Genomic DNA, 109,912 nt, shown 5'->3' on the forward strand with positions numbered 1-109,912 from the left:
CAATCACGACGCTCAAGCGGCGCTTGGACATGACAACCTATATGGCCCCAACGGTCGGCAATTGCGACTTGGCCCTAGAGCACAGCTTCGCGATTGCCATCGCATTAAGGCGCGCGAAGTTTCCGGGTCAACGGGACTCGCCCTTCGCGTGCTCTCTTAAGCATAAGATGCTTCGATTGTGTGGCGGTATGGCCACGCGATTCCTGTTTGGCGACCTGCACGGCATTGTTATAGAGGCAGCCGGCGCGGGGCGGCGCCGTAGCGCTTGCGCTGCGGAAAACTATGGAGACGGATACATATGCCGTTTGTGCGCGGTAATCGGATGCGTGGCGTGATGATCGCGGCTGTGGCGCTCAGCGTCGTCGCCGTGGGAGCCTGCGGGAGCATCCCCAACCCGCTGGGCGGCGGAAAATCCTCCAAGGTCCGTTCCTCGGGCGACAACGCCGCGGCGATCGGCGTGAACGGCTACCTGTGGCGCGCGACGCTGGACACCCTGTCCTTCATGCCGCTGCAGTCCGCCGACCCGTACGGCGGCGTGATCGTCACCGACTGGTACACCAATCCGGAAAAGCCGGACGAGCGCTTCAAGTGCACCGTCTACATCCTGGATTCGCGCCTGCGCGCGGACGGCCTGAACGTGGCGGTCTTCAAGCAGAACCGCGACGGCACGGGCAATTGGGTGGACGCGCCGACGGCCGGGCAGACCGAGACGGACATCGAGAACTCGATCCTGACCCGGGCGCGCCAGCTTCGACTTTCGAACATCAAGGGCTGATCCAGCCCCGTTCGATTGTCGACGCGCCTGCCCTGAGCATCGCAACGCGATGCTCAGAATCCTCCAGAAGGCTGAGAGTTTCTCGGCCTTGGGGGGCCGGGAAACTCTCGGGGCCGTTGACCGGAAGTCTCACTCCAGTCCAAAGGCGCCGTCATGGCACGCTACAATCCCAAGGAAACCGAGCCCAAGTGGCGCCAGGCGTGGACCGACGCCGACGCCTTCCGCGCGGTCGCAGATCCGTCGAAGCCCAAGTACTACGTGCTGGAGATGTTCCCGTACCCGTCGGGACGCCTGCACATGGGCCACGTCCGCAACTATGCGATGGGCGACGTCATCGCCCGGTTCAAGCGGGCCCGGGGCTTCTCGGTGCTGCATCCCATGGGCTGGGACGCCTTCGGCCTGCCGGCCGAGAACGCCGCCATGGAGCGCGGCGTCGATCCCAAGGCCTGGACCTACGAGAACATCGCCCGGATGCGAGCGGAGCTGAAGGAGCTGGGCCTGTCCATCGACTGGTCCCGCGAATTCGCCACCTGCGACGTGGAATACTACGGCAAGCAGCAGGCCTGGTTTCTGGATCTGTTCGCCCGCGGCCTGGTCTATCGCAAGGAAAGCGTCGTCAACTGGGATCCCGTGGACCAGACCGTGCTGGCCAACGAGCAGGTGGTCGACGGCCGCGGCTGGCGCTCGGGCGCCGTGGTGGAAAAGCGCAAGCTGAACCAGTGGTCCATGCGGATCACCGACTACGCCAATCAGCTGACCGACGACCTGGAGACCCTGGACCGCTGGCCCGAGAAGGTCCGGGTCATGCAGGAGAACTGGATCGGCCGCTCCAAGGGCCTGAAGTTCAGGTTCCACTTCACCGGCGAAGACCGTCCCGAGGGTCTGGAAGTCTACACCACCCGCCCGGACACTCTGTTCGGCGCCAGCTTTGTCGGCATCGCCGCCGACCATCCGCTGGCGGCGGAGGTCGCGGCGCGCGACCCCAAGGCGGCCGCCTATATCGAGGAATGCCGTAAGGGCGCGGCCACCCAGGCCGAGATCGATACCGCCGAGAAGACCGGCTACGACACCGGCCTGCGCGTGAAGCACCCGTTCGATCCGAACTGGGAGCTGCCGGTCTGGATCGCGAACTTCATCCTGATGGACTACGGCACGGGCGCGATCTTCGCCTGCCCGGCCCATGACCAGCGCGACCTGGACTTCGCCCGCAAGTACGGCCAGCCCGTGACGCCGGTGGTCCTGCCGCCCGGCGAGAATCCCGCGACCTTCGCCATCGGGACCGAGGCCTATGTTGGCCCTGGGACGATTTACAATTCGGGCTTCCTGGACGGCCTGGACATCGAGGCCGCCAAGGCCGCCGCCATCGACCGCATCGAGGCGGCCGGCGACGGCGAGGGCGCCACCGTGTTCCGCCTGCGCGACTGGGGCGTTTCGCGCCAGCGCGCCTGGGGCTGCCCGATCCCGGTGGTCCACTGCCCCACCCACGGCGTCGTGCCGCTGCCGAAGTCCGCCCTGCCGGTCGCGCACCCGGCCGACATCGAATTCGGCAAGTCGGGCAACGCGCTGGAGCGGCATCCGACCTGGAAACATACGACCTGTCCGCAGTGCGGCGGCCCGGCGACGCGGGAGACGGACACGCTGGACACCTTCGTGGACAGCTCCTGGTACTTCGCCCGCTTCGCCAACCCGGACGCGGACGAACCGATCGACAAGGCGGCCGCCGACTACTGGCTGCCGGTCGACCAGTATATCGGCGGCATCGAGCATGCGGTGCTGCACCTGCTCTACGCCCGCTTCGTCACCAAGGCCCTGGCCGACGACGGCCAGCTTTCCGTACGCGAGCCGTTCGCCGGCCTGTTCACCCAGGGCATGGTCACCCACGAGACCTACCGCCGCCAGAACGGCGACTGGGTCGAGCCCGGCCAGGTCGAAGTGGTCGCGGAGGGCGCCACGCGTCGCGCCAAGCTGATCGAGACCGGCGAACCGCTGGCGATCGGCGACATCGAGAAGATGTCGAAGTCCAAGAAGAACACCGTGGCGCCCGAGGAGATATTCGACGTCTACGGCGTCGACGCCGCGCGCCTGTTCGTGCTGAGCGACAGCCCGGCCGAGCGCGACGTGCAGTGGACCTCCGGCGGGGTCCAGGGCTCCTGGCGCTTCGTGAACCGGGTCTGGGACGAGTTCGACAGCCAGCCGGCGGAGGCGACGGCCGGAGAACCGGACGCCGACCTGCGCCGCGCCACCCACAAGCTGGTGAAGCAGGTCACCGAGGCGATCGACACCTTCCGCTTCAACGCCGGCATCGCGCGCCTGTACGAGTTCCTGAACCTGCTGAAGGCCAACCCGGTCGCGGGCGCGACGCCCGCGGTGCTGGCGGCGCGTCAGGAGGCGCTCTCGGCCTTCGCCCGCCTGATCGCTCCCTTCACCCCCCACCTGGCCGAGGAATGCTGGGCCCGCATCGGCGGGACCGGCATGGTCGTGGAAGCCGAATGGCCCACCTTCGATCCCGCGCTCACCGAGGACGCGGTCAAAGTCCTGCCCGTGCAGGTGAACGGCAAGCGCCGCGGCGAGATCTCCGCGCCGGCCGGGGCGGAGCAGGCCGAGGTCGAGGCGATCCTGCGGGCCGACCCCGACATCGCCCAGCGCCTGGAGGGCCTGACGATCCGCAAGATCATTGTGGTCAAGGACCGGATCGTGAATATCGTGGCCGCATGAGCAGGTTCCTCGCCCTCGCCCTGGCCTCGACCGTCGCCCTTGGCGGCTGCGCGGGCTTCCAGCCGCTGTACGCCCAGCCCGAAGTCGTGCGGAACCTGGCCGCCATCCAGGTGACCGCCCCGTCCGGCCGCACCGGCTACCTGATCCGCCAGCACCTGGACGACGCCTTCGCCAAGGACCACTCCGTGGCGCCGACCTACACGATGGACCTCAGCCTGGGCGAGGCGCGCTATCCCCGCGGCGTGCGGATCGACAACGTGGCCACCCGCTACGAATACGTCCTGACGGCCAGCTACGCCCTGCGCGATGTGAAGTCGCACGCCCTGGCCAAGCAGGGCCAGGTGCGCGTCGAGCTCACCTACGACAGCGCCGACCAGCCCTACGCCTCGATCTCAGCCCAGCAGGACGCCCAGGACCGCGCCGCGGACGAGGCGGCGCGCCGCATCGAGCTGGAACTGGCGGTCTGGCTCGCCACCGGCGCGAAGGTGGCCGCGGCCAAGTGATCCTCGGCAAGCGTCCGGATATCGAGCGCTTCCTCGGCAAGCCCGATCCGGCCATCCGCGCGGCCCTGATCTACGGCCGCGACATCGGGGTGGTGCGCGACCGCGGCCACCAGCTGGCGGCCAGGCTGGTCCCCAATCCCGACGACCCTTTCGACGTCTCGCTGCTGACCGAGCAGGACCTTTCCGACGACGGCGGTCGGCTGGAGGGCGAGCTGGCGGCCCAGTCGCTGATGGGGGGGCGCCGTCTCGTGCGGTTGCGGCTCAGCAGCGAGAAGCCGGCGGTCGACAAGCTGGCCGCCGAGGCCCTGGAGCGCCACGCCAAGGGCGAGCTCAATCCCGACGCCTTCTTCCTGATCGAGGCGGGGAACCTCGGACGCGATTCCGCCCTGCGCAAGGCCTGCGAGAAGGCGAACGCCGCCGCCGCCATCCCCTGCTACGAGGACGAGCCCGGCGATGTCGCCCGCCTGATCCGCGAGCTGCTGGCCAAGGACGGTGTGTCGCTGAACGCCGACGCCCTGCAGCTGCTCGTCGCCCGCCTGCCCAAGGAGCGTGGCGTGGCGCGGCAGGAGATCGAGCGGCTGGCCCTCTACCTCGGCCCCGGCAGCGGCGCCAACGCCACCCCGGCCGACCTGGAGCCGTTCCTGGGCGTCGAGCCGGAGTCCTCGCTGTTCGACGCCGCCTCTGACGCCTTCGGCGGCCGCCTGGGCGAGGCGCAGGCCGGCCTGCGTCGCGCGGCCCAGGAGGGCGAGGCGGGCCCCGCCGCCGTCCGGGCCATCGGCATGCACCTCGGCAAGCTGCGCCGCACCCTCACCCTCGCCAAGAACGGCGCCGGCCTGCAGGAGGCCGCCAAGGCCTCCGGCGTGTTCTGGAAACAGGAGCGTGAGTTCCTGCGCCAGGCCCGCACCTGGACCCTCGAGGAACTGGACCGCATCCAGCCGGAAGTCCTCAACGCCGACCGCGCCTGCAAGACCGCGGGCTCCCCCGACCGCCTTATCGCCGAACGCCTGGCGCTGACGGTCGCGGGTCGTGCGCGGCGGCTGGGGTTGTAGGGGCGCAGGAGCGCAGTACGGTGCCGCCGGGAGGCGCCGAAGAATGCTCAAGGAAATGCTGGTCGCAGCCGCGACGCTGCTCGCCACCGCCGCGAACGCCGCCGGACCACTCCCACCGTCTACCTATGCCAAGCCCGCGCGGCTCGTGGCCCTGCCGGACGGGCGGAAGATCAACCTGTTCTGCCTCGGGTCCGGCGCGCCCACGGTGGTGCTCGACGCCGGCTGGGGCTCCGGCATGAGCGCCTGGGCCAAGGTGCAGCCGGCGATCGCCGAGACCACGAGGGTCTGCGCCTTCGACCGGCCCGGCATGGGCTTCAGCGACGAAGGCCCCCTGCCCCGCGACGCCCGCGCCGTCGTGGCCGACGAGCGGGCCGCGCTCAAGGCCGCGCGCGTGAAGGGCCCCTACGTCCTGGTCGGCCACTCTATGGCCGGCCTGCACGTCCGGCTCTACGCCTCGCTCTATCCGAAGGAGGTGGCCGGCGCCGTGCTGGTCGACCCCTCCAACCCGCACCAGGCGCGGCGGTTCGCCGAGGTCGCGCCCAAGGGTGCGGCGATGAACGACAAGATGATGGGGATGATGCGCGGCTGCGCCGACAAGGTGGTCGCCGGGACGCTGAAGCCCGGCGAACCCGGCTTCTCTCTCTGCTTCCCGCCGCCGCCGGCCACCCTGCCCGAGGACGTCCGCGCCGTGACGCTGCAGCGGCAGGGCGAAGGCTGGCGCTACCGGATGCAGGCCTCCGAGGTCGACAGCATGGCCGGCTCGTCCTCCGCCGACATCGACAGGACCCGGCGGCCGCTCGGCGACCTGCCGTGGATCGTGCTGACGGCCGAGGGTACGGGCAAGGGGCCACCCACGCCGGTCGAGGAGCAGGCGGCCATGGGCCAGGTCTGGAAGGCCATGCACGACGAGGCGGCCGGCCTGTCGACCCGCGGCGAGAACCGCATGGTCGCCTCCGGACACAACATCCAGACCGAGAAGCCCGAGGCGGTGATCGCCGCCGTGAACGAGGTGGTGGCCGCGGTCCGCGCGGAGCGGCGCTAGGCGTTCTCCGCCGGCGCGAAGATCGAGCGCAGCATCTCGCCGAATCCGGCCCAGCCGAACGGGTAGTCGCTGATGTCCACGGCGCGCACGAAGCCGTCATGCACCACCGTCACCCGCGTCCTGCCGCCCAGGTCCTCGAACAGCCAGGTGATCCTCTGCACTGGCACGGTCGGGTCGCCCCGCCAATCCGGCCAGTCGGTCACCAGCTTGCGGTTCGGCTCGTACTCCAGGATCCGCGTCGGCCCGCCCGCCACCTGCCGTCCATCGACCTCGTAGCTCCAGCCGTAGACATAGGCGCCGCCGACGCGCGGCTCGACCACCGGCGCCGGGGCGCCGCACCAGCGCTTCAGCAGCTCGGGGTCGATGAACGCCTCGAAGACCTTCTCCACCGGCGCGTCGATCACCGTCGACACCCGCACCTCGGGATGCGGACTGGCGAAGTCCGGCCGGCAGAGACCCTCGCCACCCTTCAGGTGGGCCGCCAGGTTGCCGTTCAGGATGCGCCACAGGTCATCCACCATCTCGGCGGCGCGGCCGATGGCGGGCGCCTGGGCGAAGGCATGGGTCCCCGTCAGCGTCGTGCCGCCGGCGTTCGTCTCGGCGTCGCCGGAGGTCAGCTCCAGCACGACCTCGCTGGGCTGGCCGTCCATCTCCCAGGTGAAGGCCAGGGCCTTGCCGGGCTCGAAGCGCGTCAGGCGCTGCGTCCCGGCCCGGGGCGCGCCGTACACGTGCGGGCCCCAGAAGCGGAACGCGCCGCCGCTCCGCGGCTCGACCTCGGCCTCATCGGCGAACCAGGCCTTCAGTTCCGCCGGTTCGGTCAGGGCCGCAAACACCCGCTCGGGCGGGGCTTTCAACTGCCAGGTGAAGGTATGGTTGAGCTCAGCCACGCTGGTCCTCCTCGACCGTCCGCTTCAGGTCCGAAAGCCGGGCCGCCCAGTAGAGGCGGTAGGGCGCCAGCCACCGGTCGACGCTCGCCAGCGCCGCCGGGTCCAGGCTGTAGAGCCGCGCCTGGGCGGCCCGCCGCTCACGCAGCAGCCCGGCGCGCTTCAGCACGCCCACATGCTTGGCGATCGCCGGGCGGCTGACCGGGAAGTGGGCCGCCAGCTCGCCCGCCCGCAGCTCCTGCCCACGCAGGAGGTCCAGGATCGCCCGCCGCGTAGGATCGGCGATGGCGCCGAACACGGCGTCTCCGGAATGCTGCGTAACCATTGGGTTACACAATCACGCGCACGGCGAGGATGCAAGCCCCCGACCGGCGCCATGCGGAGAAGGCTAGGTGTCGTGGTCGGGATGCTGGTGGGAGACCACCTGCGCCTGATAGGCGGCGGTCTTGGCCTGGCCCTCCGGCGATTGGGTCCGCAGCGACCCCAGTTCGTCCACCCAGGGCAACTTAGAATCCAGCCCGATCTGCACCGTGGGCCGGATGTCCGTCGGATCGTCGAACGCCCCGATGGCGATGTCGAAGAAGCCCGCGCCTTCGAAGGTGAGCTGGGTCCCGCAGTCGGCGCAGAAGCCGCGGTTCACCAGATTGGAGCTGGCGAACAGCTTTCGCTGACCCCTCGTCCAGGTCACCTGCTCCGCCGTCATCGAGACATAGGGACCATAGAACGCCCCGAACGCCTTCTGGCACATGCGGCAGTGGCAGATGCTGGCGCGGCCCAGTTCGCCCTCGACGCAGAAGCGCACCGCTCCGCACTGACATCCGCCGGATCGGCTCACGCGGCCTCCAGCACCATCGTTTCCGCCAGCAGGCGCCGGCCATCGTGGCCGACAACGCGCAGCGCCGCCACTTGGCCCACGGCCGCCTCACCGGTGAAGGCGATCTCGGTGAAGTCCTCGGCCCGCGCCACGCCCGGCCGCTCGACCAGGCCCGACAAAGTCCGGCCCGCCTGCCGCGCGAGGTGACGCGCGAGACCCGCCTCGCCCGCCGCCCGCAACCGCGCGGCGCGGGCCTTGACCACGTCGCGCTTCACTGCCGGCATCCGCGCCGCCGGGGTGCCGGGACGCGGGCTGAACGGGAAGACATGCAGGAACGCCAGTCCGGCCTCCTCGACCAGGCGGACCGAGTTCTCGAACATCTCGTCGGTCTCGGTGGGGAAGCCGGCGATCAGGTCGGCCCCGAACGCGGTGTCCGGCCGCACGGCGCGGACTTCGGCCACCAGCTTCAGCGCGTCGGCGCGGCTGTGGCGGCGCTTCATCCGCTTCAGGATCATGTCGTCGCCCGCCTGCAGCGAGAGGTGCAGGTAGGGCATCAGCCGCGGCTCGGTGGCGAGGCACCGCATCAGGTCCGGATCGATCTCGGCCGCGTCGATCGACGACAGCCGGAGCCTCGGCAGCTCGGGGACCAGCTTCAGGATCCGCGCCACCAGCTGGCCCAGGGTCGGCTGGCCCGGCAGGTCGGTTCCCCAGCTGGTCACGTCCACGCCGGTCAGCACCACCTCGCGGTAGCCCTCCGCCGCCAGGCGCCGCACCTGTTCCACCACCTCGCCCGCCGCCGCCGAGCGCGAGTTCCCGCGGCCGTAAGGGATGATGCAGAAGGTGCAGCGGTGGTCGCAGCCGTTCTGGACCTCGACATAGGCCCGCGCCCGGTCCTTCAGCCCGTCGATCAGGTGCCCGGCGGTCTCGCGGACGCTCATGATGTCGTTGACCCGGACCCGCATGGGCTCGGCCCCGTCTTCAACCGAAGGCTGGGCATAGGCGCCGGCCTGGCTCTTCTCCGCATTGCCCAGCACCAGATCGACTTCCGGCATGGCGGCGAAGGCCGCGGGGTCGATCTGGGCCGCGCAGCCGGTGACGATAAGCCTGGCGCCCGGCCGCTCGCGCCGCGCCTTGCGGATCGCCTGGCGGGCCTGGCGGACGGCCTCGTTGGTGACGGCGCAGGTATTGAAGACGATGGCGTCGGAGAGCCCGTCCTCCGCAGCACGCTTGCGGATGACCTCGCTCTCGTAGGCGTTCAGCCGGCAGCCGAACGTGACGATGTCGACGTCAGGGTTGTCGGCCGACACGGGTCCTGTCCTTCGCATAGACGATCTTCAGCGCCACCGCGCAGACGTCGCGGCCCGGCACGGGGCCGAAGGTGCGCGAGTCCGCGGCGTTGTCGCGGTTATCGCCCATCAGATACCACGAACCCGCTGGCGTCGTCTTCTCGGGCACATTGTCCAAGGGGCCCTCGGACCCGAGGTCGTAGGTGCGGTAGCGCCTTCCGTTCGGCAGGGTTTCCTCCACCTCGGTGGCCCGGACGGCCACGTCGGGCAGCGCGACCGAGCCCAGGGCGCGCCGCGGGACCGGCTGGCCGTCGATGATCAGCAGCCCCTCCTTCATCGCCACCGTCTGGCCCGGCCCGGCGATGATCCGGTGGACGTAGGGCGCGGCCGAGCCTGCCTTGCGGAACACCACGACATCGCCGGCCTTCAGGCCGGGATGGCCGCAGTCGGCGCGAGCGCCGTCGACCATGACGATGTCCTCCGCCCGCAGCGTCGGCGTCATCGAGGCCGAGGTGATGTTGTAGGTCGGGTGCGGGCCATAGGCGCTGTAGAGCGCATTGGCCCCGAACAGCAGCGCCCAAGGGGCGATGTAGAGCAGCGCCAGCTTGCTGGGCCGGCCGCCCCGCGCCGGCGCGCGCCACGCCAGCCACGCGGCGTGGAGGCCGAGCACGGCGGCCAGCACCGCGGCGCCGATCAACAGTCCGTTCAACCCGTAGGCGTAGACGCCGGGCGGCGAGGCCAGGGTCCATTCGTTGAGCGCCACGGCGCCGGCCATGACGCCGACGACCGTGATGCCCACCATCTTCCACGCGCCGGCGTAGGCGTAGCCCACGGGCGGGAACAGGGCGTTCAGGATCAGGGCGATCCACCAGCGGCGGGGCCGCGGGGCGTAGGTCTCGGTCAAGGCAGCTCGCCCATGAAGTCCACCGCGGCCGGCCCGGTCATGATCACGTGGCCGTCCTCGCGCCACTCGACGTGCAGCTCGCCGCCGTCCAGCTCCATCGTGGCGTGGCGGCCGACCAGGTCACGGCGCGCGGCCGCGACCAGGGCGGCGCAGGCTCCGGTGCCGCAGGCCTTGGTCAGGCCCGCGCCCCGCTCCCAGACCCGCAGGCGGATGTGTTGGCGGCCGACGATCTGGGCGAAGCCGACGTTCACGTGCTCGGGGAACAGCGGGTGTTTCTCGATCACCGGCCCGATCCGGGCGATCGGCACAGCCTCCACGTCGGGGACGAAGAACACCACATGCGGATTGCCCATGGAGACGCAACCCGGAGGCGCCATCAGGTCGGCGTGGTGATAGAGGACGACGTCCAGCGCCGCCGTGTCCCGGGCCTCGGCCAGCGGGATCTGAGTCCAGTCCAGGCCCGGTTCGCCCATGTCGACGCTGACCAGGCGGTCGCCCGCCCGCGTCGCCACCAGCCGGCCAGCCTTGGTCTCGATCACCGCCTCGTCCTTGCCGGAGGCCTGCATCAGGAGCCAGCCCACACAGCGCGTGCCGTTGCCGCAGGCCGACACCTCCTCGCCGTCGGCGTTCCAGAACCGCACCTTGGCGTCGGCCCCATCCGCCTTCTCCACGACGATGAGCTGGTCGCAGCCCACGCCGGTGGCCCGATCGGCGATCGCCCGCACCTCGTCGGCGGTGGGCGCGAACGGGGCGGTGCGGGTCTCGACCACGACGAAGTCGTTGCCGAGCCCGTTCATCTTGAGGAACGGACGGTTCATGGCGCCGCATATAGGCGAGAACCGCCGCGGAATCACGCTGCGGGGCGGTTGCGCCTGCCCAGGGGCTCGAAGGTCGTCTTCGCGGCGGCGAACCGCGCCTCCATGTCCTTGACCACGTCCGGGTGCAGGCTGGAGAGGTTGTACGCCTCCGACGGGTCGGCGCGCACGTCGAACAGGCCCGCCCCGCGCACGGCGGTCAGCGGATACTCCGCGCCTCGGTAGTAGCTGCGCCCGACGTACTTCCAGCGGTCGGTGCGGATGGCCGCGACCAGCTCGTTATTGAACAGCACCAGCTCCTCGTGCGGGCTCTTGGCGCCGCGCGTGAGCACGCCCGTGAGGTCCCGCCCGTCGATCTCGGTCTGCGGCAGGGGCCTGCCGGTCATGGCCAGGATGGTCGGCAGGATGTCGATATTCATGGCGATCTCGCGGCTCACCTTGCCGGCCGGAAGGCCTGGGCCCCGGGCGATGAACGGCACGCGATAGCCGCCGTCCCAGCCCGAGCCGCCCTTGCGGTCGCGCAAGGGTCCGCTGGATCCCTCGAACCAGGGACCGTTGTCCGAGGTGACGATGACCAGGGTGTCGCGGTCGAGGGACAGCGCCTTCAGGTGCTCCATCATCCGTCCGACCTGGATGTCGACCTCCTCCACCACGTCGCCATAGGCGGCGGCCTTGGAGTGGCCGGCGTGGTCGGGGTGCGGGAATAGCGCGAGATGCGGCGCGGTTAGCGCCATCAGCAGGAAGAAGGGCTTCTGCCGGTTGTCTTCGATGAACCTGCGGCCGCGGTCGAAGAACCGCTCGGTGAGCTTTGGGAAGTCCACGTCCTCCCGCGTCAGCTCCACGCCCGGACCGGCGGCATAGAGGCCGAGCGGCTTCATGTCGTGGCTGTAGGGCAGGCCGAAGAACAGATCGAAGCCCTGCACGGTCGGCGGCCAGAACGGGGCCACATGGCCCAGGTGCCACTTGCCGACCAAGGCGGTGGCGTAGTCGGGCTTGAGCGCCTCGGCGATGGTGATCTCCGAGAGCGGCAGGCCGTTGGTGTCGGGCGGCTGGATGACCTGATGCCCCAGCCCCGTGCGGATCGGATAGCGCCCGGTCAGCAGGCCGGCCCGCGAGGGGGTGCAGATGTTGGCCGAGGCGTAGAAGTCGGTCATCCGCACGCCCTGGCGGGCCAGGCGGTCCAGGTTCGGGGTGGCGATCAGGCGCGAGCCCTGGATGCCGAGGTCGCCGTAGCCGAGGTCGTCGGCCAGCACGACGATGATGTTGGGAGGCCGTCCCGCCGGCGCCGCCCGCGCCGCGCCGGCGGCGGCCAAGGCGCCCAGGCCCCCCAGCACATCCCGCCGTTGCGGCTCGAATCCGATACGCATCGCGTCCTCCCCCGCCTTTTCGATGGAGTTTGGCGGGGTCCGACGGGCCTGTCGAGGGCTCAGCTGCGCTCGATCGCGGCGGCGGTCTCGTCGATCATGTCGACGATACGGTCGAGGTCCTCCGGGCTGACCGGACGGCCCATCCGGTTCTTCAGCGCCATGCCGAGGTTCATCATCGCGCGACCGATGCGGGGACGGCCCGGGCCGGCGCTCTTGGAGGCGTCGTCCATCTTGGCGAAAACCGCGTCCACGCCGGGGCGGTTACGGTCCAGCTCGGCCTTGCCGTCGGGCGTGATCTCGAAGTGCTTGCGGCCCGCCTCGCCCTGCGCCTGGCGGATCATGCCCTCGTCTTCGAGCATGGCCAGGGTGGGATAGACCACGCCGGGCGAAGGCCGGTAGGCGCCGCCGGTGCGTTCCTCCAGCTCCTTGATCAGCTCATAGCCGTGGCGGGCCTGCTCCTCGAGCAGCGCCAGGATGACCATCCTCAGGTCGCCGTGACCGAAGAACCGCCCGAAGCGCCCACGGCCGCCTTCGCGGCCTTCGCCGTGATGGCCCATGCGCCCGCCCCAGCCGTGCCGGCTGCGATGGAATCCGCGTTCGCCGCGGTCGTGAAAGTGTCTGTGCATCTGGTTTAGATCCTATTTCGATATGTCTGATATTTAGATACATCGAAACCGCAGCAGGCCGCAAGCTATTTTCGATACAGTCGAAATGCGGTCTATTTTGCAGGGCCACGCGCTAGTCCGGCGTCGCCCCAAGGCAAGGATCCGGATGACGCCTTTGGAAGCCCGCTTCCTACCGCCGCATCAGCCGGCGGCAGATCTCGTCCAGTTGTTCCAGGCTGGCGTAGCGGATCTTCACCTCGCCCGCGCCGCCGCGGTCGGCGATGTCGACGGTCATGCCCAGAGCATCCTCCAGATCCACCTCGAGGGAGGCGGTGTCGGCGTCCTTGGCCTTGCGGGGACCGGAGGCCTTCTTCGGCGCATCCGGCCTGTCGCGGGTCAGGGCTTCGGTCTCGCGCACGGAGAGCCCCTGGGCCACGATACGGTCCGCCAGGGCCTCGGCGTTGTCGGCGGTGAGCAGCGCGCGGGCGTGACCGGCAGTCAGCCGCTTGGCCACGAGGTGGTCCTGCACGGCGGGCGGCAGCTGCATCAGGCGCAGGGTATTGGCCACGTGGCTGCGGGACTTGCCCAGCCGCTTGGCGGTTTCCTCCTGAGTGATCTGGAGGCGGCCCATCAAGGACGAATAGGCCCGCCCCTCTTCGATCGGGTTCAGGTCCGCGCGCTGGATGTTCTCGATGATCGCGATCTCGAACGCCTCGGTGTCGCCCAGCGTCCGGACCAGCGCCGGGATCGCCATCAGGCCGGCCCGCTGCGCGGCGCGCCAGCGGCGCTCGCCGGCGACGATCTCGTACTCGCCGTCGCGGCGCGATGGCCGCACCAGGATCGGCTGCAGCACGCCCTTGTCGCGGATCGACGTCTCGAGCTCGGCCAGCTCGCCTTCGTCGAAGGTCTGGCGCGGCTGCTCGGCGTTGCGATGGATCAGCTCGATCGGAATGTCGCGCACGCCGGACGCCGGATCCGACGCGTGGGCGATCTCCTCCGACTCGCCCAGCAGCGCGGACAGCCCGCGCCCCAATCCCCTGCGGTTTTCCGCCATCAGCTCAGTTCCAGTTGTTCCGTGCGCCGCTTGCGTTCGCGGAGCACCACCTCGCGGGCCAGCTTCAGATAGGCCTGGCTGCCCGTACACTTCAGATCGTAGACCAGAACCGGCTTGCCGAAGGACGGCGCCTCGGAGACCCGCACGTTCCGCGGAATCACCGTCTGGTAGACCGCCTCGCCGAAGTGGAGGCGTACGTCGGTGGCCACCTGTTCCGACAGCGAGTTGCGCCGGTCGTACATGGTCAGGACCACCCCCTGCAGCTCCAGAGACGGGTTCAGGCTGCCCCGCACCAGGTCGATGGTGCGCATGAGCTGGGTGAGGCCCTCAAGGGCGAAGAACTCGCACTGCAGCGGCACCAGCACCGCGTCGGCCGCGGCCATGGCGTTCACCGTCAACAGGTTCAGCGACGGCGGGCAATCGATGAGGACATAGGTATAGGCGCCGCCCTCGCGGGCAGGGATCAGGGCGTCGCGCAGCTTGAACGAGCGCCGCGCCTGCTGGCCCAGCTCCAGCTCCACCCCCGACAGATCCGGGTCGGAGGGGATGAGGTCGAGGCCCGGCACCGAGGTCCTCACCACGGCGTCCAGCAGCGGCTGTTCACCCATCAGCACGTCGTAGAGCGTCTTCTTGCGCAGCGCCCGGCCGACACCGAGCCCCGTGGAGGCGTTGCCCTGGGGATCGCTGTCCACCAGCAGCACCTTCTCGCCCACGGCGGCAAGCGCCGTGCCGAGGTTGATGGCGGTCGTGGTCTTGCCGACGCCGCCCTTCTGGTTGGCGACGACCAGTACGCGTAGTCTCCGGTCAGACCTTGCGGGCACGACCCAACCTCCTCACACGCACGATCCGGCCGCGCGTATCACTGAGCGACGGTACGACATCCGCCTCGTATTCCCAATATCTTGCGGCCTCGGACATGTCCGCCACCACATCTTGACCCTTGAGGAACAAACCCTGCGCCCCACTCAGCAAGTATGGCCGGGCATACCCCAACAGGCGGTGAAGAGGCGCGCAAGCGCGTGCGGTGACGATGTCCACAGCCAGCGAGAGGTTTTCCGCCCTTTCGTTATGCACCGTGGCAGGCAGGTCCAGCTCGGCGACCGCCTGGGAGAGGAAACGGCAGCGCTTGGCCATGCTCTCCACCAGATGCACGTGGAACCCCTCGCGCCCCTTTCCCAGGATCGCCAGGACCAGGCCCGGGAAACCCGCGCCGGCGCCCAGGTCGGCCCAGGTGAGCGCCTGCGGGGCCAGGCGGAAGAGCTGGGCGCTGTCCCACGCGTGGCGGTTCCAGAAATCGGGGATCGTCGCGGGACCGACCAGGTTCATCACCTCGTTGCCGGCGGTCAGCATATCGAGGAAGCGCGACAGTTCGGCCACCTGCTCGGGGGTCGCCTTGGCCGCCTTGGCAAAGCTCTGGACGTCGGTGACCGCCACGCTCAGGCCGCGCGGCGCCGGACGTGGGCCAGCAGGGCGGTAAGCGCGCCGGGGGTCACCCCCTCAATGCGGGCGGCCTGGCCGAGGGTCAGCGGGCGCACGGTGGCCAGCTTCTCGCGCACCTCGTTGGAGAGCCCGCCGATGGCGGCGTAGTCCAGCTCGGCCGGCAGGCGCAGGTCTTCGTCGCGCCGGAAGGCTTCGGCGTCGGCGGCCTGGCGATCCAGGTAGCCGGCGTAGGACGCGTCGATCTCGATCTGCTCGCGCACCGCCGGCCCCCAGGCGCCGATCTGCGGCCAGATCCGGGCCAAGTCCTCGAAGGTGATGGTCGGATAGGCCAGCAGCTCGACCACGTCGCGCCGTTGCCCATCGGCCTTCACCGGCAAGCCGGCCTTGGCGGCGGCGGCGGGCGTGAGGGTCAGGTCGTGGGCCATCGCCCGCGCTTCCGCCAGCTGCCGTTGTTTCACGTGGAATACCGCGGCGCGGGCTGAGCCGACAGCGCCAAGTTCTACGCCCTTGCCGGTGAGCCGCTGGTCGGCGTTGTCAGCTCGCAGCGTCAGGCGGAACTCGGCCCGACTGGTGAACATGCGATAGGGCTCGGTGACGCCGCGGGTCACCAGGTCGTCGATCAGGACGCCGATATAGGCCTCGTCCCGGGCGAACTGGGCGGCGTCTGCGCCGGAGGCTGCGCGGGCCGCGTTGAGGCCGGCGACCAGGCCCTGGGCTCCCGCCTCTTCATAACCCGTGGTGCCGTTGATCTGGCCGGCCAGGTAAAGGCCCGCCAGGCGCTTGACCTCCAGGGTGGGGTAGAGTTCGCGCGGGTCGACGTAGTCGTATTCGATGGCGTAGCCGTGCCGCTTCACCACCACCTGCTCCAGGCCGGGGATGGTGCGCAGGAACAGGTCCTGGGTCTCGGCGGAAACCGAGGTGGAGATACCGTTCGGATAGACCGTCGTGTCGTCCAGGCCCTCGGGCTCCAGGAAGATCTGGTGGCTGGTCCTGTCGCGGAAGCGGACCACCTTGTCCTCGATGGACGGGCAGTAGCGCGGGCCGCGCCCGGAGACCCGGCCGCCGTAGACCGCGCTCTCGCCCAGGCGCTCGGCGATGATCCGATGGGTCTCTTCCGTGGTGTAGGTGATGCCGCACTGGACCTGCGGGGTCGTGATGGAGCCCGTCAGGAAAGAAAAGGGAATAGGCTCGGCGTCTGCGTCCTGCATCTCCAGCCGGTCCCAGGCGATGGTGGCGCCGTCGAGGCGCGCGGGCGTGCCGGTCTTGAGGCGGCCCATCTGCAGGCCGGAGGCGTAGAGGCGGTCGGAGAGGCCAATGGCGGGTGCGTCGCCGACGCGGCCAGCGGGGATGCGCTGGTCTCCCTGGTGGATCATCCCCTTCAGGAAGGTGCCGGTGGTCAGCACGACGCGGCCGGCCCGGTATTCGGTCCCCGTGGCGCCCACGACGCCGCCGACCGTGCCGTCCTCGACGATCAGGTCCTCGACCGCCTCGGCGACGATGGCCAGGTTCGGCGTGGCGCACAGCTCGGCCTGCATGGCTTCGCGGTAGAGACGGCGGTCGATCTGGCTGCGAGGGCCGCGGACGGCGGCGCCCTTCGAGCGGTTGAGCATACGGAACTGGATGCCTGCGATATCGGCCAGGCGGCCCATGAGGCCGTCCAGGGCGTCGATCTCGCGGACCAGGTGGCCCTTGCCCAGGCCGCCGATGGCCGGGTTGCAGCTCATCTCGCCGATGGTCTCGAGCTTGTGGGTGAGCAGCAGGGTGCGCGCGCCGAACCGCGCCGCCGCCGCCGCCGCCTCGCAGCCGGCGTGCCCTCCCCCAATGACGATCACATCCCAGGTCATGAAGGGCTGCATATAGGGGAAAGGCGCCGACGTTTCACGTGAAACAACGCCACCGGTCCCTGTTCACTTCCCAATGCAGAAGGTCGAGAAGATCCGGCCCAGCACATCCTCCGGATCGATGCGGCCGGTGATACGGTCGAGCGCGCGGGCGGCCAGACGGACGTCCTCGGCGGCGAGTTCGAGATGCTCGTCCTGGTCCAGGGCGTGGCGAAGGCGATCGGCGGCCTCGCTCAGCAGTTCCTGGTGGCGCAGGCGGGTGGCGGCCGGGGGCTCCGCGCCGGCCAGGGCCTCGACGATGCGCTCGTCCAACGTGGCGCGCACCCAGGCCAGGTCGCCGGGGCCCTTGGCGGTGATCTCCGTGGCGGAGAGTCCGAGCCGCCTCGCCTGCCCCGCGGCCCAGGCGCCGGCCGGTCCACTGGGCAGGTCGCGCTTGGTGATCAGGCAGAGGTCGCCGGGCCGCAGCTCCATGGGGACCATGCCGGTCTCGGCGCTGGAACCGTCCACCAGCCAGAGCCGTAGATCCGCGGCCGCCGCCCAGGCCCGCGCACGCCGGACCCCTTCCGCCTCGATCTCGTCGCCGGTGTCTCGCAGCCCGGCGGTGTCGGCCATCAGCGCCTTGTAGCCGGCCAGCACCATCGGGACCTCGATGATGTCGCGCGTGGTGCCGGGGGTGGCGGTCACAATCGCGGCGTCGCGGCCGGCAAGCGCATTCAGCAAGGTGCTCTTCCCGGCGTTGGGCGCGCCGATCAGGGCGATGCGGTAGCCCTCCCGGATCCGCTCGCCGCGTTCGGCGTCGGTCGCTGCGGCCTCCAGCTCGGCCACCAGCCGTTCCAGCGCCGGTCGGGCGCGGGCGGCGACGTCCTGGGGCACTTCCTCATCGGGGAAATCGACCGCCGCCTCCAACATCGCCAGCGCCTCGATGAGCGCCTCGGTCCAGCGGGCCTGCACGTCCGAAAGCCGTCCGCCCAGCTGCTCCAGCGCCTGGCGGCGCTGGGCCTCGGTCTCGGCTTCGATCAGGTCGGCGACGCCCTCGGCCTGGGCGAGGTCAAGCTTGCCGTTTTCGAAGGCGCGACGGGTGAACTCGCCCGGCTCGGCCAGGCGCAGGCCCAGGGCGCTCAGCGCCTCGATCAAGGCCGCGACCACCGCCGCACCGCCATGCACGTGAAACTCGGCGGCGTCCTCGCCGGTATAGCTTTCGGGCCCATCGAACACGAGCACCAAGGCCCGATCGATCTCCTCCCCGCCGGCCTCGCGCAGGGTCCTGAGCGTCGCGCGTCGCGCCGCGGGCGCGCGGCCCGCCAGCGCCCTCACCGCATCCTTGGTCCTGGGCCCGGACAGCCTCACCACCGCGACGGCCGACCGGCCCGCGGCCGTCGCCGGCGCGTAGATGGTGTCGGTCATTTGCGGGTGGTGGCGACTTCCATGAACTTCCGGAACTGCTCCTGGGCCCCGGTTCCGAAGGTCATCCAGTTCTTCATGAACTCCTCCGGATTGAGCATGTTGATATTGGCGTCGATCCGCTTGGTCATCTCGCCGACCAGGTGGTCGTTCAATCCGCTGACGTCCGGCAGGCCCATGAACCGCCGGGCCTCCTCCGGGGTGCAATCCACCTCGATGGTCATCTTCATGACGTCTGGCCCTCTCTATCCTAGTCCACCATATGGCCGTGAGCCGGGCTTGTGCGCTAGTACCACCCGGCAGTCAGTAACGAACGAGGACGGGACATGGGCGAACGCATCAGCATTTCGACGCCGGCCGGCGAGTTTTCGGCCTATGTGGCCCGCCCGAAGGCCGAGAAGGCCCCGGCCGTGGTGGTGATCCAGGAGATCTTCGGCGTGAACGAGGTGATGCGCGACATCACCGACGGGCTGGCGAGCGAGGGCTATCTCGCGATCTGCCCCGACCTCTTCTGGCGGATCGAGCCAGGCATCGACATCACCGACAAGTCCGAAGCCGAATGGAAGAAGGCCTTCGAGCTGTTCAACGCCTTCGACGTCGACCAGGGGGTCAAGGACATCCAGGCGACGATCAAGGCCGCCCGCGCCGACGCGCAATGCAACGGCAAGATCGGCGCCGTGGGCTATTGCCTGGGCGGCAAGCTCGCCTTCCTTACGGCCACCCGCACCGACGTCGACGCCGCGGTCTCCTACTATGGTGTCGGGCTGGAGAGCTTGGTGGGCGAGGCCGAGAAGCTGACCCGGCCGCTGCTGATGCACATCGCAGAAGAGGACCAATTCGTGCCGAAGGAGGCGCAGGCCATCATCCTCCAGGCGCTGAAGGACCACCCCCAAATCGAGATCCACACCTACGCTGGCCGCGACCACGCCTTCGCTCGGGTGGGCGGCGAGCACTATCACGAGGCCGACGCCAAGCTCGCCAACGGCCGCACCCAGCAATTCTTCCAAAGGACACTCGGCTGATGCGCGCGGTTCAATTCGAAACCACCGGCGGTCCCGAAGTCCTAAGGGTCGTCGAGGTCGACACGCCCGAGCCCAAGCCCGGCCAGGTGCGGATCCGCCACGAGGCCATCGGGATCAACTTCATCGACACCTATCACCGGACCGGCCTCTATCCCGTGAAACTGCCCTGCACGCCGGGCGGTGAAGCCGCCGGCGTCGTGGAGGCGGTCGGCGAAGGGGTGACCCGCCACGAGGTGGGCGACCGCGTCGCCTACTCCGGGGGCTTCGGCGCCTATGCCGAGGCCAATGTCGTGGCGGCCGACCGGGTGGTGAAGATCCCCGACGGCATAGAGACCCGCGTGGCCGCGGCCGTATTGCTGAAGGGTATGACGACCGAGGCCTTCATCCGCCGCACCTATCCCGTAAAGGCGGGCGAGACGGTGCTGGTGCATGCGGCCGTCGGCGGGGTCGGCCAGATCATGACCCAGTGGCTCAAGGCGCTGGGCGCCGAGGTAATCGCCACGGTGGGCTCCGAGGCCAAGGCGGCCAAGGCGCGCGAGCTGGGAGCCGACCACGTGATCCTCTACCGCGATCAAGACGTAGCGGCCGAGGTGAGACGGATAACCGGGGGCAAGGGCGTGCCGGTGGCTTATGACTCGGTGGGCAAGGACACCTTCGAAGGCACCCTGGCCAGCCTGGCTCGGCGCGGCCTGTTCGTCAGCTTCGGCAATGCCTCGGGGCCGGCGGCTCCGTTCGCGCCGGGGCGATTGGCGCAGGCCGGCTCGCTCTACCTGACCCGCCCCACCCTGTTCGACTACATCGTCACGACCGAGGAACTGGACGCTTCGGCCGCCGCGGTGTTCGACGTGATCCGGTCGGGCAAGGTGAAGATCGAGATCGGCCAGACGTTCGCCTTGGCCGATGCCCGCAAGGCACACGAAGCCCTGGAGAGCCGCGCGACGGTCGGGGCGAGCCTACTGATTCCCTAGAAACTTGGCCGTTGCTCTCCTGTCGAGAGCAACGGCTTCGCCGCTGTTTCACGTGAAACAGTGACGCTCGTAATACCGGTATGGCCCCGGCTCTACCGAGGGTGGGGTCGGTGGTCACTGCAGCCACAAGATGGCGGCTCTCTCGCGCACGGGGACGCACTACCACACGGTCGACGCGGCCTAATTCGCCACACGGCCAATTCGGTTATCGGACTGTTGAAATCGTTAAGGTTTTCCGACGCCCAAAAAACCCCGTTCGTGAACGGGGGTCAGACGGCCTCGAGGTCGTCGACCGGAATCCGCGCCGCTGCGGTCCAAAGGTCCACGGTGGGATTTCCTTGCGCGCAAAGACCGGCGGCGCGGACCTGGGCGGTCGCCCGGTCGGACGCCTCGATCCACGCGGCCCAGATGATCGTCCCGGCCGGGCCGTTGAGGTAAGCTCTGAAGGTTTGCATGGCCTCATGTAGGGCGTGGGCGCCCTACTTGCCAGAAAAGACGCGCGAACCGCAAAGCGTTGGCGACGAAATGCCGCCGCCATGCGTTATAGGGGGCATGAGTTTTCAACCGACGTCCCTAGAACGTGCCTTCGAACTCGCTCGCTCCGGCGAGTGCGCCAGCATTTCCGATGTCAGGAAGCGCCTGAAGCAAGAGGGGCTGTCCGTGAGCCAGCTCGAAGGGCCGATGCTCACCCGCCAGCTCCGCGAGATCTGTACGGCGGCGACGTTGAGCTCCGCCGCGAACGCGGTCGATTAGGCCCAAGGCCCGATCGAGATTCGGCCGAGGCCCCGGCCCCCCGCCCTCCCCCGCAAGGAGAGGAGGGCGCTAGGTTCGGCGCTCGGCCCTAGGTGTTCATCGACTGGAAGAACTCGTCGTTGTTCTTCGAACTGCGTAGCTTGTCGAGCAGGAACTCGATGGCGTCCTGGGCGCCCATGGGCGCGAGGATCCGTCGCAGGATGTAGGTCTTCTGAAGCTGGTTCTTCTCGGTGATCAGCTCGTCCTTCCGCGTGCCGGACTTCAGCACGTCGATGGCCGGGTAGATCCGCTTGTCCGCAACTTTCCGGTCGAGCACGATCTCCGAGTTACCGGTGCCCTTGAACTCTTCGAAGATGACTTCGTCCATCCGGCTGCCGGTGTCGATCAGGGCCGTGGCGATGATGGTCAGCGAGCCGCCTTCCTCGATGTTCCGCGCCGCGCCGAAGAAGCGCTTGGGGCGCTGCAGGGCGTTGGCGTCGACACCGCCGGTCAGCACCTTGCCCGACGACGGGACCACGGTGTTGTAGGCGCGGCCGAGACGGGTGACCGAGTCCAGCAGGATGACCACGTCGCGCTTGTGCTCGACCAGGCGCTTGGCCTTTTCGATAACCATTTCCGCGACTTGCACGTGGCGCGTGGCCGGCTCGTCGAAGGTCGAGGAGATGACCTCGCCCTTCACGGTGCGCTGCATGTCGGTGACTTCTTCGGGCCGCTCGTCGATGAGCAGCACGATCAGGTAGCACTCGGGGTGGTTGGTCTCGATCGACTTGGCGATGTTCTGCAGCATCACCGTCTTGCCGACTCGCGGCGGGGCGGTGATCAGGCAGCGCTGGCCCTTGCCGAGCGGGGCGACGATATCGATGACCCGGCCGGAGCGGTCCTTCAGCGTCGGATCATCGATCTCCATCTTGAAGCGCTCGTCGGGATAGAGCGGCGTCAGGTTGTCGAACAGCACCTTGTGGCGGACTGCGTCGGGGCTCTCGAAATTGGTCAGGTCGACCTTCACCAGGGCGAAGTAGCGCTCGCCCTCGCGGGGGGCGCGCACCTCGCCGTCGACGGTGTCGCCGGTCCGCAGGCCGAACTTCCGGATCTGCGAGGGGCTGACGTAGATGTCGTCCGGACCGGGCAGGTAATTGGCTTCCGGCGAGCGCAGGAAGCCGAAGCCGTCCTGCACCACTTCCAGGGTGCCTGAGCCCGAGATCGCCACGCCCTCTTCGGCGAGGACCTTCAGGATCGCGAACATCATGTCCTGTTTGCGCATGGAGTTCGCGGATTCGATCTCCAGCTGCTCGGCGAAGGCCAGCAGGTCGGTTGGCGACTTGTCCTTCAGCTCCTGCAGGCTCATGCGGGTCAAACCCATGGAGGCGATGGCCTTGGAGGCCTCGCTGGGTTCGTCGTTCTCGGCTTCGGCGGCGGCCTCTTCGGCGTCGACCTCGGCGAGCTGCGGCTCGAGCGTGTCGGCCAGGGTGTCGGCCTCGGCCGCGCCGTTGGTTTCGGTCTCTTCCGCGGGGGCGTTGTCTTGAGTATCGTCTTGCATTGATTTCACTTTGGAATTCGCGCGCGACCGGACGGTGTCCGATTGCGGGCGGGTTAGTCTGAGGGCGCCGTCGGGCGCCGATTTGAACTTCGTCTGGGAGCCGGCTCAGGGCGCTGGCAGCGCGGAGCCGGAGATAAGGCGGGGCGCGCCGGAAGCCGACGCGTGGACGAAGGGGAACCACGTCCGGCGTTCGGGGTCAACTTTTTCCCGGCCGACCCCCATGCGCGGAGGATGACAGGGTTCAGATAGGATCAGCGGCTGAAGAACTGAAGCGTGACGGCCAGGACGGCGACGACGGCGGCCAGGAACGGGATCTCGTTGGTGGCGCGCCAGAACTTCCCGGTCTTGGGACGCTCGCCGGCCAGGAACTTCTTGTACGAGCCGGCCAGAAAGCCGTGCCAGCCGGAGAGGAAGATCACCGCCGCCAGCTTCACCATCATCCAGGGCTGGAGCAGGAAGGCCCATCCCTCCTTGGCCGCGTAGACGTGCCAGAGGATCAGGCTGACGCCGAGGACCCAGGTCAGGCTCATCGACGGATTGATGATGATCTTCAGCAGCTTGCCTTCCCACACCTTGAAGTGGGCGTCGAACTCGCTGCCCGGAGGCGCGGTCTCGGTGTGGTAGGCGTAGAGGCGCGGCAGGTACATCATCCCCGACATCCACGCGATCACCGCGATGATGTGCAGGCCCCGGAGCAGGTCGAACCAGTTCATGCGGCTTGCACCTCCCTGCACAAGCATTTGCCATGACCCGCCGGACACCGCCAAGGCCCGTACGGCGCGACACCCTCCCGCGGCAGGGCGTCGGTGACCGCGCGCGCCAGGTCGGCGATGAACGGCGCGCCGACGCCGGGGGTGCGCGCGCGGAGGTAGGGCGCCAGGCCCAGGCCAGCCGCCAGCTCGGCGTATTCATGATCCAGCTCGACCAGGGTCTCGACGTGTTCGGACACGAACGCGATGGGCGAGATCAGCACGCCCTTGCCGTCCGAGGCGGCCGCTCGGATGGCGTCCTCGGTGGAGGGCTTCAGCCACTGCAGCCGCCCGACCCGGCTCTGGAAGGAGACCCGCCAGTCGGCGAGTTCGGGCAAGCGCTGGGCCACGGCCGCCGCGGTGGCGTTGATCTGCGCCTCGTAGGGATCGCCGCCGTCGACGATCTGCTGCGGCAGGCCGTGGGCCGAGAACAGCAGGCGCACGTTCCCGGGCCTGCCGGCGGACTCCCAGACCTTGCGGATCTCCGCCGCGTGGGCGTCGGCCAGGCCGGGCGCGGTCGGGTAGCAGCAGACGGTTCGCGTACGGCCAGGCCCCTTGTAGGCCCGCGCCCAGTCCTTCACCGACGAGCCGGTCGTGGTGGTGGAGAACTGCGGATAAAGCGGCAGCAACACGATCTCGTCGGGAGCGAAGGCGGCGACCTGGCGGGCCGTCTCGTCGGCGAACGGCTTCCAGTAGCGCATGGCGACGAAGACCCGGGCCTCGTGACCCTCGGACTTCAGCTCGGCCTCCAGCATGGTGGCCTGGGCCTCGGTCTGGGGCAGGATCGGCGAACGTCCGCCCATGATCGCGTAGTTCGCCTGGGCGGACTTCTTGCGGGCGGTGGAGATCAGAGCCGCCAGGGCGTAGCGTGCCGGGGTCGGGAGCTGGATGATCGCCGGATCGCGGAACAGGTTGAACAGGAACGGGCGGACGGCCTTGAGGCTGTCCGGCCCACCCAGGTTGAAGAGTACGACGGCGAGTTTCATCTCGCTCCTCCCCTGAACCGAAGAGTTCGGGGGAGGGGGACCACGAAGTGGTGGAGGGGGCGTGACGGCTGCGTCGTGGAGCTTGAGGTCTTGCGCCCCCTCCGTCTCGTCGCGGCGCGCCGATCCACCTCCCCCGTCGTCTGTGCGACAGGTGAGGAGCGGAAACTGGTCATTCCGCCGCCATCGCCTTCACGGACTTGCCGGTGACACGCTCGACGACGCGGGCGATGTGCTCGATGGGGGTGTCGGGCATGACGCCGTGGCCGAGGTTGAAGATGTAGGGACCGGCGCTCCATTGCTGGAGCAGGGTGTCGACGCGGGCGTCCAGGGCCGGGCCGCCGGCGCGCAGCAGCAGGTTGTCGAGCGCGCCTTGGATCGCCTGGCCGCCGGCCTGGATCTTCCGGCCCAGGGCCGCGCTGGCCTGGGTGTCGAGTGCGACAGCCTGAACGGGAACCTCTGCGGCGTAGCGCTCGACCAGGGCGCCGGCGCTGCGCGGGAAACCGATGAACGGGGTGTTGACGCCAGCGGCGCGAACCTTCTCGACGATGCGGCGGTGCGGTCCGATCACGATGCGCTCGAAGACGTCCTCGGCCAGGTTGTCGGCCCAGCTCTCGAACAGCTTCAGCGCCTGGGCGCCCGCCTTCGCCTGCATGACCAGGTAGCGGGCGGTGGACTCCACCAGCACGTTCAGCAGGGCGTCGAGCTCTTCCGGGTGTTCGTAGGCGTAGGTGCGGGCGGCCTCGCGCTGGGATCCGCGGCCCTCAAGCATGTAGGTCGCCACAGTCCAGGGCGCGCCGGCGAAGCCGATCAGGGCCCGTTCTGGCTCCAGTTCGGCGCGGACGCGGACCAGGGTCTCGCCGATGCTGGCCAGCTTGGCGGTGGAGCCCTCGATGGCGTCCTGCAGCGCCCCGATCGGCGGCAGGGCGCCCAGCCTGGGCCCCTCACCCGCCTCGAACCAGACCTCCTGGCCCAGCGCCTGGGGGAGCAGCAGGATATCGGCGAAGACGATGGCCGCATCCATGGGGAAGCGGCGCATGGGCTGCATCGTGGCTTCGGCCGCCATCTCGGGATCGAAGCAGAAGGCGATGAAATCCTTCGCCCGGGCGCGCAGCTCGCGGTACTCCGGCAGGGACCGGCCGGCCTGGCGCATGAACCACACCGGCGGACGGTCCAGGGTTTCTCCGGCAAGCACGCGGAGCAGGCGGGGCGTCTCGGTCGTCATGAGGTCGACTTAAAGCCTGCCAGACCCCCAGGCTCAAGAGCGACCCTGTACGTCCCGCCCGGCCCTTCTTCCCTTCAATCTAGAAGAATCTTGAAATGGGTTGGAGCAGGAGAGGTAGAGGCTGTCGGCAGCGGGGAAAACCTTGACGATCCTTTGACAATCCGGCGGTTCTCCCCAGGTCGTCCCCAGACGGCGGCACAGGATGTGACAGCCTGTGAATTGCGGGGAGCGAGGCTAGAGGCGGCGGAAGGCCTTAAGGTTTCGGTAAGGACTTGGTTAAGAAGCCGGGGCGCCCTGTGGGATATCGAGTTGTTCGCATCGGCGCCCAGCCAACGGCGCCCCGGGGGCGGGCCCTGGGGGTTAATAGATGGTTAACGGGGTGATCCGTCCTCGTGATCATTGGGCGCCGGGCCTTGACGGCTTTCGGCGCCCATCTATCCCCAAGGCCGTCCAGCTTCGCTAAGAGTGAGTCCACAGGATCCATCCCCAGCAGAATTTTGGACCGCACCTGGACATGACCGCGCCGGCCCGCCTCGCCACCTATTTCCACGTCCACCTGGTGTCGGACTCCACCGGGGAGACCCTGAACGCCATGGCGCGCGCCGTCTGCGCCCGGTTCGAGAACGTCCTGCCCATCGAGCACATCTACGCCCTGGTGCGATCCCAGCGGCAGCTGGACCGGGCGCTGGCGGACATCGAGGAGGCGCCTGGCATCGTCCTGCACACCATCGTCGACGACAAGCTGCGCGAGGCGCTGGAGGAGGGCTGCCGGCGGATGGACATGCCGTGCCTGCCGGCCCTGGACCCGCTGGTCAGCGCCATGCAGCGCTACCTGGGCGCGGCGACCACCAGCCGGGTGGGCGCGCACCTGCGGCTGGACAACGACTACTTCAACCGGATGGACGCCCTGAACTACGCCATCGGCCATGACGACGGCCAGGGCGGCCAGGACCTGGACCAGGCCGACGTGGTGCTGCTGGGCGTGTCGCGGACGTCCAAGACGCCGACCTGCATCTATCTGGCGCACCGGGGCGTGCGGGCGGCCAACGTGCCGCTGGTGCCGGGCCGGCCGCTGCCGGAGAAGCTGTTCCAGCTGCAGAGCGCCCTGATCGTCGGCCTGGTGATCTCGCCCGACCGGCTGATCCAGATCAGGCGGAACCGCCTCCTCAGTCTGAACGAGAACCGGGAGTCGACCTACATCGACCAGGACGCGGTGCGCGACGAGATCATCGCGGCGCGGCGGCTGTACGAGCGGCACGGCTTCCCGACCATAGACGTCACCCGCCGCTCGGTGGAGGAGACCGCCGCGGCGGTGCTGAACCTGCTGCACAAGGGCCACGGCCAGGTCGAGGTGCTGGGGTGAGCATCATACTTGCGTCGAAGAGCGCCGCGCGGCGGGCCGTGCTGGACGGAGCGGGCGTGGCCTATGAGGCGACCGTCGCCGGGGTGGACGAGGAGTCGGTGAAGGCCTCGCTGCTGGCCGAGGGCCACGGGCCCCGCGATATCGCCGACGCGCTCGCCGAGCTCAAGGCGATCCGGGTGTCGCGGGCGAAGCCGGGCTTCGTGATCGGGGCCGACCAGACCCTGGACCTGGGCGGGACGCTCTATGACAAGGCCGATGACCTCGACGCGGCGCGGGCGCGGCTGAGGCTGCTGCGGGGCAAGACCCACAAGCTGCACTCGGCGGTGGTGGTGGCCAAGGAGGGCGCGCCGATCTGGCGCGAGCTGGTGAGCGCCAGCCTGACCATGCGCGACTTCTCCGACGCCTTCCTCGAGGACTACCTGAAGAGCGAGGGCCCGCACGCCCTGGGCTCGGTGGGCTGCTATCGGCTGGAGGGACCGGGCGCGCAGCTGTTCTCGAAGATCGAGGGCGACTATTTCGCCATCCTGGGACTGCCGCTGATGGGCCTGCTGGACCTGCTGCGGCGGCATGGGGAGCTGGCGGCATGATCACCGCGCGCACCGTCGTGGCCGGCGTCGTCGGCCAGCCGATCGGCCATTCGCTCTCGCCCGTACTGCACAACGCCTGGCTGGCGGCGGCGGGAATCGACGGAGTCTATGTCGCCTTCGCGCCGCGGGCGGAGGGGTTCGCGGCGTTCGTGGAAGGCCAGAGGGGGGGCGGCGCCATTCGAGGTGTGAATGTCACCGTACCCTTCAAGGAGGCGGCCCTGGCGGCGGCGGACGAGGCCAGCGCGCGGGCCCGGCTGGCCGGGGCGGCGAACCTGCTGGTGTTCGAGACCGATGGCCGGATCCGCGCGGACAATACCGACGGCGTGGGCCTGCTGGCGGCGTTCGACGAACAGGCGCCGGGCTTCGACCCGGCCGCGGGGCCGGTGGCGGTGCTGGGCGCGGGCGGCGCGGCGCGGGGCGCGGTGGCCGCCCTGCTGCTGGCCGGGACGCCGGAGGTGCGGGTGCTGAACCGCACGCTGTCGAAGGCGCAGGACCTGGCCATCGACCTGGGCCGCAAGGTCGCACCGTCATCCCTCGCCGGCGCGCGAGGCGCCTTCGCGGGCGTCACCGCGGTGATCAACGCCACGGCGGCCGGCATGGCGGGCGGACCGGGCCTTGACGTTCCGCTGGAGGCGACGCCTCGGGACGCGGTGGTGATGGACATGTTCTACAAGCCGCTGGAGACGCCGTTCCTGGCGCGGGCCAAGGCGCTGGGCCGGCGGACGGTGGATGGGCTGGAGATGCTGGTGCAGCAGGCCGCGCCGTCGTTCGAGGCGCTGTTCGGCGCCCAGCCGCCGGGGATCGACGTCCGCGCCCTGGCGCTGAAGGCGATGGGCCAATGAGGATCATCGGCCTCACCGGCTCCATCGGCATGGGCAAGTCGACGACCGCGGCCATGTTTCGCGAGGCCGGGATCCCGGTCTACGACGCCGACGCGGCTGTGCATGACCTCTACGACCAGGGCGGGGCGGCGGTGGGCCCGGTGGGAGACGCCTTCCCGGGCGTGGTGAAGGACGGACGTGTCGACCGGGAGGCGCTTCGCCAGCGGGTGCTGGGTCAGCCGGACGAACTGAAACGCCTGAACGCCATCGTCCATCCGCTGGTGGGCCTGGATCGCGTGGGCTTCCTGAAGCAGGCCGAGGCGGACGGCGCCGACTGGGTGGTGTTCGACGTGCCCCTGCTGTTCGAGACCGGCGGCCATGCGAACGTGGATGCGGTCGTGGTGGTCTCCGCGCCGCCCGAGATGCAGCGCGAGCGGGTGCTGGCCCGGCCGGGCATGACGCCGGAACGCCTGGACGCCATCCTGGCCCAGCAGATGGCCGACGCCGAGAAACGCGCGCGCGCCCACTACGTGGTCGACACCGGCAAAGGGCTGGAGCCCGCCCGTGCACAGGTTAAGGCGATCATCGCCAACCTGCGCGCTTCCGCCGGTTGAAGACCGGCCCCGGATCGGGGCATTAAAGCCCCATGGCCCGCGAGATCGTCCTCGACACCGAGACCACCGGATTCGACCCCAAGACCGGCGACCGGCTGGTGGAACTGGCGGCGCTGGAGATCGAGAGCTTCGTGCCGACCGGCCGCAGCTTCCACGTCTACATCGACCCCTGCCGCGATATGCCCGCAGAAGCCGAGAAGGTGCATGGCCTGTCGGCCTCATTCCTGCGCGGCAAGCCCCGGTTCGAGCATCCCGAGGTGGTCGAGGCCTTCCTGGAGTTCATCGGCGACGCGCCGCTGATCGCTCACAACGCCGGCTTCGACCGCGGCTTCATCAACTGGGAACTGGCGAATTGCCGGCGCGAGCACCTGCCGGAGCATCGCTGGATCGACACCCTGGCGCTGGCCAAGCAGCGGTTCCCGGGGATGCACAACTCGCTGGACGCGCTGTGCAAGCGCTTCAAGGTCTCGCTCAGCGAGCGCGAGAAGCACGGGGCGCTCATCGACGCCAAGCTGCTGGCCGCGGTCTACCTGGAGCTGAAGGGCGGCCGCGAGCGCCGGCTGGAACTGGCGACCACGACCATGATCAACGCGGTGTCTGTCGCCTCGAAGACCGAATACGGCGCCCGCCCTCGCCCGCTCGCGCCCCGCTCCACCGAAGAGGAACGCAGCGTCCACGCCGCCTTCATCCGCGGCGTGCTCAAGAGCGAAGACCTCTGGGGTAAGTTCGGGCTTTAGCCCCGATAGAACGCCCGCAGGTCGTCGGTGGCCCTGGGGCGCGACGCCAGGTCTTCGTAGACCCCGTGACCCGTCGGATAGATGTGCGCCTGGAACCGGCCCGGCGCGAACCCGGCGGCTGACAGCGCCTTGAGCGGCTGGCGATAGGGCACGATCAGGTCGTAGTAGCCGGCGACCAGGAACACCTTTGGCTTCGACGGCAGGGTGCGCAGGATTTCCGGCGTGTAGGCTGGGCCCGTGAGTTGCTGGTTCCATTTGCGGTTCGCCTCGACCGGATCGCGGGCATAGGGGCCGGCGGGCGTGTAGCCGAGCTCGTCGGTCAGCAGGCCGACGATGGAGGCGTGCAGGTCGTAGTCGTCGTTGGCGGTGACGACGGTGTCCTGCGCCGGCGGTGGCGGGACCTTGTGCTCCCGACCGTCGCCGCCTCCCAGTCGCTCGCCCTTGTCGGCCAGCAGTCCGGTGCGGAACTGCTGGAGCGAGGGGGCGAGCTTCGCGTCCACGATCGCCTGGCGCGGCAGGCCCGTGAAGCCGGCGACCTGATCGACCATGGCGTCGGTGACTTCGCCCTTGGCGATGGCGGCGGCATAGGGGCCATCGGCGAAGGCTTCAGCGGCGCGGACCACCGCCTGCAGCGGCTGGCGGGCGCGCAGGCCGCGGCCGTGGAAGTGCGCCGTCGCGGCCAGGCTGGGGAGCGCCAGCACCGGCTGCGGCGGGTTCGCGGGGCCGCCGCTGCCCAGGGTGGGCGAGATCAGGACGACCCCGGCGAGCCCGACAGGCTGGGGCCGGGCGGCCAGGAACTTGGCGATCTGGCCCACGCGCGTGCCGCCGTAGCTTTCGCCCACCAGGTAGACGGGCGAGGCCAGGCGGTCGTGGTCCTTCAGCCAACCGGCGATGAAGTCGGCGAAGGCCTGGCCATCCTGCTCGACGCCCCAGTACTCAGGCTTGGCCTCTTCGGAGAGGAAGCGGCTGTAGCCGGTGCCTGGCGCATCGATGAAGACCAGGTCGGTGACGTCGATGGGGCTGTCGGGGTTCGCCACAAAGGCATAGTGGCCCCGCATTGTGGCCGCGACCGTCATCTTGGGCGAGAGGTGTTCGCGCAGGTGCCAGCTGGCGCCGCCCGGCCCACCGTTCCACACGAAGCTGACCGGCCGGGCCTTCGGGTCGGCGCGCTCGGCGATGTAGGCGACCGAGAAGATCGTCGCGCGGCCCTGCCCCGCGCCGTTGCGCATCACCATCTCGCCGGTCTCGGCGCGATAGGCGATCTGGCGGCCCCGCACGGTGATCCGGCCCTGGCGCACCGCGGTGGGGATCGCCGTCTGCGCGTTCGCGGGAAAACCGGCCGCGGCCCACAGCGCCGCGGCTCCACCCAACATCATCCGCCGATCCACTGCCATGCCTCGCCTCCCTACTCGTAAGATGAACTATGCGCCTTCGAGTAATCGCGCGAATGGATGATGCCATGAGAGGAAGCAGAGAACATAGTTCGAATAAAAATTGCGCCGATGATGAATTACATTCACGGTTGGGAAGACGCGTCCTGGTGACGCTGCAGGGGTAGTCTGCATGACGACGTGGGTGAGACGCCGAACGGGTCTGGCGCTGCTGACGGGCGCTCTGGCGCTCGCCGCGTGTGCGACGCCGCCCAAGCCTGCCGCCAACGCCGCCGCCCCGCCAGCCGCCGCGCCGAAGCCGATCCGCGCCGGCCTGGACCCCGCGACCCGCCCCGATCCGTTCCCCTCCACCTATAAGCCTGCGCCGGCCGGACCCGTGCTGTTCGTCAACGCCACGATCCTCACGGCGGCCGGGCCACGGATCGACGGCGGGTCGCTGCTGATCCGCGACGGCAGGATCGCGGCAGTGGGCAAGGACATCGCCCACCCGGCCGACGCCAAGGTGATCGACGCCGGCGGCCGCTGGCTGACCCCGGGGATCGTCGACCCGCACGCCCACATCGGCGCGGGCTCGAGCCCGACCGCGGCGAACGGCGACGGCAGCAACGAGAGCGGCCCCAACCCCGGCGGTGTCTGGATCGAGCATTCGGTCTGGACCCAGGACCCGATGTTCGAACGCGCGCGGCAGGCGGGTGTCACCACGGTCCAGATCCTTCCGGGTTCGTCCAACCTGTTCAACGGCCGCACGGTCACGCTGAAGAACGTGCCGGCGACGGCGCCGCAGGGGATGAAGTTTCCCGGTGCGCCCTACGGCCTAAAGATGGCCTGCGGCGAGAATCCCACGGGCGGCGGCGCGGGGAAGCCCGGCACCCGGGCCGGCGGCATGATGGGCTATCGCAACACCTTCATCGCCGCCCAGGCCTACGCCCAGAGCTGGGCCGACTGGCGCAAGCGCGGGGCGGGGGATCCGCCGCGGCGCGACCTGATGCTGGAGACGGTGGCGGGCGCGCTGAACGGCGACATCAAGGTCCACATCCACTGCTACCGCGCAGACGAGATGGTGCAGATGATCGACCTCAGCCACGAGTTCGGGTTCAGGATCGCCGCGTTCCACCATGCGCTGGAGGCGTTCAAGATCGCGCCGCTGCTGGCGCGTGAGAAGATCGCCGTGGTCACCTGGGCCGGCGACTGGTCGGGCTACAAGATGGAAGCCTACGACTCGATCATGGAGAACGCCGCCTTCGTCGAGAAGGCGGGCGGTGTGGCCACCATGCACTCCGACAATGTGATGCTGATGCAGCACCTGAACCAGGAGGCGGCGCGGGCGATGACCGCCGGGCGCGAGGCCGGCCTGGGGACGACACCGGAACAGGCGATCGCCTGGGTCACCCTCAACCCCGCCAAGGTGATCGGCGTCGCCGACAGGGTGGGATCGCTTGAGGTCGGCAAGATGGCCGACGTGGTGCTCTGGGACGGCGATCCGTTCAGCGTCTACAGCCTGCCGGACCTGGTCTTCATCGACGGCGCGCTGATCTACGACCGCGCCGCTCCCGGCCGGGCGCCGCAGTCCGACTTCGAGCTGGGCAACGCGCGCCGGCCCGTATCTCCGGCGCGACCCGCGCCGCGTGGCCTGGGAGCGCCCCGATGATCCGTTGCCTGGTTCTCGCGGCCGCGCTGGCGACCGCCGCAACGTCCGCCGCCGCCGCCGAGACCGTGGCCATCGTCAATGCGCGGGTGCTCAGCATGGGCCCCGTCGGCGACCTGCCGTCCGGCGCCGTCCTGGTCCGCGACGGCAAGATCGTGGGGATCGGGGAGCGGCTCGCGATCCCCCGCGAAGCGCGGGTCATCGACGCCAAGGGCCAGATCCTCACTCCCGGCCTGACGGCTACAGTCTCCCCGATCGGCCTGAACGACACGATCGGCAGCGGCTACGGCGGCCGTGGATCGAACAACCCTCGCCTCAGCGCCGGGTTCGACGTGAGCTACGACGTCAATCCGACCTCGCCGCAGATCCCGGAGGCGCGGATCGAGGGCGTGACCCGGGCCATCATCACGCCCAATCCGCAATCGCGCGCGCCGAACACCCCGGCGCGCCTGTTCGGCGGCCAGGCGGCGGTCATCCAGCTGGGCGAGGGCGGGGACCTCACCGTCAAGCCGCGGGTGGCGGTCTACCTCGACGCCGGCGAACAGGGTGCGTCCGCGGCCGGCGGCTCCCGCGGCGCGCTGCTGACCCTGCTGAAGCAGGCGTTCGCGGATACCCGCGCCTATGCCCGCAATCCCGCCTCGCTGGACCCGGCGCGGCTGGACGAGATGTCCCTGTCCCGCGCCGACCTGGACGCCCTGGTTCCTGTCGTGCAGCGCCGCGAGCCGCTGCTGGTCGAGGTCAACCGCGCCTCCGACATCCGCAATGTCCTGGCGCTGGCGCGGGACGAGAAGGTGCGCGTGATCCTGTCCGGCGCCGCCGAGGCCTGGATGCTCGCGCCGGAGATCGCCGCGGCGAAGATCCCGGTGGTGATCGACGCGGAGGAGAACCAGGCGTTCCAGTTCGAGAGCCTCAACGCCACCTACGAGAACGCCGCGATCCTGCACGACGCCGGCGTGCTGGTCGCCTTCAAGCCCAGCGTGGCCCGGATCGTCTTCCTGATCCGCACGCCGCGGTTCATCGCTGGGCGGGCGGCGCGCTACGGCCTGTCGCCCTACGAAGCGCTGGCCGCGATCACCATCAATCCGGCGCGGATCTTCGGTCTCGCCGACACCTTCGGCTCGATCGAAGCCGGCAAGGACGCCGACCTCGTGCTGTGGAGCGGCGATCCGCTGGAGACCACGAGCGTGGCGCGCATGGTGATGATCCGCGGCGTCGAACAGCCCCTGACAGCCCGCAACCGGGCGCTCAGGGACCGCTACATCGGGACGGTGAAGTAATTTTCCCTCCCTTTCATGGAGAGGGAAAAATCAGGCGTGGCCGACCTGGGGTTCGCCCTGGGCCTTGCGGGCGGCGTAGACGCCGGCGAAGTCGATGGGGTCGAGCAGGAAGGGCGGGAAGCCGCCTTCCGAGGTCACTTCGGCGATGATCCGCCGGGCGAAGGGGAACAGGTAGCGCGGGCACTCGATGAGCAACACCGGCTCCATCTCCTCGGCCGGCACGCCGCCGATCTGGAAGACGCCGCCGTACAGCAGCTCGACGTGGAACAGCGGGCCGTCGGGACGAGCGGCGCGGGCCGAGAGCTTCAGGTCCACCTCGAACAGGCCGTCCTCGCGGCCCCGGGCGTTCATCTCGACGTTGAGGTCGATCTGCGGCTGGTCAGGGCTGGGACGCAGGGCGTCCGGCGCGCGCGGGTTCTCCATGGAGAGGTCGCGGATGAACTGGGCCAGGATGCGGATCCCGGGCTCGCCGCCCTGGGCCTGAGGCGCACCTGCGCCGAGGTCGATTTCGCTCATGATCTGACGGAATTCTCTATACGCGGAAACGCGAGGATCGCGCTTGTTCGGGCCCGAGCGGCTATCATGGCGCCCAGGGCGATGCAACGCCGCCCCTGACGCCAGCGTTCCTGCGGACTATATTGAGATATTCAGCGTATAAGGTCCCAGAAGCCTCCCCACTCCCGAAAGCGCCTCGTTGCAAGTCCTGGAACTCATCATCTTCGCCGGCCTCGCGGTCATCGTGCTGTACCAGCTCTATTCGGTGCTGGGCCGCCGCGTGGGCCGCCAGCCCGAGGATCGGCCGGCGGTGGAAGCCGCGGCCGCCTCCGTGCGCCCGCCGGAGCGCCCGGCCGACCTGATCGACGACGGCGTTGAGCTGACCGGCCTGGCGGCGATCAAGTCCAAGGACCCGTCCTTCGACATGAACCGCTTCCTGGCGGGGGCGAAGGGCGCCTACGAGATGATCGTGAAGGCGTTCGCCCAGGGCGACAAGGCGACCCTGGGCAACCTCCTGGCGCCCAGCGTGCTGGCCAGCTTCGAGGCCGCCATCGACCAGAAGGCGGCCGAGGGCCGGACCGAGACGGTGGAGTTCTTCCACGCGCCCCGCGCCGACCTGGAGAAGGCCGACGTCACCCAGGGCGACTTGGCGCACCTCACCGTGCGCTTCCTGGCCGAGTTCCGAAGCCGCACCAAGGGCCCGGAGGGCGAGGGCGTCGAGGATCGGCGCACCGCCGAGCTGTGGACCTTCGAGCGCCGGCTCAAGAGCCGCGATCCCAACTGGACCCTGGTCCACGTCGACGCCGCCGAGGCCTAGGTTCGGTGCGTTGGGGGTTCGTCGCGGCGGCCTTTGCCGCCCTGAGCGTCGCTGCCTGCGCCACGCCGTCCGAGCACGGCCCGCCGCCGCCCGGCTATCCGCGGCCGGTCCAGCCCGTTCCCCGGCCCCAGCCGCCCGAACCGCCGCGCCGGTTGGAGCTGTCGCAGCTTCCGGGCTGGGCGATGGAGGACCACGACGCCGCCTTCGCGGCCTGGCGCGAGACCTGCCACGCCGCGCGCGATCCGGCGGCGGCGGAACTTTGCCGCCGAGCGCGGGCGGTGCGCGAGGTCGGCCCCGGCGTCGGGCGCGCCTTCCTCGAAGCCTTCTTCGAGGCCGAACGGATCGGGGCCGAGGGCGTGCTCACCGCCTATTTTGCGCCGGTCTACGAGGCGCGGCGCCAACCCGACGCCGAGTTCAGCGCGCCGGTCCGGCCGAAGCCGGCCGATCTCTTCGTGACGACGACCGGCGAGGTGATGCAGGGGCCGGGCGCTGCAGACGGTCCTCGCCCATACCCCGACCGCGCGACCATCGAGACCTCACCCGTCGACAGGCCGCTGGCCTGGATGCGGCCGGAGGAGCTGTTCTTCCTGCAGGTGCAGGGCTCGGGCGTGCTGACCTTCGAGGACGGCCGGCGGATGAAGGCGATCTACGCCGCCCACAACGGCCGCCCCTTCGCCGGGATCGCCAATCCCATGCGAGACCGCGGAATGCTGGCCCGGGACAACACGGGGGGTGATGCCATCCGCGGCTGGCTTGCCACACATCGCGGGCCCGAGGCCGATGAGATCATGCGGCTGAACCCGCGCTACGCCTTCTTCCGCCTGGCCCCCGACGACGGCAAGCCGCCCGTGGGCGCGGCCAACGTCCCCCTGCCCGCCGGCCGCGCGGTGGCGATCGATCCGGCGTTCCATGCCTACGGCGAGCTGCTCTGGGTGGACGCCGAGGCGCCGCTGCTGGCGGGCGCCTTCCCAGCCTACCGGCGGCTGGCGACCGCACTGGACACCGGCGGGGCGATCAAGGGCGAGGTGCGGGCCGACCTCTACCTGGGCGAAGGCGCCGCCGCGGGCGCCGAAGCGGGCCGGGTGCGCCACACCCTGCGGCTCTACCGGCTGGTCCCGCGCCCATGAAACGGCCCCTGAAGCCGGAGGAGCAGCGGATCTGGTCGATGGTGGCGGCCACCGTCCATCCGCTGACCGGCCGAAGCGAGCCCCGGAAGGCCATGCCGCAGACCCTGGACGCCGCCGCGCGCGTCGAACCCAAGCGGCCCGCCGAGCGGGCCAAGACCCTGCGCTACGGTGTCGAGGGCATCGAACCGCGCCGCAAGCACCGCATCGCCAAGGAACGCGAGGAGATCGGCGCCCGCATCGACCTGCACGGCATGACCCAGGACCGCGCCCGCGCGGCGCTGGAGGCCTTCGTGGCCCGCGCCTGGGACGACGGCTGGCGCGCGGTCCTGGTGATTACCGGCAAGGGCGTGCAGGGCGACGGGGTGCTGCGCAAGGCCGTCCCCGGCTGGCTGGGCGCGCCGCACCTCTCCCACATCGTGGCGGGGATTTCGGAGGCGGCCCGCCACCACGGCGGCGAAGGCGCGCTCTATGTTGCGCTGAAGCGGAAGCCGCGTCCCTAATCGGGCAACGCGAAGGCCACGACCTGGTCGCCGCGCCTGGTGTCGGCCTTGGCGTGGCCGCCGGCGGCGATGACGACGTACTGGCGGCCCTTCCAGACGTAGGTCATGGGGGTGGCCTGGCCGCCGGCGGGCAGGCGTCCCTTCCAGAGCTCCTTGCCGCTCATGGCGTCGAAGGCCCGCAGGTAGTTGTCCATAGCCGCGCCGATGAACACCAGGCCGCCGCCGGTGACGATCGGGCCGCCGAAGTTCGGCGTGCCGACGCCCTTGGTGAAGAACTGGGAGCCGGGCGCGAGGTCGCGGGTGGTGCCGAGCGGCGTCCGCCACAGGATCTTGCCGGTCGTCATGTCCACTGCCGACAGCAGGCCCCACGGCGGCGGGTTGCACGGCAGGCCCAGCGGCGAGCGCAGGACCTCGCGGCGCATGCCGAAGGCCGCCCCGGCCTGGGGGCTGATTTCGGCGTGCGGGTGAGCCTTCTCTTCGGCCTCCACGCGGGCGGCGGGGATCAGGGTGACTTTGTGCAGGGCCGAGGAGGTGTTGACGAACGCGATCCCGCGGCGGGCGTCATAGGCGATGCCGCCCCAGTTCGAGCCGCCGCCGGTGAAGGGATAGAGGATGGTCCCCTTCGTCGAAGGGGGCGTGTAGATGCCCTCGTTGCGCGCGCCCGCGATCAGCTTGCGGCAGGCGTCGCGGTCCCAGGGCGTCAGGCCATAGGCCTCGTCGGGCCGGATGCGGTTCGGGGCCAGCGGCGCGGGCGCGATCGGGAAGGGCTGGGTCGGCGACAGGACCTCGCCCACCTCGCCGCCCTGGGGCACGGGGCGCTCCTCCACCGGGATGATCGGCCGGCCGCTCTCGCGATCCAGGGTGAAGACCAGGCCCTGCTTGGTGGTCTGGATCACCGCCGGTCGCGCCACGCCACCGTAGCCTACGACGCCCAGGGTCGGCTGGGCCGGGACGTCATAGTCCCAGACGTCGTGATGGGTGGTCTGGAACGCCCAGGCGAGCTGGCCGGTGGCGGCGTGCAGCGCCACCACGGAATTGGCATGGCCGGCGTCGCCCGGCCGCGCTGCGCCGTAGAAGTCCGGGCTGGGGCTGGAGGTGGGCAGGAAGACCAGGCCGCGCGCCTCGTCCACGGACATCGGCGCCCAGACGTTGGCGGCGCCGGCCTTGATTGTGGGATCGGCGCCGGACAGCGGATCGTAGCTCCAGCGCAGGGCGCCGGTGACCGCGTCGAAGGTATGCACCGCGCCGGAGGTTTCGTGGACGCGCTGGTTGTCGTCGATCGAGGAGCCCACGATCACGACGCCTGCGACCACGACCGGCGCCGAGGTGATCTGCGCCCCGGCGGGTCGGGCCAACCGGGCGCCCGGCATGGCGTCGACCACGCCTCCGTGGCCGAAGCCGGCGCAGGCCTTTCCGGTGGCCGCGTCCAGCGCGAAGAGGCGCCGGTCGTTGGTGGCCATGAACACCCGCTCGGCGCAGGGCGCGGCCGGCGGGGTGGCGGGATCGCGCCAGTAGGTCACGCCCCGGCAGTTGAAGCTGTTGGGATAGCGCCGCGTGGCGTCGATCTTGGGATCGAAGCGCCACAGCGCCCGGCCCGTCGCCGGGTCGTGCGCGCTGGCCACGTTGAAGGGGGTGCAGAGATAGAGCCGCCCGCCGGCCAGGATCGGCGTCGCCTCAAAGGCCGCGTGCTCGAGCGCCTCGGCGTGGGTGGAGAGGTCGCCGGTGACATAGCGCCAGGCGACCTTCAGCCCGCGGACGTTCTTGGGCGTGATCTGGGCCGCGGGGGAAAAGCGCTGGCCGCCGGCGTCGCCGCCGTAGTGGGCCCAATCCACGTCGGGGACCGGCGGCGGCGTGGGGGCGCGGCTGCAGGCGGCGAGCGAGACGAGGGCGGCGGAGAGGAGGAGCTGGGCGCGGGTCATGGCCCAGCCTGCCGCCCGAAAACGTCCCGCCGAAAGCCCGCTTGGGACGAGCGGCGGAGCCCGTGGGCCGACCGGTCAGGCCTTGCGCGAAGCCTTCTCGGCCAGGCCGGACGTTCCCTCGCGCGCCTCCAGCCGTTCCGCGACCTCTTCGAGGCTTACGCCGGCGGCGGCGATGACCACCAGCCAATGGTAGAGCAGGTCGGCGCTCTCGGCGGTGACGGCTTCGCGGTCGCCCTGGGCGGCGGCGATCACGACCTCGACGGCCTCCTCGCCCAGCTTCTTGGCGGCGCGGTCCAGGTCGCCCAGCAGCTGAGCGGTGTAGGACGTGCTGGTGTCCCCGCCCCTCCGGCTCTCGATGGTGGCGGCGAGGCGGTCGATCACCTTGGCGAAGCGGGTCATGCGGGTGCTAGCTCCGTAAGGCGGACGGGAATGCCCGCCGCGGCCATGGCGGCCTTGGCCTCGCCGATCGAGATCTCGCCGAAGTGGAAGATCGAGGCGGCGAGCACGGCGTCGGCGCCGGCCCCGACGGCCTCGACCAGATGGCGCGTATTGCCGGCCCCGCCCGAGGCGATCACCGGGACCGACACGGCCGAGCTGACCGCGCGGATCAGCTCCAGATCGTAGCCGATCTTGGCGCCGTCGCGGTCCATGGAGGTCAGGAGGATTTCGCCCGCGCCCTTGGCGACCACCTCGGCGGCGTAGGCCACCGCATCGAGGCCGGTGGGATTGCGGCCGCCGTGGGTGAAGACCTCCCAATGCTCGCCGACCTTCTTGGCGTCGACGGAGACGACCACGGCCTGGCTGCCGAAGGCGTCGGCGCAGCGGCTGACCACGTCGCGGTCGTTCACGGCGGCGGTCATGATCGAGATCTTGTCGGCCCCGGCCAGCAGCAGGCGACGGGCGTCCTCGACGGTGCGGATGCCGCCGCCCACGCTGAGCGGCATGAAGCAGACGTCGGCCGTGCGGGCCACCACGTCCAGGATCGTGCCGCGGTTCTCGTGGGAGGCGGTGATGTCCAGGAACATCAGCTCGTCGGCGCCGGCGGCGTCATAGGCCTGGGCCTGTTCGACGGGGTCGCCGGCGTCCACCAGGTTGACGAACTGCACGCCCTTCACGACGCGCCCGTCCTTCACGTCCAGGCAGGGGATCACCCGGACCTTGAGGCTCACGCGGCGATCTCCAGGGCCTGGGCCGGGTCGATGGCGCCGTTGTAGAGCGCCCGGCCCAGCACGGCGCCGGCCACCGGCACGCCCTTGCGGGCCTTGAGCTTGACGATGTCGTCCACCGTCGCCAGGCCGCCGGCGGCGATGACCGGAATCGAGACCGCGTCGGCCATGGCGCCGAACGCCTCGACGTTGAAACCCATGACGGTGCCGTCCCGGTCGATGTCGGTCACGATCAGGGCGGCGACCCCGGCGTCCTCGAACCGCTTGGCCACGGTGATGGCGTCCAATTCGCTGTCGGCGGTCCAGCCCTCGACGGCGACCTTGCCCTTGCGGACGTCGACGCTGACGGCGATCTGTTCGGGATAGAGCTTGGCCGCGGCCAGCACGATCTTGGGCTCTTTCACCGCCACGGTGCCCAGGATGACGCGGCTGACCCCCGCCTCGATCCAGCGTTCGATGTCGGCCAGGGTGCGGATGCCGCCGCCCAGCTGCACGGGCACGGAGACCGACGACAGGATGGCCTCGACGCCCGGCGCGTTCACGGCCTTGCCCTGCACGGCCCCGTTCAGGTCGACCACATGGATCCAGTGGAAGCCGGCGGCGACGAAGGTCTTCGCCTGGGCGGCGGGCTCGGTGTTGAACACGGTCGCCGTGGAGAGGTCGCCGTGCAGGACGCGCACGCACTGGCCGTCCTTCAGGTCGATGGCGGGATAGAGGATCAAGGGCGCCACTCCAGGAAGTCGGCCAGAAGCTTCAGGCCGGCGGCTTGCGATTTCTCGGGGTGGAACTGCACCCCAGCGAAGTTGTCATGCGCCACTGCCGCGGGGAACCGCCCGCCGTGGTCCACATAGGCCGCCACGTCCGCCGCGTCAGCCGGGAACATGGCGAAGGAATGGGTGAAATAGACCGGCTCGCCGGCCTTGGGTCCGGCCAGCATCGGCAGGTCGGAGACGTCTTCCAGGGTGTTCCAACCCATGTGCGGCACTTTCAGGGCCGGGTCGGCGGGCTCGATCCTGCGGACGTCGGCCTCGATCCAGCCCAGGCCGGGCGTCTCGCCGAACTCCAGGCCGCGCGAGGCCATGAGCTGCATGCCGACGCAGATCCCGAGGAACGGCGCGCCGCGCCGGATCACTGCGTTGGTCATGGCCTCGATCACGCCCGGCCGCTCGCTGAGCGCGGCCATGCAGGCGGCAAACGCTCCGACCCCCGGCAGGACGATGCGGTCGGCCCTGGCCACCGTCTCGGGGTCGTTGGTCACGACGATGTTCGCCGTCCCGGCCGCGGCGCGGACGAGGGCCTTTTCGGCCGAGCGAAGGTTGCCCGACCCGTAGTCGATCAGGGCGACGCTCTTCATCAGGATGGTTTCCTAGAGCACGCCCTTGGTGGAGGGGGCATGGCCGTGGGTCTTGGGGTCCAGCTCCACCGCCTGGCGCACGGCGCGGGCCAGGGCCTTGAAGCCGCTCTCGGCGATGTGGTGCGAATTGGCGCCGTAGAGGGTTTCCAGGTGCACGCAGGCGCCGCCGTTCATGGCGAAGGCGTGGTGGAATTCCTTGAACAGCTCGGTGTCCATGTCGCCGACCTTCGGCGTCTTGAAGTCGACCTTCCAGATCAGGTAGGGCCGGTTGGAGAAGTCGATGGCGCAGCGGCTCAGGGTCTCGTCCATCGGGATGTAGGCGTGGCCGAAGCGGCGGATGCCCTTGAACCCGTCCAGCGCCTCCTTGATCGCCTGGCCCAGCACGATGCCGGTGTCTTCCACCGTGTGGTGCATGTCGATGTGCAGGTCGCCCTTGGTCTCGACGTCGATGTCGATGCCGCCGTGACGGGCGAACGAGTCCAGCATGTGGTCGAAGAAGCCGATGCCGGTGGAGACCTTGGACACGCCGGTCCCGTCCAGGTCCACGGCCACGCGGATCTGGGTCTCCTTGGTGTTGCGGACGACCTCGGCCTTGCGGCTCATCGCTAGAGTCCCTTGGAGGCGGCGAGGTTCTTGAGGGAAACCTGCGGCCGCGGCCCGTAGTGCGAGATCACCTCGGCCGCCGCCACGGAGGCCAGCCGGCCGCAGTCGTGCAGCGACCGCCCCTGGGAGAGGCCGAAGAGGAACCCGGCCGCGTATTGGTCGCCCGCGCCGGTGGTGTCCACGACTTTTTCCACGGGCTCGGCGGCGATGTGCAGGGTCTCGCCCTTCGAAAGCACGACGGAGCCCTTCTCGCTGCGGGTGACCGCGGCGAGGTCGCAATGGCGCAGGAGCTGTTCGCAGGCCTCGTCGAAATCGGACGTCTCGTAGAGGGCCAGCAGCTCGGCCTCGTTGGCGAACAGCAGGTCCACCTGGGCCTCGATGAAACCCCTGAGGCCGCCCCGATGACGCTCGACCACGAAGCTGTCGGACAGGGTGAGCGCGATCTTGCGGCCCGAGCCGTGCGCCAGGCCCGCGGCCTTGGCGAAGGCGCGGCGCGCGGCCTCCGCGTCGAACAGGTAGCCCTCGAGGTAGACGATCTTGGCCGCCTCGACCGTCTCGACGTCCACGTCACTGTCGGTGAACTCCACCGAGGCGCCCAGGAAGGTGCACATGGTGCGTTGCGCGTCCGGGGTGACGTTGATCATCGAGACCGCCGTGGCCGGTCCGCCGACCAGCGGTTCGTTCTCGAACCGGGCCCCGATGGCGCGCATGTCGTGGGCGAAGACGCCGCCCAGCTGGTCGTCGGCGACCTTGCCCATGAAGGCGCCCTTGCCGCCGAAGCTGGCGAGGCCGGCGATGGTGTTGGCCGCCGAGCCGCCCGAGGCCTCCACCGCCTGGTTCATCCTGGAATAGAGCGCGGCCGACTGGACGGGATCGACCAGCATCATCGCGCCCTTGGTCAGGTTGTTCTCCGCCAGCCAGGCGTCGGTGCACGGCGCGATCACGTCGACGATGGCGTTGCCGATCGCGGCGACGTCGTAAAGGTCGGGCATTGCGAGTGGAGTTCCCTGAGCGCGTAGGGGCCGCGACTTACAGGGAAAGGGGGCCGGAGGCTAGGCGCCGTGCGCCGTGCCCGCGTGCCTACGCCGCCTTCAGCGGCGCCAGCCGGTCTTGGAGCGCCCCGAGCAATTCGCCGACCTGGATCGGCTTGCCGACCACGCCGTCCATGCCGGCGGCCAGGTAGGCTTCGGTCTCGTGGCTCATCATGCTGGCGGTGACCGCAATGATTGGGGTCCGGGCCCGGCCGCGCTGGCGTTCCAGCGCACGGATCTGGCGGGTCGCGTCCAGGCCGTCGGTCACCGGCATATGCACGTCCATGAGGATGGCGTCCCAAGGGTTATCGTTCCAGGCCATCACCGCCTCGGCGCCGTCCGCGGCGCAGCCGGAGGCGATGTCGAACTGTTGCAGGAGGGACTGCAGGACGAGGCGATTGTTGGCGTTGTCGTCCACCACCAGGATCCGTAGGTGTCCGCGGTCGGCCGCGGCGGCCTGCGGCTCTGCCGTTCGGGCGGCAGGCTCGGCGGCAGGCATCGGAAGGCGAAGGTCGAATCGGGATCCGGCCCCGACGGCCGAGGTCAGGGCGATCTCGCCTCCGAGCAGCTTGGACAGATCACGACAGATGGATAGCCCCAGGCCGGAGCCGCCGGCCAGGCGCGTCATGGAGCCGTCGACCTGCACGAAGGGTTCGAACACCGCGCCGCACATCTCCGCGGGAATGCCGGCGCCCGTGTCCCAGATGCTGCAGCGGACGTCGTCCCCGGCGAAGGAGATGTCCATGCCGACCTCGCCGTGCGCGGTGAACTTGATCGCGTTCGCGACCAGGTTCGAGACGATCTGCCGGAGCTTGAGCGCGTCGCCCATCCGAGTGGTGGGCGCCCCCGTCTCGAGCGTCATCCTGAAGCCCAGACCCTTCTCCCGGGCGAGGGGTGCGTAGATGCGCTCGATCCCGGATGAGAAGTCGCGCAGGTCGAACGGCTCGATGTGCGCTTCCATCCGGCCGGCTTCGATCTTCGAGATGTCGAGGACGTCGTTGATGATCGCCAGGAGCGATCCGGCCGACGACTGGATCATCCGCAGCCGCTCGTGTTGCGCCCGCGAGAGGGGATAGTGGTCCATCACCTGCGCCATCCCCACGACGCCGTTCAGCGGCGTTCGGATCTCATGGCTGATCGTCGCGAGGAACTCCGACTTGGCGCGGCTGGCGGCCTGCGCCCTGGTCGCCATTTCGCTGAGCTCTTGCGTTCTGATCTTGACGCGGGCTTCGAGCTCGCAATTTGCGGCCTCGACCTCTGCGGTGCGTGCCCGAAGGGCGTCCGCGAGCTCGGCGTTCTGGAGGCCAAGGGTGATCGTCTGGAGAAGCAACCGGTGGTTCGAGCTGTGCGCGACCAACATCACCACCCAGAACATGAGGCCGAGCAGGCCCAGGATGGAATCCGCGTCGCCGCCCAGCAGCAGGCTGATGCTCGCCGGGACCAGCACCAGCGAAATGTAGGCCCGCCCGGTCCACAGCAGCGGCGACAGCACGCCGACCGCACCGCCCGCGAGCGCCGAAAGCACCACGATAATCGTGAATCTCTGGTCGAGGCCTTCTACCGGCAGGCGGCTCCAGGCGAGGGCGGTCCACAGGCCGGCCGTCAGGATCAGGAAAAAGATCGGCGCGAACTGGCGCCGGCGCAGGTGTTCGAAGCCCAGGGCCGGATTCTGGACGCCTCTACGCAGCCGAAGGCCGACCACGATACGAATGGAAACGATCAGCAGGCCGAAGATGAACCACGCCGCATACCAGTCGGCGTCGTTGCGCCCGCCCGCGACCGCGACACCTGCCGCCGCCAAGACCTGAGTCGCCAGATTGGTCAGGCCGTGGCGTTCAGCCGCGTGGATGACCGCGGTGTGGATGGGTTCGGGATAGGCGGCGCCGATGCGCATCGGATGTTGACTCGTCCTTGAGGCGCCGACGGAGTTCTCCGCATACGCAAATCTCGCAGAACGAAGCTATCTGGACAGGGATAACCTTCTCTTAAATCTGGGAATTCCGGGCCGGCCGAGTCACTCAATATGGGGCGGCGGCCGTCAGCCACCCCAGCTCTTCCCGCCCGAGTAGCTCCGGCTGGCCATCCGGCCGCCGAAACCGCCGCGGCTGATGACCGAGGAGCGGGTGATGGCCTTCTCGGGGCCGCGGGCGATGTCCGGCGCGTCGAAACCGCGCTGGCCGATCTTGGTGCGGCCCGAGGAATAGTCGGTCCAGACCCGGCCGCCGTTCGGCGTGTAGAAACCGCCGTCGCGCCAGTCGCGGTAGAGGCCGCGTCCGCCCCAGCCGCCGTCCATCATCCGGCCGACCACGAAGCCCGCCACCAGGGGACCCCAGAACGAGCCCGTGCCGCCGACGCTGGAGCGCGGCACGCACTGGCCGGGGCCGTAGACGTCCTCGCAGGTCTTGGAGTCGGCGTAGCGGGCCTCGGCGTTCTCGTCGTCCTTGGCGTTCTTCTGGGCCGTGTCGCAGGCCTCGTCCGGCACCTCGTTCTTGTCCTTGCACTCCTGCAACGACTGGTAGGCGTAGGCGTCGGTGGTCTTGCCCTGGTCGGCGATGGTGGGGGTCGGTGTGTCGCCGCACGCGGTCAGCGAGACGCCGCCCGCCGCCATCAGGGTGGTGAGGACCAGTTTCCGGGAGCGCTTCATGGCGGTTACGCCGTCATGCAGGCGGCGTTCAGGATGCCGACCGCGATGGAGATCATCATCATATAGAGCGCCGGCGCCATCTCGCCCCGTTCGATCCGGGCCGAAAGGTCCTTCAGAGCAATGTGGCGCACGGCCCAGAAGGTGACGATCTGGATCACGCCGGCCAGAAGGGCCCAGGCCACGAACTCCGGCAGGGAATGCGTCTGCGTGAGCGCCGAGGCGAGCGGGATCACGTAGCCAAGCAGGGCGCCACCCAGGGTGACGGCCGCCGCCGAGTTGCCGGCGCGGATCAGGGCGCCCTCGTCGTGCGGCGTGATCCAGCGGTAGATCGCCTTGAAGATCAAGGTGAAGCCGCCGGCCGCGAGGAACGCGAGGGCGAAGTTCAGCGCGCCCTGGCTGAACGCGTAGGGGTCGAACCCGATCATGCTTCGAACTCTCCAATGTTCAGTGGAATGCCGACCATGACCTCGTGGGTCAGGTCGCCGCCCTCAGGCTCCATCTCGATGGCGAGTAGGAGTTCGCGCCCCTCGCCCGGCAGGTCGCGGGCGAACAGCATGCTGGTCTGGTAGATGCGCCGCACATGGCGGCCCTCGCGGTCGTCGAACACCTCTTCCCAGAAGCTGACCGGGTCCTGCCGCTCGTCGGCGTCGCCGAACCAGAAGCGGCGGTACTCGGGCAGGTCTTGGTCGCTGAAGGTGCGGGCGCGCAGGCGGTCGGCCCACTCTCGCTTGGCCCGCGCATCCGGCGGGTAGGCCGAAGACCAGGGTACAAAGATCGTGAAGTCGTCGGCCTCAAGCCCGCCAGCGTCGGGGCTGACCATCTGCAGCATCAGGTCGTCCTCGGTGTAGAACCGGTGGACGAAGCCGTCGGCGCCGAGGTCGATCAGGCCTTGGGCCACGATGTTCAGCACGTCGACCTTGAGCTTGACCCGCGTGTCGCCGCCGTAGCGGCGCCAGGCCAGCGGATCCAGCCGGACGCTGCGGCCGATGGTGACATTTCGCACCACCGGGACGGCCGGGGCCTTCGCCTCGTCCTTGCGTCCGCCGAACAGTCCGCGAAAGATCACGCCATCAGCCCTTGTCGAGGTTTAATCATAGTCCCATGTTGTGGCTTGTCAAACATACGCGTATACATACCTGGTATGCGGACTCCTAAAGACAGGACGACGGGCCTGAGCCCCGCGGAACGGACCCGGCTGTGGCGCGAGGAGCGCCAGCGGCTCGGGCTCGTGAAGCTGGAGCTGTGGGTTCCGCCGGGCGCCAAGTCCGATATCCAGGCCGCCGCAAGAGCCATTATCACAGCTTCGAGCCGCGGACCGGCGCTGTTGAGAAACCCAGACCCTCCGCAGGGATCATTCCAAATGGACCACGTCATCGACACCGACTGGTCGGTGAAGAGTCTTTCGCAGGCGCTCACCGAGACCCGCCTGCTGCGCGACGGCGAGCTGACCGCCCGCGTGCTGGAAGGCTCCGAGCCCGTACTGCAGATCACCATGCATGAGTTCGGCGACCTGCCGATCTTCCTGTCGGTCGGAGCCGAACAAATCGTCGTGTCCGCCCTGATGTGGCCGGTCGACGAACAGAAGGACCAGGCGGCGTTCAACGTCTTCCTGCTGAAGGCCCAGAAGCTGGTGCCACTGTCGAATTTCGGCATCACCACCGTGGGCGGCCGGGACTACTATGAGGTATTCGGCGAGCTGTCGTGCAAGACCACGCTGCAGACGGTCATCATCGAGTTGCGCATGCTGGCCGAGAACGCCATCCGCGCGGCGGACGAACTGCGCGAAAACTTCTCCGCCGCGGCTTGAGGATTGTTGAATGTCGATTTTCACGAAGCTCATCACCCTCTTCCGCGGCACGGCGCACGAGGCCGGCGCGGCGGTGGTCGACGCCAACGCGCTCAGGATCCTGGATCAGGAAATCCGCGACGCCGACAACGCGCTTGGCCGCGCCCGCGACGACCTGGCCACCCTGGTCGCCAAGCGCCGTATGCTCGAGAAGGAGCTGCAGGGCCTGCAGGACCAGTCCGGCCGCTATGAGAGTTCGGCCCGCGCCGCGCTTGCCAAGGGCGACGAGTCCCTGGCGCTGGAAGTGGCGACCCGGATCTCCGAACTGGAGAGCGAGGTCGGCCTGAAGACGCCGCAACTGGCCGATATGCGCGCCGCCGAGGAGCGCATGCACCAGACCATCGCCGCGACCCAGCAGCGGGTCGAGAACCTGCGCCGCGAGATCGACGTGGTGAAGGTCAACGACAGCGTCCAGCGCGCGCAGGCCGCCGTGGCCAGCCAGGGCGCCGGCGCCTCCGCCCGCCTAGGTTCCGCCGCCGACAGCCTCAAGCGCATCAAGGAGCGCCAGGCCATCGCCGACGAGAAGTTCAAGGCCGCCGGCGAGCTGGAAGACCGTCGCACCGGCGCCGACCTGGACGCGAAGCTGAAGGCGGCCGGCATCCTGCCGGGCCATTCGTCGGCCAACGACGTCCTGGCCCGCCTGAAGGCGCCCAAGGAAGAGCCGATGGTCCAGCTGGAGGCGCCGCGCCTGCAGATCGAGGCCCAGTCGGTCCCCGTGAAGCGCGGCGAGGAGAGCTGAGGCTCCCGTGAAACGCATCAGGACGACCGAACGCCCCGGCTGGGATGAGAAGGCCGAGGCGCTCGGCTTCACCTGGCGCCATCTCGACGGCGCCCGGTACTGGGACGAGCGGGCCTACTACGCCTTCAGCCTCGACGAGGTGGAGGAGGAGATCGAGGAGCCGGCGCGCGAGCTGCATGCCCTGTGCCTGGGCCTCGTCGACGAGGTGGTGAGGAGCGAGGAGCTGATGGCGAAACTCGCCATCCCCGAGGCCTCCCGCGACGACGTGGCCGAGAGCTGGGCCCGCAAGGATCCCTCGCTCTACGGCCGCTTCGACTTCGCCTACGACGGCGCCGGTCCGGCCAAGCTGTTCGAGTACAACGCCGACACGCCGACCAGCATCTATGAGACTGGCGTCTATCAGTGGATCTGGCTGGAGGACATGATCGAGGCCGGCGCCCTGCCCGCCTCGGCCGACCAGTTCAACAGCCTGCACGAGAAGCTGGAGCAGCGGTTCAGGGCGATCTTCCCGAATGGCGGCTTCGTCCACTTCGCCAGCGATCCCGACACCGTCGAGGACCGGCAGACGGTCAAGTACCTGGAGGACATCGCCGCCCAGGCCGGGATCGAGCCCAAGTTCGTGCCCATCGAGAAGATCGGCCTCGACGCGGACGGCCGGTTCGTCGACCAGGACAACTACCTGATCAACGCGCTCTTCAAGCTGTATCCCTGGGAGGAGATGTTCCGCGAGGACTACGCGCCCAAGATCAAGGGTTCGAAGACCCAGTTCCTGGAACCGGCCTGGAAGGCGATCCTGTCGAACAAGGGCATGCTGCCGCTGCTGTGGGCGCGCCACGCGGGCCACCCGAACCTGCTGCCGGCCTTCTTCGAGGACGATCCCCGATCAGCGGAGCTGGCCAAGTCGTATGTGCGGAAACCGCTGTTCAGCCGCGAGGGCGCCAACATCGAGCTGGTCGACGACGGCCGGCGCGCGAAGGTTCTGGACGAGGGCTATGGCGAAGAGGGCCATATTCGCCAGGCGCTGCATCCGCTCACGCCGTTCGATGGGAACTACCCGGTCGTGGGGGCCTGGATCGTGGGCGACGAACCCGCAGGCATCGGCATCCGCGAGGACCGCAGCCGTGTCACGAAGAACCTGAGCCGGTACGTGCCGCATGTGATCCTCTAGCGGGTCCGAAAAGGCAGAAGACACGGAGGCGCACGGGCTGCGCGGCCGTCCGTGTCTTCTGGAGTTCCAGGCCCTGCGCGTTGCGGAGCGCAGGCCTGGCGACGGGGTCGCGCTCTACAGGAACGTAAAGACGGCCAGGGTCGCGGGGATGACGAAGACCACCGCGACGACCAGTCCGATGACGGCGTCGTGCAGATAGCTCTGGCGGGCTTCGAAATGGTGCTGATCGATGCACTCGGTGGTCATGGGGAACTCCCGGGGAGAGGAGGTTTCGGACGGCCCCTTTAAACGCCGATCAAGGGTCTCTCACAAAGGAGAAGTCGGCTGTTCAGTTGATCTCAGATCACTCGAAGCGCTGCAGTCCGTCGACGTCCGCCTGGGCGAGCATCCAGTTGCGGAACTTGCGGATGTCGGGCCGGTCGGCCTTTTCCGGCAGGGTCAGGATCCACTGGCTGTAGGTGCTCTGAAGCTCGATGTCGAAGGGCTTCACCAGCCGGCCGGTGGCCAGTTCGTCCAGCACCAGGGCGCGCTCGCCCAGCGCCACGCCACGGCCGGCGATGGCGGCCTCGATGGCAAGGTAGACGTTCGAGAACTGTTGGCCCCGGCGCCAGTCCACCTCCGGCGCGCCGGCCAGCGCCAGCCAGTCGCCCCAGTGCGGCTCGCCCTGGGCCAGGTAGACGTCGGACAGCAGGTGGACGTGGGCCAGGTCGTGCGGGGTGTCGAGCCGGGCGTGCTCCAGCAGGCGGGGGCTGCAGACCGGGAACATGAACAGCGAGACCAGCTTGCGGGCGTGGAAGCCGGGGTAGGGGCCGCGCCCGAAGCGGATCGCCACGTCGTAGCGCTCCCGCACCAGGTCGACGCTGGTGTCGGAGGCCGCGACCAGCACCTGGATGTCCGGGTGGCGCTCGTTGAACAGATGGAGCCTGGGCACCAGCCAGCGGGCGGCGAACGAGTGCATCGCGGTGACCGCCAGCACCCCGGGGCGCTCGTCGCGGACTTCGGCGACGGCCTCCTCCATGAGGCTGAGACCCTGGCGCACCCCTGTAGCCAGGCGGCGGCCGGTCTCGGTGAGGCGTACCGCCCGGTTGAAGCGCTCGAACAGGCGCACGGCCAGTTCGGTCTCCAGCGCCTTGATCTGGCGGCTGACGGCGCCGGGGGTGATGGCCAGCTCCTCCGCCGCCTGCAGGAAGCTCTCGTGCCTCGCCGCCGCTTCGAAGACCCGGAGCGCGGTCAGCGGGAGGCGAGGGGCGCTCATGCGGCCAGGAACAGATGCCGCGACGGACAGAGGTCGGCGACCGGGCACTCCTCGCACTTGGGCCGCCGCGCGACGCAGATGTAGCGGCCGTGCAGGATGAGCCAGTGGTGGGCGCGGGTCAGGTAGGGCTCCGGCACGATCGCCATCAGGTCGGCCTCGACCTTGTCGGGCGTCTTGCCGGTGGAGAGGCCGAGGCGGTGCGAGACCCGGAACACGTGGGTGTCGACGGCGATGGCGGGTTCAATCCGCAGCTCGTTGAGCACCACCGAGGCGGTCTTGCGGCCGACGCCGGGCAGGGCCTGGAGCGCCTCGCGGTCGAGGGGCACCTCGCCGCCGTGCTGCTCGATCAGGATTTCCGCCATCCGAATCACGTTCTTGGCCTTCATGTTGTAGAGGCCGATGGACGAGATGAACGGCTTCAGGCCGGCCTCGCCGAGGGCCAGCATCTTCTGCGGCGTGTCGGCGACGGCGAACAGCCTGGTGGTGGCCTTGTTGACCGAGACGTCGGTGGCCTGGGCCGACAGCGCCACGGCGACCACCAGCTCATAGGGGCTCGCGTAGTTCAGCTCGGTCCGCGGGTCGCTCTCCTGGCTCTCGAACCGCTCGAACAATTCGGCGATCCGCGCCTGCTCGGCGGGTTTCAGCTTCTTCCGGGGCGGGGTTTTGGCCATGGGGGGAAGATGTCCTGACGCGACAGGTGATGTCATCCGCTCCTCTCCCCGGAGGCGCAGCCCGAGGGGAGAGGGTAGGGTGAGGGGCGACGCCGGCCTTTCGGCGGGCAGGATGGTTCAGCCATGATCCTCGCTGAACCGGGAGCGGCGGGCGCGATGCAGAGCCGCCCCTCACCCTACCCTCTCCCCCCTCACTTCGTGTGGGGGAGAGGAGGCGCTACCCCCGATCCACCGCGAACGGGCCCCAGGCCTGCTGCACCGGCATGAGCTCCAGGGTGTTGACGTTGATGTGGGCCGGGAGCTTCAGGACGCTCTCGCAGACCAGGGCCACGTCGTCGGCGCTCATGGCGTGGACGCCGGCGTAGACCTTGTCGGCGGCGGTCTGGTCGCCCTTGAAGCGGACCACGGAGAACTCGGTGTCGGCCATGCCGGGCTCGATGGAGGTGACCCGCACCTTCGTGCCGATCAGGTCGGCGCGAAGATTCAGCGAGAACTGGCGCACGAACGCCTTGGTGGCCCCGTACACGTTGCCGCCGGGGTACGGGTAGCTGGCCGCCACGGAGGAGAGGTTCATCACGTCCCCGCGGTTGCGCGCCACCATGCCGGGCAGGACCGCGCGGGTCATGCGGACCAGGCCGGTGACGTTGGTGGCGATCATGGTCTCCCAGTCGGCCAGCGAGGCCTCGTGGGCCTTGCCCAGGCCCAGGGCGAGGCCGGCGTTGTTGTAGAGGATATCGATGGCCTCGAACCCGGCGGGCAGGCTGGGCAGCAAGGCGGCGATGGACGTCTCGGAGGTCACGTCCAGCTCGCGGATGAGCAGGCGGTCGGTCTTGAGCTCACCGGCCATCGTCTCCAGCCGGTCGGTCCGGCGGCCGGTGGCGATCACCCTTGCGCCGGCGGCCAGCAGCCGCCTGGCCATCGCCTCGCCGAATCCGGATGTGGCGCCCGTCACCAGGGCGATGCGGCCTTGGGCCCAGGTCTCGCTCATCGTTCCACCTTCGTCACGGAGTTGCGTCCGGGATTAGGTCGTTGCGGCGGGGCCTTCAAGTCGGGCGTCGCAGCCAGTTCCGCGCGCGTGGACTTCCCGCTATCGTCGACGCCGATGACCTGGCCGCTCTACATGGACGCGGAGATCAAGCCGAACCGCTCGCTGTCCGAGCGGGGATTCGTGATCCTCATCTCCATCATCACCCTGGCCAACGTCGCCTCGGCCGCGGTCTTCGTGCGGATGGGCGCGCATTTCGTGCTGCCCTTCCTGGGCCTCGACCTGCTCGCGGTGGTGGTGGCCTTCATGGCTAGCTTCAAGGCCGGCCGGGTGATCGAACGCGTGCAGGTGAGCCCGGCCGAGGTGCGGATCACCTATGAGACGTCGAAGGCCACGCGGGTGGTCTGGGAGAGCCCCACGGCCTTCACCCGCGTCACCACCGAGCGAGACGACGAGGACCGGGTGATGGCGCTGCGCCTGGCGCTCTCGGGCCGCGAGACCGCCGTGGCGGCCGCGCTCAGCCCCGGCGAGCGCGGCGAGTTCGCCAAGGCGTTGGAAGAGGCCATCCGCCAGGCGCGGCGGCACAGAGCTTAGAGAATGAACTTGCTCAGGTCGGCATTCCCGGCCAGTTCGCCGATCCGGTCGGTGACGTAGGCGGCGTCGATCTCGATGGACTCGCCGCTGCGGTCGCCGGCGGTGAAGCTGATCTCCTCCATTACCTTCTCCAGCACGGTCTGCAGCCGTCGCGCGCCGATGTTCTCGACCGAGCCGTTCACCGCCACCGCCGCGTCGGCCAGGGCGTCATAGGCGCCCTCGGTGAAGGTGAGGGTCACGCCCTCGGTCGCCAGCAGGGCTTGGTGCTGGCGGACCAGGTTGGCCTCGGGCTCGACCAGGATGCGGCGCATGTCCTCGCGGCTCAGGGCCTTCAGCTCCACCCGGATCGGCAGGCGGCCCTGCAGCTCGGGCAGCAGGTCGGACGGCTTGGCCACATGGAAGGCGCCCGACGCGATGAACAGGATGTGGTCGGTCTTCACCGGGCCGTACTTGGTCGAGACCGTGGTGCCCTCGATCAGGGGCAGCAGGTCGCGCTGGACGCCCTCGCGGCTGACGTCGGCGCCGGAGCGCTCGCGGCTGGAGGCCACCTTGTCGATCTCGTCCAGGAAGACGATGCCCTGGTTCTCGGCCAGCTCCAGCGCCTCGGTCGTCAGGGCCTCCTGATCGACCAGCTTGTCGCTTTCCTCCGCGATCAGCGGGGCCCAGGCGCCGACCACGGTGGTCTTGTGGGTCTTCGTTCGGCCGCCGAACGCCTTGCCGAACATCTCGCCGATGTTGAGCATGCCCATATTGGGCTGGCCGGGGATCTCCATCATCGGCATGGACGGCCCGCTCTCGGCGAGCTGCAGCTCGACCTCCTTGTCGTCCAGCTCGCCGGCCCGCAGCTTCTTGCGGAAACTCTCGCGGGCGGCGGTGGAGCCGGGGCCGGTGAGGGCGTCCAGGATCCGCTCCTCGGCGGCGGCCTCGGCTCGGGCGCGCACGCCAGCCCGGCGCTTCTCGCGCACCATGGCGATGGCGCTCTCCACCAGGTCGCGGACGATCTGGTCCACGTCGCGGCCGACGTAGCCGACCTCGGTGAACTTGGTGGCCTCGACCTTGAGGAACGGGGCCTGGGCCAGCTTGGCGAGGCGGCGCGCGATCTCGGTCTTGCCCACGCCGGTGGGGCCGATCATCAGGATGTTCTTCGGCGTGACTTCGTCGCGCAGGTCGTCCGGTATGCGCCGGCGGCGCCAGCGGTTGCGCAGGGCGACGGCCACGGCCTTTTTCGCCTCGTGCTGGCCAACGATGTAGCGGTCGAGCTCGGAGACGATCTCGCGGGGGGAAAATTCTGTCATGTCGGCGCTTAGATAGTCACGAAGCGGGCGGCGTCACAGGCGGAGATTTGAGCGCCGGCGCCGGAAGCAGCTCGTCGAACAGCAGCCGCCAGCCCGGCTGGTCGTTCCGCCAGATGCGCACATAGTGGCCGCGCTGCTCGGCTCCGTCCGCCGTCCACTTGGCGACGCCGTAGGTCCAGGCCATGTCGCCGGCGCTGGACGCCTGGCCGCCGAGTGGGGTGAAGGCGACCGAGGCGGCCCGGGTGGCGAGCTCGGCCTCCAGCTCGGCGCGGCTGGCGGGCGGCCGGGCCCGCGAGCCCACGATGCGGCCATCCTCGGCGACGGCGGCCAGGAAGGCGGCCTTGACGTCGGTCTTCGCCGCGGCGTGAAGGGCGACCTCGGCCTTCATCACCTGATCCATGGCCTTGGCGGGCGAGCCGGCCTGTTTCGCCGAAAGCCTGGCGTAGGCGACGTCGGAGCCCTGCGGCGCGGCGCCGGTCTGGTCGCTGGGCGGACCGCCGTCGAACAGCCACTTCCAGGAACCGTCCGGCTGCCTGGCCCAGACGGTGAAGTAGTAGCCGCCGGGCTTGCCGTCGGCGGTGTAGGGGCCGGTGGTGAAGCCCAGGTCGCCCGAGCGGGCGATCCCCGCCCAGAGGGGCCACCAGATCAGCTCCACCCCCTTCGGCCGCGGCTGGCCGTAGACGGCCTTGGCCAGCAGGGGTTCGGGCGCGAACACGATGCCGTCGGGGGCCGAATGCTTCAGGAAGCTGGCCTGCACGCCCAGCGCCCTTCCGTCGGCCGCGAATGCCCGCTCGGCGGCGACGACCGCCGCGGGCGTCACCGGCGCGGCGAGGGCAGGGAAGGCGAGGAAGGCCGCGATCAGGGCGACGCTAGAGGACCTCAACCGTCAGTTCTCCATTGGTGTAGACGCAGATGTCTGCGGCGATGCCCATCGCCTTGCGCGCGACGGCCTCCGCATCCAACCCGTTTACGTCCAACAGCGCCCTGGCTGCTGCCAACGCGTAGTTTCCGCCGGAGCCGATGGCCGCCACCCCATACTCGGGCTCCAGCACATCGCCGACGCCGGTGACGGTGAAGATCTGGTCCTTGTCGGCCACGATCAGCATGGCCTCCAGCCGGCGCAGGTAGCGGTCGGTGCGCCAGTCCTTGGCGAGGTCGACGCAGGCGCGGGCCAGCTGCTCGGGATATTGCTCCAGCTTGGCCTCCAGGCGCTCGATCAGCGTGAAGGCGTCGGCGGTGGACCCGGCGAAGCCCGCGATGACGCGGCCCCCCGCCAGCTTGCGGACCTTCTTCGCGGTCCCCTTGACGATGGTCTGGCCCATGGACACTTGGCCGTCACCGGCCACGACGGTCTTGCCGCCCTTGCGCACCGCCAGGATCGTGGTCCCGTGCCAATCGGGAAAGGCTGAGTTATTCGACATCCGGGCGATGTGAGCAGCGCGCCCATCGAGGTCAAGGGAATGAGTTTCACCGACGACGAGATCGAGCGCTACGCCCGCCACCTGGTGCTGCGCGAAGTGGGCGGTCCGGGGCAGCAGAAGCTGAAGGCCTCCAGCGTGCTGATCGTGGGGGCGGGCGGCCTGGGCGCGCCGGCCGCGCTGTACCTGGCGGCGGCGGGCGTGGGCACGATCATCCTGGCCGATCCGGACGAGGTGGACGTCTCCAACCTGCAGCGGCAGGTGATCTACGCCGCCGACGACCTCGGGCGGCCCAAGGTGGATGCGGCGGCCGACCGCCTGCACGCGCTCAACCCGCACGTCTTCGTCGCCGGCTACAACGGCGCCTTCGACGCCGCGACGGCCGACCAGCTGGTCGAGGGGGTCGACCTGGTGCTGGACGGCACGGACGACTTCGCCACGCGGTTCTGCGTCAACGACGCCTGCGTGCGCCACGCCAAGCCGCTGGTCTCCGGCGCCATCGGTCGCTGGACGGGGCAGGTGGGGGTGTTCGGCCGCCAGCCCTGCTACCGCTGCCTGGTGCCCGAGATCCCGCCGGAGGCCGAGACCTGCGTGGCCGTGGGGGTGGTCGGCGCCCTGGCCGGGGTGATCGGCTCGATGATGGCGCTGGAGGCGGTGAAGCTGATCGCGGGCGCGGGCGAGGCGCTGACCGGCCGGCTGCTGATCTACGACGCCCTGGCGGCCGAGACGCGGACGGTGCGGGTCGCGGGGGACCCGGAGTGTCCGGTGTGTGGTTCCTCCTCTCTCACTGCCTAGCGAGAGGGAGAGGTGGTCAGACGTACTTCGCGATGAAGTCCGTCGTCGTCTGCAGCACGGTCCTCCAAGTCTCGTCGGACCAGTTGCGGTGGCCCTCGCCCTTCAGCTCCACCAGCTCGCAGGTCTTGCCGGCGGCCTGCAGGGCCTTGGCCATGAGCTTCGACTGCCTGGGGTCGACGATGGTGTCGGCCTGGCCGTGGATCAGCAGGACCGGCGCCTGGATCTCGGCGGCGCGGCGGGCGGGCGAGGCGCGGACCAGCAGGGCCTCGTCGGCCTTCGGGTCGCCCATCGAGGCGCGCCAGTAGGCGTAGGTCGGGGAATCGATCCCGTCCTCGCGGCGGGAGAAGGCCAGGCTCTCGATCAGGTCGGCGTCGCCGGCCACCGAGACCACCGCCTTGTAGAGGTCGGGCCGGCGCACCGCGCCCATCAGGGCCGAATAGCCGCCGTAGCTGGCGCCGAAGATGGCCAGGCGCCTCGGGTCGGCGCGGCCTGACGCCACGACCTGGGCGACGGCGTCCTCGACGTCCTCCTGCATCCGGTCGGCCCACTGGCGCTTGCCCAACTCCGCGAAGGCGCGGCCATAGCCGCCCGAGCCGCGGAAATTCGGCTGCAGCACCAGCCAGCCCCTGGCGGCCAGCGCCTGCACCGTGGTGTCGTAGTCCAGGTAGTTGCGGATCTCGGGCCCGCCGTGCGGCATGACCACCATGGGCAGGGCGCCCTTGCCGGCGTTGATCGGCGTGGTCAGGTAGGCGGTGATCTGGGCGCCGTCGCGGGTGCGGACCTGCAGCGCCTCGGTCTTCGCCAGGCGCTCGGGGGTCAGCCAGGGCTTGCAATGGCCGACGTACTCCAGGCTGCGCTTTTCGCGGTCGTAGAGCTGGAAGGCGCCCGGTTCCTGCGGACCGGTGGCGCGCAGCAGCATGCGCCGGTGCGCAAGATCGATGTCGTAGAGCTCGACGTTGCAGGTGTTCTTCAGCGCCGCGTTCACCGCCCGGAAGTGCGGGGCCAGCGCCGGATCGGCGAACTGGTAGTTCAGCCGGTCGTCCCAGTAGGCGCTGCCGACCAGCCGCAGGTTCTCATCGACGAAGGCGGTGTCGAAGTCGCGGTCGGGGCGCTCGGCGACGATGTCCCCGAACTTGAGGTTGGCGAGGTCGAAGGTGCGGATGACGCTGGTGTCCCTGCCCTCCATGCGCTGGCAGACGAGGAACACCCCGGCGTCCGGCGTCGGGCCCACCACGTCGAAGTCGGGCAGCTTCTTGACCTCGTTGAACCGCGACTTGCGGATCAGCTTCCAGTCCTTTTCGCCCGGCGCGCGGCCGTAGACCCAGCCGATCGTGCCGCGGGAGTTGCTGTCCATCCGCAGCATCGGCACGCCGCCCTGGGTGAGCCAGAAGTCGGTGGCCGCGACCCCCTGCTCCACCAGCTCGGCCGCGCCGGTGTAGACGTCCACCTGGAACAGGCCGTAGGCGCCGCGGCTGTCGTTCCAGGCCTGCATCAGCACCCGGCGCGGATCGTCCTTCAGGTAGTCGACCACTCGCGAGGCGTCGAAGCCGCGCCGCAGCACCGAGCGGGACCCGGTGAACATGACCACCGGGTCCTGGCCCTTCAGATCGACGGAGACCACCCGCTTCACCGGGATGGGCACGAAGGTGTCGTAGAACCACAGGCCATAGGGCTGGCCCTTGTCGTCCTTGTGGAAGGTGATCCAGATCAGCAGGCGCTCGTTGTTCGCCCATTCCACGTGGCTGACGGTCTGCTCGCCGATTACCGCGGCGGCGGGCTGGGCGGACAGGTCGGCCATCCGCGAGAGGGTGACGAAGGCGTTCTTCCGGCCGTCCTTCACCTGGGTGCGCAGGATCGCGAGCTGCTCGCCGTCCGGCGAGATGGCGGCGTCGTGGACGCTGGGTTCGCGCAGCAGCTCTTCCAGGGTCGGCGGGACCGGGGCCGCGCCGGACGCCTGCGCCGCAACGGGCGCCATCGCGGCGGCGGCGAGCATCGCGCGGCGCGTCAGCATGGTCCGGACGGAAATCCCAGGCTCATTGAACGCCGATGCTTGAGGCTCGCGCGAGCGCCCGTCAATGGCGACCAGGCGCACCGGGGCCGGCGTAGCGGTGGCAACAGTTTGTCACGATCGGTCACGCGCCGCTCACAGGCCAGCGCCGTCGCCGCAGGATGGTCCCGCTCCCACGAGTGAGGAGTACCCCTATGCCGCCCTTTCCCAACGCCCCGCGCCGCCGATTGACCTCGCGCCTGCTGGCGGCGGGCGCCACGCTGGCGCTCGCGGCGCCCGCCGCCGCCCAGGAGGCCTCGCCCTATGGCCGCATGGTGGTGTTCGGCGACAGCATCTCGGACGGGGGCGCCTATGGGACCAAGGCGCCCGCCGGAGCGGGCAGCTTCACCACCAACCCAGATCCGGTGTGGGTGGAGGTGATCGCCTCCGGCGTCGGCCTGCCGCTCACGACCCACGTGGCGGGGGGCGACAACTACGCCGAGGGCGGCGCGCGGGTGAAGGAGGCCCGTCCCGACGCGCCCGGCGACCTGCCGCGCACGCCGGTGGTCAACCAGATCGACGCCTTCCTGGCCAAGGGCGGAACCTTCGACCCCGGCATGCTCGTGGTCATCCAGGGCGGCGGCAACGACGTCTTCGCCACCCAGACGAACGGCCTCGGCTTCACGCCTGTCGACCTCGCGGTCCTGGACCAGGCCGCCCTGGACCTGGCGGCGCAGGTCAAGCGAATCGAGGACGCAGGCTCGGCGACCCTCGTCACCGTGAGCGTGCCCAAGTTCGAGGTTTTCAACAGCCGCTACCGGTCGGCCCTGGCCGCTACCGGCGCCAACGTCCTCTATTTCGACGTGGCGGCCCTGATCGCCGAGATCGAGACCAATCCGGGCGAGTTCGGTATCGTCAACACCACCGACCGAGCCTGTCGCGGCACGGCGCTCGACTCGTTCCGCTGCCTGCCCGCGACCTATGTGACGCCCGACGCCAACCGCACCTACCTCTACGCGGACAACGTCCACTTCACCGGCGTCGTGCATGAGATCGAAGGCGACGCTGTGCTGGCGGCCCTCCGCGCCCCGAACCAGGTGGGCCAGCTTCCGTTCGCGGCGCACGCCATCATGCGCTCCACCCAGGACGGCCTGGCCGAGTTCGGGCGGGCTGAGCCGGCGCGCGGGGGCGGATGGACGCTGTTCGGCTGGGCGGAGGGCGGCCAGCTCGACATCGACACACGCGCGCGCGCCAGCGGCCTGGAGGGCGACACCGCCGCGGCCACGGTCGGCGCCATGCGGACCGTACGGCCCGGGGTCACCGTGGGCGGCGCGTTCAGCTGGGGCCAGACGGATGGCGACTTCGGCGGCGACACCGGCGGGTTCGACCTGCGCACCGTGACCGTGACGGCCCTCGCCAGGGTCGAGCGGGGTCCGTTCGACGCCGCCTTGCACGCCGCCTATGGCGACCTGGCGTTCGACGACGTCGAGCGGCGGGTGGTGCTCGGCCCTGCCGAGCGGATCGAGGCCGGCGACACCAACGGGCGGATGTGGTCGGCCGGCGCGGAGGTCGGCCTTACCCGGCAGGCGGGCGCTTTCACGGTGCGGCCGCTGGCCGGGCTGCGCTACGAGCACGTCACCGTTGGCACCTATGCCGAATCCGGCGCGCGCTCCACCCAGATCACCTTCGGCAAGCAGACCGTGGAGAGCCTGACGGCCTCGCTCGGAGCCGAGGTGGGCTGGGCCGCGACGGAGAGGACCCGGCCGTTCGCGCGGCTGAGCTACGAGGCCGATCTCCTGGACGAGGCGCAGCGGCTGACGATCACGCCCAGCGGCGCGCCGGTCTCGTTCACCAGCGAGACGTTCCGGCCGGACGACAGCTACTTCGCCTATGCGGTCGGCGTGACGGCCGAGCTGCAGGCCGGGCTCTCGGGCAGCCTCCAGTTGGGCGGGACCTTCGGGCGGGGCGCGCTGGACACCACCGGACTGCGGGTCGGGTTTCGCGGGCGGTTCTGAACCCTCAGGCCGACTTCAGCCGGACAGTGGCGCGCAGCCCACCCTCGGGCCGGTTCTCGAGGGTGAGGCTGCCGCCCTGACTCTCGGCCAGCCCTTCCACGATGGCGAGCCCGAGGCCCGCGCCCCCAGTGCCCCGGCCACGCGACGGCTCCAGGCGCTCGAAAGGCCGCGTGAGGCGCGCCAGGGCGGCGGGCGGCGCGCCGGGCCCGTCGTCCTCCACCGCGAGGGCTACGATCTCGCCCTCCCGCCAGGCTCTAAGCCACGCACTCCCGCCATAGCGGACCGCGTTGTCGGTCAGATTGTCGAGGATCCGGTGCAGGGCGATCGGCGAGGCCCGGACGTGCAGCGGCCCGCCGGGAGCGGTGGCGTCGGACACCGGTTGACCCAGCTCGCTGCGCCGCTGGACCAGGGCGGCGAACTCGGCGCGTACGTCCAGGGTCTCCGGCTCGCCGCCAGGCGCACGCGTGGCGTCCCGGGCGAACAGCAGCGCATCGTCCACCAGTTGGCCCATCTCCTCCAGGTCGGCGATGGCGCGGGCTTGCTGGTCGGGATCGGCGATGAACTCGGCCCGCAGGCGCAGCCGGGTCAGGTAGGTGCGCAGGTCGTGCGCGATGGCCGCCAGCATCCGCGTGCGGTCGTCGAGCAGGCCGCGCACCCGATGTTTCAGGGCGTTCAGCGCCTCGGAGAGCGCCCGGACCTCCCGCACGCCCCGGACCGGCAGGTCGGGCGCATTGACGTCGTCGCCGAGACCGCGCGCGGCGCGGGCGAGGGCGCCGACCGGCCGGATGGTCCGCAGGCTGACGGCCAGCACCCCCAGCATGACCGCCAGGGCGGCCGCGGCCAGCAGGAATGCGCGTTCGCTGAAGCGTTGCACCAGCGTCTGGTCGCGCTGGACGATCATCACCTCGCCGGTCCGCAGCTGCACCAGCAGGCGCACCGGGCCGAGGCGGCCCTGGCCGTCGTCAGTGTCGCGCCGGACCTGCACGCGAAAGGGGCGTTCGGCGAGGGCGCGGGCGTAGCCGTCGAACAGCCGTCGCAGGCGCGGGGCGCGGTTCGCCATGGCGCCGGGGGGTTCGATGGGGAAGCCCGGCAAGAGCTGGACCGACATGGGTCCCTGGTTCAGGGCTTCGAGAACCAGCGGACGGACGTCGCCCGGCGAGGCTTCAAGGGCGCGGGCCATGGCCGCCGCGTCCCGGGGCGGGGGGAGCCGGAACACCATCGGCCGGCCGTCGGGCCAGATCACCACGGCGGCGACCGCCGCCTGCAACAGGACCAGCCCCGCGACCATCACCGCGGCGAGCCGCACCGTGAGGCTGTCGGTCAGCCGCGGCATCAGATGCGGACCACCGCCGGCGCGAAGAGGTAGCCGCCGCCGCGGACCGTCCGGACCATCACCGACTGGCGGGAGCTGTCGCCGAGCTTGCGGCGCAGGCGGCTGAGCTGGACGTCGATGGTGCGGTCGAATGGCGTCGCGTCGCGTCCGCGCGTCCAGTCGAGCAGCTGTTCGCGGCTGAGCACCCGCTGGGGATGGGTGAGGAACGCCATCAGCAGATCGAACTCGCCGCCGGTCAGGTCGACGTCGGTCCCCTCTGGATCGACGAGGCGTCGGCCCGCGGCCTCCAGGGTCCAGCCGGCGAAGCGGTACGTCTCGCGCGGCATGGGCCGGGCGACGCTGTGGGCCTCGCGGGTGCGCCGCAGGACCGCTCGGACGCGGGCCACCAGTTCGCGCGGATTGAAAGGCTTGGCCACATAGTCGTCGGCGCCCAGCTCCAATCCGAGGATGCGGTCGATATCGTCGCCCTTGGCCGTAACCATGATCACCGGCGTGGCCACCGGCGCGCCCAGCAGCCGGCGGCAGATCGACAGGCCATCCTCGCCCGGCAGCATGAGGTCGAGCAGCACGAGGTCGACGCGCCGCCTCTCCAGCACCCGGTCCAGCTCGGCCGCATGTGCGCAGGCGGCCACCTGGAACCCCTCGCGGGCGAGCAGGCCGCTGACCAGGGCCCGGATCTCGGGATCGTCCTCGACGACGGCGATGAGGGTGTTTTCGGACATCACAGGCGCTCGCCGACTAGTTCGCAGACCGATGGGCGCGGCGGAAGCCGCAAACCGGCGCGGATACACTTCGTCACAGACCGTATTCCGGGGTTCATGGGACGCCCAAGTGGGTGGCGGACATTCCAGGCCTCAACAACGGAGTTCCCCCCATGCGTTCCCAAGTCCTTCTTCTGGCCTGTGCGGCCCTGAGCTTCGCGGCCACTGCGGCCGAGGCCGGCAGCCGCAGCCAGTCGCGCTCGGTCCAGGGCCGGTTCGGCCACGGCTACACCGCCAGCCGCTCGGCCAGCTGGGGTGACGGCGCCGTCACCCGCCAGGGCCAGCGCACCTTCAACAACGGCATGAGCCAGTCGGGGTGGAGCACGCTCTATCGGACCGACGACGGTTATACGCGCACCCGGAGCGCGTCCGGCTCGGGCGGCCGTTCGGTCACGGGCACGAAGGATGTCTCGTTCGGCGAGGACGGTGTGACGGTGAACCGCTCGGGCGTCACCGGCTCGGGCGACAGCTGGTCGCGGTCGCGCACCTGGCCGCGGGCCGACTGAGATGCGCGCCATCCAGACGCTGGCGGCCGCCCTCCTCGCGGGGGCGGCGCTGGCCGCGCCAGCGGCGGCGCGCGACCGTCCCGATCCTATGGAGTTGCTCGCCCAATCCGACGCCAATCGGGACGGCGCGATCAGCCGCGCGGAGTTCATCGACGCCCGTCGGGCGCGGTTCGCCAAGATGGACCGCAACGACGACGGCTATTTCTCCGACGACGACCTGCCACGCATCGTCCGCAAGCGGGCGGGCGACAAGCTGGACCGGGCCATGCAGAGCCTCGACGAGAACCGCGACCGGCGCCTCAGCCGGGCCGAGTTCGTGAACGGTCCTGCGCGCCTGTTCGACTTCGGCGACAAGAACGGCGACGGAGTGATCGACCGGGGCGAAATGGACCGTCTGCGAACGGTGATCGCCGCCCGGCGGGGCTGATCAGAGCATCTGCGGCAGGACCCGGTCGGGCGGGCGGTGGCCGTCCATCCAGGTCTTGATGTTTATGATCACCTTCTCGCCCATATCGACCCGCGCCTCGACGGTGGCCGAGGCCATGTGCGGCAGCAGGACCGCATTGGGCATCTTGAGCAGCTTCGGATTGATCCGGGGCTCGTGCTCGAAGACGTCGAGGCCGGCCCCGGCGATCTTCCCCTCGGCGAGCAGCTCGGTGAGCGCATGCTCGTCGATGATGCTTCCGCGCGCCGTGTTGATCACGATGGCGTGCGGCTGCAGCAGCTTCAGGCGGCGCGCCGAGAGCAGGTGGAAGGTCGCCGGGGTGGCGGGCGCATGCACCGATACGATGTCCACCCGCGCCAGCATCTGGTCCAGGCTGTCCCAGTAGGTCGCGCCCAGCTCGTCGGCGACGACGTGACTGACCGGCTTGCGGTTGTGGTAGTGGATCTGCAGGCCGAAGGCCTTGGCCCGGCGGGCGACGGCCGCCCCGATCCGGCCCATGCCGAGGATACCCAGCCGCTTGCCGGTGATGCGCCGGCCCAGCATCCAGGTCGGCGCCCAGCCGGTGAACTCGCCCGCCTGCACGGCGGCCGCGCCCTCGATCATCCGGCGCAGGGTGGCCATCATCAGCGCCAGGGTCAGGTCGGCGGTGTCCTCGGTCAGCACGCCGGGCGTGTTGGTCACCATGATGCCGCGCGCGTTGGCGGCGGCCACGTCGATGTGGTCCACCCCGGCGCCGAAGTTGGCGATCAGCTTGAGCCGGTCGCCCGCCTTCTCGATCAGGCCGGCGTCGATCTTGTCGGTGATGGTGGAGGCCAGCACGTCGCAGCGGCCGACCGCCTCGATCAGCGCCTTGCGGCTCATGGGTTCGTCCGAAACGTTGAGTTCGGTGTCGAACAGCTCGCGCATCCGGGTCTCTACCGAGTCCGGCAGTTTGCGCGTGACGATGACTTTCGGCTTGCGGGCGGGCATGTGCCTACGGGAAAAAGGGTGCGTTTCCTGCGCCGCTTGGGGCGCGCGACTTGTCGAACCCTTAGCAAAGGGGCTCGGCACGGCCAAGGCGAGGCTGGTCGCATTCAGAGGTAAGGGCTCGGATTGAAGGCACGGCAGAGGCGGCCGCTGGCGTTTGCGGCGCTCGGATTGGCGGTTTCGATGGTCGCGGCGGGCGCCGCCCCGGCCGCCGACCGCCCGACGCCGTCGGGCTATCCGGTGCCGCGCTACGTCACGCTGAAGTTCGGCAAGGTGAACGCCCGCGCGGGGCCGGGCGACGACCATCGCCTGCTGTGGGTCTACAGCACGCGCGGCCTGCCGGTGCAGGTGGTGGCCGAGACAGCGGAATGGCGCCGGGTCTGCGATCCGGAAGGCGGCATGGCCTGGGTGCACAAGCGCGTCACCGACGGCCGCCGCGCGGTGATCAACAGCCGAAACCGGCCCGTGCCGCTGCTGCGCAGGCCGAAACCCGGGGCGGAACCGGCCGCTTTCCTCAACGTTCGCGCCATGGCCTCCCTCGTCCGCTGCGAGAAGGGCTGGTGCAAGGTGAAGGCCGACGGCGCGTCCGGTTGGGTGCGCGAAGGGACCCTGTGGGGCACGGCGGAAGCCCTGCAATGTCGTTGAGGCCGCCCGTGCGCCTGTGGTAGGCCCGGCCCCTCTTAAGAACTCAAGGCTTCCTCGAATGAACGACGCGGCGACACGGCCCTCAAGCTACACGCTCGACGAGCTCCTGGCATGCGGCCGTGGCGAGATGTTCGGGCCGGGCAACGCCCAGCTTCCGGCCCCGCCGATGCTGATGTTCGACCGGATCACCCAGATCACCGCGACGGGCGGCGCGCACGGCAAGGGCTACGTCGAGGCCGAGCTGGATATCCGCGACGACCTCTGGTTCTTCGGCTGCCACTTCATCGGCGACCCCGTCATGCCCGGCTGCCTGGGCCTGGACGCCATGTGGCAGCTGGTCGGGTTCTTCCTGGGCTGGTCCGGCGCGCCGGGCCGAGGCCGCGCGCTCGGCGTGGGCGAAGTGAAGTTCACGGGCCAGGTGACGCCAAAGGTCACAAAGGTCACGTACAAGATCGACCTGAAGCGCGTGATCATGCGCAAACTGGTGATGGGCGTGGGCGATGGGGTTCTGCTGGCCGACGGCAAGCCCATCTATGAAGCGAGCGATCTGCGGGTCGGCCTCTTCAAACCCGAAGACCTGGTCTGAGCCGGGCGGCAGTCGGAGGGAGTGCGTGTGATGCGGCGCGTGGTCGTGACCGGAATGGGCATCGTCTCATCCATCGGCAACAACACCAATGAGGTGCTGGCCTCCCTGCGCGAGGCAAAGTCCGGCGTCAGCGCCGCCCCGGAGTATGCCGAGCTCGGCTTCCGCTGCCAGGTGCATGCGGCTCCGTCGATCGACTGGGAGTCGATGGTCGATCGCCGGGCGGCGCGGTTCCTGGCCCAGGGCACGGCCTATGGCCACATCGCCATGGAGCAGGCGATCTCCGATTCGGGCCTCGAGGAGAACGAGGTCTCCCACGAACGCACCGGCCTGATCGTCGGCTCGGGCGGGCCCTCGACCCGCACGATCGTCGAGGCCGCGGCCACGGCGCGCGAGCGCGGCCCAAAGCGGGTCGGCCCCTTCGCCGTGCCCAAGGCCATGAGCTCGGGCGCCTCGGCGACCCTGTCCACCTGGTTCAAGATCCGCGGCCTGAACTTCTCGATCAGCTCGGCCTGCGCCACCTCGGCCCACTGCATCGGGGTCGGCTACGAACAGATCCTGATGGGCAAGCAGGACGTCGTCTTCGCGGGCGGCGTCGAGGAGCTGGACTGGACCTTGAGCGTCATGTTCGACGCCATGGGCGCCATGAGCTCGAACTTCAACGCGACTCCGGCCGTGGCCAGCCGCGCCTATGACCGCGACCGCGACGGCTTCGTGATCGCCGGCGGCGCGGGCGTGGTGGTGCTCGAGGAATACGAACGCGCCAAGGCGCGCGGGGCCAAGATCTACGGCGAGATCGTGGGCTACGCGGCCAATTCCGACGGCTACGACATGGTCGCCCCCTCGGGCGAGGGCGCGACGCGCTGCATGCGCCTAGCCAACCCGGACGGCCGGAGCATCGACTACCTGAACCCGCACGGCACCTCGACGCCGGTGGGCGACCTCAAGGAGATGGAGGCGGTCCGCGCCGTGTTCGGCGACAAGGCCCCGCTGATTTCCTCGACCAAGAGCCTGACCGGGCACAGCCTGGGCGCGGCGGGGGCGCAGGAGGCGATCTATTCGCTCCTGATGCTCAACAATGGCTTCGTGGCCGAAAGCGCCCACATCGAGAACCTGGACCCGGCCTTCGCCGACCTGCCGATCGTGCGAAAGCGCGAGGACCGGACGCTGAACACAGTGATGAGCAACTCGTTCGGCTTCGGCGGCACCAACGGCTGCCTGGTGATGTCGCGGGTCTGACGGCGGTGGCCGACCTGCCGCGCCCGCCGCAGGAGCCCGGCCCGCAGGAATGCTGCCAGCGCGGCTGCGACCCATGCATCCTCGACTACTACGACCGCGCCATGGAGCGCTGGGAGGCGCGCATTCGGGCCCTTGGGCATGACCCGGCAGAGGTGCTGGCGGCTCAGCGGGGGATGACACCCGGCGGCTGATCGGCCACAAACCGCCAACGACGGATGGGAGAGCACCACGTGGCCGACGAATACCAGATGCCGACCGGGACCCTGATGAAGGGCAAGCGGGGCGTCATCACCGGGGTCGCCAACCACCAGTCCATCGCGTGGGGCATCGCCAGCCAGCTGGCCGCCCAGGGCGCCGAGCTTGCCTTCATGCACTTGCCCGGCATGGAGCGGCGGGTGACGCCGCTGGCCGAGAGCGTGAACGCCAAGCTGATCGTCGCCGCCGACGTCACCGACGACGCCTCGATGGACGAGGCCTTCGGGGCGGTGAAGAGCGCGTTCGGACAAATCGACTTCTTCCTCCACGCCATCGCCTTCGCCAACAAGGACGAGCTGAAGGGCAGCTTCGTGGACAACACCACCCGCGAGGGCTTCCTGCGGGCCATGAATATCTCGGCGTTCAGCTTCGTGGACTGCGCCCGGCGCGCGGCCGAGCTGATGCCCGAGACCGGCGGCTCCATCGTGACGCTGACCTACATGGGCTCCGAGCGGGCGATCCCGAACTACAACACCATGGGCGTGGCCAAGGCGGCGCTGGAGGCGGCGACCCGCTACGCGGCGCGCGATCTCGGGCCCAAGGGGATCCGGGTGAACGCCCTGTCGCCCGGCGCCATGAAGACCCTGTCCCTGGCCGGCATATCCGGGGGCCGCGGCATGCTGGCCAAGGGCCGCTCGCTGTCGGCCATGAAGGAAGACACCTCGATGGAGGGCGTGGCCGGCGCGGCGCTCTGGCTGATGTCCGACATCGGGAGGTCGACAACCGGCGAAGTCATCCACGTGGACGCCGGCTTCCACATCATGGGCTTCTCGGACGACGAGGGCGTCGAGGGCTAGCTAGGGCGCATAGGCCCGCATGAACCGGGTCGTGGCCTCCCTGGCCACGCGCTCGATCTCCGCGTCGGTGAGGTCGACGCTCACGCCCAGCAGGGCGGGATTCTGGAAACGTCCCAGCACCATGCCGGCGAAGAACTCTGCCGCCTCCAGCGGGTCGGGGGCGTCGATCCGGCCGGCCGCGTTCTCCAGGCGCAGGAAGTCGGCCAGGTGCCGGCGGCTGGCCTTGGGGCCGGCCTCGTAGATCGCCCTGGCCACGTCGGGCATGGTCACGGCCGCCATCATCGCCATCCGGTAGATCGCCATGCTGCGGGCGTTCAGCACCGCCACCATCAGAAGCCGCGCATAGGCCGCCAGCGCCTCCTCCGGCCGGTCGATGGCGCCGGGGGCGCCCAGCACCTCGCTGACCTCGTGGGCGCGGCGTTCGGACATGGCCCGCGCCAATTCGGCCTTGGAGCCGTAGTGGTTGTAGATCGTCTGCTTCGAGACTCCGGCCCGGCGGGCGATCTCGCCCATGGAGGCGCCGAGGCCGCGCTCGGCCATCACCTCGATGGCGGCGTCGAGGATCGCCTCGTTCTTGGAAACGTCGATCTGGCCCGCAACCCGCGCCATCAGTGACCCCCGCCTTGCGGCGCGGGCATGGCCTTGCCGGGCTTGGCGAAGAGCGCCAGGGCGACCGCGGCCCAGCAGCCCAGGGCCAGGAAGGCGAACGCGTCGCCGAAGCTCAGGACCGAAGCCTGGCGGTGGATCATCCCGAAGAAGGCCTTCCGCGCGCCGGCCTCCGGATCGGCCATGCCGCCGGCGGACATCATCTGCGTCAGCCCCTCGAGCATCGCCTGGCTGGTGGGGTTGGCGGTGTTCACCGCCGCCGCCAGGTCGGCATAGTGGACCGCGGTCTGGTGCGTCAGGATGGTGGACAGCACGGCCAGTCCGATGGCGCCGCCCACGTTGCGGACCAGGTTTATCAGCCCCGAAGCATCCTTCATCATCGAGACCGGCAGCGTGGAGACGCTCATCTGCTGGGCGGCGATCATGGCGATCATGGTGCCCAGGCCCCGGGCGGCCTGCAGGACGAAGAACTCGGAGAACCCCCACTGGTCGGTGACCCGCGCGCCCAGCTGGATCGCCCAGGCGGCGAGGGCGAATCCCCCAACCATGGAGATTCGGGCATCCATCATGCGCACGATCCGCCCGGCGATCGGCGCGCTCATGAACATCGCCAGGCCGGACACCAGCATGGTGGTTCCGACCTCTGCCGAGGAGAAGTGCCGGACCTGGCCCAGGAAGATCGGCAGCAGGAAGGTGCCGCCGAACAGGCTGATCCCCGTCACGAAGGTCATGACGATGCCCAGGCTGAAGTTGCGGTCGCGGAAGGGCTTCAGCGAGACGATCGGCTGCCAGTAGGCAAGCTGCCGCCAGATGAACGCCACGCCGGTGAGGCCCGCGATCACCGTCAGCCAGAGGATGAGGTCATCCTGGAACCAGCTCTCGTCCGCCCCCTCCTCCAGCACGTACTGCATCGAGAGCAGGAAGACGGTCATGAGGCCCAGGCCCCACCAGTCGATGCCCTTCGAGAGGCTGGGGTCGCCCCTGTCGAAGTCGGCGTAGCGCCAGACCAGGAAAACGACCAGTGCGCCCACCGGCACGTTGATGAAGAACAGCCACCGCCAGTTCAGCGCATCGGTGAGATGCCCGCCGAGCGTGGGCCCGACCGTGGGCGCCAGGGTCACGATCAGGCCGACGATGACATTGGCGGTGATCCGGCGCTCGGGCGGGAAGAGGGTCATAGCGGTGGCGAAGATCGGCGGGATCATCGCGCCGGCGAAAACGCCCTGGAACGCCCGGAACACGATCATCATGCCGACGGACGAGGAAAGGCCCACCGCGACGGAGGTGAGGATGAACCCCAGCACCGCGAAGACATAGAAGGGGCGCGTGCCCCACATCTTGGTCAGGTAGGCCGTGAGCGGCATGATCACGACCTCGGCCAACAGGTAGATCGTCTGCACCCAGCTGATCTCGTCGGCCGTGGCGCCGATGCCCGACTGGATCTGCACCAGCGAACTGGCGACGATCTGGATGTCCAGCATGGCCATGAACTGGCCGATCACCATCCCGCCGAAGCCGAGGAAGACCTTGACCCAGTTCACGTGGGCGCCGTCCGAGCCCAGCATCACCGGGGCGCCGGGCGTCCTGGCCTGGGCGGAATCCGGATGGAGGACGGCGTCTGTCACAACGGCCGCCGGACTAGTTCTGCGCGCCCTGGCGGGCGAAACGGGCCGGCGTCTGGCCGGACTCGGCGAACGACGGGCCCGTGTCGCGGGTGACGTCCACCTTGACCTTCAGCGACAGGCCGGGGCGCAGACCCCCGGCCAGCTTCTGGTTACGGTCGATGGCGATGCGGACCGGCAGGCGCTGGGTGATCTTGGTGAAGTTGCCCACCGCATTCTCCACCGGGATCAAGGCGAACTCGGCGCCGGTGGCAGGAGCGAAGCTGGCGACCCTGCCTTTGATGACGTCCTTGCCGAAGGCGTCCGCATGGATCTCCACCGGCTGGCCCAGCCGCAGGCGGGACACCTGGGTCTCCTTGAAGTTGGCCACCACATAGGCGTCGGCCAGGGGCACGATGCTCATCAGGGCGCCGCCCGGGCGGACGTACTGGCCGATGCGGACGGCGCGGGCGCCGACGACGCCGGCCACCGGCGCGCGAATCTCGGTGCGCGAAAGGTCGATGCGGGTCTGTTCGGCGGCGGCGCGGGCCGCGGCGGCCTGGGCCAGGCTCTGGTCGCGGGCGGAGCCCAGCGACTGGGCGGCGCGGCGTTCCGCTTCAAGCGCGGCCTTGGCTTGGCCGACGCCGGCGGCAGCCTGCTGCTGGACGCTGCGGGCGGTCTGGGCGCGCTGCGGAGAGACCCAGCCCGACTGGGCCAGGGCGCCGTACCGCTTCATCTCGGCGTCCGCGAGGCTCGCCTCGGCGTGGGCGCTGTCCACCATGGCGGCCTTCTGGGCGATCATCGCCTGCTCCAGCCGGGCCTTGTCGTCCACGGCGGCGACGGCGGCCTCGAGGGCTTGGGCATTGGCCTCGGCCTGGGCCAGGCGAGCCTTGAGCGTGGCTGGATCGATCCGCACCAGCACCTGGCCCGGGCTCACAGGTTGATTGTCGTCCACCAGCACCTCGGCGACATAGCCGTCCACCAGCGGCGCGACGGTGACCTTGTCGGCGGCCACGAAGGCGTTGTCGGTGGTCTCGTACTTCTGCTTGTCGATCCACCAGAAGCCGCCGCCCACGGCGACCGCCAAGGCGGCCAGTCCGCCCGCGGCGATGGGGACGATGCGGCCCTTGAGTCTGCCGGCCATCACGCTGAGTCCTTCGCCCGAAAAATGGACCCAGCGGTCCACCCCACATGTCGGGAGATATGCCCGCCCCCGGTTAGCCGCAAGTGAAGATTGGACGGCAGGGTCCAACTTTAGTCGTGGCGTCTGGACGCAGGGCGGGGTTCGTGGCCTATCCGCGTCATGAGCCAGGATGCCGACGTCATCATCGCGGGCGCGGGGATCGCCGGGGCGACACTCGCCCTGTCGCTGGCGCGAGCCGGCCTGAAGCCGGTGCTGATCGACCCGGTGGCCTTCGACGCCCAGGTTGCGCCCACCTTCGACGGGCGCGCCTCGGCCATCGCCTACGCCGCCTACCGCCAGTGGCGCGCGCTGGGCCTGGCCGACGCTTTGGACCCGCACGCGCAGCGGATCGAGCAGATCCTGGTCACCGACGGCACGACCCCCGGGGCCGCGGCGGGCGGGCCGTCGCCGTTCTTCCTGCGCTTCGACTCAGCCGAGATCGCCGACCGGTCCGACGGCGAGCCGCTGGGTTATCTGCTGGAGAACCGCCACACCCGCGCCGTGCTCGCCGCCGCCGTCCAGGCTGCGGGGATCGAGGTGCTGGCGCCAGCCCGGGTGACGAAAGCCGTGTTCGGCGCCCGATCGGCCGAGGTGACCCTGGCGGACGGCCGGACCTTGAGCGCACCGCTGGCGGTTGGCGCCGAGGGCCGCGGCTCGGTGATCCGGGCGGAGGCGGGGATCGGCGCCATCGGCTGGAACTATTCGCAGACCGGCGTGGTGGCGACGGTGCGGATGGAACGGCCGCACGAGGGCGTGGCCCATGAGTATTTCCTGCCCGGCGGGCCGTTCGCCATCCTGCCCCTGACCGGCGATCGCGCCAGCCTGGTCTGGACGGAGAGCACCGCGCGTGGCGCGGCGCTGAAGACGGCGCGGCCGGAGATCTTCCAGGCGCACCTGGAGCGGCGGTTCGGCGACTTCCTGGGCGGGCTGACGGTGGAGGGGCCGGTGTTCACCTATCCCCTGAGCCTGCAGCTCGCGGAGCGGTTCACGGCCCCGCGCACCGCCCTGCTGGGCGACGCCGCGCACGGCGTCCATCCGATCGCGGGCCAGGGGCTGAACCTTGGGCTGAAGGGCGCCGCCGCCCTGGCCGAAGTGCTCGTGGATGCGTTGCGTGTCGGCGAGGACATCGGCTCGGAGGTGGTGTTGGAGCGCTACGCCGCCTGGCGCCGCTTCGACACCGTGACCCTGTCGGCCGGCATGGACGCCTTCGTCCGCCTGTTCTCGAACGACAATCCGCTGCTGCGCCTGGCCCGCGGCGCCGGCATGGCGGCGGTGAACCGCGTGGCGCCGGCCCGGCGCTTCTTCATGCACGAGGCCGGCGGCGCGGTGGGGGATCTGCCCCGGCTGCTGAAGGGCGAGGCGCTATAGAGTCCGTTCCCCTCGGGACGGTCACGGCGGGACTACTCCCCTTCGCCCAGCTCGCGGGCCTCTTCAGGCAGCATGATCGGCACGCCGTCGCGGATCGGGTAGGCCAGACGCGCGCGGCGGCTGACCAGCTCGCCCTTCTCGCGGTCGTAGTCCAGCGGGCCGCGGGTCACCGGGCAGACCAGGATCTCGAGCAGGCGCGGGTCGACGTCGAGGTTGGGAGTAGGGTCGCTCATGGCGTCCCTCTACTGCAGAGGATGCGGCTCGTCATCCGGATCGGAGGCGTCGATCTCGAGCAGGGTGGTCAGCACCTCGAAGCGGCCGGCCAGGTCCGGAGCCTCGAGGAACGCCTGCTTCTCCGCCGGCTCGAACGGCAGGCCCATGCAGAGGCTGTTGACCAGAGCCTCCAGCGGGGCCTCGTGGGCGGTCTCCCAGTCGATATCGAGCTCGCGCTGGTTGAGGTAGCGCTTCAGCGCCGTGGCGAACCGGGAGCGGGCGGCTTCGCTGGCCACGGCCTCGTCGTCGCCGAGGTCGTCGCCGAAGCGCTCGTAGTTGGCGCGCAGCTGGCGATAGGGCAGACGCAGGTCCAGCTCCTCGCCCGCCTGGAAACGGCAGACGCCGGTGAGGGTAATCAGGTAGCGGCCGTCGGAGGTCTCGGCGTAGCTGGTGATCCGGCCCACGCAGCCCACCTGGGCCAGCTTCGGCCGCGAACGGCTGCCGCCCCGCGTCTGGATCATGCCGATCACCCGGTCGCCGGCCATGGCGTCGTCCACCATGTTGAGATAGCGCGGCTCGAAGATCTGCAGGGGCAGCTCGCCGCCAGGCAGCAGCAGGGCGCCGTCCAGCGGGAACACGGGGATCAGCTGCGGCAGGTCGGAAAGCTGGCGGTAGGACGCCATCAGGCGGGTTCCCCTCAACTGAACAGGATCGACGACAGCTTGCGGCGGCCCTGCTTCGCGACGTCGGACATCTGCCCGGCCGCCTCGAAGATGGTCAGGAGCTGCCTGCGCGCCGCTTCGTCGTTCCAGGCCCGGTCGCGGCGGATGCTCTCGATGAGCTGGTCCACCGCCTCGTGCATCCGGCCGCCGGCGGCCAGCGCCTTGGCGTACTCCAGGCGCGCCTCGTGGTCGTCGCCGTCGGCCAGGATCCGGGCCTCGAACTCGGCGGTCTCGGACGGGGCCTCGGCGGCCAGCGCCAGGGCCGCGCGCACGGCGTCGATGCCGGGGTCCTTCGCCCCCTCGGGCGCCATCTCCAGCACCTCGGCGGCCCGCTCCAGGTCGCCGGATTGCTGATAGAGGCGCGCCATGCCGCCGATGGCCTTCACATTGCCGGGCTCCATCTGGAGCGCCTGGGCGTAGGCCTGGGCGGCGCCGCCCAGGTCGCCCAGGTCGAGCGACTCCTTGGCCATCTCCAGGAGTTCGTCGACGGGCGAGCCGCCGCCTTGCTTGGCCAGCCGGTCGACGAAGGCCTTCACCTGGCTGTCGGGCAGGGCGCCCATGAAGCCGTCCACCGGGCGGCCGTCGACGAACGCGAAGACCGCGGGGATCGACTGCACGCGCAGCTGGCCGGCGTACGCGGGGTTCTGGTCGATATCGACTTTCACCAGCTTCACCGCGCCCTTGGCGGCCAGGACGGCCTTCTCGATGGCCGGGCCCAGCTGGCGGCAAGGGCCGCACCAGGGCGCCCAGAAGTCGACGATCACCGGCGTGGTCTTCGAGGCCTCGACCACGTCGGCCACGAAGCTCGCGTCCGTGGTGTCCTTGATGAGGTCGGCGGCCGCCGGCGCGCCTTGGGTTTCCCCGATCAGGGTCATCGACTGAAAATCCCTTGTCTGATGTCGTGGAACGTCTTCACGCAAAGATGGTCGCAAGTCGGCGTCATCGCTAGTTGCCGATCGCGGCCATCGCGACGAAGTCGACCACGAGCGGCTGGATATCCAGAGCCTTCAGGAATTTCCGAAAGCCCGCCGCGCTGACCGTCGTGGTCGCGGTGTTGGTGAGCGGATGGAAGTTGACTAGGTCCGCTTCAGCCAGGGTGCGGTCCAGAACGAAGCGCACGCGACGGGCCTTGTCGTTGATCAAGGCGAAGGCCGTTACCGAGCCCGGCGTGACGCCCAGCGTCGCCTCCATCAGCGCCTCATTGCCGAACGACAGCCGACCCGATCCAATCACGTGATGCAGGCGCTTCAGGTCGATCTTGGCGTGGCATTCCGCTGAGATGAGCCAGAGCTCGTCCCTGGCGTCCTTCAGGAACAGGTTCTTGGTGTGCGCGCCGGGGATCCGCGCCTTGATGTCGGCGCCTTCGCCGACCGTAAAGACGGCCGGATGGTCGTGGGTGACGGCCTCGACGCCCGCTGCTGCAAGGAAGGTCAATAGTTCGTTGCGAGTCACCATCTATCCCGTCATAGTCAAGCTGACGCGCCGGCTTTGATCTACCCGTTACGGTCGTTGGATTGTGAAGCTTATCTGCTTGTTTTTGCAGAGCTTCCTAAAAACATACACCTATCAGGCGAATCGATTCGGCGTTCAATCGACCTTAATCTATTCTTAAGGCTGAAGGTCGCGTCCGGCATTTTCGGGGCGGACCAAGCGCTGGGGAAGACAACATGAAGATGCGTATGCTACTCGCGGCGTCTGCCGCTCTCGGTCTGACTATGGCAGCCTCGTCCGCCAACGCCCTCATCACGGTGGCGGGTACGGAACAGAACGACCTGTACGGCAACACGCTCGCCGCCCACGGTCAGACGATGCTCTACGATTTCGATGCGATCGCGGTCGCGAACGTCTCGTTCACGGGCGGCACCGAAATCACCACCACGCCCGATCCGATCAGCACCTCGGCTCCGCCGCCGCTCCCGCTGGCGGATGGCGGCGTGCCGGTGACGAGCAACGCCAACCCGGCGGGCACGGTTTACGTCGACCCGACCGACTACATGTCGGTTGGCGGCGGTGGCTCCGCCACGTTCGCCGGCGAGAACGGCAACTTCTTCCGTTCGTTCAGCTTCTACATGGGCTCGCCGGACACCTACAACAAGGTCACGTTCCACCTGCGTGACGGCACGACGAAAGTGCTGGAAGGCACCGCGATCTGGGGCGGCAATCCGGCCGGCGACGGCAACCGTGAAAACGGCTACCGCGTCTATTACGACTTCGGCGGCTCGGGCGTGGACGCGATCACCTTCGAATCGAGCCAGAACTCGTTCGAGTTCGACGGTCTCGCCGGCACCCTGGGCGTTCCGGAACCCGGCACCTGGGCCCTGATGATCATGGGCTTCGGCGGCGCCGGCGCGATGATCCGTCGTCGCAAGATGGCCGTGGCCTAGTACGACTTCGCCGCGAAGCCTTCTGGCTTCGCCGGCAACAAGGACAGCCCCGGTCGCGCAAGCGGCCGGGGCTTTTCTTTGTGCGCAGACTCAGTCCGCTGGACGTGAGCGCGGCGCGGCGCTTAAGGGTCATTGGCCGTCAGCCAATGCGTATGTGAGACCCATGGAACTGGAATGCTTCCCGACCACGGAGCGCCCGCCGGAGATCGTGCCGGGGCGGCCGCAACGGGCCTGGATGGACGCCTTCACCGCGCGCCACCCCTATCGCTGCCTACCGCTCAGCATGGCCAACTCCTCGGGTTGGGAGATCCTGTGCCCGGTGGCCTTCACCGCGGAGTGGAACGGCGGCCTGATGCAAGCCGACCTGACCCTGAAGCCGGACTATCCGAACCCCGACTTCCACCGCCTGGCCACCAGCCACTTCAGCCATGGGGTGCTGACCCTCCACCCCGGCTACCTGTTCCGCACGCCCCCGGGCTGGTCGATGATGGCCATGGGGCCGCCCAACCACGTGAAGGACGGCATTCAGGCGCTGGCGGGCGTGGTGGAGACCGACTGGCTGCCCTTCCCCTTCACGATGAACTGGATGTTCACCCGGCCCGGCCGCGTGCGCTTCGAGAAGGGCGAGCCCTTCTGCTTCATCACCCTGGTGCAGGACAAGACGCTGCACGAGATTCAGCCGGTGATCCGGCGAATGGATTCCGACCCCGAGCTGCGCCACCAGTACGACGTCTGGGAGAAGCACCGCTCAGAGTTCAACCAGAAGATCTTCCGCGGCGATCCCGAGGCCACCAAGGCGGCCTGGCAGCGCTACTATTTCAAGGGCGAGTTCCCCGAAGAGGTCAACGCGCCGAACCCCGAAGGCCATGTGAACAAGCGCCGATTGAAGGCCCCGAAATTCCGCTGACGCCCGAGGCGATCGGACCGCTTGCAAAGCCAAAGTCCGTCTGCCATAAGGCCGCCTCTCGCATTTGGGGCTTGTTCAGTCCCTACGGAGCGCGGGCGTAGCTCAGTGGTAGAGCACAACCTTGCCAAGGTTGGGGTCGAGAGTTCGAATCTCTTCGCCCGCTCCAAATTTTCCTAGACATCGGTTGGTTCGACGGTGTCGGTGCCGCCCCGTGGGACGGGCTGGCGTACGGGCGCCCATGCCGAGCCGGAGCCCCGGTAGGCGACCAGCGCAGCGGCCGCCCGCACATAGAGATATGCAGGAAGGTTGGGCCAGACGTCGACCCTCCGGACCACATGCGCGAGATTGCGCCAGGGACCCGCGCCAGGGTCGCGCCGCTCGCCCCCGCGGCCTGGCGGCAGTAACCGAAGCTGCCGATTGCCGGCATGCCACCGGCTTACGGTGCGGATCAGGCGCGCCCCGTCGGGGAAGGTGACTACGAACCCTCCGCTGTCGGTCAGCCGGCGCTCGGCCTTCAGAAAGCACGATCTGACGAACGCATCGTCGGCCACCAGGTCCGGGAAGTCGCGCCAGCGCTCGCGGCCGGCGGCGCTGACGCCATAGCAGCCGGCGCCGACGACATCGCCGGCCACCGCCGGGAGGGAAGACCAGACCCGGGCGAACGCGCGCGTGATCGGGCTGCGGGACGGCGCGAGGCGCAACGGTGGCGCGGCCAGCACCGCGGCGGAGCCTGACAGAGTCCCGGCCAGCGACGTCAGCGTGCCGGGCAGCAGCGTCACGTCGGCGTCTAGATAGACCGCCGCACAGCCTCGCCGCTCGGCGTCGCCTCGGTTCAGGGCCGACGCCTTGCCGGCGGACGATGCCTCGATGATCCGGACCGGGACGCCTGCCGAGTCCAGCCGGCGATGGCCCCGGGCGGCTGCCTCCAGGGTCGCGCCGCGATCCGGTCCGTTGACGATGACGACCACCAGGAGGTCCAGGCCGCCGGCGTCGTCGGCGATGCTGTCCAGGCAAGCCTCGAGGGTTGCGCCTTCCCCGCGGGCTGGGATGATGATGTCGAGCGCCGGCGGCCTCACCGCCGCCGCTCGCGGATCCACTTCCGCCACCGCCGCTGCAGGCGTCGCCAGCGGCCGAGCATGCGCCCCTCGACCTCGGTCGATCGCCTCACGGCGAGGTCCGCCCCGTCCGAGGCCCGCGATCGGTAGAAGTTCGGCACGTCGCTCAGGCCGTTCATGGGCAGATGGAACACAGGGCATGCCGCCGAGGCCTGGGGCGGCACGATCCAGGCCCAGTCGGCGGCGACCGCTCTGGCGGCCGCCTGCTCGGTTCGCACGAAGGTCAGGTGCCATTCGCTCGCGGCATGGTGGTCGCAGATCGAGACCCCGGCCTCGTCGAACGAGTACAGGATGGCCCTGTTCAACTCGGTCAGGACGTCGTCCTTCCAGAGCCGCTCGGAGCGATCAATGCCCATGGCGTCCGCCGCGGGCTCCAGCAGGTCGTAGCGAGCGCTGTCCACGAGGTTTCGGGAAGCGATCTCCGTGCCCTGGTAGAAGCCGTTGAAGGGAGCGCAGGGATAGTCGATCCCGCCGATCGAGAGGATCATGTCGCTGACAAACGGGACCGCGTACCAGCGCAGGCCGAGGTCGGCGAGCCCGGCGCGGGAGGGATGCCGGATCTGGACCTCGCGGACGAGATCCTTCGGCAGGGGATAGATCCGCCGGCCGCCGCCGGGCGTGCGGAGCATCAGAGGCAGGACGTCGAATGGACCCTGAGGTTCGGGCGGTCGCCAACCCAAGGATCGGGCGATGCGGGTGAATTCGAGGTTTTGGGGATCGCCGATCACGCCGCCGGATGGGTCGAGATAACCCGCATACTGGATGAGCTGGGCGTTCTCGGCATAGGGCGGGCTGGCCTCGCCCTTCACGGGCGGAAAGATGGAGATGATCGGCGCCACCCGATCTCCCGCGTGGGCCATCCGGATTTGCGCGAACAGGCGCGAGGCCATCTCGTCCGGCTCGGTCACAGATCGGCAGTCGATCACCTCCAACGATTTCCAGAAGAGCCGGCCGATGCACCGAGCGGAATTCCGCCAGGCGACCCGCGCGCCGAACGCCAGCTCGTCAGCGGTGTGTTCGTACCAGCCTTCCCGCCGCAGCGACCGCAGCACCTCGGCCCGCCGGGCTTTCATGGCGGCCATGGGCAGGCCGGTCTCCCGGTGAAAGAGCTCGACGAATGCGGCGGTCTCTTCGGCCCGCTCGCCCGGCGTGAGATGCCGCAGGCGTCGCCTGAGGGGGTCTGAGCGCGAGGCTGTGTCGACGAACAAGGCGCGCCCTACATCAGGCCGTCGAAGGCTCGCGCCGACGAGCGGATCGGACGCCGGTTGATCGCATAGACCGCCCTCAGGACCTTCAGCTTGGCCTTTCGATATGAGGCGCTGGAGCCGTCCCGGCTCACATACCGCGCCTGCGCCCGCCGGCCGTCCAGCCGTGTTAGCCGCAGGTTGGGATACGCTTCGGGGCTTTCCATCACCGCACGATGGATGGGTGTTCCGACCGGTATGGAAAATTCATTGTAGCGGATGCGGTCGATATAGTCCGAGTGCCGTTCCAGGAACTCGGCGGTCAGTTCCAGGTCCCGCACCGTCTCGCCGGGGAAACCCTTGAACATGGTGGCGCGCACGCTGAGCCCGGCTTCGTGAGCGTTGCGGATGAACTCTGCGTTCCCTTCGACGCTGCAACCCTTGTCCATCGCATCCAGCAGCGCCTGGCTGCCGCTCTCGAGGCCGAAGCTGACCCGGCGCATGCCGGCGGCGACGGCGGCGCGCAGGTCCTTCTTCGAGAGCCCGTTGTCGCGGCGCTGGTCGACGTGGACGGTGCCGATCCATTGCGCGCCCCGCACATTGCGCTGGGCGCCCTCCACGATGCCGCGCATCAGCTCCGGGTTGGAGTTCAGCTTGAGGTCGAGGAAGAGGAAGTTGCTTGTGCCGTGCCGCCGGGACTGTTCGCGCATCTCATGCAGCACATGATCGGCCGAACGATTTCGGAAGGTCCGACCGCTCACCGAGACCACGTCACTGCAGAACGTGCAGCGGCTCCACTGACATCCACGGCTGGCCATCAGGGGAATGATCCGAACCCTGTAACGGTCCCACGGGAAATCGGTGAAGTCGGCCACCGGCGTCGCATCCAGCGGCCTCAGGGGTGGCGCGGCGCCCGAGCGGCGCCCGTCGGGCAAGGTTATGCCGGGGAAGGAGAGCAGGTCGCCGCCCTCGCAGGCCGTGCGGACGATGTCGGGCGCCGAAACGTCCGTTTCCGCCCCGACCACAGCCGTCAATCCAGGTATCTTGGCCCAGACCGTCGCGGCGCTCTCCAGGTTGAACATCGGTCCGCCCAGCAGCATGGGCACGCCATGCCGCTGGGCGAGTTTCCCAAGCTCCACCACGGTGGGGTAGTGCTGCATGTAGGCCGACAACAGCAGCACGTCGGGCTTAGCGGCCAGGGCCCGCTCAGTTTCCGCGATGACCCGCGCATGCGGGCGATCCAGCCACCAGCGCCGCACGCCCCGCAGGCCGTCCCGGGCAGACCGGAACGCCGGGTGGGTCGACAGGTGGATCCGGCGCATCAGATGGTCATGGAGGGCCTCGGCCCGCTCCCGCTCGGCGGCGGGTACGTCATAGGCCAAGGGCGACAGCAGCTCGACGGCGAAGCCGGCGTTGCGCAGCGACGCCACCAGGATGCCGACAGCCAGGGTCGGGAAGGTCGAAAAGTTGTTCAGGTCGATCACCAGGGCCTTGTGCAGACCGCGATTCAGGGCCGTGATGCGCTCGGCGGCGCTGCCGCTACGAACCGGTTTCAACGCGACTTCCCCCGGATACAAACTCAGTCCCGTAGGGCGAGAGTAGCAAGAAGCGTGCCTCGTGGGGTTGCTGGATTGTCGCGCGCCCACCCAAGAATGTGAATGCGGCGTGACGGCAACTAACCTGCCGCCGCCATCCTCGGCGCGCGCCGCCGGCGGGGCGTTCCGGCCGCAAGCACCTCGTCCACCAGCCGGGCATAGGCATGGTTGGTCAGGCTGAGGTCGTAGGCGATGGCGCGGTCCTGCGGGCGCACGGGCGCCTCGGTCTGGGCCAGCAGGGCCTGGGCCAGGGCGTCGGGGTCCTGGCCATCGAACAGCAGGCCGTAGCGGCCCTCGTCCAGCACCTGGGCGGCGTCACCGGCGATCCGTGAGGCCACGACGGGCGCGCCCGCCGCCAGCGCCTCAAGCAGGGCCAGGGACGAGGTCTCCCAGCGGGACGGCAGGGCGAACACCGCGGCGCGGCTCAGCCAGGCGAAGACGTTGCCGGTTTCGCCCGCCAGCAGGAAGTCGTCGCCCAGGCCGGCGTCGCGCGCCAGGCCCTCCAGCCGCGCCCGCTCGGACGCTGCGCCGCCACCGATGATCGCCAGGCGCAGGCGGCGCGTTCCGCGCGCCCGGCCCACGGCCTCGATCAGCAGGTCGAAGTTCTTCTGCGGTCGCAGCCGGCCGATGCCGACCACCACCGGCGTCGGTTCCTCCAGCCATGGATGCGGCGCCGGGGCCCGGGCGAGCCGCCTGGCCAGGGCGTTGTCCACCCCGTTCGGCAGCTCGGCGGCCCGGCCCGAGGCGATCGCCTCGGCGAACAGCGGCAACCGCCGCAGCGCGCGGCCCACCACCACCACCCTGGCGGCGTCGAGGATCAGCAGCTTCATCCACGCCAGGCGCGTGCGGCTCTTCAGTCCGTCGTCGCGCGCCACCTCGTTGCTGATGCAGTAGATGCGCGCGATGTGGCGCAGCCCCTGGCAGGCCAGGAACGGCGTCCAGTGCCCCATGTTGCCGACCGACATCAGGGCGCCGGCCGGCTGGCCGGAGAGCCAGGCCCTGAGGCGCAGCGCGGCGGCCCCGCGGCCCAGGGCGCCCTCCTTCTCCGCGAGGACCTTCAGCGCGAACGGCCCACGCGCCGCCTCTTCCGCGAAGAAGCCATCGCCATAGCCCGCGACCAAGGTGGTCGGGTGGTCCTCCGCCAGCCGCCTGGCGAAGTCGATGGCGTTGCGCACCACGCCGCTGGAGCGAAGGTCGTGGACGTAGAGATAGACGTGGCGCATCGCAGGCTCCGGCGAAGATCGCCCGTGCTACCGCCGTACTGTAACAATCGGATGCTAGGCCGCCCCGATGGGGTACGATCGGCTCTATTTCCTCAAGAAGGCCTACGCGATCTATCCGGGCGTCACGGCGCCGGTGAGCGGTCGGTTCCTGGCCGAGCACTACCGCCGGCGGCGGGCCCTGCGCGGGCCCTTGCGGGCGGCCCTGGACGTCCTGGTGGGCCTGGGTTTCCGGGCCTGGATCCCGTGGCGCGCGCGCAAGGTGCAGAGGAAGTTCGGCCTGGACGGCGCCTGGCGCGCGCGGGCCATCCAGATCGCGCGGATGCGCTTCGCCGACCCGCAGGACGTGGCCCTGTTCCGCATCGACGAGGCCGCGGCCCTGGACGGATACATCCGGCGTTTCGAGGATGCGGCGCTGAACAAGCTGATCAACCCACTGGGCTGGACGCCCGCCTGCGCCCTGGCCGACAAGGCGCGGTTCTACGCCCGCTGCCGCGACGCCGGCCTGCCGCATCCCGAGACGGTGGCGGTGATCGAGGCCGGGCGGTTCACGCTCCACGCCGACCCAGCCGGCCGCGAGCTGGTGGCCAAGCCGGCGGACGGCGAGGGTGGCGACGGGTTGGTCCTGCTGGGCGCCTTCGCCGACGCGGCCGACTTCGAGGCGCGGCTGCCGGCGGCGCTGACGGCCTCGCGCGGGGCGACGGTGATCCAGCCCCGGATCGGGACCCATCCCGCGCTGCGCGACCTGGCCCTGGCCGCCCTGCCCACGGTGCGCGTGGTGACCATCCTGGACGAAGCGGGCGCGCCCGAGGTGGTCAGCGCGACCTTCCGCTTCGCGTCGGACCCCGCCGCGCGGGTCGACAACATGAAGGCCGGGGGCCTGATCGCCGCGGTGGACCTGGAGGCCGGGACCCTGGGCGTGGCCTGCCGCGGCTATGGCGGCGGGGACCATGAGGTCCACCCGGTGACGGGCGCGCGGATCACCGGCCGGGCGCTGCCGGACTGGGCGGCGGTCAAGGCCCTCTCGGTATGGGCCCATGCGCAGGCGTTCGCCGACTATGCCCTCGTCGGATGGGACGTGGCCATGACGCCGGGCGGCCCGCTGCTGGTCGAGGGCAACGGCAAGCCGGGGGTGCTGATGCCCCAGCGGGCGGCCCGGCGCGGCCTGGGCGAGGGCCGCTATGGCGCGCTGCTCGCTCATCATCTTGCCACCAAAGCGTAGCGTGGGCGTCACGCGCGGCGCGTACCTGAGCGGCGAAGGCCCGTCGTCCCTGAGTCGGCCGACCACTCGCCGGGCCGCGGATTGGGGAGAATCCGATGAGCCGTCACGCCATGCCGCGCGCCATTCCCGCGGCCCTGAAACGCACCCTGAGGGTCCTGTTCGTCGCCAAGCACGCCCGATGGGACGGCGGCCTGCACCCCGACGACGGCACCCACGCCGTCTATCACCGGGAAATGCGCCAGGTGCTGGAGGCCATCGGCCTGAACCTGGTGCTGGCCGACGACTACCGGGTGCTGTTCGACGAGCCGCTGGTGGACTTCGTCTTCCCGTTGCTGAATCGCGGCGGTTTTCTGAACTCCGAGATGCTGCTGCCGCTGCTGTGCGAGCGGCTGGACCTGCCGTACCTGGGCGCCACGCCCATCCTGCGCGGCCTGGCCGACGACAAGCACCTGGCCAAGCGGGCGGCGCTGGCCCGCGGCGTGCCGACCGCGCCCTGGGCCATCTTCCGCCGGGGCGCGCCGATCGAGGCCGCGGCCTGCCCGCCCGGCGAACGCTTCGTGATCAAGCCGAACGCCAGCTCGGCCAGTTGGGGGGTCTCGGACGCCCACGACTGGGCCGGCGCGCGCCAGGCTGTGATCCGGCTGCACGACGAGGGCCACGACGCCATCGTCGAGCCGTTCATCGCCGGCCACGACATCGAGGTCTCGGTGATCACCATCGACGACGCGCCGCTGGTCCTACCCACCCAGATCGTCGAACAGGCGGACCCGGGCCTCCTGCGCACCTACCAGGAGAAGCGCAACCTTTGCGCCGGCCAGGCCTACGAGATCCGGCCGCTGACCGACCCCCGCGTGCTGGACGTGGTCGAGGCGCGGGCCCGCGAGATGATGCGCGAGTTCATGCCCTTCGACTACGGGCGCTTCGAGTTCCGCGTCGATGTGGCGACGGGCGCGATCCAGTTCCTGGAGGTCAACCTCAACTGCAACCTCTGGTCCCGGAAGACCATCGCCATGGCCGCCGCCCAGATCGGCTGGAGCCATGGCGAACTGATCGAGACGATCCTGGCCGAGAGCCTGCGCCGCCAGGGGCTGATGGCCAGGCAAATCGATGTCGCCGCCTGACCCCACGCCGTTCACGGCGATCGTGCTGGCCGCCCAGCGCGCCGGCCGGGTCGATCTCCTGGCCGTCGAGGCGGGCGTCACCAACAAGAGCCTGGCGCCCATCCAGGGCGCACCGTTGATCCGCCACGTGGTCGAGGCGCTGTTCGCCACGCCCGGGCTCAGCCGCGTGCGGATCGTGGTGGAGCCGCAGACGGCCGCCGCCATCGCGGCCGCGCTCCCCCGCGGGCCGGCCCCTGTCGACTTCGTGACCGCGGCCGACAATCTCGCCGACAGCGTCTATGCGGCCGTGGCGGGCGTGGATCAGCCGATGCTGGTGACCACCTCCGACAATGTCCTGCTGACGCCCGAGGCGGTCCGCGCGACCCTCGCGCCGCTGGCGGCGGGCGCCGACGTGTCGCTGGCGCTGGCCACGGAGGCGGCGGTGCTGGCCGCCCATCCGCAGGGTCAGCGGCGGTTCTATCGATTCTCCGACGACGCCTATTCCAACTGCAACCTCTACGCCCTCGGCGGACCGGGGGCGATGCGGGTGGCCGAGAGCTTCCGGAGCGGCGGCCAGTTCGCCAAGAAGCCGTTGCGGATGATGGTCGCCCTGGGGCCGGTCAACCTGGCCCTGCTGCTGATGAAACGCCTGTCCCTGCGCGGCGCCCTCCGGCGGCTGTCACGGCGCTTCCGGTTGGCGGTGGAGCCGGTGATCCTTGCCGACGGCGCCCAGGCCATCGACGTGGACAACGCCCGCACCTATGCGTGCGCGGAGATCCTGCTGGCCAGGCGGCGGCAGGCGCAGGCCGCCTGACCGCCTTCCGGGCGCCTCAGCCCAGCCGCCAGTTTGAGATCATGGCGTAGAACACCGACTCCTTGCGCTGGGCGGCCTGGATGTCGGTCATCAGCGTCGAGAGCCGGCCCTTTCCGTTGTCGCGCGCGGCGATGACGGACTGGTTGTAGGCGCGGATGTTCGACGGGCCGACCGGGGCCGGAGGGGGTGGCGGAGCCGGCGCGCGCCGGGCGGCCGCGCCCTTCCCCCCGCCCTTGGCGGCGGTCTGGACTGGGGCCGGGGCGGAGCCGGGCGGACCCACCTCGGCGGCGCGGACGTAGCCGGTCTGGCCGCCCACCTCGACTTCCCACCAGCCGCCGTCGGCGGCGCCGGCCTTGGCCTGCAGCGCGCTGCCCACCGGCAGGCTCTTGACCGGGGCGGCCGAGGCCACCGGGGCCGAGCGGACCACCGCGGCCCTGATGGTCACCAGGGCGGGCGGCGCGGCGGCCGGAGGGGCCTGCTGGGCCTGGCCCTGGGCCGGCGCGGCGCCCGCCTTGGGCATGGAGAGCTTGGTCACCGAGGCCGCGGTGGCATAGGCCGGCGTCTGATTGCCGAGAACCTCGGCCTCCGAAGATCCGTCGGTCATGGCGCGGCCCTGGGTGAAGGTCTTCGCCATGCCCGCGTGCTGTTCGACCACGCCCCCGGTGAGGTCGATGTCCTTCTTGAGCGCGCTGGTCAGCTCGGTCCGCTCGCGCTTGATCGCCTTGCGGTCCTTGTCGTTGCTGGCGCCGGCCAGGCGGGTGTTGATGTCGTTGAGCTGGGCCGAGCGGCACTCCACCAGTGCGGCGCCGTTGTCGGCGATCGAGCGGCTGACCGCGAGCTGGCGTCCGGCGTCCTGGTCGATGTTGAACGAGGCCTTCTTCAGGTCGCCGCCGGCCTCCTGCTCCTTGAGCTTGGCGTAGGCGTCGGCCGTCGCGACGATGGCCACCAGCACGGCCAGCGCGGCATAGGCCTTCATGTTGTCGCCGCCGCTGCCGCCGAAGCCGCCGTAGCCGCTGACGCCCGGCACATTCAGGCCCATGGCGCCGCTCAGCATGTCCTGGCCGAACATCAGCGAGGCGGTCGGGGCCGCCGCCGGCGCGCCGCCGGCCTGGGCCTGCTGCTGGGCGGCGCTCTGCATCGCCATGCCACCGACCGCGCCCATCAGGCTGCTCATGCCGCCGAACCCACCGCCGCCGAACCCGCTGCCGCCCCGGCCCATCGGGATGCCGCCGCTCATGACGGCCTTGCCCAGCACCATCGCGCCCGACTTGAGCCCCTCGCCGATGGCGGCGCTCATCTTGGATTTCTTGAGGTCGGCGTATTCCTTGTCGAGCTTCTGCAAGGGCTCGCGCTGGGGCGCGCAGGCGTTGAGGATCGCGTCCTTGCCGCCCTTGCCCTGGGCCATCACCGGCTGGACCGTCAGGCTGAGCAGCGCGACCGCGCTGACCGCCATCCGCAGCCGTGAGTTGCGAAGCGTATTCATCTGTAGTCCCCCCGTAATCCCTAGCTCACGGCCCCCAGCCGCTCGAGTTCGCCGCGGGCCTCCTGATCGCCGGCCGCCAGCGCCTTGCGGTAGTAGTCGATCGCCTTCTTCCGGTCGGCGCGCACGCCCTGGCCGGTTTCGTACATGATGCCCAGGTTGCGCATGGCGAGCGCGCTGCCGCGGTCCGCCGCGGCCTGGAACAGCCGCACGGCCTCGGCCGGATTGGCCCGCACGCCCGCGCCACGCACGGTCATGCTGCCTAGGCCAAGATAGCCGCGGGCGTCACCGGCGTTTGCGGCCAAACGGTAGTATTCTGCGGCGCGCGCGTAGTCCTGCGGTAGGCCACTACCGTTTTCCAGCATGACGGCCAGGCTGGACATGCCCTCGCTGTTCCCGGCCTCGGCGGCGCGCTGGTACCAGGTTGCGGCCTGGACCTCGTCCTTGGCCACCGCCTCGCCGTCCTCGTAGGCGTAGCCCAGGCGGACCATGGCGTCGGTGTCGCCGGCCACTGCGGCGCGCTGGTAGAGGTTGAAGGCGCGGCGGCCGTCCCTGGCCACTCCCTGGCCGCGCTCGTACAGCTCGGCGAGCTGAGCGATCGACGGGCCGTCGCCGGCGTCCACGGCTTTCTGCAGCCAGCCGGCCGCCTGGCGGGGATCCTGGCCGACGCCGCGGCCGCGCAGATACGCCTCGGCCAGCATGCCCATGGCGTTGGCCGAGCCGCGGTCGGCGGCCTTCTGGATCCAGTCGAAGCCGGCCTTTTCGTCCTTGGCCGTGCCGAAGCCGTTCAGGCGGCAGAGTCCCCAGTTGACCATGCCGCCGGAGTGGCCGGCGTCGGCCGAGGCCTTGAACCACTTGGCCGCCGCCTCAGCGCTCTTGGGCGCGCCCTTACCGGTGAGCGACATGACGCCAAGGTTGTACATGGCCGCGCCGTTGCCCTGTTGGGCGGCGGTGGTCCAGTCGCGCGCGGCGGCGGCGAAATCGCCGCGGGCGAAGGCGTCGCGGGCGCTGATCACCAGGTCCTGGCCGGGCTGGGCGGAGCGTGAGGCCACCTGGAACGAGCCGGCCGGCAGCTTCTCCAGCGCCCGGATGCGGTTGGAGGCCAGCTTGCGGAACGAACCGGTGATCTCGCCGCGGTCCTGGGCCTCCATATAGGCCTTGAAGTCGGCCGGATCGTCGGAGTCCTTGACCGTGTTCCAGAAGACCTGGTCCTTCTCCCACTTGATCTTGGTGAGATCGGCGGTGGGGGCGGCGGACGCCTGCTTCACCGGGCCGTTGAGGTCGAAGCTCCAGTGGACGTTGGGCCAGATGCCCTGCAGGTCCGGAGTCTGCTCGCCCTCGGTCATCCGTTCGACCTCGGCCTGCACATAGCTGGGCAGTTCGCCGACGGTTATGCCGGGGCGGGTCATGCCCTGGGTGAGGGCGATGGCGAAGGGGCTGTTGGCCGCGCCCGCGGCGCCGTCCTGGGCCACCTGGCCGGGGCCGGCGGCCATCAGGGTCACCACCGCGACGCTGGTCGGGCCGGATTCCCGGGCGAGGCCGCGGGAATTGCCGCCGATGCTGCGGGTGGCGGTCGGGTTGTTGCGGCAGGCGTCCAGGATGATCAGGCGGACGGCCTTGGCGCCGACCATCGCCTGGCCCAGGCGAGCGGATTCCACGGCCGAGCCCGTGAGGGCGGACTTGTTGGTGCTGACGGCGTCCTTGGGCAGCAGGTAGTTCACGCCGTCGATCATCGCGCCGTGGCCGGCGTAGTAGATCACCGCGGCTTCGGAGCCCTTGGCCGCCTCTTCGAAGTCGCCCAGGCCCTCGATGAGCTGGGCGCGGTTGGGGTCGGTCAGCACCTTCACCTGGAAACCAAGTTTCTGCAGGGTCGCCTGCACCAGGCGGGCGTCTTTGGCCGGGTTCGCCAGGCTGGGAACCTTGTCGTATTTGGAGACGCCGACAATCAGGGCCACGCGCTGGGCGGCCCAGGCGCCATTGGCGACGGCGACGTTGATGACGACGGCCGCGAAGACCGCCTTCCAGCGCGTCTTCGGCCCACGGCCAGCCCCGGGCGGCGACCACGCCTTACCCATCACTTCGCCCCTCCAACCCAAGCTTCACCAGAATAACTCAAAAATCCCAAACAGCAGCGCTTTGCGAGACGCAACCCGCCGAATTTGCGACGTATTCCCTCTATTCGTTCGGCGGGACCGCTTGGAGGCGCCGCGGGAGCGCCGGCGGCCGGCTTTGCGGCTCCCCCCAGCGTGCTGCGAGAACCACGCGGCCCAAACCGGCTGTCGCGCGTCTCCGGCTTGAGCGATGCTTACGCATGATCGTTCGCGACCTCGACCAGCTGTGCTCCATCTACCAGGCGCCTCTCGCGCCGGCCTCGGTTGTGAAGGAAGTGGCCTGGATCACCCCTGCGTACCGGGCCCTGATCGAGGCTTCTCCATTCGTGGCCCTGGCGACGAGCGGGCCGGAAGGCCTCGACTGCAGCCCCCGGGGGGACGGCCCCGGCTTCGTCTGAGTGGCTGACCCCAAGACCCTCATCATGCCGGACCGTCGAGGGAACAATCGTATCGACAGCCTGCGCAACATCGTCCGCGACCCGCGCGTGGCGCTGCTGTTCCTCATCCCCGGCTCGGGGACGACATTTCGCGTGAACGGCCGGGCGGTGATCTCGGCCGACCCCGAGTTGCTGGATTCGTTCGCCGTCGAGGGGTCGGCCCCCAGGACCGCGATCATCGTCAGCGTCGAGGCCGCCTACTTCCAATGCGCCCGGGCGGTGGTGCGCTCCGCGCTTTGGAATCCTGCCAGGCACGTCAAGGCCGGCGATCTGCCTACGCCCGGCGAAATGCTCGCGGCCGTCAGCGGGGGCGAAGTCGGCGGCAAGGCTTACGACGACGACTGGCCGTCACGCGCGGCGAAATCGCTCTGGTAGGCGGCGCGAGGATGGGCGCCGGCGGTCTCCCTCCCCGCGGATGGGAGAGCGAGACCTGGTTCCGTTACCGCTTGGCCTCGGGGTACTGGACCCGGGGCTTCAGGTTCTCGATCACCGCCCGGGCGTCGAAGGCCTTCACATCGTCGGTGGGCTTGGCGCCCTTCTGCATGACGATCTCGGCCGAGGCTTCGAACCGCTCGACCGTGCGCACGTCCACACGGTCGGCCCAGAAGGGGTCGCCCCAGAAGGGATCCCAGCCGCGCCAGCCGAAGCCGCGGCCATAGTAACGCCACGACGGACGCCAGAAGCCGTATGACCCGTACCAGGGCCGATAGAACGGATCCGGCTCGACATAGGACTGGGTCTTCCTGTCGGTGTCGCGGTCGACCACGGCGAACCAGTCGTAGCCGCTCTCGACCGTCAGCTCGGCGGCCCGGAAGAGCAGGTAGCCCTCCACGGTCTCGCGGCTGGTGAGCGAATTGCCCATGAAGTTGACGCGATACCGGTTGGGCTCGAGGCGAACCTCGGAATAGCCGCCCGCCGTGGACTGCCCCTTTACGTTGGGCTGGTAGGGCGTAGGTGTCGCGCAGGCGGCGAGGCCGGCCGAGAGAACCAGTGCGACTGCGAAAGCGGCTGATTTCTTTGACATTTGCTTATCTCGAACTCGGACGTCCCCATCCGCAGGGATGTATGTTCCACAACACTTCGCCGCAATTGTGGTTGCGGCGTTTCGGTTCTCAGGCCTGGGTGACCGCCAGGACGTAAATCAACCGGCCGAGCGACCCGAACAGCAGGACCGCCACGGCCAGGGCCTGGATCAGGAAGCCGGCTTCGCGCTTCTTCGGGTCGGCCACGTAGCCCAACTGGTAGACGATCCGCCCCACGATCCAGACCAGTCCGATGGCCGCGGCCCAAAGGTCGCTCCAGTAGATCGCGAACAGCCACAATGGGACCAGGAACAGCGGCAGCCATTCCAGGGTGTTGTAGTGGGCGCGGATGGTGCGCTCCAGGACCGGGTCGCCGGTCATGGCGGGGGCGTCGATCCCGCACTTCCTGCGCGCCCGCGCCACCTGCAGGCTCATCCAGAAATAGGTCAGCAGGGCCAGGAGCGTGACGATGGCGACAAGGGCGTGGGACTGCATCCAGGGGGTTCCTCGACAGCGGCGAACAAGCGCCGCCGTTCCGAAGACCTTGGCGCCTTATGGCGGCCGGGGGAACCGATACGATCGGCCCGCGCGTTCTAGGGGGTGTCAGGCCCTCCGGGAGCACCGCCCATGGACGTCGACTCCACAGCCATCCAGGCGATCGACTACGATGCGGACCACGAGAAGCTGTTCGTCCGCTTCATGAGCGGCGAACGCTACCTCTACGTCGGCGTGCCCGGCGAGGTGTGCCGCTCGTTCCTGGACGCGGACTCCAAAGGTCGGTTCTTCCAGGCAGAGATCCGCGACCAGTACCCCTACAACCGCCTGGAGGGCTGAGCGCGAGAGTTGGCGGGCCGCCGCCGGGACGCCCCGGCCGACGGCTTTCCGAAGGCGCTATCCGCGCTTGTCCCGCTTCGCCGCCACGCGCAGGCGCAGCGCGTTGAGCTTGATGAAGCCCGCCGCGTCGCGGTGGTCGTAGGCGACCTTGCCTTCCTCGAAGGTGACCAGTTCCTGGTCGTACAGCGAGTAGGGACTGTTGCGGCCGATGATGGTGACATTGCCCTTGTAGAGCTTCACCCGGACTTGTCCGGTCACCTTCTCCTGGCTGAAATCGATCGCCGCCTGCAGCATCTCGCGCTCGGGGGCGAACCAGAAGCCGTTGTAGATGAGCGACGCGTACTTCGGCATCAGCTCGTCCTTCAGGTGCATGGCGCCCCGGTCCAGGGTGATGGACTCGATGCCGCGGTGGGCGGCCAGCAGGATCGTGCCGCCGGGGGTCTCGTAGACGCCGCGCGACTTCATCCCGACGTAGCGGTTCTCGACCAGGTCCAGGCGGCCGACGCCGTTGTCGTGGCCCAGCTGGTTCAGCTTGGTCAGCAGCGCAGCCGGGGACATGGCCACGCCGTCGATGGCGACGGGGTCGCCCCGCTCGAAGTCCATCGTGAAGACGGTGGGCTTGTCCGGCGCGGCCTCGGGCGAGAGCGTGCGCATGTGGACGAACTCGGGGGCCTCGACGTCCGGGTCCTCCAGGACCTTCCCCTCCGAGGAGGAATGCAGCAGGTTGGCGTCGACGCTGAAGGGCGCCTCGCCGCGCTTGTCCTTGGTGATCGGAATCTGGTGCTTCTCGGCGAAGTCCAGCAGGGCCTCGCGGCTCTTGAAATCCCACTCGCGCCAGGGCGCCACGACCTGGATGTCGGGCTCGAGCGCGTAATAGGCGATCTCGAAGCGGACCTGGTCGTTGCCCTTGCCGGTGGCCCCGTGAGCCACCGCGTCGGCGCCGATCTTCCGGGCGATCTCGATCTGCTTCTTGGCGATCAGCGGCCGCGCGATGGAGGTGCCCAGCAGGTACTGGCCCTCATAGACCGTATTGGCGCGGAACATCGGGAAGACGTAGTCGCGCACGAACTCCTCCCGCACGTCCTCGACGAAGGCGTTCTCCGGCTTCACGCCCAGGGTGATGGCCTTGGCGCGGGCGGGCTCGACCTCCTCGCCCTGGCCCAGGTCGGCCGTGAAGGTCGCCACCTCGGCGCCCAGCTCGGTCTGCAGCCACTTGACGATGGTGGAGCTGTCGAGCCCGCCGGAGTAGGCGAGGACGACCTTCTTGATGTCGGCCATTGCGGGAGGAGCTTTCGTAGCGAGAAACGGAAAAGTCGCGCGCCTTTAAGGGCACGTGGCCGCAGGGTTCAAGGGGTAACGACGCCCTCGTCCTCCAGCGTGCGCAGACTGCCTCGTAGCCATGTCAGGCAGACGACGGCGAACAGGCCCGCCAGCAGGGTGCGCATCAGGAACAGGATCACCGCGGACTGGGCGTCGTAGACCGCCATGCGCGACAGGGCCGACAGCGCCAGGCCGAGCACCAGGGGGACGCCGAACATCACGCCCAGCGCCACGTTTCGGGCCAGCCGCCAGGTCGGCTTGCCGTCCTTGCCCCACTGCATCGGCATCTTCGCGTCCGCCGGCACGCGCTTCAGCGCCCCGCGGCTGGTGGAGGCGATCAGGGCCATGGCCAGGATCCACAGGCCATCGGCCAGATAGTGCAGGACGGTGAGCATCTAGACGGTGACCTGGGTTCCCATCTCGACCACGCGGCCCGGCGGGATCTTGTAGAAGTCGGTGGGGTTGGCGGCGTTCTTCATCAGGAAGATGAACAACTTATCTTGCCAAAGGGGCATGCCCGACTGGGCGGACGGCACAACCGAGCGGCGGCCGAGGAAGAACGACGTCGCCATGATGTCGAACTTCAGCCCCTGCTTGCGGCACAGGCCCAGCGCCTTGGGGATGTTCGGGCTCTCCATGAAGCCGTAGCCGATGATCACCTTCTTGAAGTCGTCGTTCACCGGCTCGATCCGTACGCGGCTGTCGTCGCTCACCCTGGGGGTCTCGGCGGTGGAGACCGAGAGGATGATGTTCTTCTCGTGCAGCACCTTGTTGTGCTTGAGGTTGTGCATCAGGGCGACGGGGGCGGTGTCCGGATCGCTGGTCAGGAAGATCGCCGTGCCGGGCGCTCGGTAGGGCGCGCGGGCCTTCAGGATGTCGGCCAGTTCGGTCAGGCTGACGGAGTCGCGCCGGGTCTTGTCGGTGAGGATCTGGGCGCCCCGGTTCCAGGTCCACATCACCACGATCAGGCAGGCGCCCATGGCGAGCGGCAGCCAGGCGCCGTGGAAGAACTTCAGCAGGTTCGAGGTGATGAACACGACGTCCAGCGCCCCGAAGATCATCGAGGCCGCCGCCGCCTGCCAGACCGGCCGCTTCCACATGTAGCGGACGATGTAGAAGAACAGCAGCGTGTCCACGAACATCGATCCGGTCACCGCGATGCCGTAGGCGGACGCCAGGTTGGACGAGTTCTGGAACATGGCGATCAGCACCAGGACGCCGATCAGCAGGAAGGTGTTCACCTGGGGCACATAGATCTGCCCGGCCTGGGTCTCGGACGTCCGGCGGATGTCGATGCGCGGGAACAGGCCCAGCGACACCGCCTGTTGGGTCATGGAGAAGGCGCCGGTGATCACGGCCTGACTGGCGATGATGGCGGCCGCCGTGGCGAGCCCCAGCACGGGCCAGTAGGCGACCTCCGGGATCATCCGGAAGAACGGGTTGATCCGCGCGGTCGGGTCAGAGAGCACCAGGGCGCCCTGGCCGAAGTAGTTCAGCAACAGGCAGGGCAGGCAGAGTATCAGCCACGCGGCTTGGATCGGCTTCTTCCCGAAGTGGCCCATGTCGGCGTACAGCGCCTCGGCTCCGGTGACGGCCAGGAACACACTGCCCAGGATCACGAAACCCAGAAAACCGTTGTCGATCAGAAAGATGACTCCGAAGTGAGGCGACAGCGCCCGCAGGATCGAAAGGTCGTCGGCGATGTGGAACACCCCCAGGCCCGCCAGCGTCAGGAACCAGAGCGCCGTGATGGGTCCGAAGAACTTCGCCACCATGGCCGTACCGCGCGACTGCACCAGGAACAGCCCGACCAGGATGCCGGCGGAGATCGCCTGCACCATCCCCTGGTCCAGCCTCGGGCCGACGCCGGGCGCGAGCTTCAGGCCCTCCACCGCGCCCATCACCGAGACGGCCGGCGTGATGATCCCGTCGCCGTAGAACAGCGCCGCGCCCACCACGCCCAGGAAGAAGATGATCCGCGAGCGCCCGCCCGGACTGACCCGCTGGGCCAGGGCCATGAGCGCGAGCGTCCCGCCCTCGCCCTTGTTGTCGGCCCGCATCAGGAAGACGACGTATTTGATGGTGACGATGAGGATCAGCGCCCAGGTGATCAGCGAGACCACGCCCAGCACCGCCATCTCCCCGCCGCCGCCGCCGCGCGAATGGCCCAGGGCCTCGCGCATGGCGTAGAGCGGGCTGGTCCCGATGTCGCCGAACACCACGCCGATGGACCCGAGCGCGAGCGCCCAGAATCCTTCCTTGGGAGGGGAATGCGACGGGTCTTCGGACGCCTTTTGAGCGTCGACGGCCTGATCAGCCATCCATTATCTCCGGGAGACCTGAACAAGGCTCCCATAGGCGGCCCGATGCCGTCGCGGCGGGCGCGAATACACCCAATCCTTACAGCGTTCAATCGCAGCCCGCCGGTCGGAGATGTCGCAGCGCCGCTTGTACCTTGAACGGTTCACCCGTGCCCCTAGTTTCGCAGGTGTCGACTCGCGGGGCGCGGAATGGATCGAAAACTGGCGCTGGTGACCGGGGCTTCGGCGGGGATCGGGGCGGCCTTTGCCCGCATCCTGGCCAGCCACGGCTATGACCTCGCCCTGACGGCGCGCCGGATCGAGCGGCTGGACGCCCTGGCCGAGGAAATCCGCCTCCGCTACGGGGTCGAGACCCTGACCGTGGCGGCCGACCTCACCGAGCCTGAGGCGCCGGGCGATATCCTGGACCACCTGACCGCCCACGGCCGCACGGTGGACTGCCTGGTCAACAACGCCGGCTACGGCCTGCCGGGTGGCTATGGCGACACCCTGTGGAAGGAGCAGGCGGCCTTCATCCAGGTGATGACCACCGCCCCCTGCGAACTGGCGCACCGGGTGTTGGGCGGCATGCAGCAGCGGATGTTCGGGCGGATCGTGAACGTGGCCTCGCTGGCCGGGCTGGTCCCGGCCGCGGCAGGTCATACGCTCTATGCGGCGTCCAAGGCGTTTATGGTGCGGTTCTCGCAGAGCCTGCACCTGGAGGTCGCCGCCGACGGGGTGCATGTCTCGGCGCTCTGCCCGGGGTTCACCTATTCCGAGTTCCATGACGTGAACGGCACGCGCGAACTGGCCAGCTCGTCCACGCCGGCCTGGCTGTGGATGGGCGCCGACGAGGTGGCGGCCGCAGGCTACGAGGCCATGGAGGCCAACCGCGCCGTCTGCGTGCCCGGCGCACCCAATAAAGCCATCGCGGCCTTCGCCAAGGCGATCCCCGACGACTGGGCCCTGGCGCTGATGGCGTCGCAGGGCGCGAGGTTCAGGAAACTCTGAGTTTCAGTGCCCGTATGGGTTCGCCACACCGGGGCGGATGAAGCCTGTCGTGCTCTCGGCGAAGCCGGCCAGTATGAACTGGATCGCGAGCGCGCAGAGGATCAGCCCCAGGACGCGGACCACGATGGTCAGGCCGATGCGGCCCAGGAGCTTGGTGATGATCGGGGTCGCCAGGAACGACAGCAGGGTGGCCAGCGCCACCGCGCCGATCACCCCCACCCCGACGAACGCGCCCTGCAGCCCGAACTGCCGCGCCTGGCTGGCGTAGATCACCACGCTGGAGATCGCTCCCGGCCCGATCAGCAGCGGCATGGCGAACGGCACGATCATCCGCTCGAAGCGCTTGCGAACATAGGCCCGGCCCGAGGCCACCGGCGCTTCCGCCGCCTCGGCGTAGGTGGCGGTGAAATCGTCGCGGGCCATCTCCAGGCCCAGCAGGAAGAGGATGATGCCGCCCGCGATCCGGAACGCCGGCAGCGAGATGCCGAAGAATTCCAGCAGGCTCAGGCCCGTGAAGTAGAAGAAGGTCAGGAAACCCAGGACGAACAGCGAGATGTAGAGCGCGATCCAGGCGCGATCGCGCGATTTCGCGCCAGCGGTCGCCGCCGCGAACAGCGGGACGTTCCCGACCGGGTCGAGGAGCGCGAACAGCGCGACGAAGAAGTTGACCGCGAACTCAGCCTGGCCCATGTCAGGGTCTTAGCCCAAATCGATGACGGCGGAACACCCCGCCCCCAACCGGAGCCATGCCATGGCCGCCGCCGACACGCTCGCGCAACCCGCCGTCAAAGCCGATCCTCGCCTGATCATCCCGTTGGATCTGCCGTCGGTGGACGCGGCGCGGGCCATGGTGGAGGCGCTGGGCGACGCCGTCAGCTTCTACAAGGTGGGCCTGGAGCTGTTTGCCGGGGGCGAAGGCATGACCCTTGCCCGCGAACTTAAGGCGGCCGGCAAGCAGGTGTTCCTGGACTGGAAACTGCACGACATCGGCACGACCGTGCAGCGCGCCGCCGCGGTGCTGGCCGGCTCGGGTTGCGATTTTCTCACCGTCCACGGCGAGCCCCAGGTCATGGCCTCGGCGGTGCGCGGCAGGGGCGCCTCGAACCTCAAGATCCTGGCGGTGACGGTGCTGACCAGCCTGACGGACGAGGACCTGATCGAGACGGGCTACCATGAGACCGCCCGCGCCCTGGTCGAACGGCGCATCCACCAGGCCATCGCCGCTGGCTGCGACGGCGTGATCGCCAGCCCGCACGAAGCGGCCCTGGCCCGCTCGCTGGGCGGCAAGGACTTCCTGGTGGTGACGCCGGGCGTCCGCCCCGACTGGTCGGCCAAGAACGACCAGGCCCGCGCCGCCACCCCCTCCGACGCCCTCAAGGCCGGAGCCAGCCATATCGTCTGCGGACGGCCCATCACCGCGGCGAACGACCCGCAGACCGCTGCGCGCCGGGTGGCGGCCGAGATGGCCGGGGTTTAGGCCCTAGAAATCCACCGCGATGCCCTTGCGCTCCCAGTCGCCGAAGCGCGTGGGCTCCGGGCCCTTGGGGCCGCCGTCTTCGGGCGGACGCGCGGCGGCTGCCGCCTCGGCGGCGTGGCGCTGGGCGGCCTCTTCCAGGGCGCGGAGCGCGGCGGGGGAGAGGTCCTTGCCGGGGGCGGCGTTGGGGGGGAGATCGGCCATGTCCCTGATCTAATCCCTTGCGCCGCCGCGCCCAAGAGGGCACGCCGCGCGCCGTGAGCTCCACCGACCCCGAAAACAACGACATCCGCGGCCTGCCGGCCCGCGCCGCCGCCCTCGACCTGCTGACCGCTGCCCTGTCGCGGCGGGCCGGGTTGGACGAGGGCCTCAACCATCCCGCCCTCGCGGCCCTGCCGGCCCGCGACCGGGCCTTCGCCCGCGCCCTGGTGATGGCGACCCTGCGGTGGCTCGGGCCCATCGACACGGCGCTGCAGGCGCGGCTGAAGAAGCCGCCGCCGGAGAACATCGTCCACGTCCTGCGCCTGGGCGCGGCCCAGCTCCTGGTGCTGAAGACACCGGCCCACGCGGCGGTGGGCGCCACCGTCGACCTGGCCGCGGCCCAGAAGGGCGGGCTGCCGTTCAAGGGCCTGGTCAACGCCGTGCTTCGCGGCCTGGACCGCGAGCCGCCCGAACTGAACGATCCCTCGCTGATGGCCCCCACCTGGCTACAGGCGCGCTGGCGCTCGGCCTATGGCGAGGCCGACGCGGTCGCCATCGCCGCCCAGATCGGCATGGAGCCGGCCACCGACCTGACCGTGCAGGGCGATGTCGGCGATCTCGCCGCCGAATTGGAGGCCCAGGCCCTGCCGGGCGGCAGCCTGCGCGTGGGGCTGAAGGGCGAGGTCTCGGCCTGGCCGGGCTTCAGCGACGGCCGCTGGTGGGTGCAGGACGCCTCGGCCGCGGTCCCCGCGCGCCTGCTGGACGCCCAGCCTGGCCAGACGGCCCTCGACATGTGCGCCGCGCCGGGCGGCAAGACCCTGCAGCTCGCCGCGGCCGGCGCCAAGGTCACCGCGCTCGACCGCTCGGCCGGACGTATCAAGCGGGTGTCGGAGAACCTGGCCCGCACCGGACTGGGCGCCGAGATGGTTGTGGCCGACGCGGCGGAGTGGAAGGATGGCCGCACCTTCGACGCCGTGCTGCTGGACGCGCCCTGCTCGGCCACCGGCACCTTCCGCCGCCACCCCGATGTGCTGTGGGTGGCCAGCCCGGCGGACATCCCCAAGCTGGCCGCCGTTCAGTCGAAGCTGCTGGACAGCGCGGCCCGGCGAACGAAGCCCGGCGGACGGCTAGTCTACTGCGTCTGCTCGCTGGAATGGGAGGAGGGGGAGAACCAGGTCACCGCCTTCCTCGCCCGCCACAGGGACTTCGCCCTGGAACCCGTGCAACCCGGCGAGGGCGGGGCGCCCGAGGCCAGCCTCAAACCAGACGGGACGCTGCGCATCCTGCCGCACCACCGCGAAGGGGGGACGGACGGGTTCTACGTCGCCCGCATGAGGAAAGCGGCCTCATAGGTTCGGCGCTCTCCGATACCCGAGATTGGCAGCAGGGGCCGCATCAGGTTAAGCGGAACCATGGCTCAGCGGACCATCATCGCCCCCTCGATCCTCGCGTCGGACTTCGCCCGCCTGGGCGAGGAGGTCGCCGCGATCGAGGCGGCCGGCGCGGACTGGGTCCACGTGGACGTCATGGACGGCCATTTCGTGCCCAACATCACCATCGGGCCCGACGTGGTGAAGGCGCTCAGGCCCCACGCCAAGATCCCGTTCGACTGTCACCTGATGATCAGCCCGGCCGACCCCTACCTGGAGGCGTTCGTGAACGCCGGGGCGGACTACGTCAGCGTCCATCCGGAGGCGGGGCCGCACCTGAACCGCACGCTGAAGCAGATCCGCAAACTGGGGGCCAAAGCAGGCGTGGTGTTCAACCCCTCGACCGACCCATCGGTGATCCAATGGATGATGGACGAGGTGGACCTGATCCTCGTCATGTCGATCAATCCCGGCTTCGGCGGCCAGACCTTCATGCATTCCCAGCTTCGCAAGATCGAGGCGCTGCGGAAGATGATCGACGCCGAGGGCCGCGACATCCCCCTTGAGGTCGACGGCGGTGTCACGCCCGAGACCGCACCCCTGTGCATCGCCGCCGGGGCCACCGCCCTGGTGGCCGGAACCGCCGTCTTCCGCGGCGGGGCGGAGCGTTACGCCGCCAATATTGCCGCCCTCCGGGGCTGAGCGCCGCCGTTGGCCGGGCTCCGCGCGCCACGCCTCCCGGGACGCCACCTCGCCCGCGCGCTCATCGTGGGCGCCGGCCGTATCCTGGCGGAGGAGTGGCGCGGCGCCGGGCCCTACCGCTGGCTGACCGCCAGGCCGCGACCCATGGGGTTCGGCCTTCAGCCCAAGGACTTCCGCCCGGCGGACCCCGAGCTCGGCCGAGCGATCCTGGCGGGCGCCTTCGTCCTGGAGGGCGCGACGCTGGTGACGGGCGTGCGCGGCGACCCATGGGACCGGCCCAGCCCCACGCGCGCCTTCGCGGAAGCCCTGCACCGCTTCGACTGGCTGCCCGGCCTGATCGCCGCCGGCCCGGAAGGCGCCGCCGAGGCGCTTCGCCTGGTGCTGGAGTGGCGCCGCCTGTTCGGCAAGTGGAACGCGTTCGCCTGGGCGCCGGAAATCATGGCGCGCCGGGTGTTCAACCTGGCCTGCGCCGGCCCGCTGCTGGCGGCTCGCGCCTCCGAGGCCGAGACGGCCAAGATCGCCGGCGACCTGGCGCGCCAGGCCCGCGACCTGCTCGGGCCCGGCAGCGTGGCGACCGCGGCCGAACGGGCCGCCTGCGCGGCGGTGGCGGGCGTCGCGCTGCGCGGGCCGGCGGGCAAGCGGTTGCTGGACCGGGCCCTGGGCCGGCTGGGCCGCGCGCTCGCGGTGACGGTGGGGCCCGATGGCGGCCACGCGTCGCGCCGGCCCGATCTGGCCTTGGAGCTGCTGTTCGACCTGCAAACCCTGGACGAGGCCATGGTCCAGCGGGGGCTGGCGGCGCCCGACACCGTGCAGCGGGCGATCGACCGGCTGGCCGCCACCGTGCGCTTCTTCACCTTGGACGACGGCGCGCTGGCCGATTTCCACGGCGGATCGGCCCGGACACCCGCCTATGTCGCCGCCGCGCGGGCGCAGGACGAGGCCGACGGCCGGGCCACGGCGACAGACCTCGACGGCTATCAGCGGATGGACACGCGCGGGCTCCAGGTGATCGCCGACATCGCGCCGCCGGCGGCCGGGGCCTGGGCAGAGCGGGCCTGCGACCAGCCGCTGGCGATCCAGGTGCTGGTCGGCGGTCGGCGGCTGATCGACCCGGGCGCCGGACGCGGCATCGCCGCCGCCTCCAGCGTCCAGGTCGGCGAGGGCGGTCACGGCAGGGTGCTCGATGGCTTCGCCGCCGCGGTGCTGGGCGCGCGGCTGGTCGACGCCGATGCGATCGTGGACGCTCAGCGGCACGAGGCGCCGGGCGCGGTCTGGCTGGACCTGGCGCACCACGGATGGATGAAGGCCCACGGCCTGGTGCATCAGCGGCGCCTCTACCTGGACCTCGACGCCGGGGAACTGCGCGGCGAGGACCGGTTGACCCCGACCGCCCGGGCCCAGGGGCCAGACGGCCGCCACTTCGTGCCCTATGCGGTGCGCTTTCCCCTGCACCGCGGCGTGCAGGCCCAGGTCTCGCAGGACCGCCGCAGCGTGCTGCTGCGCCCGCCGGGCGGCGGCGGGGGCTGGATCCTGCGCAACGACGCGCTCGAGATCGCGCTGGAGCCTCTGGTCGGCGGTCGCGGACTGCAGCTCGTGATGCGTGGCCAGCGGCGGGCGGATTCGGGGTCTCGGGTGCGGTGGAAGCTCGCGCCGGCCCGCCAACCGATTGACGGCCCCAAGCCGCAGGCGTAGTCCGGCGCCATTCCGCGTGACTGGCGACTGAAGGTGGGTGACCACCGGGGAGCGCGGAATCTCATCACGCCGCGCGCCTGGGCATTTTTCCTTCCAGCTTCAGAGGAGAATGCCGTGCCCGCAGCCCCCGATTTCCCCGCCGCCCCCGACAAGGTCACCGTCCGCCGCGCCCTGATCTCGGTCTCGGACAAGACCGGTCTGATCGAGGCCGCGAAACAGCTCGCCGCGCTGGGCGTGGAGCTGGTCTCCACCGGCGGCACCCGCAAGGCCATCGCCGAGGCCGGCCTGCCGGTGAAGGACGTCTCGGACCTGACCGGCTTCCCCGAGATGATGGACGGGCGGGTGAAGACGCTGCATCCCATCGTCCACGGCGGCCTGCTGGGCGTCCGTGACGCCGCGGCCCACAAGCAGGCGATGGACGAGCACGGGATCGGTGCGATCGACCTTGTCTACGTCAACCTCTACCCGTTCGAGCAGACCATGGCCTCGGGCGCGGACTACGAGACCTGCGTCGAGAACATCGACATCGGCGGCCCCGCGATGATCCGCTCGGCGGCCAAGAACCACGGCTACGTCGCCGTCTGCACCGACATCGACGACATGGTCGAGGTGCTGACCGAACTGGCGGCCGGCGGCGCGACCTCGCTCAAGCTCCGCAAGAGCCTGGCGGCCCGGGCCTATGGCCGGACCGCGGCCTATGACGCGGCGATCTCGACCTGGTTCGCGTACGCGCTGGGCGAGACGGCGCCCAAGCGCCTGTCGTTCGCCGGCGAGCTGGTGCAGACGATGCGCTACGGTGAGAACCCGCACCAGTCGGCGGCCTTCTACCGCTTTCCCGACCCGCGCACGGGCGTGGCGACCGCGAAGCAGCTCCAGGGCAAGGAGCTCAGCTACAACAACATCAACGACACCGACGCCGCCTTCGAGCTGATCGCCGAGTTTGATCCGGCCAAGGGGCCGGCCGTGGCGATCATCAAGCACGCCAACCCCTGCGGCGTGGCGACGGGCGCCTCGCTGGCCGAAGCCTACGACCGGGCGCTGGCCTGCGATCCCACCAGCGCGTTCGGCGGTATCGTCGCCCTGAACTCGAAGCTGGATGCGGCCACGGCGGCCCGGATCCTGGAGATCTTCACCGAGGTGGTGATCGCACCGGACGCCGACGAAGAGGCTGTCGCCCTGTTCGCCAAGAAGAAGAACGTGCGCCTGCTGACCACCGGCGGGTTGCCCGACCCCACGTCGGCCGGACCGGTGTTCAAGTCGGTAGCCGGCGGGTTCCTGACCCAGAGCCGCGACGTGACGCGTCTGACGCCCGATGACCTGAAGGTTGTGACCAGGCGCGCGCCCACGGAGGCGGAGGTCCGCGACATGCTGTTCGCCTTCACCATCGCCAAGCACGTGAAGTCGAACGCCATCGTCTATGCGCGCGGGGGCCAGACCCTGGGCGTCGGCGCGGGCCAGATGAACCGCAAGGACTCGGCCCGCATCGCGGCCCTGCGCGCCGCCGACTTCGGCCTGGACCTGAACGGCTCGGCCTGTGCGTCGGAGGCGTTCTTCCCGTTCCCAGACGGCCTGATCCAGGCGGCGGACGCGGGCTGCACGGCGGTGATCCAGCCCGGCGGCTCCATCGGCGACGCCAAGGTGATCGAGGCGGCCGACGAACGTGGCCTGGCGATGGTCTTCACCGGCGTGCGGGTGTTCCGGCACTAGATTCAAGGCGCGAAAGCGCAGAAGGCCAGCGTCGCCTCCTGCGCTCTCTGCGTCTTCCGCGCTTAATGACGCCTGCGGCGTCTACGCCTTGGCGCCGATGCCCAGGCGCCGCGCCGCGCCGTCGGTGCGAGGCGTGTTGAGTTCGGTGAGGACCTCGTCGAGCTGGCTCAGCTCGGCCTTCAGCGTCTCGCGGCGGCGTTCCAGCTTGCCCACCGCGCACTCCCGGCCGCGGCCGTCCTCGTCGGCGCGCAGCACGTCTTCGATGTCCGGCAGGGAGACACCGGCCTTGCGCAGGCGGGCGATCCATTCGAGCCGCTGGCGGGCGATGGGGTCGTAGTAGCGCGCGTTCAGACGGTCGCGGCGCGCCTCGACCAGCCCCTTCTCTTCGTAGAAGCGCAGCGCGCGGGCGGTCAGCCCGAACAGGCGCATGGCGCCCGACATGCCGAGCCGGGGCAGGTGGTGGATGTTCTCTCGGGTCATGCTTCGCTCCGGTGGAGTATGCAAATCCACACAAGCCGGTGAAGTTGAGCTTGTGCCGACGGGGATGACGCAGCGGGATACTCGGCGGCGAAATGGCGCTGTTTTCTCTCGCCGTTCAAATGACATCGTGCGAAGAGTTGGCTCCTCCGGGCGCCGCAGTTGTGAAATTGTAAAATGCGCTACAAGCTTTTCGTCGGGCCGAAGGTGCGGGCGCTGCGCGCCCGGAACGGCTGGCGGCTGGAGGCGTGCGCCCGAAGGCTCGGTATCTCGGTGAGCTATCTTTCACAGATCGAAGCCAACCAGCGGCCAGTGACCGACCGGGTGCTCATGGGGCTGATCGAGACCTTCGGCGTGCCGGCCGAGACCTTCGAGGCCGACAACGACCAGCGGCTGATCGCCGACCTGCGCGAGGCGGTGGCGGACAGCGGCTCGGCCGAGGCGCCGATTCCGCTCAGCGAGCTCAAACAGGTCGCCCTGCAATCGCCCGGCCTGGCCCGCCGGTTCCTGGACCTGCACCGCGCCAACCACCGGCTGGGCGAGCGCCTGAAGCTGACCGAGGAAGCCGTGTCGCTGGACGAGGCCATGTCGGCCAGTTCGCTGCTGCCCTACGAAGAGGTGCGCGACTTCTTCCATTTCAAGGACAACTACATCGACGTCCTCGACCGGGCGGCGGAGGACCTGGCCCAGGAGATCGGCCTGGACGGGCCGGCCTCGGCGGACATGCTGCTGGAGATGTACCTGCGCGAGCGGCTGGGCGTGCGGGTGCGCTATGCCCCGCTGGGGGACACCATGCGGCGCTACGACCCGGCGACGCACGAGCTCTGGCTGAACTCGGCCCAGCCGGCGGCCACGCGAGCGTTCCAGATGGCCTACCACGTGGCGGTGGCCAACCTTTCGGACATCATCGAGTCCGAGCTCGGCCAGGCGCGGTTCAAGAGCCCGGAGGCGGTCGACGTCTGTCGCGTCGGTCTGGGCAACTATGGCGCGGGCGCGCTGATGACGCCCTATCGCCGTTTCGCCGCCGCCGCGCGCGAACAGCGCCACGACGTCGAGCAGTTGGCCGCCCATTTCGGGGCCAGCCTGGAGCAGGTGTGCCACCGGCTCTCGACCCTGCAGCGGCCCGGCCAGCGCGGGGTGCCCTTCTACTTCGTGCGGCTGGACTACGCCGGCAACATCACCAAGCGCCACAGCGCCACCCGCTTCCGGTTCGCGCGCTTCGGCGGCGCCTGTCCGCTGTGGAACGTCCACGACGCGGTGGCCTCACCCGACCGTTTCCTGGTGCAGGTGGCCTCAATGCCGGACGGCGACCGCTACCTGTGCGTGGCCCGGGCGGTGGTGAAGCGGTCCGAGAGCTACCTGGCCCCCGACCGGCGCTATGTGCTGGGCTTCGGCTGCGAGATCGCCCACGCCCACGAGCTGGTCTATTCCGAGGGCCTGGACCTGAAGGGCCCGGCCGCGCCGATCGGGGTGAGCTGCCGCATCTGCGAGCGCGACGACTGCGCCCAGCGGGCCTTCCCCCCGGTGGACCGGCGGCTCAGCGTGCCGAAGCACGAGCGCCGCACGGTGCCGTTCACCCTCGGGACCTAGGCGGCGGCGAGCCGTCGGCGGCGCAGCATCGAGCCCGCGGCTCCGAAGCCCAGGATCATCAGGGCCCACGCGGCCGGTTCGGGCGCCGCCGAGACCGCGGGCGTCCCGGTGACGATGACGTTGTCGAGCAGGAGACCGCGGGCGAAGGCCGAATAGTCGGACTGGAACTGGAAGCGCAGGTTCACCGTGCCGCCGGCGAACTGGCTCAGGTCGAACTGCGTCGTGCCTTGCCGGCTGCCCGTGACGGCCGTGCGCCCTAGGTGCGACAGGTTGTTGGTCATCGGCTGGTAGAACTCGTTGGCCAATGAGCGGATGACCTTGCTCGGGTCGAAGGCGCTGGTCGTCGATGCCGCGACGTTGAAGCCGTCGTAGAACTGCTCCGACACGAGGTCGTAGTCGAACGTCAGCAGCGCGTCGGTGAAATGCGTCAGGTCCAGGGCCACCTGATAGTAGGAATAGTCGAAATTGCCGTAGACACCGCTGGTGTGCCCAACGCGTCCGCTCTCAGCCTTGAAGGATCCGCCCAGGCTCTCGCTGGCGGTCAGGCCGTCGGTGAAGGTCTGGAAGAAGATGGTCTCGGCCTGCGCCGCGGAGGACAGGGCGGCGGCGCCTGCGACGGCGGCCAGGGCGATGAGCTTACGCACGTTCGGAACTCCATGAGCATTCGTTGGAACGTGGCCAGCGTGACCGCGGCGAGCGAGCCCGTCAGGCACGGCTAGACCCATCCCACCACGCTTGCGATTGAGCGGCGGAACTCGCCCCCGGCGCGACGAACGCGCCACCGGCCTCGCCGCCCGGATCGACCGGACCGGTCACACTTGCGACGAACGCTGGCGTCCGGATCACCTGGCCGGGCTATATCTGTCCGGATGAACGCTTCTTCCTCGCGGGCGGCTGACCGGGCGACGATCCGGCAGGCCGTCTGGCTCACCGTCGCGATCTGGGGGATGGACGTCGTCTTCAACATCCTGCCCCGCGCGCTGGGGGGGACGATGAAGCCGACGACGGTCGTCAGCGTGCTGCTGATCGCCGCGACGGGGCTGGTGCTTTCGCCCGTGGTCTACCGGATGGTGACCTGGTTGCGGCGGCGCCCGGCCGCCGCACGGTATGCGAGCCTCCTGGCCGCAGCCTTCTTGGGCGGCGCGGTGACGGCCATCGTCGACCTGACCCTGGGCGGCGTCCTGCGCGGCCTGGTGGCGCCCGACGCCAAGCCCCCGACTCCGAACGACCTGCTGTTCCGCGGGGTCAGCAACCTCTTCGCCTATGCCTGGATGTTCGGTCTGGTAGGTGCGCTCTACATGATGACGCTGGCGCACCGGGCTCTCATCGAGCACGAGCGCCAACTGGCCGACGCCCGCACGGCCACCGCCCAGGCGGAGGCGGCCGCGACGGAGGCGCGCCTGGCGGCTCTTCGCTACCAGCTCAACCCGCATTTCCTGTTCAACACCCTGAACGCCGTCTCCTCCGCCGTGATCACCCGGCGGAACGACGAGGCCGAGTCCATGCTGGAGAAGCTGGCGGAGTTCCTGCGGGTGACGCTGGCCGCCGATCCGGAGGGGCTTATCCCGCTGGAGGACGAGCTGGCGACGATCCAGGCCTATCTGGAGATCGAGAGCGTGCGCTTCCGCGACCGTCTTGGCGTGGATTTCTCCTGCCCGGATGAGCTTCGCGGGGCCTTGGCCCCCAGCTTCATCCTCCAGCCCCTGATCGAGAACGCCATCAAACACGGCGTGTCGCGCGCGTCGGGGCCGGTCACCGTGCGCCTGGAGGTCGCCCGCGACGGCGACGACCTGGTGGTCCTGGTCGAGGACGACGCCGAACGGTCGGGCGAGCCGGCGAAGGGCGCCGGCGTCGGCCTGAAGAACATCCGCCAGCGCCTGGAAGTGCTGTACGGGCCCCGCGGCGTCCTGCAGACCACCGCGCGGGAGCGGGGCTTCCTCGCCCTGGTTCGGATGCCGCTGATCCGGTCCGTGAAGCCGCGGGCGGCGCGGGCGGCCTGACATGCGTGTGCTTCTGGTGGATGACGAGCCCGCCGCGCTGGAGCGGTTGCAGGCGCTGTTCGAGCAGATCGCCGGCGTCGAGGTCGCGGGAGTGGCGCGGAACGGCCGCGAAGCCCTAGAGCAGGTTCAGGCGCTCAAGCCCGACCTGGTCATGCTGGACATCCAGATGCCCGAGCGCAGCGGCCTGTCGGTGGCCGCCACCCTGCCGCTCGAGGACCGCCCGGAGATCGTCTTCGTCACCGCCTTCGAAATGTACGGGGCCGACGCCTTCGACGTGGAGGCCGCCGATTATCTGTTGAAGCCGGTGCGCTTCGACCGCCTGCGCCAGGCCGTGGAGCGGGCGCGCCGCCGCCGGACGCTGAAGGAGGCCGCAGCCCCGGCCGAGCCCGCTTCGCTCGCGCCGGAGGCCGTCTCGTTCTGGGTCCCGGGCCGCAACGGCCACGTGCGGGTTTCGTCGGCCGACCTCGACTGGATCGAAGCCGCCCGGGACTATGTACTGCTCCACACGCCGACCCGCAGCCACATACACCGCGTGACCATGACGGCGCTCGAGGACATGCTGGACCCCGAGCTGCTGACCCGCGTCCACCGCTCGGCGTTCGTGAACCTCAACCGCGTCCAGGAGGTCCAGCGTCAGGGCAAGGGCCTGGTCTCGCTGGTCCTGCGGGACGGCGTGAACGTGGCGGTGGGGCCGACCTATGTGAAGGCGGTCCTGGGCCGTCTCGGCGTGAGCGCGGGCTGACGTTCGTCGACGTTCGGGCGGCTTCCATCGCATCCGGCGTGCGGACGCCGGCCGCCGGGCGCAAGCTACCCATGCCGACGCCCATCCCGGCCGCACCCGATCCCCGCGGCCGCGGACCTGCCTCCGCCGCCACACAGGCCGGGTCTCCCCGACCGGCCTCTCCCCGCGACGCCCGCCCCGAACGGCCGTCGAACGGGCGGCGGAGGTGGAACCGGCCGGCGTCAGCCCCGGCGTTTCCGTCCGCTGGCCGCTTCGGCGGCCAGTTCGCGCAGGGCGGCGTTGGCGATGGTGAGCTTGGCGAAGGTCCAGGCGCCACCGCCAGCCTCGATTTCTTCGACCGTGCGGGTCGCCGCGCGCGCCTGGTCGGGCCGCAGCGCCACCCAGGCCGAGACCGCGTTCCTGGCGTGGGCGTCGTCCTCGCCCGCCTGCGCCCCGCCGGCGAAGGCCATGATCGCGCGGGTGAGCTGGGCCTGCTCGGCGAGCAGGTCCTCGATCAGGCGCCGCAGCGCGGTGCGTTCGAAGATGTCGCCGGCGCGGAACTCGCCCGCCGCCGCCCGCAGGCGGTCGAAGGCGAACGCGGCGCCGGTCGCGTAGTAGAGCCGCGCCACATTGGGCAGCGGCCAGCTCGAGGCCTCCGCCAGGTCCACCAGGTCGGCGGCGTTGGTCAGCGGCCCCAGCACCGCGGCCGCCTGTGCCATGGCCTGCGGCGCCCCGGCCTCGGTGAGCCGGGCGACCTGGCCATCCACCCCGGCCCGCTCGGCCTTCGACAGGATCTCGGGCAGGAGGCCGTGCAGGCTCTTGAAGCCGGGAGCGTATCGGGCGGTGAGCTCCGCGACGTTCAGGCCTTCGCGGCCCGCGCGGCGCGCCAGCCAGAACGTGGCGCCCCGCAACCCGGTGACCAGGCGGCGGAACAGCGCCATCTGGCCGCTGGCCGGGATCTTGAGATCCAGCGCCTCGACGTCGGCCCATAGCTTCTCGAAGTCGAGCGCCTGCTTGGCCGCCTCGTAGCCCGCGGTGAAGGCCACCACGTCGCAACCGGCCGAGGTCATGGTCCGCGACGGGAAACTGGGCCCGCAGCGGTTGATGATGTCGTTGGCGACGACCGTGGCGATGATCTCCGGCCGCAGCCGGTGCTGGCGGATCGCCTCCTTGTACTTCCGCAGCGGCTTGGGGAAATAGGCCTCCAGCCGGCCTTCGAAGAACGGATCGTCGGGCGCGTGGCTAGCGACGATGTCCCGCTTCAGCTCCAGCTTGCCGTAGGCCAGCAGCACCGCCAGCTCGGGCCGGTAGAGGCCGCGGCCGGCCTTCAGCCGCTCCTGGATCGTCAGCCCGTCGGGCAGGCCCTCGACCGCGCGGTCCAGGCGGCCGGCCTGCTCCAGTTCGGCCATGAACCGCGCGTGCGGCTCGAGCTCGCCCACGGTGTCCAGCTCCAGCAGCGAGAGCGCCAGGGTCTGGTCGTAGTTGTGCACCAGCACGTGGCGGGCCACGTCGTCGGTCATCGACGGCAGCAGCTTGTTGCGCTGGGCCCGCGTGAGCTTGCCCTGGCGCTCCAGGATGCCGGTGGTGATCTTGATGTTCACCTCGTGGTCGGAGGAGTCGACGCCGGCCGAATTGTCGATGGCGTCGGTCTCGACCCGGCCGCCGTGCTCGGCGAACTCGATCCGGCCCGCCTGGGTCAGGCCCAGGTTGGCGCCTTCGCCCACCACCTTGACCCGCAGGTCCGCGCCGTTGACCCGCACCGCATCGTTGGCCTTGTCGCCGGCGTCCATGTTGGACTCGGCCCTGGCCTTCACATAGGTGCCGATGCCGCCCAGGTAGAGCAGCTCGGCGGGGGCCTTCAGGATCAGGTTGATGACCTCGGCCGGGGACAGCGCCTCCGCGTCGGTCCCGAGGAACCGGCGCACCTCGGCGGTGAGCGGGATCGATTTCAGGGTGCGGGGGAAGACGCCGCCGCCCTTGCTGATCTTCTTCTTGTCGTAGTCGTCCCAGGAGGAGCGGGGCAGGGCGAACATGCGCTCGCGCTCGGCGTAGCTCTTGGCCGGGTCCGGATCGGGGTCGAGGAAGATGTGGCGGTGGTCGAAGGCCGC

Annotated in this window: 113 protein-coding genes, 1 tRNA gene, 1 pseudogene and 1 riboswitch (2 of these 116 cut by a window edge); of the genes and pseudogenes, 48 read left to right on the forward strand and 67 right to left on the reverse strand. The window is 69.8% G+C overall.

What is annotated here, in order from left to right; genetic code table 11:
• On the reverse strand, positions 1–31 hold the beginning of the coding sequence (locus EPO51_RS13325; RefSeq protein ID WP_293351246.1) for an NtrZ family periplasmic regulatory protein. The gene continues 359 nt to the left of window position 1, outside the view; the window shows 31 of its 390 coding nt (coding positions 1–31); its start codon is at positions 29–31; its stop codon lies beyond the left edge, outside the window.
• Positions 32–298: 267 nt separating this feature from the next.
• Between EPO51_RS13325 and EPO51_RS13330 the strand changes: the two genes are divergently transcribed.
• The 5 genes from EPO51_RS13330 (at position 299) to EPO51_RS13350 (ending at position 6,084) form a co-directional block, all read left to right on the forward strand.
• Complete coding sequence (locus EPO51_RS13330) at positions 299–775, forward strand: DUF3576 domain-containing protein (protein ID WP_293351248.1); 477 nt, start codon at positions 299–301, stop codon at positions 773–775.
• Between the two features lie 153 nt (positions 776–928).
• The gene (gene leuS, locus EPO51_RS13335) at positions 929–3,490 is read left to right on the forward strand and encodes a leucine--tRNA ligase (RefSeq protein WP_293351250.1); all 2,562 of its coding nucleotides are present in this window, start codon (positions 929–931) and stop codon (positions 3,488–3,490) included.
• Entirely contained in the window at positions 3,487–3,993 is a 507-nt protein-coding gene (gene lptE / locus EPO51_RS13340; RefSeq protein WP_293351252.1) for an LPS assembly lipoprotein LptE, read from the forward strand. Before leuS ends, lptE begins: the two co-directional genes overlap by 4 nt.
• Positions 3,990–5,042 carry a DNA polymerase III subunit delta gene (holA, locus tag EPO51_RS13345; protein WP_293351254.1) on the forward strand — a complete coding sequence of 351 codons (1,053 nt, stop codon included), beginning with the start codon at positions 3,990–3,992 and terminating at the stop codon, positions 5,040–5,042. The genes lptE and holA overlap by 4 nt, the downstream gene beginning before the upstream one ends.
• 43 nt (positions 5,043–5,085) lie before the next feature.
• Complete coding sequence (locus EPO51_RS13350; protein WP_293351256.1) at positions 5,086–6,084, forward strand: alpha/beta fold hydrolase; 999 nt, start codon at positions 5,086–5,088, stop codon at positions 6,082–6,084.
• On the opposite strand, the gene EPO51_RS13355 is transcribed toward EPO51_RS13350, so the two are convergent.
• From EPO51_RS13355 to EPO51_RS13420, 14 genes are all read right to left on the reverse strand, one after another.
• Positions 6,081–6,971 (reverse strand): SRPBCC family protein, encoded by an 891-nt coding sequence (locus tag EPO51_RS13355; RefSeq protein WP_293351258.1) that lies wholly within the window; start codon positions 6,969–6,971, stop codon positions 6,081–6,083. The two genes, EPO51_RS13350 and EPO51_RS13355, sit on opposite strands and share 4 nt — an antisense overlap.
• Positions 6,964–7,266 carry a metalloregulator ArsR/SmtB family transcription factor gene (locus EPO51_RS13360; protein ID WP_293351260.1) on the reverse strand — a complete coding sequence of 101 codons (303 nt, stop codon included), beginning with the start codon at positions 7,264–7,266 and terminating at the stop codon, positions 6,964–6,966. Before EPO51_RS13360 ends, EPO51_RS13355 begins: the two co-directional genes overlap by 8 nt.
• A 90-nt stretch (positions 7,267–7,356) precedes the next feature.
• Entirely contained in the window at positions 7,357–7,803 is a 447-nt protein-coding gene (locus tag EPO51_RS13365; RefSeq protein ID WP_293351262.1) for a GFA family protein, read from the reverse strand.
• Complete coding sequence (mtaB, locus tag EPO51_RS13370; RefSeq protein ID WP_363200657.1) at positions 7,800–9,089, reverse strand: tRNA (N(6)-L-threonylcarbamoyladenosine(37)-C(2))-methylthiotransferase MtaB; 1,290 nt, start codon at positions 9,087–9,089, stop codon at positions 7,800–7,802. The genes EPO51_RS13365 and mtaB overlap by 4 nt, the downstream gene beginning before the upstream one ends.
• Positions 9,070–9,972: a signal peptidase I gene (gene lepB / locus EPO51_RS13375; RefSeq protein WP_363200659.1), complete on the reverse strand. Its 903-nt coding sequence runs from the start codon at positions 9,970–9,972 to the stop codon at positions 9,070–9,072. The genes mtaB and lepB overlap by 20 nt, the downstream gene beginning before the upstream one ends.
• Positions 9,969–10,790 (reverse strand): diaminopimelate epimerase, encoded by an 822-nt coding sequence (gene dapF / locus EPO51_RS13380; RefSeq protein ID WP_293351264.1) that lies wholly within the window; start codon positions 10,788–10,790, stop codon positions 9,969–9,971. Before dapF ends, lepB begins: the two co-directional genes overlap by 4 nt.
• A 32-nt stretch (positions 10,791–10,822) precedes the next feature.
• Positions 10,823–12,154, reverse strand: coding sequence for a sulfatase family protein (locus EPO51_RS13385; protein WP_293351266.1), 1,332 nt, complete (start codon positions 12,152–12,154; stop codon positions 10,823–10,825).
• A gap of 59 nt (positions 12,155–12,213) precedes the next feature.
• Complete coding sequence (locus tag EPO51_RS13390) at positions 12,214–12,780, reverse strand: PadR family transcriptional regulator (protein ID WP_293351268.1); 567 nt, start codon at positions 12,778–12,780, stop codon at positions 12,214–12,216.
• A 169-nt stretch (positions 12,781–12,949) separates the two neighbouring features.
• Complete coding sequence (locus EPO51_RS13395; protein WP_293351269.1) at positions 12,950–13,813, reverse strand: ParB/RepB/Spo0J family partition protein; 864 nt, start codon at positions 13,811–13,813, stop codon at positions 12,950–12,952.
• Positions 13,813–14,634 (reverse strand): ParA family protein, encoded by an 822-nt coding sequence (locus tag EPO51_RS13400; protein ID WP_293351270.1) that lies wholly within the window; start codon positions 14,632–14,634, stop codon positions 13,813–13,815. Before EPO51_RS13400 ends, EPO51_RS13395 begins: the two co-directional genes overlap by 1 nt.
• Positions 14,618–15,247 carry a 16S rRNA (guanine(527)-N(7))-methyltransferase RsmG gene (gene rsmG / locus EPO51_RS13405; RefSeq protein WP_293351271.1) on the reverse strand — a complete coding sequence of 210 codons (630 nt, stop codon included), beginning with the start codon at positions 15,245–15,247 and terminating at the stop codon, positions 14,618–14,620. The genes EPO51_RS13400 and rsmG overlap by 17 nt, the downstream gene beginning before the upstream one ends.
• 2 nt (positions 15,248–15,249) lie before the next feature.
• Complete coding sequence (gene mnmG / locus EPO51_RS13410; RefSeq protein ID WP_293351273.1) at positions 15,250–17,097, reverse strand: tRNA uridine-5-carboxymethylaminomethyl(34) synthesis enzyme MnmG; 1,848 nt, start codon at positions 17,095–17,097, stop codon at positions 15,250–15,252.
• A gap of 63 nt (positions 17,098–17,160) precedes the next feature.
• Positions 17,161–18,498: a tRNA uridine-5-carboxymethylaminomethyl(34) synthesis GTPase MnmE gene (mnmE, locus tag EPO51_RS13415; protein WP_293351275.1), complete on the reverse strand. Its 1,338-nt coding sequence runs from the start codon at positions 18,496–18,498 to the stop codon at positions 17,161–17,163.
• Positions 18,495–18,725, reverse strand: a complete 231-nt coding sequence (locus EPO51_RS13420; protein ID WP_293351277.1) for a DUF6489 family protein — start codon at positions 18,723–18,725, stop codon at positions 18,495–18,497. The genes mnmE and EPO51_RS13420 overlap by 4 nt, the downstream gene beginning before the upstream one ends.
• 96 nt (positions 18,726–18,821) lie before the next feature.
• Here EPO51_RS13420 and EPO51_RS13425 point away from each other — a divergent pair, with 96 nt between their 5' ends.
• On the forward strand, positions 18,822–19,517 hold the full coding sequence (locus EPO51_RS13425) for a dienelactone hydrolase family protein (RefSeq protein WP_293351279.1): 696 nt from the start codon (positions 18,822–18,824) through the stop codon (positions 19,515–19,517).
• The gene (locus tag EPO51_RS13430; RefSeq protein WP_293351281.1) at positions 19,517–20,485 is read left to right on the forward strand and encodes a quinone oxidoreductase family protein; all 969 of its coding nucleotides are present in this window, start codon (positions 19,517–19,519) and stop codon (positions 20,483–20,485) included. The genes EPO51_RS13425 and EPO51_RS13430 overlap by 1 nt, the downstream gene beginning before the upstream one ends.
• Before the next feature lie 269 nt (positions 20,486–20,754).
• Here the strand turns inward: EPO51_RS13430 and EPO51_RS13435 are convergent, their stop codons facing one another.
• The 5 genes from EPO51_RS13435 to hemE form a co-directional block, all read right to left on the reverse strand.
• The gene (locus EPO51_RS13435) at positions 20,755–20,940 is read right to left on the reverse strand and encodes a hypothetical protein (RefSeq protein ID WP_293351283.1); all 186 of its coding nucleotides are present in this window, start codon (positions 20,938–20,940) and stop codon (positions 20,755–20,757) included.
• Positions 20,941–21,326: 386 nt separating this feature from the next.
• Positions 21,327–22,775 (reverse strand): transcription termination factor Rho, encoded by a 1,449-nt coding sequence (rho, locus tag EPO51_RS13440; RefSeq protein WP_293351285.1) that lies wholly within the window; start codon positions 22,773–22,775, stop codon positions 21,327–21,329.
• Between the two features lie 251 nt (positions 22,776–23,026).
• Complete coding sequence (locus tag EPO51_RS13445; RefSeq protein WP_293351287.1) at positions 23,027–23,488, reverse strand: CopD family protein; 462 nt, start codon at positions 23,486–23,488, stop codon at positions 23,027–23,029.
• On the reverse strand, positions 23,485–24,510 hold the full coding sequence (gene hemH / locus EPO51_RS13450; RefSeq protein WP_293351289.1) for a ferrochelatase: 1,026 nt from the start codon (positions 24,508–24,510) through the stop codon (positions 23,485–23,487). Before hemH ends, EPO51_RS13445 begins: the two co-directional genes overlap by 4 nt.
• A 169-nt stretch (positions 24,511–24,679) precedes the next feature.
• Positions 24,680–25,732: a uroporphyrinogen decarboxylase gene (gene hemE, locus EPO51_RS13455; protein WP_293351291.1), complete on the reverse strand. Its 1,053-nt coding sequence runs from the start codon at positions 25,730–25,732 to the stop codon at positions 24,680–24,682.
• A gap of 514 nt (positions 25,733–26,246) precedes the next feature.
• On the opposite strand from hemE, the gene EPO51_RS13460 reads away from it, so the two are divergent.
• From EPO51_RS13460 to dnaQ, 5 genes are read left to right on the forward strand one after another with little or no spacing between them, the layout of a single operon-like run.
• On the forward strand, positions 26,247–27,095 hold the full coding sequence (locus EPO51_RS13460) for a pyruvate, water dikinase regulatory protein (protein ID WP_293351293.1): 849 nt from the start codon (positions 26,247–26,249) through the stop codon (positions 27,093–27,095).
• On the forward strand, positions 27,092–27,682 hold the full coding sequence (locus EPO51_RS13465) for a Maf family protein (RefSeq protein WP_293351295.1): 591 nt from the start codon (positions 27,092–27,094) through the stop codon (positions 27,680–27,682). Before EPO51_RS13460 ends, EPO51_RS13465 begins: the two co-directional genes overlap by 4 nt.
• Positions 27,679–28,524, forward strand: coding sequence for a shikimate dehydrogenase (gene aroE, locus EPO51_RS13470; RefSeq protein WP_293351297.1), 846 nt, complete (start codon positions 27,679–27,681; stop codon positions 28,522–28,524). Before EPO51_RS13465 ends, aroE begins: the two co-directional genes overlap by 4 nt.
• Complete coding sequence (gene coaE / locus EPO51_RS13475; RefSeq protein ID WP_293351299.1) at positions 28,521–29,117, forward strand: dephospho-CoA kinase; 597 nt, start codon at positions 28,521–28,523, stop codon at positions 29,115–29,117. Before aroE ends, coaE begins: the two co-directional genes overlap by 4 nt.
• Before the next feature lie 32 nt (positions 29,118–29,149).
• Positions 29,150–29,854 (forward strand): DNA polymerase III subunit epsilon, encoded by a 705-nt coding sequence (gene dnaQ / locus EPO51_RS13480; RefSeq protein ID WP_293351301.1) that lies wholly within the window; start codon positions 29,150–29,152, stop codon positions 29,852–29,854.
• Here the strand turns inward: dnaQ and EPO51_RS13485 are convergent.
• Complete coding sequence (locus EPO51_RS13485; protein ID WP_293351303.1) at positions 29,851–31,248, reverse strand: S10 family serine carboxypeptidase-like protein; 1,398 nt, start codon at positions 31,246–31,248, stop codon at positions 29,851–29,853. The genes dnaQ and EPO51_RS13485 overlap by 4 nt on opposite strands.
• Before the next feature lie 169 nt (positions 31,249–31,417).
• Here EPO51_RS13485 and EPO51_RS13490 point away from each other — a divergent pair, with 169 nt between their 5' ends.
• Together EPO51_RS13490 and EPO51_RS13495 are read left to right on the forward strand one after the other, a co-directional pair.
• Positions 31,418–32,893, forward strand: a complete 1,476-nt coding sequence (locus tag EPO51_RS13490) for an amidohydrolase (RefSeq protein WP_293351305.1) — start codon at positions 31,418–31,420, stop codon at positions 32,891–32,893.
• Complete coding sequence (locus EPO51_RS13495; RefSeq protein ID WP_293351307.1) at positions 32,890–34,167, forward strand: amidohydrolase family protein; 1,278 nt, start codon at positions 32,890–32,892, stop codon at positions 34,165–34,167. The genes EPO51_RS13490 and EPO51_RS13495 overlap by 4 nt, the downstream gene beginning before the upstream one ends.
• Positions 34,168–34,197: 30 nt before the next feature.
• Here EPO51_RS13495 and secB read toward each other — a convergent pair whose 3' ends face one another.
• Entirely contained in the window at positions 34,198–34,683 is a 486-nt protein-coding gene (secB, locus tag EPO51_RS13500; protein WP_293351309.1) for a protein-export chaperone SecB, read from the reverse strand.
• 178 nt (positions 34,684–34,861) lie between these two features.
• Between secB and timA the strand changes: the two genes are divergently transcribed.
• Genes timA through EPO51_RS13515 form a run of 3 tightly spaced genes read left to right on the forward strand, consistent with a single transcriptional unit; the run spans position 34,862 to position 37,106 of the window.
• On the forward strand, positions 34,862–35,479 hold the full coding sequence (timA, locus tag EPO51_RS13505; protein WP_293351311.1) for a TIM44-related membrane protein TimA: 618 nt from the start codon (positions 34,862–34,864) through the stop codon (positions 35,477–35,479).
• A 5-nt stretch (positions 35,480–35,484) separates the two neighbouring features.
• Positions 35,485–36,606, forward strand: a complete 1,122-nt coding sequence (locus EPO51_RS13510; RefSeq protein ID WP_293351313.1) for an MltA domain-containing protein — start codon at positions 35,485–35,487, stop codon at positions 36,604–36,606.
• Complete coding sequence (locus EPO51_RS13515) at positions 36,603–37,106, forward strand: Smr/MutS family protein (protein WP_293351315.1); 504 nt, start codon at positions 36,603–36,605, stop codon at positions 37,104–37,106. The genes EPO51_RS13510 and EPO51_RS13515 overlap by 4 nt, the downstream gene beginning before the upstream one ends.
• On the opposite strand, the gene EPO51_RS13520 is transcribed toward EPO51_RS13515, so the two are convergent.
• The 11 genes from EPO51_RS13520 to EPO51_RS13570 all read right to left on the reverse strand — a co-directional run bounded on the left by EPO51_RS13520 (position 37,103) and on the right by EPO51_RS13570 (position 46,889).
• Positions 37,103–39,025: a pyrroloquinoline quinone-dependent dehydrogenase gene (locus tag EPO51_RS13520; protein WP_293351317.1), complete on the reverse strand. Its 1,923-nt coding sequence runs from the start codon at positions 39,023–39,025 to the stop codon at positions 37,103–37,105. The genes EPO51_RS13515 and EPO51_RS13520 overlap by 4 nt on opposite strands.
• Before the next feature lie 75 nt (positions 39,026–39,100).
• Positions 39,101–39,424 carry a phosphoribosyl-ATP diphosphatase gene (locus EPO51_RS13525; RefSeq protein WP_293351319.1) on the reverse strand — a complete coding sequence of 108 codons (324 nt, stop codon included), beginning with the start codon at positions 39,422–39,424 and terminating at the stop codon, positions 39,101–39,103.
• Entirely contained in the window at positions 39,421–40,194 is a 774-nt protein-coding gene (gene hisF / locus EPO51_RS13530) for an imidazole glycerol phosphate synthase subunit HisF (RefSeq protein ID WP_293351321.1), read from the reverse strand. Before hisF ends, EPO51_RS13525 begins: the two co-directional genes overlap by 4 nt.
• Positions 40,191–40,913: a 1-(5-phosphoribosyl)-5-[(5-phosphoribosylamino)methylideneamino]imidazole-4-carboxamide isomerase gene (gene hisA, locus EPO51_RS13535; protein ID WP_293351323.1), complete on the reverse strand. Its 723-nt coding sequence runs from the start codon at positions 40,911–40,913 to the stop codon at positions 40,191–40,193. Before hisA ends, hisF begins: the two co-directional genes overlap by 4 nt.
• Positions 40,910–41,545, reverse strand: coding sequence for an imidazole glycerol phosphate synthase subunit HisH (gene hisH, locus EPO51_RS13540; protein WP_293351325.1), 636 nt, complete (start codon positions 41,543–41,545; stop codon positions 40,910–40,912). Before hisH ends, hisA begins: the two co-directional genes overlap by 4 nt.
• 12 nt (positions 41,546–41,557) lie before the next feature.
• Positions 41,558–42,148, reverse strand: a complete 591-nt coding sequence (gene hisB, locus EPO51_RS13545) for an imidazoleglycerol-phosphate dehydratase HisB (RefSeq protein ID WP_293351327.1) — start codon at positions 42,146–42,148, stop codon at positions 41,558–41,560.
• Between the two features lie 2 nt (positions 42,149–42,150).
• A complete protein-coding gene (locus tag EPO51_RS13550; protein WP_293351329.1) occupies positions 42,151–43,140 on the reverse strand; it encodes an adenosine kinase in 990 nt (329 codons plus the stop codon).
• A gap of 88 nt (positions 43,141–43,228) precedes the next feature.
• Positions 43,229–45,073: an ATP-binding protein gene (locus tag EPO51_RS13555; protein WP_293351331.1), complete on the reverse strand. Its 1,845-nt coding sequence runs from the start codon at positions 45,071–45,073 to the stop codon at positions 43,229–43,231.
• Positions 45,074–45,217: 144 nt separating this feature from the next.
• Positions 45,218–45,823, reverse strand: a complete 606-nt coding sequence (locus EPO51_RS13560) for a DUF1190 domain-containing protein (protein ID WP_293351333.1) — start codon at positions 45,821–45,823, stop codon at positions 45,218–45,220.
• A 5-nt stretch (positions 45,824–45,828) separates the two neighbouring features.
• Positions 45,829–46,248 carry a DUF350 domain-containing protein gene (locus EPO51_RS13565; RefSeq protein WP_293351335.1) on the reverse strand — a complete coding sequence of 140 codons (420 nt, stop codon included), beginning with the start codon at positions 46,246–46,248 and terminating at the stop codon, positions 45,829–45,831.
• Entirely contained in the window at positions 46,245–46,889 is a 645-nt protein-coding gene (locus EPO51_RS13570) for a DUF2491 family protein (RefSeq protein ID WP_363200668.1), read from the reverse strand. Before EPO51_RS13570 ends, EPO51_RS13565 begins: the two co-directional genes overlap by 4 nt.
• Before the next feature lie 294 nt (positions 46,890–47,183).
• Between EPO51_RS13570 and EPO51_RS13575 the strand changes: the two genes are divergently transcribed.
• The 3 genes from EPO51_RS13575 to EPO51_RS13585 are packed head-to-tail and all read left to right on the forward strand — an operon-like array spanning position 47,184 to position 49,576.
• The gene (locus EPO51_RS13575; protein WP_293351337.1) at positions 47,184–47,630 is read left to right on the forward strand and encodes a YjfI family protein; all 447 of its coding nucleotides are present in this window, start codon (positions 47,184–47,186) and stop codon (positions 47,628–47,630) included.
• 10 nt (positions 47,631–47,640) lie between these two features.
• Positions 47,641–48,408 carry a PspA/IM30 family protein gene (locus tag EPO51_RS13580; RefSeq protein ID WP_293351339.1) on the forward strand — a complete coding sequence of 256 codons (768 nt, stop codon included), beginning with the start codon at positions 47,641–47,643 and terminating at the stop codon, positions 48,406–48,408.
• 7 nt (positions 48,409–48,415) lie between these two features.
• Positions 48,416–49,576 carry a glutathionylspermidine synthase family protein gene (locus EPO51_RS13585; RefSeq protein WP_293351341.1) on the forward strand — a complete coding sequence of 387 codons (1,161 nt, stop codon included), beginning with the start codon at positions 48,416–48,418 and terminating at the stop codon, positions 49,574–49,576.
• 114 nt (positions 49,577–49,690) lie between these two features.
• On the opposite strand, the gene EPO51_RS13590 is transcribed toward EPO51_RS13585, so the two are convergent.
• The 4 genes from EPO51_RS13590 to EPO51_RS13605 all read right to left on the reverse strand — a co-directional run bounded on the left by EPO51_RS13590 (position 49,691) and on the right by EPO51_RS13605 (position 52,490).
• Positions 49,691–49,822: a hypothetical protein gene (locus EPO51_RS13590; protein ID WP_293351343.1), complete on the reverse strand. Its 132-nt coding sequence runs from the start codon at positions 49,820–49,822 to the stop codon at positions 49,691–49,693.
• A 97-nt stretch (positions 49,823–49,919) separates the two neighbouring features.
• Positions 49,920–50,831: a transcriptional regulator GcvA gene (gene gcvA / locus EPO51_RS13595; protein ID WP_293351345.1), complete on the reverse strand. Its 912-nt coding sequence runs from the start codon at positions 50,829–50,831 to the stop codon at positions 49,920–49,922.
• Positions 50,828–51,502 (reverse strand): endonuclease III, encoded by a 675-nt coding sequence (gene nth, locus EPO51_RS13600; protein WP_293351347.1) that lies wholly within the window; start codon positions 51,500–51,502, stop codon positions 50,828–50,830. The genes gcvA and nth overlap by 4 nt, the downstream gene beginning before the upstream one ends.
• 217 nt (positions 51,503–51,719) lie before the next feature.
• Entirely contained in the window at positions 51,720–52,490 is a 771-nt protein-coding gene (locus EPO51_RS13605; protein ID WP_293351349.1) for an SDR family NAD(P)-dependent oxidoreductase, read from the reverse strand.
• A gap of 114 nt (positions 52,491–52,604) precedes the next feature.
• Here EPO51_RS13605 and EPO51_RS13610 point away from each other — a divergent pair, with 114 nt between their 5' ends.
• On the forward strand, positions 52,605–53,081 hold the full coding sequence (locus EPO51_RS13610; protein ID WP_293351351.1) for a DUF2244 domain-containing protein: 477 nt from the start codon (positions 52,605–52,607) through the stop codon (positions 53,079–53,081).
• On the opposite strand, the gene hslU is transcribed toward EPO51_RS13610, so the two are convergent.
• The 3 genes from hslU to hslV are packed head-to-tail and all read right to left on the reverse strand — an operon-like array spanning position 53,078 to position 55,797.
• A complete protein-coding gene (gene hslU / locus EPO51_RS13615) occupies positions 53,078–54,376 on the reverse strand; it encodes an ATP-dependent protease ATPase subunit HslU (RefSeq protein ID WP_293351353.1) in 1,299 nt (432 codons plus the stop codon). The genes EPO51_RS13610 and hslU overlap by 4 nt on opposite strands.
• Positions 54,377–54,392: 16 nt before the next feature.
• A complete protein-coding gene (locus EPO51_RS13620) occupies positions 54,393–55,259 on the reverse strand; it encodes a nuclear transport factor 2 family protein (RefSeq protein WP_293351355.1) in 867 nt (288 codons plus the stop codon).
• Positions 55,246–55,797 carry an ATP-dependent protease subunit HslV gene (hslV, locus tag EPO51_RS13625; RefSeq protein ID WP_293351357.1) on the reverse strand — a complete coding sequence of 184 codons (552 nt, stop codon included), beginning with the start codon at positions 55,795–55,797 and terminating at the stop codon, positions 55,246–55,248. Before hslV ends, EPO51_RS13620 begins: the two co-directional genes overlap by 14 nt.
• A 39-nt stretch (positions 55,798–55,836) precedes the next feature.
• On the opposite strand from hslV, the gene EPO51_RS13630 reads away from it, so the two are divergent.
• On the forward strand, positions 55,837–56,589 hold the full coding sequence (locus tag EPO51_RS13630) for a HesA/MoeB/ThiF family protein (protein ID WP_293351359.1): 753 nt from the start codon (positions 55,837–55,839) through the stop codon (positions 56,587–56,589).
• Positions 56,590–56,605: 16 nt separating this feature from the next.
• Here the strand turns inward: EPO51_RS13630 and EPO51_RS13635 are convergent, their stop codons facing one another.
• A complete protein-coding gene (locus tag EPO51_RS13635; RefSeq protein ID WP_293351361.1) occupies positions 56,606–58,600 on the reverse strand; it encodes an alpha/beta hydrolase family protein in 1,995 nt (664 codons plus the stop codon).
• A gap of 191 nt (positions 58,601–58,791) precedes the next feature.
• On the opposite strand from EPO51_RS13635, the gene EPO51_RS13640 reads away from it, so the two are divergent.
• Positions 58,792–60,591 (forward strand): autotransporter domain-containing protein, encoded by a 1,800-nt coding sequence (locus tag EPO51_RS13640; RefSeq protein WP_293351363.1) that lies wholly within the window; start codon positions 58,792–58,794, stop codon positions 60,589–60,591.
• A gap of 4 nt (positions 60,592–60,595) precedes the next feature.
• Here EPO51_RS13640 and EPO51_RS13645 read toward each other — a convergent pair whose 3' ends face one another.
• Both EPO51_RS13645 and EPO51_RS13650 read right to left on the reverse strand, forming a co-directional pair.
• Positions 60,596–61,924 (reverse strand): ATP-binding protein, encoded by a 1,329-nt coding sequence (locus EPO51_RS13645; RefSeq protein ID WP_293351365.1) that lies wholly within the window; start codon positions 61,922–61,924, stop codon positions 60,596–60,598.
• Positions 61,924–62,646: a response regulator gene (locus EPO51_RS13650; protein ID WP_293351367.1), complete on the reverse strand. Its 723-nt coding sequence runs from the start codon at positions 62,644–62,646 to the stop codon at positions 61,924–61,926. Before EPO51_RS13650 ends, EPO51_RS13645 begins: the two co-directional genes overlap by 1 nt.
• A gap of 152 nt (positions 62,647–62,798) precedes the next feature.
• On the opposite strand from EPO51_RS13650, the gene EPO51_RS13655 reads away from it, so the two are divergent.
• Positions 62,799–63,191 carry a hypothetical protein gene (locus EPO51_RS13655; RefSeq protein WP_293351369.1) on the forward strand — a complete coding sequence of 131 codons (393 nt, stop codon included), beginning with the start codon at positions 62,799–62,801 and terminating at the stop codon, positions 63,189–63,191.
• Position 63,192: 1 nt separating this feature from the next.
• Complete coding sequence (locus EPO51_RS13660) at positions 63,193–63,618, forward strand: EF-hand domain-containing protein (RefSeq protein ID WP_293351371.1); 426 nt, start codon at positions 63,193–63,195, stop codon at positions 63,616–63,618.
• On the opposite strand, the gene EPO51_RS13665 is transcribed toward EPO51_RS13660, so the two are convergent.
• Positions 63,619–64,605, reverse strand: coding sequence for a 2-hydroxyacid dehydrogenase (locus EPO51_RS13665; protein WP_293351373.1), 987 nt, complete (start codon positions 64,603–64,605; stop codon positions 63,619–63,621).
• A 180-nt stretch (positions 64,606–64,785) separates the two neighbouring features.
• Here EPO51_RS13665 and EPO51_RS13670 point away from each other — a divergent pair, with 180 nt between their 5' ends.
• The 5 genes from EPO51_RS13670 to EPO51_RS13685 are packed head-to-tail and all read left to right on the forward strand — an operon-like array spanning position 64,786 to position 68,121.
• Entirely contained in the window at positions 64,786–65,247 is a 462-nt protein-coding gene (locus EPO51_RS13670; protein ID WP_293351375.1) for an SH3 domain-containing protein, read from the forward strand.
• 58 nt (positions 65,248–65,305) lie between these two features.
• On the forward strand, positions 65,306–65,833 hold the full coding sequence (fabA, locus tag EPO51_RS13675) for a 3-hydroxyacyl-[acyl-carrier-protein] dehydratase FabA (protein WP_293351377.1): 528 nt from the start codon (positions 65,306–65,308) through the stop codon (positions 65,831–65,833).
• A 30-nt stretch (positions 65,834–65,863) separates the two neighbouring features.
• Positions 65,864–67,069, forward strand: coding sequence for a beta-ketoacyl-ACP synthase I (gene fabB / locus EPO51_RS13680; RefSeq protein WP_293351379.1), 1,206 nt, complete (start codon positions 65,864–65,866; stop codon positions 67,067–67,069).
• Between the two features lie 5 nt (positions 67,070–67,074).
• Complete coding sequence (locus EPO51_RS28055) at positions 67,075–67,260, forward strand: oxidoreductase-like domain-containing protein (RefSeq protein ID WP_363200676.1); 186 nt, start codon at positions 67,075–67,077, stop codon at positions 67,258–67,260.
• 39 nt (positions 67,261–67,299) lie between these two features.
• On the forward strand, positions 67,300–68,121 hold the full coding sequence (locus EPO51_RS13685; RefSeq protein WP_293351381.1) for an enoyl-ACP reductase FabI: 822 nt from the start codon (positions 67,300–67,302) through the stop codon (positions 68,119–68,121).
• Here EPO51_RS13685 and EPO51_RS13690 read toward each other — a convergent pair whose 3' ends face one another.
• From EPO51_RS13690 to EPO51_RS13700, 3 genes are read right to left on the reverse strand one after another with little or no spacing between them, the layout of a single operon-like run.
• A complete protein-coding gene (locus EPO51_RS13690; RefSeq protein WP_293351383.1) occupies positions 68,122–68,730 on the reverse strand; it encodes a TetR/AcrR family transcriptional regulator in 609 nt (202 codons plus the stop codon).
• Positions 68,730–70,352: a DHA2 family efflux MFS transporter permease subunit gene (locus EPO51_RS13695; RefSeq protein ID WP_293351385.1), complete on the reverse strand. Its 1,623-nt coding sequence runs from the start codon at positions 70,350–70,352 to the stop codon at positions 68,730–68,732. The genes EPO51_RS13690 and EPO51_RS13695 overlap by 1 nt, the downstream gene beginning before the upstream one ends.
• Before the next feature lie 13 nt (positions 70,353–70,365).
• Complete coding sequence (locus EPO51_RS13700; protein WP_293351387.1) at positions 70,366–71,472, reverse strand: HlyD family secretion protein; 1,107 nt, start codon at positions 71,470–71,472, stop codon at positions 70,366–70,368.
• A 159-nt stretch (positions 71,473–71,631) separates the two neighbouring features.
• Here EPO51_RS13700 and EPO51_RS13705 point away from each other — a divergent pair, with 159 nt between their 5' ends.
• On the forward strand, positions 71,632–72,879 hold the full coding sequence (locus EPO51_RS13705; protein WP_293351389.1) for a UbiH/UbiF/VisC/COQ6 family ubiquinone biosynthesis hydroxylase: 1,248 nt from the start codon (positions 71,632–71,634) through the stop codon (positions 72,877–72,879).
• 32 nt (positions 72,880–72,911) lie between these two features.
• On the opposite strand, the gene EPO51_RS13710 is transcribed toward EPO51_RS13705, so the two are convergent.
• The 4 genes from EPO51_RS13710 to EPO51_RS13725 form a co-directional block, all read right to left on the reverse strand.
• Positions 72,912–73,112 carry a Trm112 family protein gene (locus EPO51_RS13710; protein ID WP_293351391.1) on the reverse strand — a complete coding sequence of 67 codons (201 nt, stop codon included), beginning with the start codon at positions 73,110–73,112 and terminating at the stop codon, positions 72,912–72,914.
• A gap of 9 nt (positions 73,113–73,121) precedes the next feature.
• Complete coding sequence (locus tag EPO51_RS13715; RefSeq protein ID WP_465246606.1) at positions 73,122–73,778, reverse strand: LON peptidase substrate-binding domain-containing protein; 657 nt, start codon at positions 73,776–73,778, stop codon at positions 73,122–73,124.
• Positions 73,779–73,789: 11 nt separating this feature from the next.
• Positions 73,790–74,689 (reverse strand): thioredoxin family protein, encoded by a 900-nt coding sequence (locus EPO51_RS13720; protein ID WP_293351395.1) that lies wholly within the window; start codon positions 74,687–74,689, stop codon positions 73,790–73,792.
• 70 nt (positions 74,690–74,759) lie between these two features.
• Positions 74,760–75,269: a prolyl-tRNA synthetase associated domain-containing protein gene (locus EPO51_RS13725; RefSeq protein WP_293351397.1), complete on the reverse strand. Its 510-nt coding sequence runs from the start codon at positions 75,267–75,269 to the stop codon at positions 74,760–74,762.
• A 212-nt stretch (positions 75,270–75,481) separates the two neighbouring features.
• On the opposite strand from EPO51_RS13725, the gene EPO51_RS13730 reads away from it, so the two are divergent.
• The 3 genes from EPO51_RS13730 (at position 75,482) to EPO51_RS13740 (ending at position 77,271) form a co-directional block, all read left to right on the forward strand.
• Positions 75,482–76,198: a PEPxxWA-CTERM sorting domain-containing protein gene (locus tag EPO51_RS13730; RefSeq protein ID WP_293351398.1), complete on the forward strand. Its 717-nt coding sequence runs from the start codon at positions 75,482–75,484 to the stop codon at positions 76,196–76,198.
• Positions 76,199–76,361: 163 nt separating this feature from the next.
• Positions 76,362–77,105, forward strand: coding sequence for a DUF6065 family protein (locus tag EPO51_RS13735; RefSeq protein ID WP_293351399.1), 744 nt, complete (start codon positions 76,362–76,364; stop codon positions 77,103–77,105).
• Positions 77,106–77,196: 91 nt separating this feature from the next.
• Positions 77,197–77,271, forward strand: a tRNA-Gly gene (locus tag EPO51_RS13740).
• 7 nt (positions 77,272–77,278) lie between these two features.
• On the opposite strand, the gene EPO51_RS13745 is transcribed toward EPO51_RS13740, so the two are convergent.
• From EPO51_RS13745 to EPO51_RS13760, 4 genes are all read right to left on the reverse strand, one after another.
• Complete coding sequence (locus tag EPO51_RS13745; protein WP_293351401.1) at positions 77,279–78,202, reverse strand: glycosyltransferase family 2 protein; 924 nt, start codon at positions 78,200–78,202, stop codon at positions 77,279–77,281.
• On the reverse strand, positions 78,178–79,428 hold the full coding sequence (locus EPO51_RS13750; RefSeq protein ID WP_293351403.1) for a nitric oxide synthase oxygenase: 1,251 nt from the start codon (positions 79,426–79,428) through the stop codon (positions 78,178–78,180). The genes EPO51_RS13745 and EPO51_RS13750 overlap by 25 nt, the downstream gene beginning before the upstream one ends.
• An 8-nt stretch (positions 79,429–79,436) precedes the next feature.
• A complete protein-coding gene (locus EPO51_RS13755; RefSeq protein WP_293351405.1) occupies positions 79,437–80,960 on the reverse strand; it encodes a B12-binding domain-containing radical SAM protein in 1,524 nt (507 codons plus the stop codon).
• Between the two features lie 119 nt (positions 80,961–81,079).
• Complete coding sequence (locus EPO51_RS13760) at positions 81,080–82,222, reverse strand: glycosyltransferase (protein WP_293351407.1); 1,143 nt, start codon at positions 82,220–82,222, stop codon at positions 81,080–81,082.
• 67 nt (positions 82,223–82,289) lie between these two features.
• Here EPO51_RS13760 and EPO51_RS13765 point away from each other — a divergent pair, with 67 nt between their 5' ends.
• From EPO51_RS13765 to EPO51_RS13775, 3 genes are all read left to right on the forward strand, one after another.
• Positions 82,290–83,441: a sugar-transfer associated ATP-grasp domain-containing protein gene (locus EPO51_RS13765; RefSeq protein WP_293351409.1), complete on the forward strand. Its 1,152-nt coding sequence runs from the start codon at positions 82,290–82,292 to the stop codon at positions 83,439–83,441.
• Positions 83,442–83,536: 95 nt separating this feature from the next.
• A complete protein-coding gene (locus tag EPO51_RS13770; RefSeq protein WP_293351411.1) occupies positions 83,537–84,562 on the forward strand; it encodes a D-alanine--D-alanine ligase family protein in 1,026 nt (341 codons plus the stop codon).
• Positions 84,549–85,355 carry an NTP transferase domain-containing protein gene (locus EPO51_RS13775; protein ID WP_293351413.1) on the forward strand — a complete coding sequence of 269 codons (807 nt, stop codon included), beginning with the start codon at positions 84,549–84,551 and terminating at the stop codon, positions 85,353–85,355. Before EPO51_RS13770 ends, EPO51_RS13775 begins: the two co-directional genes overlap by 14 nt.
• A gap of 16 nt (positions 85,356–85,371) precedes the next feature.
• Here the strand turns inward: EPO51_RS13775 and EPO51_RS13780 are convergent, their stop codons facing one another.
• Positions 85,372–86,838, reverse strand: coding sequence for an SH3 domain-containing protein (locus EPO51_RS13780; protein WP_293351415.1), 1,467 nt, complete (start codon positions 86,836–86,838; stop codon positions 85,372–85,374).
• 20 nt (positions 86,839–86,858) lie between these two features.
• Positions 86,859–88,910 carry a caspase family protein gene (locus EPO51_RS13785; protein WP_293351417.1) on the reverse strand — a complete coding sequence of 684 codons (2,052 nt, stop codon included), beginning with the start codon at positions 88,908–88,910 and terminating at the stop codon, positions 86,859–86,861.
• 236 nt (positions 88,911–89,146) lie between these two features.
• Here EPO51_RS13785 and EPO51_RS13790 point away from each other — a divergent pair.
• Positions 89,147–89,758: pseudogene (locus EPO51_RS13790) on the forward strand (pyridoxamine 5'-phosphate oxidase family protein).
• A gap of 64 nt (positions 89,759–89,822) precedes the next feature.
• Here the strand turns inward: EPO51_RS13790 and EPO51_RS13795 are convergent.
• Positions 89,823–90,407 carry a CC0125/CC1285 family lipoprotein gene (locus EPO51_RS13795; RefSeq protein ID WP_293351419.1) on the reverse strand — a complete coding sequence of 195 codons (585 nt, stop codon included), beginning with the start codon at positions 90,405–90,407 and terminating at the stop codon, positions 89,823–89,825.
• Positions 90,408–90,495: 88 nt separating this feature from the next.
• Positions 90,496–90,900 carry an MAPEG family protein gene (locus EPO51_RS13800; protein WP_293351421.1) on the reverse strand — a complete coding sequence of 135 codons (405 nt, stop codon included), beginning with the start codon at positions 90,898–90,900 and terminating at the stop codon, positions 90,496–90,498.
• 132 nt (positions 90,901–91,032) lie between these two features.
• Between EPO51_RS13800 and EPO51_RS13805 the strand changes: the two genes are divergently transcribed.
• Positions 91,033–91,239, forward strand: coding sequence for a KTSC domain-containing protein (locus EPO51_RS13805; protein WP_293351448.1), 207 nt, complete (start codon positions 91,033–91,035; stop codon positions 91,237–91,239).
• A gap of 57 nt (positions 91,240–91,296) precedes the next feature.
• Here the strand turns inward: EPO51_RS13805 and EPO51_RS13810 are convergent, their stop codons facing one another.
• From EPO51_RS13810 to EPO51_RS13820, 3 genes are all read right to left on the reverse strand, one after another.
• Positions 91,297–92,517, reverse strand: a complete 1,221-nt coding sequence (locus EPO51_RS13810) for an argininosuccinate synthase (RefSeq protein WP_293351450.1) — start codon at positions 92,515–92,517, stop codon at positions 91,297–91,299.
• Between the two features lie 68 nt (positions 92,518–92,585).
• Positions 92,586–92,954 (reverse strand): hypothetical protein, encoded by a 369-nt coding sequence (locus EPO51_RS13815; protein WP_293351452.1) that lies wholly within the window; start codon positions 92,952–92,954, stop codon positions 92,586–92,588.
• Complete coding sequence (locus tag EPO51_RS13820) at positions 92,955–94,880, reverse strand: potassium transporter Kup (protein WP_293351454.1); 1,926 nt, start codon at positions 94,878–94,880, stop codon at positions 92,955–92,957.
• 189 nt (positions 94,881–95,069) lie between these two features.
• Here EPO51_RS13820 and EPO51_RS13825 point away from each other — a divergent pair, with 189 nt between their 5' ends.
• Positions 95,070–95,870 (forward strand): SDR family NAD(P)-dependent oxidoreductase, encoded by an 801-nt coding sequence (locus EPO51_RS13825; protein ID WP_293351456.1) that lies wholly within the window; start codon positions 95,070–95,072, stop codon positions 95,868–95,870.
• Between the two features lie 3 nt (positions 95,871–95,873).
• On the opposite strand, the gene EPO51_RS13830 is transcribed toward EPO51_RS13825, so the two are convergent.
• A complete protein-coding gene (locus tag EPO51_RS13830; protein ID WP_293351458.1) occupies positions 95,874–96,560 on the reverse strand; it encodes a MarC family protein in 687 nt (228 codons plus the stop codon).
• A gap of 61 nt (positions 96,561–96,621) precedes the next feature.
• On the opposite strand from EPO51_RS13830, the gene pyrF reads away from it, so the two are divergent.
• Positions 96,622–97,347 carry an orotidine-5'-phosphate decarboxylase gene (gene pyrF / locus EPO51_RS13835; RefSeq protein ID WP_293351460.1) on the forward strand — a complete coding sequence of 242 codons (726 nt, stop codon included), beginning with the start codon at positions 96,622–96,624 and terminating at the stop codon, positions 97,345–97,347.
• Positions 97,348–97,350: 3 nt separating this feature from the next.
• Here pyrF and EPO51_RS13840 read toward each other — a convergent pair whose 3' ends face one another.
• On the reverse strand, positions 97,351–97,548 hold the full coding sequence (locus EPO51_RS13840; protein WP_293351462.1) for a DUF1674 domain-containing protein: 198 nt from the start codon (positions 97,546–97,548) through the stop codon (positions 97,351–97,353).
• Positions 97,549–97,601: 53 nt separating this feature from the next.
• Here EPO51_RS13840 and EPO51_RS13845 point away from each other — a divergent pair, with 53 nt between their 5' ends.
• The 4 genes from EPO51_RS13845 (at position 97,602) to purH (ending at position 103,016) form a co-directional block, all read left to right on the forward strand.
• The gene (locus tag EPO51_RS13845; RefSeq protein ID WP_293351464.1) at positions 97,602–98,897 is read left to right on the forward strand and encodes an RsmB/NOP family class I SAM-dependent RNA methyltransferase; all 1,296 of its coding nucleotides are present in this window, start codon (positions 97,602–97,604) and stop codon (positions 98,895–98,897) included.
• Positions 98,898–98,957: 60 nt separating this feature from the next.
• Positions 98,958–99,617 (forward strand): ribulose-phosphate 3-epimerase, encoded by a 660-nt coding sequence (gene rpe, locus EPO51_RS13850; protein ID WP_293351466.1) that lies wholly within the window; start codon positions 98,958–98,960, stop codon positions 99,615–99,617.
• Positions 99,618–99,683: 66 nt separating this feature from the next.
• Positions 99,684–101,309 carry a heparinase II/III family protein gene (locus tag EPO51_RS13855; protein ID WP_293351468.1) on the forward strand — a complete coding sequence of 542 codons (1,626 nt, stop codon included), beginning with the start codon at positions 99,684–99,686 and terminating at the stop codon, positions 101,307–101,309.
• Positions 101,310–101,315: 6 nt separating this feature from the next.
• Positions 101,316–101,399: riboswitch (ZMP/ZTP riboswitch) on the forward strand.
• Between the two features lie 24 nt (positions 101,400–101,423).
• A complete protein-coding gene (gene purH / locus EPO51_RS13860) occupies positions 101,424–103,016 on the forward strand; it encodes a bifunctional phosphoribosylaminoimidazolecarboxamide formyltransferase/IMP cyclohydrolase (RefSeq protein ID WP_293351470.1) in 1,593 nt (530 codons plus the stop codon).
• Between the two features lie 81 nt (positions 103,017–103,097).
• On the opposite strand, the gene EPO51_RS13865 is transcribed toward purH, so the two are convergent.
• Positions 103,098–103,496, reverse strand: coding sequence for a helix-turn-helix domain-containing protein (locus EPO51_RS13865; RefSeq protein ID WP_293351472.1), 399 nt, complete (start codon positions 103,494–103,496; stop codon positions 103,098–103,100).
• Between the two features lie 174 nt (positions 103,497–103,670).
• Here EPO51_RS13865 and EPO51_RS13870 point away from each other — a divergent pair, with 174 nt between their 5' ends.
• Positions 103,671–105,083, forward strand: coding sequence for a helix-turn-helix domain-containing protein (locus EPO51_RS13870; RefSeq protein WP_293351474.1), 1,413 nt, complete (start codon positions 103,671–103,673; stop codon positions 105,081–105,083).
• Here the strand turns inward: EPO51_RS13870 and EPO51_RS13875 are convergent.
• Positions 105,080–105,727: a PEPxxWA-CTERM sorting domain-containing protein gene (locus tag EPO51_RS13875; protein ID WP_293351476.1), complete on the reverse strand. Its 648-nt coding sequence runs from the start codon at positions 105,725–105,727 to the stop codon at positions 105,080–105,082. The genes EPO51_RS13870 and EPO51_RS13875 overlap by 4 nt on opposite strands.
• A gap of 225 nt (positions 105,728–105,952) precedes the next feature.
• Between EPO51_RS13875 and EPO51_RS13880 the strand changes: the two genes are divergently transcribed.
• Together EPO51_RS13880 and EPO51_RS13885 are read left to right on the forward strand one after the other, a co-directional pair.
• Positions 105,953–107,083, forward strand: coding sequence for a sensor histidine kinase (locus EPO51_RS13880; protein ID WP_293351478.1), 1,131 nt, complete (start codon positions 105,953–105,955; stop codon positions 107,081–107,083).
• Position 107,084: 1 nt separating this feature from the next.
• Entirely contained in the window at positions 107,085–107,825 is a 741-nt protein-coding gene (locus tag EPO51_RS13885; RefSeq protein ID WP_293351480.1) for a LytR/AlgR family response regulator transcription factor, read from the forward strand.
• Between the two features lie 221 nt (positions 107,826–108,046).
• On the opposite strand, the gene EPO51_RS13890 is transcribed toward EPO51_RS13885, so the two are convergent.
• A protein-coding gene (locus EPO51_RS13890) for an NAD-glutamate dehydrogenase (protein ID WP_293351482.1) crosses the window boundary here: on the reverse strand, positions 108,047–109,912 show its 3' end. Its footprint extends 2,976 nt past the window's final position; 1,866 of the gene's 4,842 nt are visible here — the last part of the coding sequence; its start codon lies off the right edge, out of view; its stop codon occupies positions 108,047–108,049.

Source organism: Phenylobacterium sp. (assembly GCF_004297125.1).
Classification (GTDB): Bacteria; Pseudomonadota; Alphaproteobacteria; order Caulobacterales; family Caulobacteraceae; genus Phenylobacterium.

What these genes read in the sequence shown, in the direction of transcription:
- gcvA (WP_293351345.1), bottom strand. Translation starts at nt 50,831, where the DNA reads ATGAGCGCCCCTCGCCTCCCGCTGACCGCGCTCCGGGTCTTCGAAGCG.
- EPO51_RS13640 (WP_293351363.1), top strand. Translation starts at nt 58,792, where the DNA reads ATGCCGCCCTTTCCCAACGCCCCGCGCCGCCGATTGACCTCGCGCCTG.
- EPO51_RS13425 (WP_293351279.1), top strand. Translation starts at nt 18,822, where the DNA reads ATGGGCGAACGCATCAGCATTTCGACGCCGGCCGGCGAGTTTTCGGCC.
- EPO51_RS13575 (WP_293351337.1), top strand. Translation starts at nt 47,184, where the DNA reads ATGGACCACGTCATCGACACCGACTGGTCGGTGAAGAGTCTTTCGCAG.
- EPO51_RS13635 (WP_293351361.1), bottom strand. Translation starts at nt 58,600, where the DNA reads ATGCTGACGCGCCGCGCGATGCTCGCCGCCGCCGCGATGGCGCCCGTT.
- EPO51_RS13865 (WP_293351472.1), bottom strand. Translation starts at nt 103,496, where the DNA reads ATGACCCGAGAGAACATCCACCACCTGCCCCGGCTCGGCATGTCGGGC.
- EPO51_RS13800 (WP_293351421.1), bottom strand. Translation starts at nt 90,900, where the DNA reads ATGCAGTCCCACGCCCTTGTCGCCATCGTCACGCTCCTGGCCCTGCTG.
- EPO51_RS13555 (WP_293351331.1), bottom strand. Translation starts at nt 45,073, where the DNA reads ATGCGCATCGGCGCCGCCTATCCCGAACCCATCCACACCGCGGTCATC.
- EPO51_RS13720 (WP_293351395.1), bottom strand. Translation starts at nt 74,689, where the DNA reads ATGACCCTGATCGGGGAAACCCAAGGCGCGCCGGCGGCCGCCGACCTC.
- mnmG (WP_293351273.1), bottom strand. Translation starts at nt 17,097, where the DNA reads ATGACCTGGGATGTGATCGTCATTGGGGGAGGGCACGCCGGCTGCGAG.
- hisH (WP_293351325.1), bottom strand. Translation starts at nt 41,545, where the DNA reads ATGAAGAGCGTCGCCCTGATCGACTACGGGTCGGGCAACCTTCGCTCG.
- EPO51_RS13610 (WP_293351351.1), top strand. Translation starts at nt 52,605, where the DNA reads ATGACCTGGCCGCTCTACATGGACGCGGAGATCAAGCCGAACCGCTCG.
- EPO51_RS13730 (WP_293351398.1), top strand. Translation starts at nt 75,482, where the DNA reads ATGAAGATGCGTATGCTACTCGCGGCGTCTGCCGCTCTCGGTCTGACT.
- EPO51_RS13840 (WP_293351462.1), bottom strand. Translation starts at nt 97,548, where the DNA reads ATGGCCGATCTCCCCCCCAACGCCGCCCCCGGCAAGGACCTCTCCCCC.
- EPO51_RS13710 (WP_293351391.1), bottom strand. Translation starts at nt 73,112, where the DNA reads ATGAGCGACCCTACTCCCAACCTCGACGTCGACCCGCGCCTGCTCGAG.
- hslU (WP_293351353.1), bottom strand. Translation starts at nt 54,376, where the DNA reads ATGACAGAATTTTCCCCCCGCGAGATCGTCTCCGAGCTCGACCGCTAC.
- nth (WP_293351347.1), bottom strand. Translation starts at nt 51,502, where the DNA reads ATGGCCAAAACCCCGCCCCGGAAGAAGCTGAAACCCGCCGAGCAGGCG.
- EPO51_RS13645 (WP_293351365.1), bottom strand. Translation starts at nt 61,924, where the DNA reads ATGCCGCGGCTGACCGACAGCCTCACGGTGCGGCTCGCCGCGGTGATG.
- hemH (WP_293351289.1), bottom strand. Translation starts at nt 24,510, where the DNA reads ATGAAACTCGCCGTCGTACTCTTCAACCTGGGTGGGCCGGACAGCCTC.
- EPO51_RS13770 (WP_293351411.1), top strand. Translation starts at nt 83,537, where the DNA reads ATGAGCCGTCACGCCATGCCGCGCGCCATTCCCGCGGCCCTGAAACGC.
- hemE (WP_293351291.1), bottom strand. Translation starts at nt 25,732, where the DNA reads ATGACGACCGAGACGCCCCGCCTGCTCCGCGTGCTTGCCGGAGAAACC.
- EPO51_RS13550 (WP_293351329.1), bottom strand. Translation starts at nt 43,140, where the DNA reads ATGCCCGACCTTTACGACGTCGCCGCGATCGGCAACGCCATCGTCGAC.
- EPO51_RS13725 (WP_293351397.1), bottom strand. Translation starts at nt 75,269, where the DNA reads ATGGTGACTCGCAACGAACTATTGACCTTCCTTGCAGCAGCGGGCGTC.
- leuS (WP_293351250.1), top strand. Translation starts at nt 929, where the DNA reads ATGGCACGCTACAATCCCAAGGAAACCGAGCCCAAGTGGCGCCAGGCG.
- EPO51_RS13760 (WP_293351407.1), bottom strand. Translation starts at nt 82,222, where the DNA reads ATGCGCCACGTCTATCTCTACGTCCACGACCTTCGCTCCAGCGGCGTG.
- pyrF (WP_293351460.1), top strand. Translation starts at nt 96,622, where the DNA reads ATGGCCGCCGCCGACACGCTCGCGCAACCCGCCGTCAAAGCCGATCCT.
- EPO51_RS13565 (WP_293351335.1), bottom strand. Translation starts at nt 46,248, where the DNA reads ATGATCGGGTTCGACCCCTACGCGTTCAGCCAGGGCGCGCTGAACTTC.
- EPO51_RS13880 (WP_293351478.1), top strand. Translation starts at nt 105,953, where the DNA reads ATGAACGCTTCTTCCTCGCGGGCGGCTGACCGGGCGACGATCCGGCAG.
- fabB (WP_293351379.1), top strand. Translation starts at nt 65,864, where the DNA reads ATGCGGCGCGTGGTCGTGACCGGAATGGGCATCGTCTCATCCATCGGC.
- EPO51_RS13520 (WP_293351317.1), bottom strand. Translation starts at nt 39,025, where the DNA reads ATGACCCGCGCCCAGCTCCTCCTCTCCGCCGCCCTCGTCTCGCTCGCC.
- EPO51_RS13350 (WP_293351256.1), top strand. Translation starts at nt 5,086, where the DNA reads ATGCTCAAGGAAATGCTGGTCGCAGCCGCGACGCTGCTCGCCACCGCC.
- mnmE (WP_293351275.1), bottom strand. Translation starts at nt 18,498, where the DNA reads ATGACCGACACCATCTACGCGCCGGCGACGGCCGCGGGCCGGTCGGCC.
- EPO51_RS13580 (WP_293351339.1), top strand. Translation starts at nt 47,641, where the DNA reads ATGTCGATTTTCACGAAGCTCATCACCCTCTTCCGCGGCACGGCGCAC.
- EPO51_RS13830 (WP_293351458.1), bottom strand. Translation starts at nt 96,560, where the DNA reads ATGGGCCAGGCTGAGTTCGCGGTCAACTTCTTCGTCGCGCTGTTCGCG.
- EPO51_RS13655 (WP_293351369.1), top strand. Translation starts at nt 62,799, where the DNA reads ATGCGTTCCCAAGTCCTTCTTCTGGCCTGTGCGGCCCTGAGCTTCGCG.
- EPO51_RS13825 (WP_293351456.1), top strand. Translation starts at nt 95,070, where the DNA reads ATGGATCGAAAACTGGCGCTGGTGACCGGGGCTTCGGCGGGGATCGGG.
- EPO51_RS13660 (WP_293351371.1), top strand. Translation starts at nt 63,193, where the DNA reads ATGCGCGCCATCCAGACGCTGGCGGCCGCCCTCCTCGCGGGGGCGGCG.
- EPO51_RS13605 (WP_293351349.1), bottom strand. Translation starts at nt 52,490, where the DNA reads ATGAGCGAGACCTGGGCCCAAGGCCGCATCGCCCTGGTGACGGGCGCC.
- EPO51_RS13670 (WP_293351375.1), top strand. Translation starts at nt 64,786, where the DNA reads ATGGTCGCGGCGGGCGCCGCCCCGGCCGCCGACCGCCCGACGCCGTCG.
- EPO51_RS13395 (WP_293351269.1), bottom strand. Translation starts at nt 13,813, where the DNA reads ATGGCGGAAAACCGCAGGGGATTGGGGCGCGGGCTGTCCGCGCTGCTG.
- fabA (WP_293351377.1), top strand. Translation starts at nt 65,306, where the DNA reads ATGAACGACGCGGCGACACGGCCCTCAAGCTACACGCTCGACGAGCTC.
- secB (WP_293351309.1), bottom strand. Translation starts at nt 34,683, where the DNA reads ATGAGCGAAATCGACCTCGGCGCAGGTGCGCCTCAGGCCCAGGGCGGC.
- EPO51_RS13690 (WP_293351383.1), bottom strand. Translation starts at nt 68,730, where the DNA reads ATGGCGCGGGTTGCGGGCCAGATCGACGTTTCCAAGAACGAGGCGATC.
- EPO51_RS13810 (WP_293351450.1), bottom strand. Translation starts at nt 92,517, where the DNA reads ATGGCCGACATCAAGAAGGTCGTCCTCGCCTACTCCGGCGGGCTCGAC.
- EPO51_RS13775 (WP_293351413.1), top strand. Translation starts at nt 84,549, where the DNA reads ATGTCGCCGCCTGACCCCACGCCGTTCACGGCGATCGTGCTGGCCGCC.
- EPO51_RS13445 (WP_293351287.1), bottom strand. Translation starts at nt 23,488, where the DNA reads ATGAACTGGTTCGACCTGCTCCGGGGCCTGCACATCATCGCGGTGATC.
- hisB (WP_293351327.1), bottom strand. Translation starts at nt 42,148, where the DNA reads ATGAGCCGCAAGGCCGAGGTCGTCCGCAACACCAAGGAGACCCAGATC.
- aroE (WP_293351297.1), top strand. Translation starts at nt 27,679, where the DNA reads ATGATCACCGCGCGCACCGTCGTGGCCGGCGTCGTCGGCCAGCCGATC.
- EPO51_RS13490 (WP_293351305.1), top strand. Translation starts at nt 31,418, where the DNA reads ATGACGACGTGGGTGAGACGCCGAACGGGTCTGGCGCTGCTGACGGGC.
- EPO51_RS13430 (WP_293351281.1), top strand. Translation starts at nt 19,517, where the DNA reads ATGCGCGCGGTTCAATTCGAAACCACCGGCGGTCCCGAAGTCCTAAGG.
- EPO51_RS13650 (WP_293351367.1), bottom strand. Translation starts at nt 62,646, where the DNA reads ATGTCCGAAAACACCCTCATCGCCGTCGTCGAGGACGATCCCGAGATC.
- rpe (WP_293351466.1), top strand. Translation starts at nt 98,958, where the DNA reads ATGGCTCAGCGGACCATCATCGCCCCCTCGATCCTCGCGTCGGACTTC.
- EPO51_RS13330 (WP_293351248.1), top strand. Translation starts at nt 299, where the DNA reads ATGCCGTTTGTGCGCGGTAATCGGATGCGTGGCGTGATGATCGCGGCT.
- EPO51_RS13785 (WP_293351417.1), bottom strand. Translation starts at nt 88,910, where the DNA reads ATGGGTAAGGCGTGGTCGCCGCCCGGGGCTGGCCGTGGGCCGAAGACG.
- EPO51_RS13420 (WP_293351277.1), bottom strand. Translation starts at nt 18,725, where the DNA reads ATGAAGATGACCATCGAGGTGGATTGCACCCCGGAGGAGGCCCGGCGG.
- EPO51_RS13485 (WP_293351303.1), bottom strand. Translation starts at nt 31,248, where the DNA reads ATGGCAGTGGATCGGCGGATGATGTTGGGTGGAGCCGCGGCGCTGTGG.
- EPO51_RS13885 (WP_293351480.1), top strand. Translation starts at nt 107,085, where the DNA reads ATGCGTGTGCTTCTGGTGGATGACGAGCCCGCCGCGCTGGAGCGGTTG.
- EPO51_RS13630 (WP_293351359.1), top strand. Translation starts at nt 55,837, where the DNA reads ATGAGTTTCACCGACGACGAGATCGAGCGCTACGCCCGCCACCTGGTG.
- dapF (WP_293351264.1), bottom strand. Translation starts at nt 10,790, where the DNA reads ATGAACCGTCCGTTCCTCAAGATGAACGGGCTCGGCAACGACTTCGTC.
- EPO51_RS13525 (WP_293351319.1), bottom strand. Translation starts at nt 39,424, where the DNA reads ATGACCCGCTTCGCCAAGGTGATCGACCGCCTCGCCGCCACCATCGAG.
- EPO51_RS13780 (WP_293351415.1), bottom strand. Translation starts at nt 86,838, where the DNA reads ATGAATACGCTTCGCAACTCACGGCTGCGGATGGCGGTCAGCGCGGTC.
- hslV (WP_293351357.1), bottom strand. Translation starts at nt 55,797, where the DNA reads ATGTCGAATAACTCAGCCTTTCCCGATTGGCACGGGACCACGATCCTG.
- rho (WP_293351285.1), bottom strand. Translation starts at nt 22,775, where the DNA reads ATGCAAGACGATACTCAAGACAACGCCCCCGCGGAAGAGACCGAAACC.
- EPO51_RS13495 (WP_293351307.1), top strand. Translation starts at nt 32,890, where the DNA reads ATGATCCGTTGCCTGGTTCTCGCGGCCGCGCTGGCGACCGCCGCAACG.
- lptE (WP_293351252.1), top strand. Translation starts at nt 3,487, where the DNA reads ATGAGCAGGTTCCTCGCCCTCGCCCTGGCCTCGACCGTCGCCCTTGGC.
- EPO51_RS13435 (WP_293351283.1), bottom strand. Translation starts at nt 20,940, where the DNA reads ATGCAAACCTTCAGAGCTTACCTCAACGGCCCGGCCGGGACGATCATC.
- EPO51_RS13460 (WP_293351293.1), top strand. Translation starts at nt 26,247, where the DNA reads ATGACCGCGCCGGCCCGCCTCGCCACCTATTTCCACGTCCACCTGGTG.
- EPO51_RS13560 (WP_293351333.1), bottom strand. Translation starts at nt 45,823, where the DNA reads ATGAAGCGCTCCCGGAAACTGGTCCTCACCACCCTGATGGCGGCGGGC.
- EPO51_RS13515 (WP_293351315.1), top strand. Translation starts at nt 36,603, where the DNA reads ATGAAACGGCCCCTGAAGCCGGAGGAGCAGCGGATCTGGTCGATGGTG.
- EPO51_RS13735 (WP_293351399.1), top strand. Translation starts at nt 76,362, where the DNA reads ATGGAACTGGAATGCTTCCCGACCACGGAGCGCCCGCCGGAGATCGTG.
- EPO51_RS13385 (WP_293351266.1), bottom strand. Translation starts at nt 12,154, where the DNA reads ATGCGTATCGGATTCGAGCCGCAACGGCGGGATGTGCTGGGGGGCCTG.
- coaE (WP_293351299.1), top strand. Translation starts at nt 28,521, where the DNA reads ATGAGGATCATCGGCCTCACCGGCTCCATCGGCATGGGCAAGTCGACG.
- EPO51_RS13705 (WP_293351389.1), top strand. Translation starts at nt 71,632, where the DNA reads ATGAGCCAGGATGCCGACGTCATCATCGCGGGCGCGGGGATCGCCGGG.
- EPO51_RS13590 (WP_293351343.1), bottom strand. Translation starts at nt 49,822, where the DNA reads ATGACCACCGAGTGCATCGATCAGCACCATTTCGAAGCCCGCCAGAGC.
- EPO51_RS13820 (WP_293351454.1), bottom strand. Translation starts at nt 94,880, where the DNA reads ATGGCTGATCAGGCCGTCGACGCTCAAAAGGCGTCCGAAGACCCGTCG.
- dnaQ (WP_293351301.1), top strand. Translation starts at nt 29,150, where the DNA reads ATGGCCCGCGAGATCGTCCTCGACACCGAGACCACCGGATTCGACCCC.
- EPO51_RS13805 (WP_293351448.1), top strand. Translation starts at nt 91,033, where the DNA reads ATGGACGTCGACTCCACAGCCATCCAGGCGATCGACTACGATGCGGAC.
- EPO51_RS13700 (WP_293351387.1), bottom strand. Translation starts at nt 71,472, where the DNA reads ATGGCCGGCAGACTCAAGGGCCGCATCGTCCCCATCGCCGCGGGCGGA.
- EPO51_RS13765 (WP_293351409.1), top strand. Translation starts at nt 82,290, where the DNA reads ATGGGGTACGATCGGCTCTATTTCCTCAAGAAGGCCTACGCGATCTAT.
- EPO51_RS13665 (WP_293351373.1), bottom strand. Translation starts at nt 64,605, where the DNA reads ATGCCCGCCCGCAAGCCGAAAGTCATCGTCACGCGCAAACTGCCGGAC.
- EPO51_RS13390 (WP_293351268.1), bottom strand. Translation starts at nt 12,780, where the DNA reads ATGCACAGACACTTTCACGACCGCGGCGAACGCGGATTCCATCGCAGC.
- EPO51_RS13795 (WP_293351419.1), bottom strand. Translation starts at nt 90,407, where the DNA reads ATGTCAAAGAAATCAGCCGCTTTCGCAGTCGCACTGGTTCTCTCGGCC.
- EPO51_RS13870 (WP_293351474.1), top strand. Translation starts at nt 103,671, where the DNA reads ATGCGCTACAAGCTTTTCGTCGGGCCGAAGGTGCGGGCGCTGCGCGCC.
- EPO51_RS13815 (WP_293351452.1), bottom strand. Translation starts at nt 92,954, where the DNA reads ATGCTCACCGTCCTGCACTATCTGGCCGATGGCCTGTGGATCCTGGCC.